101 protein-coding genes, 4 tRNA genes and 2 pseudogenes (2 of these 107 running past the window's edge) are annotated in these 111,429 nt (G+C 64.6%); 53 read left to right on the top strand and 54 right to left on the bottom strand.

Features of this window, described 5'->3' with window-relative positions; genetic code table 11:
• Nucleotides 1-356: the end of a bifunctional 23S rRNA (guanine(2069)-N(7))-methyltransferase RlmK/23S rRNA (guanine(2445)-N(2))-methyltransferase RlmL gene (rlmKL, locus tag EWH21_RS17025; protein ID WP_277698903.1), read on the top strand. 1,822 nt of this gene lie to the left of the window's left edge; the window shows 356 of its 2,178 coding nt (coding positions 1,823-2,178); the start codon falls outside the window, past its left edge; the stop codon is at nt 354-356.
• Nucleotides 357-413: 57 nt separating this feature from the next.
• Here the strand turns inward: rlmKL and dacB are convergent, their stop codons facing one another.
• A complete protein-coding gene (gene dacB, locus EWH21_RS17020) occupies nt 414-1,850 on the bottom strand; it encodes a D-alanyl-D-alanine carboxypeptidase/D-alanyl-D-alanine-endopeptidase (RefSeq protein ID WP_277698902.1) in 1,437 nt (478 codons plus the stop codon).
• Nucleotides 1,851-2,035: 185 nt separating this feature from the next.
• Between dacB and EWH21_RS17015 the strand changes: the two genes are divergently transcribed.
• Nucleotides 2,036-2,377 (top strand): YggL family protein, encoded by a 342-nt coding sequence (locus tag EWH21_RS17015; protein WP_277698901.1) that lies wholly within the window; start codon nt 2,036-2,038, stop codon nt 2,375-2,377.
• A 64-nt stretch (nt 2,378-2,441) separates the two neighbouring features.
• On the opposite strand, the gene EWH21_RS17010 is transcribed toward EWH21_RS17015, so the two are convergent.
• The 3 genes from EWH21_RS17010 to EWH21_RS17000 all read right to left on the bottom strand — a co-directional run bounded on the left by EWH21_RS17010 (nt 2,442) and on the right by EWH21_RS17000 (nt 7,857).
• The gene (locus EWH21_RS17010) at nt 2,442-5,393 is read right to left on the bottom strand and encodes an HD domain-containing phosphohydrolase (protein ID WP_277698900.1); all 2,952 of its coding nucleotides are present in this window, start codon (nt 5,391-5,393) and stop codon (nt 2,442-2,444) included.
• A gap of 71 nt (nt 5,394-5,464) precedes the next feature.
• Nucleotides 5,465-6,529, bottom strand: coding sequence for an FUSC family protein (locus EWH21_RS17005; protein ID WP_277698899.1), 1,065 nt, complete (start codon nt 6,527-6,529; stop codon nt 5,465-5,467).
• The gene (locus tag EWH21_RS17000) at nt 6,526-7,857 is read right to left on the bottom strand and encodes a deoxyguanosinetriphosphate triphosphohydrolase (RefSeq protein ID WP_037053222.1); all 1,332 of its coding nucleotides are present in this window, start codon (nt 7,855-7,857) and stop codon (nt 6,526-6,528) included. The genes EWH21_RS17005 and EWH21_RS17000 overlap by 4 nt, the downstream gene beginning before the upstream one ends.
• Nucleotides 7,858-8,110: 253 nt before the next feature.
• Between EWH21_RS17000 and EWH21_RS16995 the strand changes: the two genes are divergently transcribed.
• A complete protein-coding gene (locus EWH21_RS16995) occupies nt 8,111-8,893 on the top strand; it encodes an SDR family oxidoreductase (RefSeq protein ID WP_152489195.1) in 783 nt (260 codons plus the stop codon).
• A gap of 64 nt (nt 8,894-8,957) precedes the next feature.
• Here the strand turns inward: EWH21_RS16995 and EWH21_RS16990 are convergent, their stop codons facing one another.
• The 4 genes from EWH21_RS16990 to EWH21_RS16975 all read right to left on the bottom strand — a co-directional run bounded on the left by EWH21_RS16990 (nt 8,958) and on the right by EWH21_RS16975 (nt 11,205).
• Nucleotides 8,958-10,121, bottom strand: a complete 1,164-nt coding sequence (locus EWH21_RS16990; RefSeq protein ID WP_047586710.1) for an EAL domain-containing protein — start codon at nt 10,119-10,121, stop codon at nt 8,958-8,960.
• 114 nt (nt 10,122-10,235) lie between these two features.
• Nucleotides 10,236-10,523: a hypothetical protein gene (locus tag EWH21_RS16985; RefSeq protein ID WP_047586713.1), complete on the bottom strand. Its 288-nt coding sequence runs from the start codon at nt 10,521-10,523 to the stop codon at nt 10,236-10,238.
• Nucleotides 10,520-10,891, bottom strand: coding sequence for a phage holin family protein (locus EWH21_RS16980; protein ID WP_152489193.1), 372 nt, complete (start codon nt 10,889-10,891; stop codon nt 10,520-10,522). Before EWH21_RS16980 ends, EWH21_RS16985 begins: the two co-directional genes overlap by 4 nt.
• Nucleotides 10,888-11,205 (bottom strand): YqjD family protein, encoded by a 318-nt coding sequence (locus EWH21_RS16975; RefSeq protein WP_037053213.1) that lies wholly within the window; start codon nt 11,203-11,205, stop codon nt 10,888-10,890. The genes EWH21_RS16980 and EWH21_RS16975 overlap by 4 nt, the downstream gene beginning before the upstream one ends.
• Before the next feature lie 370 nt (nt 11,206-11,575).
• Between EWH21_RS16975 and EWH21_RS16970 the strand changes: the two genes are divergently transcribed.
• Nucleotides 11,576-12,784 carry an ammonium transporter gene (locus EWH21_RS16970; RefSeq protein WP_277698898.1) on the top strand — a complete coding sequence of 403 codons (1,209 nt, stop codon included), beginning with the start codon at nt 11,576-11,578 and terminating at the stop codon, nt 12,782-12,784.
• A gap of 77 nt (nt 12,785-12,861) precedes the next feature.
• Here the strand turns inward: EWH21_RS16970 and EWH21_RS16965 are convergent, their stop codons facing one another.
• Genes EWH21_RS16965 through purM form a run of 3 tightly spaced genes read right to left on the bottom strand, consistent with a single transcriptional unit; the run spans nt 12,862 to nt 15,289 of the window.
• Nucleotides 12,862-13,578, bottom strand: coding sequence for a DUF3108 domain-containing protein (locus EWH21_RS16965; RefSeq protein ID WP_277698897.1), 717 nt, complete (start codon nt 13,576-13,578; stop codon nt 12,862-12,864).
• Between the two features lie 8 nt (nt 13,579-13,586).
• Nucleotides 13,587-14,231, bottom strand: a complete 645-nt coding sequence (purN, locus tag EWH21_RS16960) for a phosphoribosylglycinamide formyltransferase (protein ID WP_037053209.1) — start codon at nt 14,229-14,231, stop codon at nt 13,587-13,589.
• A complete protein-coding gene (gene purM / locus EWH21_RS16955; protein WP_037053207.1) occupies nt 14,231-15,289 on the bottom strand; it encodes a phosphoribosylformylglycinamidine cyclo-ligase in 1,059 nt (352 codons plus the stop codon). Before purM ends, purN begins: the two co-directional genes overlap by 1 nt.
• Before the next feature lie 330 nt (nt 15,290-15,619).
• On the opposite strand from purM, the gene EWH21_RS16950 reads away from it, so the two are divergent.
• From EWH21_RS16950 to hda, 3 genes are all read left to right on the top strand, one after another.
• Nucleotides 15,620-16,660, top strand: coding sequence for a DUF2066 domain-containing protein (locus EWH21_RS16950; protein ID WP_277698896.1), 1,041 nt, complete (start codon nt 15,620-15,622; stop codon nt 16,658-16,660).
• 72 nt (nt 16,661-16,732) lie between these two features.
• Nucleotides 16,733-17,821, top strand: coding sequence for an AI-2E family transporter (locus EWH21_RS16945; RefSeq protein WP_277698895.1), 1,089 nt, complete (start codon nt 16,733-16,735; stop codon nt 17,819-17,821).
• Nucleotides 17,818-18,522, top strand: a complete 705-nt coding sequence (gene hda, locus EWH21_RS16940) for a DnaA regulatory inactivator Hda (RefSeq protein ID WP_037053203.1) — start codon at nt 17,818-17,820, stop codon at nt 18,520-18,522. Before EWH21_RS16945 ends, hda begins: the two co-directional genes overlap by 4 nt.
• Nucleotides 18,523-18,550: 28 nt before the next feature.
• Here hda and EWH21_RS16935 read toward each other — a convergent pair whose 3' ends face one another.
• From EWH21_RS16935 to arsC, 4 genes are read right to left on the bottom strand one after another with little or no spacing between them, the layout of a single operon-like run.
• On the bottom strand, nt 18,551-19,234 hold the full coding sequence (locus tag EWH21_RS16935) for an alpha/beta hydrolase (protein WP_277698894.1): 684 nt from the start codon (nt 19,232-19,234) through the stop codon (nt 18,551-18,553).
• On the bottom strand, nt 19,234-19,644 hold the full coding sequence (locus EWH21_RS16930) for a DUF2069 domain-containing protein (RefSeq protein ID WP_037053201.1): 411 nt from the start codon (nt 19,642-19,644) through the stop codon (nt 19,234-19,236). Before EWH21_RS16930 ends, EWH21_RS16935 begins: the two co-directional genes overlap by 1 nt.
• 2 nt (nt 19,645-19,646) lie before the next feature.
• Nucleotides 19,647-20,243 carry an NAD(P)H:quinone oxidoreductase gene (gene wrbA, locus EWH21_RS16925; RefSeq protein ID WP_277698893.1) on the bottom strand — a complete coding sequence of 199 codons (597 nt, stop codon included), beginning with the start codon at nt 20,241-20,243 and terminating at the stop codon, nt 19,647-19,649.
• Nucleotides 20,240-20,593, bottom strand: coding sequence for an arsenate reductase (glutaredoxin) (gene arsC, locus EWH21_RS16920; RefSeq protein WP_037053199.1), 354 nt, complete (start codon nt 20,591-20,593; stop codon nt 20,240-20,242). Before arsC ends, wrbA begins: the two co-directional genes overlap by 4 nt.
• Before the next feature lie 137 nt (nt 20,594-20,730).
• On the opposite strand from arsC, the gene EWH21_RS16915 reads away from it, so the two are divergent.
• Both EWH21_RS16915 and EWH21_RS16910 read left to right on the top strand, forming a co-directional pair.
• Complete coding sequence (locus EWH21_RS16915) at nt 20,731-21,948, top strand: YihY family inner membrane protein (RefSeq protein WP_277698892.1); 1,218 nt, start codon at nt 20,731-20,733, stop codon at nt 21,946-21,948.
• Between the two features lie 372 nt (nt 21,949-22,320).
• Entirely contained in the window at nt 22,321-22,521 is a 201-nt protein-coding gene (locus EWH21_RS16910; protein WP_277700629.1) for a hypothetical protein, read from the top strand.
• Between the two features lie 48 nt (nt 22,522-22,569).
• Here EWH21_RS16910 and EWH21_RS16905 read toward each other — a convergent pair whose 3' ends face one another.
• Both EWH21_RS16905 and EWH21_RS16900 read right to left on the bottom strand, forming a co-directional pair.
• Nucleotides 22,570-22,962, bottom strand: coding sequence for a hypothetical protein (locus EWH21_RS16905; RefSeq protein ID WP_037053193.1), 393 nt, complete (start codon nt 22,960-22,962; stop codon nt 22,570-22,572).
• Between the two features lie 114 nt (nt 22,963-23,076).
• Entirely contained in the window at nt 23,077-24,483 is a 1,407-nt protein-coding gene (locus tag EWH21_RS16900) for a hypothetical protein (protein WP_037053192.1), read from the bottom strand.
• Nucleotides 24,484-24,513: 30 nt separating this feature from the next.
• Between EWH21_RS16900 and EWH21_RS16895 the strand changes: the two genes are divergently transcribed.
• From EWH21_RS16895 to EWH21_RS16880, 4 genes are all read left to right on the top strand, one after another.
• Nucleotides 24,514-24,990 (top strand): TlpA disulfide reductase family protein, encoded by a 477-nt coding sequence (locus tag EWH21_RS16895; protein WP_167494311.1) that lies wholly within the window; start codon nt 24,514-24,516, stop codon nt 24,988-24,990.
• Nucleotides 24,991-25,090: 100 nt separating this feature from the next.
• Nucleotides 25,091-26,263: an MFS transporter gene (locus EWH21_RS16890; RefSeq protein ID WP_277698891.1), complete on the top strand. Its 1,173-nt coding sequence runs from the start codon at nt 25,091-25,093 to the stop codon at nt 26,261-26,263.
• A 219-nt stretch (nt 26,264-26,482) separates the two neighbouring features.
• The gene (locus tag EWH21_RS16885; RefSeq protein WP_047590736.1) at nt 26,483-27,160 is read left to right on the top strand and encodes a response regulator transcription factor; all 678 of its coding nucleotides are present in this window, start codon (nt 26,483-26,485) and stop codon (nt 27,158-27,160) included.
• Nucleotides 27,157-28,539, top strand: coding sequence for an ATP-binding protein (locus EWH21_RS16880; RefSeq protein ID WP_037053187.1), 1,383 nt, complete (start codon nt 27,157-27,159; stop codon nt 28,537-28,539). The genes EWH21_RS16885 and EWH21_RS16880 overlap by 4 nt, the downstream gene beginning before the upstream one ends.
• A 10-nt stretch (nt 28,540-28,549) precedes the next feature.
• Here the strand turns inward: EWH21_RS16880 and EWH21_RS24005 are convergent.
• Together EWH21_RS24005 and EWH21_RS16875 are read right to left on the bottom strand one after the other, a co-directional pair.
• A pseudogene (locus EWH21_RS24005) lies at nt 28,550-28,628 on the bottom strand (VOC family protein); the annotation flags it as partial.
• A gap of 142 nt (nt 28,629-28,770) precedes the next feature.
• On the bottom strand, nt 28,771-29,769 hold the full coding sequence (locus tag EWH21_RS16875) for an AraC family transcriptional regulator (RefSeq protein ID WP_037053181.1): 999 nt from the start codon (nt 29,767-29,769) through the stop codon (nt 28,771-28,773).
• Nucleotides 29,770-29,934: 165 nt separating this feature from the next.
• Between EWH21_RS16875 and EWH21_RS16870 the strand changes: the two genes are divergently transcribed.
• The gene (locus tag EWH21_RS16870) at nt 29,935-31,074 is read left to right on the top strand and encodes an acyl-CoA dehydrogenase family protein (protein ID WP_047590734.1); all 1,140 of its coding nucleotides are present in this window, start codon (nt 29,935-29,937) and stop codon (nt 31,072-31,074) included.
• Nucleotides 31,075-31,165: 91 nt separating this feature from the next.
• A complete protein-coding gene (locus EWH21_RS16865; protein WP_277698890.1) occupies nt 31,166-32,347 on the top strand; it encodes a CaiB/BaiF CoA-transferase family protein in 1,182 nt (393 codons plus the stop codon).
• Between the two features lie 37 nt (nt 32,348-32,384).
• Here the strand turns inward: EWH21_RS16865 and EWH21_RS16860 are convergent, their stop codons facing one another.
• From EWH21_RS16860 to EWH21_RS16850, 3 genes are all read right to left on the bottom strand, one after another.
• On the bottom strand, nt 32,385-32,879 hold the full coding sequence (locus EWH21_RS16860; RefSeq protein WP_179554608.1) for a SprT family zinc-dependent metalloprotease: 495 nt from the start codon (nt 32,877-32,879) through the stop codon (nt 32,385-32,387).
• Nucleotides 32,880-33,048: 169 nt separating this feature from the next.
• A complete protein-coding gene (locus tag EWH21_RS16855; protein ID WP_037053175.1) occupies nt 33,049-33,648 on the bottom strand; it encodes a Yip1 family protein in 600 nt (199 codons plus the stop codon).
• Nucleotides 33,649-33,815: 167 nt separating this feature from the next.
• Nucleotides 33,816-34,409, bottom strand: coding sequence for a DNA-J related domain-containing protein (locus EWH21_RS16850; protein WP_047590731.1), 594 nt, complete (start codon nt 34,407-34,409; stop codon nt 33,816-33,818).
• A 101-nt stretch (nt 34,410-34,510) separates the two neighbouring features.
• Here EWH21_RS16850 and ttcA point away from each other — a divergent pair, with 101 nt between their 5' ends.
• The 4 genes from ttcA to EWH21_RS16830 all read left to right on the top strand — a co-directional run bounded on the left by ttcA (nt 34,511) and on the right by EWH21_RS16830 (nt 37,965).
• Entirely contained in the window at nt 34,511-35,335 is an 825-nt protein-coding gene (gene ttcA, locus EWH21_RS16845; RefSeq protein ID WP_037053173.1) for a tRNA 2-thiocytidine(32) synthetase TtcA, read from the top strand.
• Between the two features lie 401 nt (nt 35,336-35,736).
• Nucleotides 35,737-35,868 carry a hypothetical protein gene (locus EWH21_RS16840; protein ID WP_277698889.1) on the top strand — a complete coding sequence of 44 codons (132 nt, stop codon included), beginning with the start codon at nt 35,737-35,739 and terminating at the stop codon, nt 35,866-35,868.
• Nucleotides 35,869-36,129: 261 nt separating this feature from the next.
• Nucleotides 36,130-37,191 carry a 3-deoxy-7-phosphoheptulonate synthase gene (locus EWH21_RS16835; RefSeq protein ID WP_277698888.1) on the top strand — a complete coding sequence of 354 codons (1,062 nt, stop codon included), beginning with the start codon at nt 36,130-36,132 and terminating at the stop codon, nt 37,189-37,191.
• A 102-nt stretch (nt 37,192-37,293) separates the two neighbouring features.
• The gene (locus EWH21_RS16830; RefSeq protein ID WP_150605767.1) at nt 37,294-37,965 is read left to right on the top strand and encodes a DNA-3-methyladenine glycosylase I; all 672 of its coding nucleotides are present in this window, start codon (nt 37,294-37,296) and stop codon (nt 37,963-37,965) included.
• Here EWH21_RS16830 and EWH21_RS16825 read toward each other — a convergent pair.
• The 5 genes from EWH21_RS16825 to EWH21_RS16805 all read right to left on the bottom strand — a co-directional run bounded on the left by EWH21_RS16825 (nt 37,955) and on the right by EWH21_RS16805 (nt 46,079).
• Nucleotides 37,955-38,206 (bottom strand): YheU family protein, encoded by a 252-nt coding sequence (locus EWH21_RS16825; RefSeq protein WP_037053170.1) that lies wholly within the window; start codon nt 38,204-38,206, stop codon nt 37,955-37,957. The genes EWH21_RS16830 and EWH21_RS16825 overlap by 11 nt on opposite strands.
• A gap of 71 nt (nt 38,207-38,277) precedes the next feature.
• Complete coding sequence (locus EWH21_RS16820; protein WP_277698887.1) at nt 38,278-41,022, bottom strand: hybrid sensor histidine kinase/response regulator; 2,745 nt, start codon at nt 41,020-41,022, stop codon at nt 38,278-38,280.
• Nucleotides 41,023-41,179: 157 nt separating this feature from the next.
• Nucleotides 41,180-42,379, bottom strand: a complete 1,200-nt coding sequence (locus EWH21_RS16815; RefSeq protein ID WP_152489181.1) for an osmoprotectant NAGGN system M42 family peptidase — start codon at nt 42,377-42,379, stop codon at nt 41,180-41,182.
• A 64-nt stretch (nt 42,380-42,443) separates the two neighbouring features.
• A complete protein-coding gene (gene ngg / locus EWH21_RS16810) occupies nt 42,444-44,183 on the bottom strand; it encodes an N-acetylglutaminylglutamine synthetase (RefSeq protein WP_037053162.1) in 1,740 nt (579 codons plus the stop codon).
• 126 nt (nt 44,184-44,309) lie between these two features.
• The gene (locus EWH21_RS16805; protein WP_277698886.1) at nt 44,310-46,079 is read right to left on the bottom strand and encodes an N-acetylglutaminylglutamine amidotransferase; all 1,770 of its coding nucleotides are present in this window, start codon (nt 46,077-46,079) and stop codon (nt 44,310-44,312) included.
• A 108-nt stretch (nt 46,080-46,187) separates the two neighbouring features.
• On the opposite strand from EWH21_RS16805, the gene EWH21_RS16800 reads away from it, so the two are divergent.
• The 4 genes from EWH21_RS16800 (at nt 46,188) to EWH21_RS16785 (ending at nt 47,118) form a co-directional block, all read left to right on the top strand.
• Nucleotides 46,188-46,661, top strand: coding sequence for a MarR family transcriptional regulator (locus EWH21_RS16800; protein ID WP_037053159.1), 474 nt, complete (start codon nt 46,188-46,190; stop codon nt 46,659-46,661).
• A gap of 97 nt (nt 46,662-46,758) precedes the next feature.
• A tRNA-Val gene (locus tag EWH21_RS16795) sits at nt 46,759-46,834 on the top strand.
• 32 nt (nt 46,835-46,866) lie between these two features.
• Nucleotides 46,867-46,943, top strand: a tRNA-Asp gene (locus EWH21_RS16790).
• Between the two features lie 98 nt (nt 46,944-47,041).
• Nucleotides 47,042-47,118 (top strand) — tRNA-Asp (locus EWH21_RS16785).
• Nucleotides 47,119-47,307: 189 nt separating this feature from the next.
• Here EWH21_RS16785 and EWH21_RS16780 read toward each other — a convergent pair.
• Together EWH21_RS16780 and EWH21_RS16775 are read right to left on the bottom strand one after the other, a co-directional pair.
• Nucleotides 47,308-48,393, bottom strand: a complete 1,086-nt coding sequence (locus EWH21_RS16780) for an AraC family transcriptional regulator (RefSeq protein WP_277698885.1) — start codon at nt 48,391-48,393, stop codon at nt 47,308-47,310.
• Entirely contained in the window at nt 48,390-49,415 is a 1,026-nt protein-coding gene (locus EWH21_RS16775; RefSeq protein ID WP_277698884.1) for a carbon-nitrogen hydrolase family protein, read from the bottom strand. Before EWH21_RS16775 ends, EWH21_RS16780 begins: the two co-directional genes overlap by 4 nt.
• Before the next feature lie 202 nt (nt 49,416-49,617).
• On the opposite strand from EWH21_RS16775, the gene EWH21_RS16770 reads away from it, so the two are divergent.
• From EWH21_RS16770 to EWH21_RS16750, 5 genes are all read left to right on the top strand, one after another.
• Nucleotides 49,618-51,651, top strand: a complete 2,034-nt coding sequence (locus tag EWH21_RS16770; RefSeq protein WP_277698883.1) for an NADPH-dependent 2,4-dienoyl-CoA reductase — start codon at nt 49,618-49,620, stop codon at nt 51,649-51,651.
• 66 nt (nt 51,652-51,717) lie between these two features.
• Complete coding sequence (locus EWH21_RS16765; protein ID WP_037056258.1) at nt 51,718-52,149, top strand: nuclear transport factor 2 family protein; 432 nt, start codon at nt 51,718-51,720, stop codon at nt 52,147-52,149.
• 358 nt (nt 52,150-52,507) lie between these two features.
• Nucleotides 52,508-53,875 (top strand): chromosome partitioning protein ParA, encoded by a 1,368-nt coding sequence (locus tag EWH21_RS16760; RefSeq protein WP_080756991.1) that lies wholly within the window; start codon nt 52,508-52,510, stop codon nt 53,873-53,875.
• A 2-nt stretch (nt 53,876-53,877) separates the two neighbouring features.
• Nucleotides 53,878-54,819: a pyridoxal-phosphate dependent enzyme gene (locus EWH21_RS16755; RefSeq protein ID WP_277698882.1), complete on the top strand. Its 942-nt coding sequence runs from the start codon at nt 53,878-53,880 to the stop codon at nt 54,817-54,819.
• 22 nt (nt 54,820-54,841) lie between these two features.
• Nucleotides 54,842-55,951: a cyclic nucleotide-binding domain-containing protein gene (locus EWH21_RS16750; protein ID WP_037056255.1), complete on the top strand. Its 1,110-nt coding sequence runs from the start codon at nt 54,842-54,844 to the stop codon at nt 55,949-55,951.
• A 28-nt stretch (nt 55,952-55,979) separates the two neighbouring features.
• On the opposite strand, the gene EWH21_RS16745 is transcribed toward EWH21_RS16750, so the two are convergent.
• Complete coding sequence (locus EWH21_RS16745; RefSeq protein WP_277698881.1) at nt 55,980-56,909, bottom strand: DUF1853 family protein; 930 nt, start codon at nt 56,907-56,909, stop codon at nt 55,980-55,982.
• 85 nt (nt 56,910-56,994) lie between these two features.
• Here EWH21_RS16745 and EWH21_RS16740 point away from each other — a divergent pair, with 85 nt between their 5' ends.
• The 10 genes from EWH21_RS16740 to EWH21_RS16695 all read left to right on the top strand — a co-directional run bounded on the left by EWH21_RS16740 (nt 56,995) and on the right by EWH21_RS16695 (nt 71,152).
• Complete coding sequence (locus EWH21_RS16740; RefSeq protein ID WP_037056253.1) at nt 56,995-57,882, top strand: NAD(+) kinase; 888 nt, start codon at nt 56,995-56,997, stop codon at nt 57,880-57,882.
• Nucleotides 57,883-58,857, top strand: a complete 975-nt coding sequence (locus tag EWH21_RS16735) for a metallophosphoesterase (protein ID WP_277698880.1) — start codon at nt 57,883-57,885, stop codon at nt 58,855-58,857.
• On the top strand, nt 58,854-59,711 hold the full coding sequence (locus EWH21_RS16730; protein ID WP_277698879.1) for a rhomboid family intramembrane serine protease: 858 nt from the start codon (nt 58,854-58,856) through the stop codon (nt 59,709-59,711). The genes EWH21_RS16735 and EWH21_RS16730 overlap by 4 nt, the downstream gene beginning before the upstream one ends.
• An 88-nt stretch (nt 59,712-59,799) precedes the next feature.
• Nucleotides 59,800-60,063, top strand: coding sequence for a DUF1315 family protein (locus EWH21_RS16725; RefSeq protein ID WP_037056249.1), 264 nt, complete (start codon nt 59,800-59,802; stop codon nt 60,061-60,063).
• Entirely contained in the window at nt 60,063-60,899 is an 837-nt protein-coding gene (locus EWH21_RS16720) for a DUF2797 domain-containing protein (RefSeq protein WP_277698878.1), read from the top strand. Before EWH21_RS16725 ends, EWH21_RS16720 begins: the two co-directional genes overlap by 1 nt.
• Before the next feature lie 56 nt (nt 60,900-60,955).
• A complete protein-coding gene (gene pepN / locus EWH21_RS16715; RefSeq protein WP_277698877.1) occupies nt 60,956-63,613 on the top strand; it encodes an aminopeptidase N in 2,658 nt (885 codons plus the stop codon).
• Between the two features lie 482 nt (nt 63,614-64,095).
• Nucleotides 64,096-66,042: a DUF1302 domain-containing protein gene (locus EWH21_RS16710; RefSeq protein ID WP_277698876.1), complete on the top strand. Its 1,947-nt coding sequence runs from the start codon at nt 64,096-64,098 to the stop codon at nt 66,040-66,042.
• 67 nt (nt 66,043-66,109) lie between these two features.
• A complete protein-coding gene (locus tag EWH21_RS16705) occupies nt 66,110-67,480 on the top strand; it encodes a DUF1329 domain-containing protein (protein WP_037056239.1) in 1,371 nt (456 codons plus the stop codon).
• 216 nt (nt 67,481-67,696) lie between these two features.
• Complete coding sequence (locus EWH21_RS16700; RefSeq protein WP_037056237.1) at nt 67,697-68,779, top strand: YCF48-related protein; 1,083 nt, start codon at nt 67,697-67,699, stop codon at nt 68,777-68,779.
• A gap of 18 nt (nt 68,780-68,797) precedes the next feature.
• A complete protein-coding gene (locus tag EWH21_RS16695) occupies nt 68,798-71,152 on the top strand; it encodes an RND family transporter (protein WP_047586334.1) in 2,355 nt (784 codons plus the stop codon).
• Between the two features lie 367 nt (nt 71,153-71,519).
• On the opposite strand, the gene EWH21_RS16690 is transcribed toward EWH21_RS16695, so the two are convergent.
• The 9 genes from EWH21_RS16690 to EWH21_RS16650 all read right to left on the bottom strand — a co-directional run bounded on the left by EWH21_RS16690 (nt 71,520) and on the right by EWH21_RS16650 (nt 80,886).
• On the bottom strand, nt 71,520-73,160 hold the full coding sequence (locus EWH21_RS16690) for a BatD family protein (RefSeq protein WP_277698875.1): 1,641 nt from the start codon (nt 73,158-73,160) through the stop codon (nt 71,520-71,522).
• Nucleotides 73,157-74,905, bottom strand: a complete 1,749-nt coding sequence (locus EWH21_RS16685) for a VWA domain-containing protein (RefSeq protein ID WP_277698874.1) — start codon at nt 74,903-74,905, stop codon at nt 73,157-73,159. The genes EWH21_RS16690 and EWH21_RS16685 overlap by 4 nt, the downstream gene beginning before the upstream one ends.
• Nucleotides 74,902-75,900 (bottom strand): VWA domain-containing protein, encoded by a 999-nt coding sequence (locus EWH21_RS16680; RefSeq protein WP_037056225.1) that lies wholly within the window; start codon nt 75,898-75,900, stop codon nt 74,902-74,904. The genes EWH21_RS16685 and EWH21_RS16680 overlap by 4 nt, the downstream gene beginning before the upstream one ends.
• Nucleotides 75,893-76,387 carry a DUF4381 domain-containing protein gene (locus tag EWH21_RS16675; protein WP_179554586.1) on the bottom strand — a complete coding sequence of 165 codons (495 nt, stop codon included), beginning with the start codon at nt 76,385-76,387 and terminating at the stop codon, nt 75,893-75,895. The genes EWH21_RS16680 and EWH21_RS16675 overlap by 8 nt, the downstream gene beginning before the upstream one ends.
• Nucleotides 76,384-77,343, bottom strand: coding sequence for a DUF58 domain-containing protein (locus EWH21_RS16670; protein WP_037056219.1), 960 nt, complete (start codon nt 77,341-77,343; stop codon nt 76,384-76,386). Before EWH21_RS16670 ends, EWH21_RS16675 begins: the two co-directional genes overlap by 4 nt.
• Nucleotides 77,344-78,303: a MoxR family ATPase gene (locus EWH21_RS16665; protein WP_037056217.1), complete on the bottom strand. Its 960-nt coding sequence runs from the start codon at nt 78,301-78,303 to the stop codon at nt 77,344-77,346.
• A gap of 194 nt (nt 78,304-78,497) precedes the next feature.
• Nucleotides 78,498-79,427, bottom strand: a complete 930-nt coding sequence (locus EWH21_RS16660) for a biotin-dependent carboxyltransferase family protein (protein ID WP_277698873.1) — start codon at nt 79,425-79,427, stop codon at nt 78,498-78,500.
• Nucleotides 79,424-80,137: an allophanate hydrolase subunit 1 gene (locus EWH21_RS16655; RefSeq protein ID WP_277698872.1), complete on the bottom strand. Its 714-nt coding sequence runs from the start codon at nt 80,135-80,137 to the stop codon at nt 79,424-79,426. Before EWH21_RS16655 ends, EWH21_RS16660 begins: the two co-directional genes overlap by 4 nt.
• Nucleotides 80,134-80,886, bottom strand: a complete 753-nt coding sequence (locus tag EWH21_RS16650; protein ID WP_210389403.1) for a 5-oxoprolinase subunit PxpA — start codon at nt 80,884-80,886, stop codon at nt 80,134-80,136. The genes EWH21_RS16655 and EWH21_RS16650 overlap by 4 nt, the downstream gene beginning before the upstream one ends.
• A gap of 364 nt (nt 80,887-81,250) precedes the next feature.
• On the opposite strand from EWH21_RS16650, the gene EWH21_RS16645 reads away from it, so the two are divergent.
• Complete coding sequence (locus EWH21_RS16645) at nt 81,251-82,192, top strand: TRAP transporter substrate-binding protein (protein ID WP_277698871.1); 942 nt, start codon at nt 81,251-81,253, stop codon at nt 82,190-82,192.
• Between the two features lie 43 nt (nt 82,193-82,235).
• Here the strand turns inward: EWH21_RS16645 and EWH21_RS16640 are convergent, their stop codons facing one another.
• Nucleotides 82,236-84,119 (bottom strand): methyl-accepting chemotaxis protein, encoded by a 1,884-nt coding sequence (locus EWH21_RS16640; protein WP_277698870.1) that lies wholly within the window; start codon nt 84,117-84,119, stop codon nt 82,236-82,238.
• Between the two features lie 139 nt (nt 84,120-84,258).
• Entirely contained in the window at nt 84,259-85,482 is a 1,224-nt protein-coding gene (locus EWH21_RS16635) for an OprD family porin (protein WP_152489162.1), read from the bottom strand.
• Nucleotides 85,483-85,753: 271 nt separating this feature from the next.
• Between EWH21_RS16635 and EWH21_RS16630 the strand changes: the two genes are divergently transcribed.
• From EWH21_RS16630 to EWH21_RS16610, 5 genes are all read left to right on the top strand, one after another.
• Entirely contained in the window at nt 85,754-86,698 is a 945-nt protein-coding gene (locus EWH21_RS16630) for a LysR family transcriptional regulator (protein WP_047591671.1), read from the top strand.
• 305 nt (nt 86,699-87,003) lie between these two features.
• Entirely contained in the window at nt 87,004-87,981 is a 978-nt protein-coding gene (locus EWH21_RS16625; RefSeq protein WP_277698869.1) for a TRAP transporter substrate-binding protein, read from the top strand.
• Nucleotides 87,982-88,050: 69 nt separating this feature from the next.
• On the top strand, nt 88,051-88,557 hold the full coding sequence (locus EWH21_RS16620; protein WP_037056200.1) for a TRAP transporter small permease: 507 nt from the start codon (nt 88,051-88,053) through the stop codon (nt 88,555-88,557).
• Between the two features lie 57 nt (nt 88,558-88,614).
• A complete protein-coding gene (locus EWH21_RS16615) occupies nt 88,615-89,919 on the top strand; it encodes a TRAP transporter large permease subunit (protein ID WP_152489161.1) in 1,305 nt (434 codons plus the stop codon).
• Nucleotides 89,920-90,266: 347 nt separating this feature from the next.
• Nucleotides 90,267-95,108, top strand: a complete 4,842-nt coding sequence (locus tag EWH21_RS16610) for an NAD-glutamate dehydrogenase (RefSeq protein WP_277698868.1) — start codon at nt 90,267-90,269, stop codon at nt 95,106-95,108.
• Between the two features lie 608 nt (nt 95,109-95,716).
• Here the strand turns inward: EWH21_RS16610 and EWH21_RS16605 are convergent.
• On the bottom strand, nt 95,717-97,150 hold the full coding sequence (locus EWH21_RS16605) for a M48 family metalloprotease (RefSeq protein WP_047589932.1): 1,434 nt from the start codon (nt 97,148-97,150) through the stop codon (nt 95,717-95,719).
• 109 nt (nt 97,151-97,259) lie between these two features.
• Here EWH21_RS16605 and EWH21_RS16600 point away from each other — a divergent pair, with 109 nt between their 5' ends.
• Together EWH21_RS16600 and EWH21_RS16595 are read left to right on the top strand one after the other, a co-directional pair.
• A complete protein-coding gene (locus tag EWH21_RS16600; RefSeq protein WP_037057431.1) occupies nt 97,260-97,499 on the top strand; it encodes a sulfurtransferase TusA family protein in 240 nt (79 codons plus the stop codon).
• A 46-nt stretch (nt 97,500-97,545) separates the two neighbouring features.
• Nucleotides 97,546-98,613 carry an AI-2E family transporter gene (locus tag EWH21_RS16595; RefSeq protein ID WP_037057428.1) on the top strand — a complete coding sequence of 356 codons (1,068 nt, stop codon included), beginning with the start codon at nt 97,546-97,548 and terminating at the stop codon, nt 98,611-98,613.
• Nucleotides 98,614-98,894: 281 nt separating this feature from the next.
• On the opposite strand, the gene EWH21_RS16590 is transcribed toward EWH21_RS16595, so the two are convergent.
• Nucleotides 98,895-99,368 (bottom strand): peroxiredoxin, encoded by a 474-nt coding sequence (locus EWH21_RS16590; RefSeq protein WP_277698867.1) that lies wholly within the window; start codon nt 99,366-99,368, stop codon nt 98,895-98,897.
• 109 nt (nt 99,369-99,477) lie between these two features.
• Complete coding sequence (locus tag EWH21_RS16585; RefSeq protein WP_037057423.1) at nt 99,478-100,035, bottom strand: glycine cleavage system protein R; 558 nt, start codon at nt 100,033-100,035, stop codon at nt 99,478-99,480.
• Between the two features lie 204 nt (nt 100,036-100,239).
• Between EWH21_RS16585 and dapA the strand changes: the two genes are divergently transcribed.
• From dapA to EWH21_RS16560, 5 genes are all read left to right on the top strand, one after another.
• The gene (dapA, locus tag EWH21_RS16580) at nt 100,240-101,118 is read left to right on the top strand and encodes a 4-hydroxy-tetrahydrodipicolinate synthase (RefSeq protein ID WP_037057413.1); all 879 of its coding nucleotides are present in this window, start codon (nt 100,240-100,242) and stop codon (nt 101,116-101,118) included.
• A gap of 16 nt (nt 101,119-101,134) precedes the next feature.
• Nucleotides 101,135-102,256: an outer membrane protein assembly factor BamC gene (gene bamC / locus EWH21_RS16575; RefSeq protein ID WP_047589934.1), complete on the top strand. Its 1,122-nt coding sequence runs from the start codon at nt 101,135-101,137 to the stop codon at nt 102,254-102,256.
• A gap of 89 nt (nt 102,257-102,345) precedes the next feature.
• Nucleotides 102,346-103,215, top strand: a complete 870-nt coding sequence (locus tag EWH21_RS16570) for a phosphoribosylaminoimidazolesuccinocarboxamide synthase (protein WP_134675468.1) — start codon at nt 102,346-102,348, stop codon at nt 103,213-103,215.
• Nucleotides 103,216-103,341: 126 nt separating this feature from the next.
• A tRNA-Ser gene (locus EWH21_RS16565) sits at nt 103,342-103,431 on the top strand.
• A gap of 268 nt (nt 103,432-103,699) precedes the next feature.
• Nucleotides 103,700-104,062 carry an HNH endonuclease gene (locus EWH21_RS16560; RefSeq protein WP_347177581.1) on the top strand — a complete coding sequence of 121 codons (363 nt, stop codon included), beginning with the start codon at nt 103,700-103,702 and terminating at the stop codon, nt 104,060-104,062.
• Nucleotides 104,063-104,272: 210 nt separating this feature from the next.
• On the opposite strand, the pseudogene EWH21_RS16555 reads toward EWH21_RS16560, so the two are convergent.
• Nucleotides 104,273-104,464, bottom strand: a pseudogene (locus EWH21_RS16555) (integrase); the annotation flags it as partial.
• Nucleotides 104,465-104,466: 2 nt separating this feature from the next.
• Here EWH21_RS16555 and EWH21_RS16550 point away from each other — a divergent pair.
• Nucleotides 104,467-104,643, top strand: coding sequence for a hypothetical protein (locus EWH21_RS16550; RefSeq protein ID WP_277698865.1), 177 nt, complete (start codon nt 104,467-104,469; stop codon nt 104,641-104,643).
• A gap of 459 nt (nt 104,644-105,102) precedes the next feature.
• Here EWH21_RS16550 and EWH21_RS16545 read toward each other — a convergent pair whose 3' ends face one another.
• The 8 genes from EWH21_RS16545 to EWH21_RS16510 all read right to left on the bottom strand — a co-directional run bounded on the left by EWH21_RS16545 (nt 105,103) and on the right by EWH21_RS16510 (nt 109,453).
• Nucleotides 105,103-105,414 carry an NTF2 fold immunity protein gene (locus EWH21_RS16545; RefSeq protein ID WP_277698864.1) on the bottom strand — a complete coding sequence of 104 codons (312 nt, stop codon included), beginning with the start codon at nt 105,412-105,414 and terminating at the stop codon, nt 105,103-105,105.
• 88 nt (nt 105,415-105,502) lie between these two features.
• Nucleotides 105,503-105,907 carry a hypothetical protein gene (locus EWH21_RS16540; RefSeq protein WP_277698863.1) on the bottom strand — a complete coding sequence of 135 codons (405 nt, stop codon included), beginning with the start codon at nt 105,905-105,907 and terminating at the stop codon, nt 105,503-105,505.
• Between the two features lie 75 nt (nt 105,908-105,982).
• Nucleotides 105,983-106,369 (bottom strand): hypothetical protein, encoded by a 387-nt coding sequence (locus EWH21_RS16535; RefSeq protein WP_277698862.1) that lies wholly within the window; start codon nt 106,367-106,369, stop codon nt 105,983-105,985.
• Between the two features lie 76 nt (nt 106,370-106,445).
• Nucleotides 106,446-106,808 carry a hypothetical protein gene (locus EWH21_RS16530; protein WP_277698861.1) on the bottom strand — a complete coding sequence of 121 codons (363 nt, stop codon included), beginning with the start codon at nt 106,806-106,808 and terminating at the stop codon, nt 106,446-106,448.
• A 366-nt stretch (nt 106,809-107,174) separates the two neighbouring features.
• Nucleotides 107,175-107,474, bottom strand: coding sequence for a hypothetical protein (locus EWH21_RS16525; RefSeq protein ID WP_277698860.1), 300 nt, complete (start codon nt 107,472-107,474; stop codon nt 107,175-107,177).
• Between the two features lie 64 nt (nt 107,475-107,538).
• Entirely contained in the window at nt 107,539-107,940 is a 402-nt protein-coding gene (locus EWH21_RS16520; protein ID WP_152489152.1) for a GFA family protein, read from the bottom strand.
• A 537-nt stretch (nt 107,941-108,477) separates the two neighbouring features.
• Nucleotides 108,478-108,939: a hypothetical protein gene (locus EWH21_RS16515; RefSeq protein ID WP_277698859.1), complete on the bottom strand. Its 462-nt coding sequence runs from the start codon at nt 108,937-108,939 to the stop codon at nt 108,478-108,480.
• A 103-nt stretch (nt 108,940-109,042) separates the two neighbouring features.
• Nucleotides 109,043-109,453 carry a hypothetical protein gene (locus EWH21_RS16510; RefSeq protein WP_277698858.1) on the bottom strand — a complete coding sequence of 137 codons (411 nt, stop codon included), beginning with the start codon at nt 109,451-109,453 and terminating at the stop codon, nt 109,043-109,045.
• An 801-nt stretch (nt 109,454-110,254) separates the two neighbouring features.
• Here EWH21_RS16510 and EWH21_RS16505 point away from each other — a divergent pair.
• Nucleotides 110,255-110,935, top strand: coding sequence for a polysaccharide lyase family 7 protein (locus EWH21_RS16505; RefSeq protein WP_277698857.1), 681 nt, complete (start codon nt 110,255-110,257; stop codon nt 110,933-110,935).
• 31 nt (nt 110,936-110,966) lie between these two features.
• On the opposite strand, the gene EWH21_RS16500 is transcribed toward EWH21_RS16505, so the two are convergent.
• Nucleotides 110,967-111,429: the 3' end of a right-handed parallel beta-helix repeat-containing protein gene (locus EWH21_RS16500; protein WP_277698856.1), read on the bottom strand. The gene runs 1,016 nt beyond the window's last position; only the last 463 of its 1,479 coding nucleotides appear in the window; its start codon lies off the right edge, out of view; its stop codon occupies nt 110,967-110,969.

Here is a 111,429-nt window from a genome sequence, read left to right as displayed (position 1 = left end):
CGCTGAACGGTTTCTCCGACAAACAGCGCCTGGAGCAGGGCGATGTGATGGCCTGGCTGGGTGAGGACCGGGGCGAGTACGACCTGATTTTCATCGATCCGCCGACCTTCTCCAATTCCAAGCGCATGGAAGGGGTGTTCGATGTGCAGCGCGACCATGTCGAGCTGCTCGACCTGGCCATGGCGCGCCTGGCGCGCGGCGGCGTGCTGTATTTCTCCAACAACTTCCGCAAGTTCCAGCTGGATGAGAGCCTGATGGCTCGCTATCAGGTCGAGGAGATCAGCGCGCAGACGCTCGATCCGGACTTTGCGCGCAATGCCAGGATCCATCGCGCCTGGCGCTTCAGCGCGCGTTGATTGCGTAGCCGGTGCAGTCCGCAGGTTGGCCCCCGGACTGCACCGGCCACGGCATCGTCAGCGCTTGGGCTGCGTGTAGGTGTCGAGCAGCACCTGGTCGAGAATCGAGGTCGCGCCCCAGGGCTTCGGGTCGTTGAGGATGGCCACCACCGCCCAGTCCTCGCCGTTGCTGTCGCGGCTGTAGCCGGCGATGGCGCGCACGTTGTTCAGCGTGCCGGTCTTGATGTGCGCCTCGCCCACCAGCGGGGTGCGTTGCAGGCGCCTGCGCATGGTGCCGTCCATGGCCACCAGCGGCATGGAGCTGCGGAACTCGGCGGAATACGGGCTGCGCCAGGCCGCCTGGAGGATCAGGGCCATTTCCCTGGCGCTGATGCGTTCGGCGCGCGACAGCCCGGAGCCATTCTCCAGCACCAGATGCGGTGCGGTGATGCCCTTGCGCGCCAGCCAGTCACGGATCACCCGTTGCGCGGCCATGGCGTCGTCCTTGTCCGCGTCGGTGCGGAACTGCGCGCCGATGCTGAGGAACAGCTGCCGGGCCATGGTGTTGTTGCTGTACTTGTTGATGTCGCGGACGATTTCCACCACGTCCGGTGACAAGGCGCGGGCCAGCAGGCGCGCGTCTTCCGGCAGCGGGGCGAGGCGGTCCTTGCCGAGGATCTTGCCGCCCAGTTCCTTCCAGATGCTGCGCACCGCGCCAGCGGTGTAGCTGGGGTGGTCGAGCAGCGACAGGTAGGTCTGTGCGCTGCAGCCTTCGGCCAGCTGGCCGCTGACGATCAGCGTGGTGCCGTCGTACTGCTGCACTGCGTTGTAGCGGATGTCCGGCCAGGACGGGCAGGTGGACGCCTTGAGCAGGCGCACCTGGTTGTCGATGCGCACGCTGGCGATGGGCGGGTCCATGGCGATCTGCACCTTGCCGTCCTCGGCGCGGGTGATGAAGCGTTGCGCCTTGAGGTTGACCAGCAGCGAATCGGGGGCGACTAGGAAGGGCTTGTTGCTGTCGCCGCCATCGTCGTTGAAGGCGGGCAGCTGGGGCGCGACGAAGAAGCTGCGGTCCAGCACCAGGTCGCCCTGGACCTGGCGCACGCCGTTGATGCGCAGGTCGCGCAGCAGCAGCCAGAGTTTCTCCATGTTCAGTTTCGGATCGCCACCGCCCTTGAGGTAGAGATTGCCGTGCAGCACGCCGTCCTTCAGCGGGCCGTCGCCGTAGAACTCGGTTTGCCACTGATGGTTGGGGCCGAGCAGCTCCAGCGCGGCGAAGGTGGTCACCAGTTTCATGGTGGAGGCCGGGTTGACCGAGACGTCGGCGTTGAACTGCAGGCCGCCGGTCTGTCCGCCCAGTGGCACGGTCATGACCGACAGCGAGCCATCGGGAATCTTGTTGGCCTTGAGGGCTTTCTCGACGTTGTCAGGCAGGGTGCCGTTGGCCGCCTGGCAGGCGAGGGCGAGGGGAAGTAGCACGGCGCTCAGCGCCAATTGACGAAACCGCTGGATCATAGTGGAGAACCTTGCGCCTCCGGGCGCTTGCAACGAGGTCTGGGGCAGACAGCACGAACCGCATTAGGGACTGTCTGGCGCAGGAAAAAGTTGCCTCTCATTATGCAGCAAGGGCGCTGTGCTGCGAGCGGTAACTCCGCCGATCTGCTAGAGTGCCGCGCGTTATCACCTTTGAGGATTGTTTCATGGCGACCAACCGTTCCCGCCGTCTGCGCAAGAAGCTCTGTGTCGATGAATTTCAGGAGCTGGGCTTCGAGCTGACCCTGAACTTCAAGGCCGACCTGAACGACCAGACCATCGACGATTTCGTCGATCAGTTCCTCGACCACGCGATCGCCGGCAATGACCTGGACTACGTGGGCGGGGAAGACTACGGCCTCGTGTGCCTGGCCAAGCGTGGCTCGGTGGCCGAAGAGCAGCGCACTGCCGTCGAAGCCTGGCTGAAAGGGCGTGACGAGCTGCAGGGTTTCGAGATCAGTCCGCTGCTGGACGTCTGGTACCCGGAAAAGCCGATCAACCAGGCCTGATCGACAGGCGGCGCTGGTCTCTCCAGCGCCCCCCCGGCCGACCAGGCTTCGTTCCGAGGCCTGGTCAGGCAAGCCCCGCCTTATCCAGTAGCGCCTGCTCGTCCACCGCGTCGATCTGATCCGCCTGCATGAAACGCTCGGCATAGCGCCGGTAGATCTTCTGGCGCACGAACAGGGCGAACAGCTGCGGGTCGACATGCGCCCCCCGGCACATGCCCGCCATGATATCCAGCGCTTCCGAAAGCGACTTGCCCTTCTTGTAGGGGCGGTCGGCGGCCGTCAGCGCCTCGAAGATATCGGCAATCGCCATCATCCGTGCCGGCAGGCTCATCTGCTCGCGTGTCAGGCGTTTCGGGTAGCCGCTGCCATCCATCTTCTCGTGGTGTCCTCCGGCGATCTCGGTGACGTTCTGCAGGTGCTTGGGGAAGGGCAGGCGGTCGAGCATCAGGATGGTCTGCACGATGTGATGATTGATGATGTAGCGCTCCTCGGCCGTCAGCGTGCCGCGGGCGATGCTCAGGTTGTGCAGCTCGCCACGGTTGAACTTGTACGGCGGCACCTCCAGGCGGAACCCCCAGGGGTTGTCGGGGCCGATCGTGTCCTGCTCGTCACGTTCGATCAGGTGCTCGGGGCAGTCGGCCAGCAAGGGCTCGTCGACCGGCAGGCTGTCCGGAGCCGAACGCTGCAGGCGCTTGGCCTCTTCCCAGGACACGCCCAGGCGCTTGTCGAGGGTACGGGACCAGCGCCGTTCGGCGATCTGCCGCAGGCGTGCCTGGTCCGCATCGGCCATGCTTTCGCCGCCCAGGTTGATGCGTGCGATGAAGGCGAATTCGTCGTCCAGCTCCGCCAGCAGGTGGTCGCGCAGCGCCGCCAGCGCGCGCTCTTCGCCGCCCTCGCTGAGGGCGCGCCAGTAACTGATCCAGGCATCGCGCTTGAGCACTTCGAAACGCATGCGCACTTCATGGATGCGGTCGTACAGGGTCTCCAGCTTGGTCGCCTTGTCGACCACGTACTCGGGCGTGGTGACCTTGCCGCAGTCGTGCAGCCAGGCGGCGATATGCAGGGCTTCCCAGTCCTCGTCGCTGGGGTTGTAGTCGCGAAACTCGGGCCGCTCGCTGTCGGCTGCCGCACGGGCGAGCATCAGGGTGATCTCCGGTACGCGCTGGCAATGCCCGCCGGTATAGGGGCTCTTGGCATCGATGGCACCGGCGATCAGCTGGATGAAGGCGTCCAGCAGCTGCTTCTGCCTGGCCAGCAGGCGCTGGCTCTCGATGCACAGGGCGGCGCTGCCGGAGACAGCATCGACGAAGGCGACGCGGTCCGGGCTGAGCATGCTCTCGCTGTTCTCGCCGCTGTCACGCTGCAGCAGCACCAGCACGCCGACGGTGTCGCCCTGGCGGTTGTGCAGGCCGGCCGAGATCAGGTGCAGGCGAGGGCTGTCCATCGCCGACAGCAGCCCCTGGAAGCTGCCGGCCTGATCGAAGCCGATGGAGGTGGCGATGCTGTCGCCGCCCGTGGCGGGCCGCTGCAGCCAGCCGGGCAGGGCGGGGTCGTCATGGGCCACGCCGGCGATGCCCAGCTCGCTCAGGCTGCGGCTCTGGCCGTCGATGACCAGGCCCTGCGGTTCCAGGCGGCCAGTGTCGTTGTCGAGCAGATAGAGCAGGCCACCCTGGGCATCGCTGATGGATACGGTGGCGTCCAGTACGCGCTTGAGCAACGCTTCGAAATGGGTCTCGGCGGAGAGGCTGGCGGCGATGTCGAGGAATCTCGACAGGCGATCCTTCATGCTGCTCATCGAGACCGCCAGTTGGTCGACCTCCAGGATGGGCGAGCGGCCGCTGGCCGGAAAGGCGAAATCGAAACGGTGAATCGCCTGTGCCTCCAGCACCAGGCTGCGCAGGGGCTTGACCACTAGGCGCGAGGTCAGCCAGCCCAGCGGCAGGCAGAGCAGCAGGGTGGTCAGGGTGATCAGCGCACCCTGCCAGCGGATGCGATAGGCGTCCGCCAGCAGTTCGTGCTCGGGCACCAGCAGCGCCAGGTGCAGGCCCTGGGGGCCACCTTCGCGCAGGTGCCGCTGGGACATGACCCAGCGCTGCTTGGCCAGCTCGACGATGCCGTCTTCCTGCTCCGAGAGCTTGCCGGACAACAGCTCGCCAAGGGCCGGGTTGAGATCCCTGACCTTGACCCGCTCGGTCTTGCCATCCACCTCGCGCAACAGGCGGCTGCTGTCGGGGTAGGCGACGGCATCGCCATTGGCATCGGCCAGCACCACTTCGCTGTTGGGGGTGACGCGGTGCTTGGCCAGGGTGGCGGAGAGGTCGTCCAGGGTCAGGTCGGCGCCGAGAACCGTAGTCAGGCCGGTGCGCCTGGCCAGCGTGGTACCGATCTCCTGGGTGGAGAAGAACAGGTAGGGCGCGGTGGTGATCTGCCCGCCATCGCCCCGTGCGCGGATGAACCACTCGCGCTTGCGTGGATCGTATGACTCCTTGAGGTTCTGGCGGCGGCTCAAGGGGTTGAGCGAGCCGTCGTAGAACAGGTAGTCGCTGGCCGTTCCGGTGGCGCTGCGGTCGATGCTCCAGACCTGGTAGGCGGCCTTGTCCGGTGCGTCGAAGCGCTGCTTGAGCGCGTCGCTACGCAGCGGGCGGACCATGAAGAAGTCACCGTCCTCGTAACCCAGGTAGAGCGAGGCGAGCTTGGGGTTGTCGCGCAGGGCCTGGGCGAACAGGGGCAGCAGTTTCAGGCGTTCGTCGAGCTCCCTGGCCTGGGTGGCGGGATGCAGGGCGATCAGGCTGAGCACGTGGCGTATGGGGCGGTAGGTGCTGTCCAGGTCCCGTTCGACGTCCTGCTGGATGCGTTCGAACAGGGTCGCGCTGCTGGAAAAGATCAGCTGACTGGTCTGTCGGTAGTTGAACAGACCCAGCACGACGCCGGTGAACAGGAGCAGGAGGGTGAACAGAACGCTGATATGGACGTGCAGGGGAAAACGGCGTTCGCGGGGAACGGCGGTATTGAGCATCGCACTTCACTCCTTGCGGGCGCTGCAGGCTCACTCAGCATAGTGAAGGCTTGGCGATTCTGCCGAACGCTCTAGGACGGTTTTTCCGGCGTTGCCGTCGTCGTCACGGTTTTGCTCAGGTGCACGCGCAAGCCATGCACCAGCAGGGCGACGGTCAGGGCCAGGGCGACGCCGATCAGCGCATTGAGCAGGCGCACTTCCGCCAGGTGCCAGTCCTTGGACAGGCTTTCGGTCAGCAGCACGAAGCACAGGCTGGTCTGCAACACGAACAGGCCATAGTGATTGGCCTGCAGGGCGCGACTGAGGAAGACCAGCAGCAGGAGCGTGCCGACCATCACCGGCGGGCTCTGCAGGCTGTGCCCGAAGGCGATCAGCAGGCCTGCCGCGGCCAGGCTGGCGAGGCTGGCCTGCAGGGCGCGCACCAGGCTGCCCTGGAATTCCAGTTGCAGGGTGGTGATGACGGTCAGGGTCAGCCAGTAACCGCGTGACAGTCCGGCCAGGTTGACCAGCAGACCCGAGGCCGAGAAGGCGAGCACGCAGGCCAGTGCGTGCAGCCGCCATTGCTGGCGCGGCAAGCGCTGGGCATGGCGCTTGAGTACCTTGAGAACGCTGATGAAACGCGGCATGTAGGGCCACATGCGCAGGCCGTGTACGCCGCGCAAGCCGAAGGCCAGCAGCATGACCCAGAGCCCGCCGAGGATGAACAGCATGGCCACTGCGTAAGGGTTGTGCAGATGGCCGGTGCCGAATTGCCCCTGGCCCAGGCACAGGCAGATGCACAGGCCGATGCCCAGCTTGCCGGCTTCGCTGCCGAAGCGCTGCAGCCAGGCCAGCAGCAGGCCGAAGGCGGCGAAGATGCCCAGGCTGATCAACGGATGCGTGGCCGCCCAGAAGCCCAGCCCGGCACTGCAGGCACCCAGCAGGGTGAGCAGCAGCATGCGCAGCATGCCGAAGCGATGCAGGGGGTTGGCCTGCGCCGCCTGGAAGGCGCCCGCAGAGGCCCACAGGAAGCCGGTATGGGCGGTGAACAGACCCAGCAGCAGGGGCAGTGCGCAGCCCAGCCCGGCGACGACGGCCGGGCCCCATGCCGGCGGGCCGGCATGCCAGGTGAAGCTGCTGCGGATCAGGTTCTTCATGAGGTCGCGGAACGCCCGGTCATTTCTCTCGCCATTTCCGTAGCGTAGCTGTCGGTCATGCCGGCGATGAAATCGATGACCCGCATGAACGAGCGGTACAGCGGCCAGCCGGGTTCCGGGGCGTAGTAGCTGAGCAGATCGAGGATGCGCCGGTGCTTGAACGACAGCGGGCGGCCGCTGTGCTGCTCCAGCGCCGCGCCGCAGAACGCGTTGAGGAGAATTTCCAGGGTGGTGTAGGCGCCGATCTCGTGCAGGGTCTTGCGCTTGTCGTGGAAGATCTTCTCCCGGGCCAGTGACTTGGCGCTCTGCACGCAGTGCTTGGCCGCGCCGTGCATGTGCTCGACCAGATCGCCCTGCAGGCGCCCGGCAAGCAGATCGTGCTGCTGTTCGACGAAGGCGTTGGCGGCGGCATTGGTCAGGTGCTCGATGGCCTTGCCGCGCAGGATCGCCAGTTTGCGTCGCCGCGAGTCCCGTGGGCCGAGCTGGCGATAGGTTTCCGGCAGGTCATCGCCCACCAGGGCGAGCAGCAGCGCCTCGACTTCGGCATAGTCGAGCAGCTCCATCTCCACGCCATCTTCCAGGTCGATCAGGCCGTAGCAGATGTCATCCGCTGCCTCCATCAGGTACACCAGCGGGTGGCGCGCCCAGCGCTGCGCCTCCAACTGGGGCAGCTCCAGCTTGGCGGCGATCTGTTCGAGCAGCGGCAGCTCGCTCTGGTAGCAGCCGAACTTGTGCTTCTTGTAGCCCAGCGCTTCAGCGTGGCGGGCCGTCCAGGGGTATTTGAGGTAGCTGCCCAGGGTGGCGTAGGTCAGGCGCGTGCCGCCGTCGAACTGGTGGTACTCCAGCTGGGTGAGGACGCGGAACCCCTGGGCATTGCCTTCGAAATTGAGGAAGTCGCCGCGCTCGGCGTCGCTCATCGCATCCAGCCAGCCGCGTGCCGCCGCCTGCTGGAACCAGTGGCGGATGGCATCCTCTCCGGAATGGCCGAATGGCGGGTTGCCGATGTCATGGGCCAGGCAGGCCGACTGCACGACCATGCCCAGATCGCTTGGCGTGCACCAGCTGGGCAGCGTCTCGCGCAGCATCTCGCCCACGCGCATGGCCAGCGACCGCCCGACGCAACTGACCTCCAGCGAGTGGGTCAGGCGGGTATGGATATGGTCGTTGCTCGAGACCGGGTGCACCTGCGTCTTGCGCCCCAGGCGGCGAAAGGCACCGGAGAAGATGATGCGGTCGTGGTCTTTGTGGAAGGGGCTGCGCCCGAGCTCGTCAGAGCTGGGGGCGGGTTTGCCGAGACGTTCGCGGGTGAGCAGGGTATGCCAATCCAAGGCCGATCCTCGCCTGTTGATCCGGGCTCCTAGCTTGGGTGTTCAAGCGGGCGCCTGCAAGTGCAGGGTGCCGATGGGGGCGATGTTTCCGCTCTGCGTCCGCTGCCTCTAGTCCATATCGACGATGCACGGCAGGAGGCTCTGCGTATGCTGACTGCGCATTGCCGGCCCGATATTCGTCAGGCGCCTGTTGCCAATCGCCTTGGCACGGCCGGGGCTCATCGTGCAGCGCACCGTCAACAGGAGTTCCTCGATGTCATCGACTCATGCACCTGCCGCACTCACCAGCCCGGTCATCGTGACGGGGGCTGCTTCGGGCATTGGCCTGGCGTGCGCCGAGTTGCTGGCTGAGGCCGGCCGGCCCGTGGCGCTGTGGGACCTGCAGGTCGACAAGGCGATCGTTGAAGCGGTGCGCATCAGTGAGGCCACCGGAGTGGCGACGACCAGTCTGGGCGTCGATGTGGCGGACCTCGGCCAGGTGAGTCGGGCGATCAACCAGAGCCGCGCAGCGCTGGGCACCATTGGTGGCCTGGTGCACGCTGCCGGCGTTCCCGGTACCTGCCCGCTGGAACAGCTGAGCCCGGCTGCCTGGGCGCAGGTGATGGATATCAACCTGCGTTGCTGGCCGTTCATGATTCAGGCCTTGCTGGAGGACTTCAAGGTCAGCAAGGGGGCCGCCTGCGTGGGGATCGCCTCGATCAACGCCACCCTCGGCAATGCCTTCAACCCCACCTACAGTGCCTCCAAGGCCGGCATGCTCGGCCTGAACCGCGCCTTGGCCGATGAGCTGGCGCGCTTTGGCATTCGCATCAACGCCGTCTCGCCAGGCCAGATCATGACCCAGATGATCGCCGATGCCATCGCGGCAGCGCCGACGGGGCTCAAGGAGCGTTTCGAGAGCCGCATTCTCCTGGGGCGCCTCGGTCAGCCCCGTGAAGTGGCGACTGCCGTGCGCTTCCTGCTGTCGTCCGAGGCCAGCTACATCACCGGCGCCGAGCTGGTGGTCGACGGCGGCAATATCTCCTCGCAGCGCTGACTGCAGGGCTCGTCGCCCCATGCTGCCCCAAGTGATCGGCCTTGCAGAGACTGGGACGGGCCGCTCAGAGCCCAGCGGCGTCGATGTCCACCAGCAGCAGGCGCCGGCCGTTGTCGATGAACTGGCCGGCCGTCAGGCAGTACTGGTTGCTGGTGGCGTCGCGGTAGGTGGTGGAAAGCGTCAGGCGGCGCTCCTCCCAGCCCTCGGCGAGCAGCTGGTAGAAGTACGGGCGCCACGACCAGTTGTGGCCCAGGTAGCGGTCGTCGGCGTGCCAGGACTGCTGGCGCCACTCCAGGTTCGGCGTGAGCTGGGTGCCGTGACGGTCGCACTGGTAGATGCGCAGCAGCCACGGGTAGTTGTCGGGGGCCTTCAGGCTGGAGGCCGGGGCGCCGCTTTCCGCCCACAGCTTCAGCTCACCCATCAGTTCGGCCAGCTGCTGGCGCAGGTTGACCAGGCGCGCCCGCTCGGCCAGTTTCTGTTGCACGTAGCTGTCGCGCAGACGGGCGAAGCGGCCGACGAAGGCGTCGCTGGCGAACAGCTCCACTTCCGGCTTGGCGAACAGGAAACCCTGCACATAGCGGGCGCCGCACTCCAGCGCGAAGTTCAGTTCCGCCTCGGTTTCCACGCCCTCGGCGATGATCCAGCAGCCGGTCTTCTCCGCCATCTGCGCGAGGGCCTTGACCACCTCGCCACTGGGGCCGCCCCGCGCGGCCTCCTGGAACAGGCGCATGTCCAGCTTGAGAATGTCCGGCTGCAGCGCCAGGACACGGTCGAGCTGCGAGTAGCCGGCACCGAAGTCGTCGATGGCGATGCGTGCGCCGGCCTCGCGGTAGCGCGACACCACGTCGGGCAGGCGCTGGCTGGCGCCGCCCAACTCGGTGATCTCGAAGACGATACGTGTCGGGTCGATGGCGCTGCGCTGCAGCTGGATCAGGCTCGGCAGCGGTTGCGCCGGGCGCAGGCGGCTGATCCAGCGAGGGGAGATGTTGAGGCTGAGGAACCAGTCCGCCGGCGCCTGATGGAAGCGGCGCAAGGCATCCTCGCGAACCTGGCGGTCGAGTCGGCGCAGCGCCGCCGGTGGCGTTTTCGGATCGGCGAACAGTGGCCCGGCGGAGTGCATCCGGCCATCGGCGTCACGCAGGCGAGCCAGCGCCTCGACACCTGCGATACGGCCCGTGGCGGTGTCGATGAAGGGTTGGAAGACGGCGAAAGGCAGTCCGTCGATCACCTGGGTGTCCTTAGCGTCAGCGGTTGAGCCACCGAGTGGTGGAGGATCACTCGAGCAAGCAAGATCGCGGCCAGCTCAGGACTAGACCAGCCATGCTGGCCGTTTGCCCGCCTTTCAGCGACGCCGCAGGAGTGGCGCGACGATCAGCGCCAGGCGCGCCCAGCGACGCCAGCCCCGTTTGCCGCCCAGCAGGCCGGCCAGCGCCAGCACGCCGCCGGTGAGCAACAATGGTGCATTGCCGGTGCGCAGGCGTTTGCCGTATTCGCGCACCTGCTGCAGCGGTTCGCTGATCTGCAGCACCTCATGGCGCACCTCCTGGCGGTGCATTTCCAGGCGCATGCGCAGCACGGCCTTGCGCAACTGGCGGCGCGAGGCGCCTGGGGGCAGGGTAGGCAGGGTCATGGCAGCAGTTGCTCGCGGTCTCGTTGCAGTTCCTCCAGGCTGGCGCTGAAGGGCGGTTCGGCGTTGCGCAGGCTGAGCAGCAGCCAGGCGGCGCAGCCGAGCAGGCCCAGGCCGTAGAACAGGCACAGGCCGATGGCGACCTCCAGACGGTGGCTGTCCCAGTAGAGGATCAGCAGCAGCGCGGACAGGCCGATCAGCAGCAGCAGGGCGAAACCCAGGCACAGTCCGCCCAGGAGCAGCGAGCGCAGGGCCTGGTTGCGCTGGTCTTCGAGTTCGTGGGCGAACAGCGCCACGTGCCCCTGCAGCAGGCCCAGCAGCGCTGCGCCGAGGCGACGTGGCGATGGCCCGGTGGGCGTGGGCGCGCTCAACGGCGGCTGATCAGCAGGCCGATGACCAGGCCGATGGCGGCCGACAGACCCAGTGCCTGCCACGGGTGCTTGTGCACGTAATCCTCGGTGGCATCGACCGCGATCTTGCCTTGCTCGCGCACGCCGGCCTCGGCCTTGTGCAGCGTGTCGCGGGCGCGGCCCAGGCTGCTGCGGATGTCGTCGCGCAGCGCCTCGGCTTGCTCGCCGGCCAGGCTGGCGGAGTGTTGCAGGAGCTTTTCGGTGTCGCTGACCAAAGCCTGGAATTCATCCAGCAGGGCGTCCTTGGTGCTAGGCGTAGCGGCTTTGCGTGGCATAGAGCAGTCCTCTGCGTAGGGTGTGTAAGGGGTACGAGTGTTCTGCGGCGCGAGGGTTCCAAAAGGATAGTCGGGAAGTGACTGGCTTGGCGTTTGGTATAGCGCTTGCAACTTGTCGGTGCGCGAGGGTGGCCGAATGCTCCCTGATGGGGCTGCTTCGGCCTGGCTCAGGATGGCCGGATTCGCACATAACTATTTGATTAACAAGAATTAAGCATCGATTGACGAGTTTCTGGTGGTGCCATTTTGGGGCCGCCTGCCAGCACTCTTCGAGGGCGCGCACAATCGCTTGGCTGCATTGTGGTGCGTGATTTCGGGGTCGTGCCTTCGTTTGGTGCCTTTTCTTCTGCCTCTGGAGTTTTCTCGCCCGATGGAAAACATCAACAGTGCCGTGGCCACGCTGATCCACGGCTCCAATACCCTGTTCATCCTGCTGGGTGCGATCATGGTTCTGGCCATGCATGCCGGCTTCGCCTTTCTCGAAGTGGGGACGGTGCGGCAGAAGAACCAGGTCAACGCGCTCTCCAAGATTCTCTCGGACTTCGCCATCTCGGCCCTGGCCTATTTCTTTATCGGCTACTGGATCGCCTACGGCATCACCTTCCTCGAGCCGGCCGCAGTGCTGACCGAGAACCACGGCTATGGGCTGGTGAAATTCTTCTTCCTGCTGACCTTCGCCGCTGCCATTCCGGCGATCATCTCCGGCGGTATCGCCGAGCGGGCCAAGTTCGGTCCGCAGCTGTGCGCCACGGCGCTGATCGTCGCCTTCGTCTATCCCTTCTTCGAGGGCATGATCTGGAACGGCAACTACGGCCTGCAGGCCTGGCTGGAGGGGAGCTTCGGTGCGGGCTTCCATGACTTCGCCGGGTCGGTGGTGGTCCACGCGGTGGGTGGCTGGCTGGCGTTCGGCGCGGTGACGCTGCTGGGGCGCCGCAATGGCCGCTATCGCGATGGCAAGCTGGTCGCCATGGCGCCGTCGAACATCCCGTTCCTGGCGCTGGGCTCGTGGATCCTGATCATCGGCTGGTTCGGCTTCAACGTGATGAGTGCGCAGACCCTTGAGGGTGTCAGCGGGCTGGTAGCCGTCAACTCGCTGATGGCCATGGTCGGCGGTACCGTCGCGGCGTTGCTGGTCGGGCGCAACGACCCGGGCTTCCTGCACAACGGCCCCCTGGCCGGCCTGGTGGCCGTCTGTGCCGGTTCGGACCTGATGCATCCGGTGGGGGCACTGGTCACGGGGGCCATCGCCGGCGCGCTGTTCGTCTGGGCATTCACCGCGACCCAGGTGAAGTGGAAGATCGACGACGTGCTCGGCGTATGGCCGCTGCATGGCCTGTGCGGGGTGTGGGGCGGCATCGCCTGCGGCATCTTCGGCCTCGAGGCCCTGGGCGGCCTGGGCGGGGTGAGCCTGGCCAGCCAGGTGATCGGTACTGCGCTGGGCGTTGCGGTGGCCCTGGTCGGTGGCTTCCTGGTGTATGGCGTGCTCAAGGCATCCCTGGGTATCCGCCTCAGTCAGGAGGAGGAGTACAACGGTGCCGACCTCTCGATTCACAAGATCGGTGCGGTCAGCCAGGACTGAGCACGGCGCCGCGAGGCGGGGCCGGATCCAGGCAATAAAAAACCGGGCACTTGCCCGGTTTTTTATTGCCTGTGAGATCAGTCGCGGCGGCCTGCGACCTGCTTGCCGTCGACCGTGCCTTCCTTGAGCATGATCTGGTATTCCTTGCCGTCGGTTTCCACCTGGTGCAGGCGCACCAGCAGGTGCCCCCAGTCCTTGGCGAACCACAGCACGGTCTTGCGGCTGCTCTGCGTGGGGTCACGGACGCGCTCGACCTTGATCGCATCGATCAGGCCGGCCTTGGTGCGCACCACTTCCTCGCCGAGCACGCGGAAGTCGTAGGTCTCGATCTCGTCGCCATCGACCACCTGGTAGCTGACGCTCTTCTTGCCGGCGGCGACATCCTGTTGCAGGGCGATCTGGTAGGTCGACTTGTCCAACAGGCCACGATTGAGCGGGAAGGTCACGGCGTCGCCACGGTCATTGCCGATGACTTGTTTCTGCTCCCAGTCGAAGTCCTGCTCGACCTTCTTGCCCTTGCCCAGACCGCTGCGATTCAGGCGGTAGGTCAACGGCATGAGGGTCTGGTTTTCGACCCGGAAGGTGCTTTCCTCGGTCAGGCCGGCGACCAGCATCGAGGCTTCGAAGTTGAGGGTCCAGCGGCCGTCGGCATCCTGCTTGAGGCTGCGTTCGGCGCTGCCGCTGACGGGCAGCTGTTTCCAGTCCGCGGTGTAGCTGGCGGAGAAGGGCAGCAGGTCTTCGGCAAGAGCGGGCAGGCTGAGCAGGGTCAGGGCGAACAGCAGGGCACGACGCATAGAGTCTCCTAGGTTCGGATCAGGTGGCCGCCAGCGGGCAGCGGCTTGCCGTCCAGCATTGCGCCTTGCGCACCAAGACGCAAGCGACCTTCGGCAAACCAGCGAACCGCCAGCGGGTAGATCGCATGTTCCTGCTGGTGCACGCGACGGGCCAGGCTCTCGGCCGTGTCGTCCGGCGCGACCGGCAGCACTGCTTGTACGACCAGAGGGCCACCATCGAGTTCCTCGGTGACGAAGTGCACGCTGCAGCCGTGCTCGGCGTCTCCGGCTTCCAGGGCGCGCTGGTGGGTGTGCAGGCCCTTGTGCCTGGGCAGCAGCGAAGGGTGGATGTTGAGCAGGCGACCGCTGTAGTGGGCGACGAAACCAGGGGTGAGGATGCGCATGAAGCCGGCCAGCACCACCAGCTCGGGCTGGTGGGCGTCGATGGCCTGGATCAGTGCGGCATCGAAGGCTTCGCGGCCATCGAACTGCTTGTGATCGAGCAGCTCGGTGGCGATGCCAGCCTGCCTGGCGCGTTCCAGGCCATAGGCATCGGCGCGGTTGCAGACCACCGCAGCGATGCGAGCCGGGTTGCCGTCGTGGGCGATGCTGTCGATCAACGCCTGCAGATTGCTGCCTGAACCGGAGATCAGGACGACGACATTACAGGGCATCAGTGGCCTTTCAGGTTGTTCAGCTGAACCTGCGCCGCGCCTTCGGCCGCCGCATTGATCTGGCCGATGACCCACGGCTCCTCACCGCTGGCACGCAGGCTGGCCAGGGCGGTTTCGACCTGATCCTGGGCCACGCAGATGACCATGCCGACGCCGCAGTTGAGTACGCGGTGCATTTCGTGCTCGTCGACGTTGCCTTGTTCCTGCAGCCAGTCGAACACCGCCGGGCGCTTCCAGCTGGCCACGTCGATCACGGCCTGGGCGCCTTGCGGCAGCACGCGCGGGATGTTGTCCAGCAGGCCGCCGCCGGTGATGTGGGCCATGGCCTTGACCGCGCCGGTGTCCTTGATCAGCTTGAGCAGCGGCTTGACGTAGATGCGCGTCGGCGCCATCAGCAGGTCGGTCAGCGGCTTGCCGTCCAGTTGCACCTGCTCGATGTCGGCGCCGGAGACTTCGATGATCTTGCGGATCAGCGAGTAGCCGTTGGAGTGCGGGCCGGAGGAGGGCAGCGCGATCAGCGCGTCACCGGTGACCACCCTGGAGCCGTCGATGATCTCGCTCTTTTCCACCACGCCGACGCAGAAGCCGGCCAGGTCGTAGTCCTCGCCTTCGTACATGCCCGGCATCTCGGCGGTTTCACCACCGACCAGGGAGCAGCCAGCCAGCTCGCAGCCGGCACCGATGCCGGTGACCACGGTGGCGGCCACGTCGACGTTGAGCTTGCCGGTGGCGTAGTAATCGAGGAAGAACAGCGGCTCGGCGCCACAGACCACCAGGTCGTTGACGCACATGGCGACCAGGTCCTGACCGATGCTGTCGTGCTTGTTCAGGTTCAGCGCCAGGCGCAGCTTGGTGCCGACACCATCGGTACCGGAGACCAGAACGGGCTGCTTGTAGCCGGCCGGGATCTCGCACAGGGCGCCGAAGCCACCCAGGCCACCCATGACTTCCGGACGGGCGGTGCGCTTGGCCACGCCTTTGATGCGTTCGACCAGGGCTTCACCGGCATCGATGTCGACACCTGCGTCCTTGTAGCTGATGGAGGGTTGCTTGCTCATAGATCCGGGCCTTTGGATGGGGAGTTCGTGTAGGCGCCGACTGGGCGCAGGCTCATGCACAGAGCCCGGCGCGCATAGCGGCTGGCGAAGGCGCGCGATTTTATCAGGCTTGCCCGGTAGCGGCCACTCGCACGCATGCGCTTTGTCGCCGGGCCTGCCTGCGGTTGCCGGGGCACCAGCGGCTGTTTAAGGTATAGGCCTTTGCGCACGCCGGCAGACCGTTGCATGACTGCCTGCGTTGCCATTGCTGCGTCGAAGCCGGCCCGCAATGCTCGTTCACTGTGCGTGAAATCGAGCGTTGCGTGCCGCCATCCCTAGCGAGAGTTCGCCATGCGTCTGTCTGTCCGCCTGATGTTCATCTGTCTCACCTGCCTGGGCCTGCCGGCCATGGCCGCGCCGGTCGCCGAGCTGTACCAGGTCCGTGAGGCGGTTGCCGACCAGCAACCGGAAAACCGCGATGTCGCCATGCAGCAGGCGCTGCAGACCCTGGTCCAGCGTCTGACCGGTGACACCAAGGCGCTGCAGAGCGCTGGACTGGAGGGATTGCGCAAGGACCCGCAGCAGATCGTCAGCCGTTACGGCTACGAAGGCGATGCGCTGGTGGTCGAGTTCGACCCGGCCAGCACCGACCGCGAGTTGCGCAAGGCTGGCCTGGCGCTCTGGGGCAGCAACCGCCCGGCCATCCTGACCTGGTGGCTCAGCGAATCCGTCGGCGGCAGCCAGTTGATCGGCGAGAGCCAGGGGGCGGCAGCGACGCTGCGCGCGGCGGCCCAGCACCGTGGCTTGCCGTTGCGTCTGCCGCTGGCCGATCTCAGTGAGCAACTGGTGGCAACCGGCGAAGCCCTGGCGGCCAATGACCCGCAGGCCTTGCGCGAGGCCTCCGAGCGCTACGCTGCCGACGCCATGCTGGCTGTGCAGGCCACCGAGGCAGGTGGCGCCTGGCAGGCGACCTGGCGCTTGTGGCTGGGCGATGAGCGCGAGCAGGGCAAGGCCGAGGCGGCCGACCAGGCGGCGTTGGCCGATGCCGTGATGCTGGCGGTCAATCAGCGTCTGGCGCCACGTTTTCTGGTCAAGCCAGGCGCGGCGCAAAGCCTGACGGTGGTGATCGAGGGGGCCGACCTTGGCCGCTTCGCTGCGCTGGAACGCCTGCTCGAGCCGTTCGCCGCGCGCCTGGTGGACGTCGACGGGCAGACGCTGACCTACCAGGTCAGCGCCACCGCCGAACAACTGCGTGCACAGCTGGCCCTGGGACACCTGCAGGAAGTGACCGAGCCAGTGGACGCTGGCGAGCCGGTCGCCGAGGCGGACGGGACCGGCAGCGAAGCGCCGCAGGTGAAACCGCGCACCGATCAGCTGCGATTCCGTTGGTAGACTACAGGGCGGGCTGAGTGTGCAGCCCTGTCACGCGGCGCCTGGGCGCCGTTTCGCATCGAGGACGCGAGCATGACCGATTCCACTCGTTGGCTATGGATGGCCGGGCTGTTTCTGCTCGGCTGGCTGCTGTACCTGCTGCACCCGATTCTTTCTCCTTTCCTGATCGGCATCCTGCTGGCCTACCTCGGCGATCCGCTGGTCGATCGCCTGGAGCGTCATCGCCTGTCGCGCACCGGCGGTGTGGTCGTGGTGTTCGCCCTGTTCGCGCTGGTGTTGCTGATCCTGCTGCTGGTCCTGGTACCCATGCTCGGCCGCCAGCTGGTGCGCCTGTATCAGCTGGCGCCGGAGATGCTCGACTGGCTGCAGGGCACGGCGCTGCCCTGGACGCAGTCGCAGCTGGGGCTGCAGGATGTGCTGCAGCTCGATCAGCTCAAGCAGGTGTTCACCGAGAACATCGGCAAGACCACCGACGTGCTCAAGCTGGTGCTGGCCCAGGCGACGTCCTCGAGCCTGGCGTTCCTCGCCTGGCTGGGCAACCTGCTGCTGATTCCGGTGGTGAGCTTCTACCTGATGCGTGACTGGGACCTGCTGGTCGAGCGCATGCGTCGCCTGTTGCCGCGTCAGCGCGAAGGGCTGGTGGTGAAACTGACCAGCGAATGCCATGAGGTACTGGGCGCCTTCCTGCGTGGGCAGCTGCTGGTGATGCTGGCGCTGAGCGTCATCTATGCCTCGGGGCTGATGCTGGTCGGCCTGGAGCTGGGGCTGTTGATCGGCCTGCTGGCCGGCCTGGCGAGCATCGTGCCGTACATGGGCTTCATCGTCGGGATCGGTGCGGCGCTGACCGCCGCGCTGTTCCAGTTCGGCCTCGATCCCTACCCGCTGCTGGGCATCGGCGTGGTGTTCATGATCGGCCAGATGCTCGAAGGGATGGTGCTGACGCCAATGCTGGTGGGGGATCGCATCGGCCTGCACCCGGTGGCGGTGATCTTCGCCATCCTCGCGGGCGGCCAGCTATTTGGCTTCACCGGGGTGCTGCTGGCGCTGCCGGTGGCTGCCGTGATCATGGTTTTGCTGCGTCATGCTCATGATTTATATAAACTTTCCGGTCTTTACGGAGAGTCCAACAGCGGTTCCGATGAACCGCCGAGCCCTGCATGAAACCAATCCAGCTTCCCCTGGGGGTGCGTCTGCGTGACGACGCGACCTTCGCCAACTACTACCCCGGTGCCAATGCGGCGGCGCTGGGCTATGTCGAGCGTCTGTGCGAGGCCGATGCCGGCTGGACGGAGAGCCTGATCTACCTCTGGGGTGGCGAAGGCGTAGGGCGCAGTCACCTGCTCCAGGCGGCCTGCCTGCGTTTCGAGCAGCGCGGCGAGGCGGTGGTCTATCTGCCGCTCGGCGAGGTGGTGCAGCACGGCCCGGAACTGCTCGACAACCTCGAACTGTGCGAGCTGGTCTGCCTCGATGACCTCGATGCGGTGGCCGGGCGCAGCGATTGGGAGGAGGGCCTGTTCCACCTGTTCAACCGCCTGCGCGACAGCGGCCGGCGCCTGTTGCTGGCCGGCACCATGTCGCCGCGCGAGCTGCCGATCCAGCTGCCGGACCTGAAGTCGCGGCTGACCCTGGCCCTGGTCTTCCAGCTGCATGAGCTGTCCGACGAGGACAAGCTGCGCGCCCTGCAGCTGCGTGCCTCGCGGCGCGGCCTGCAGATGAGCGATGACGTCGGTCGCTTCATCCTGACCCGTGGTGAGCGCAGCATGAGTGCGTTGTTCGAGCTGCTGGAACGCCTGGATCAGGCTTCGCTGCAGGCCCAGCGCAAGCTGACCATTCCCTTCCTCAAGGAAACGCTGGGCTGGTAGGGGCTGGCGTGGGTATCTGCCGCAGTCGCTAGCCTTGCTGCTGCGCGACGTCCGCCATGAAGGTGCGAATCGCCTGTGCGCAAGCGTGTGGGCGTGCCTGCAGAATGAAATGCGGCCCGTCCAGGCGGACCTGGCGCAGGTCATCACAATGCGCGGCCAGGCTGCCGCCTGCCCTGGCCGCAACCAGCCGATCCTGTTGTGGCCATAGCTGCAGGGCGGGCACGGCGAGACGCCCTTGCACTGCCCGCAGTCCGGCCAGGCTGCCGAGGCGGGCACGTACCAGCGCTTGATCCAGACTGCGAATTTCCTCCTGTACCCGTCTCAGTACTGCATCCTCGACGTCGCGACCCAGGCCCAGCGCGCGCAGTATCGGCGCGTGCGTGAGCAGTGCCGGTGGCATGGGTATGTGCCTGAGCAGCGCCAGGAATGGGGACGGGCGGGTCAGGAAGGTGGCGGCGAAGATGACGGCGCGCAGGCCTTCGGGTTTTCGCAGCGCCAGGCGAAACGCCAGTGGGCCCGAGAAGGATTCACCCAGCAGTACGAAGGGGGCATGCCCCAGCTCAGCGAGCAACCTGTCGGTCAGGCTGGCGTAATCCTGCGGGCCTTGATCCGGGAGTACGAGCGGCTGGCAGTCGACATCCCGCAGCGCGTCGAGCAGAGAGGCGAAGAGGTTGCTGCTGCCGTTGAGTCCTGGCAGCAGCACCAGACGCATCAGGCGTCTCCTGCCAGCTTGCGGTCGTACTGGAAGCGCCAGCGGGTGTAGAGCAGGGCGCAGCAGAACAGGTTGAAGCTGATCAGCGCCTCCAGCACGCCGAACAGGGCGCGTGCCGGGTCGATGGCGGCGAGCACGCCCTGGATGAAGTACAGGTTGACCACGAAGCAGGCCCAGGCGTGGGCGCGGGCATTGCCTAGGACGATGCCGGGGGCGAGCAGCGCCAGCGGCAGCAGCTGGATGGCCAGGACCACGCCGATGCGTGCGCCGTGCAGGTCGGCGAAGGCCAGGTTCCAGACCAGCAGCAGGAGCAGCAGGGCGACGAAGCTGAACAGGCTGAGCGCGCGGCTGAGCTTCATGCGTGGTTGCAGCCACTCGAGGCTGGGCAGCGGTTTCTTCTCACGGGCCACGATCAGCGCTCCAGTTTGCTGGCGGTCTGGGCCAGACGTTGGCCAAGTGCGCGGCACAGGGCGGTTTCATGTTCGTCCAGTGCCCGCTTGCCATCGCCGCCGGCATGGTGGCTGGGGCCGTAGGGGGTGCCGCCGCCGCGTGTGTTGAGCAGCGCCGACTCGCTGTAGGGCAGGCCGCAGAGCAGCATGCCGTGATGCAGCAGGGGCAGCATCATCGACAGCAGCGTCGTTTCCTGGCCGCCATGCAGGCTGGCGGTGGAGGTGAACACGCCGGCAGGTTTGCCGACCAACTCGCCGGTCAGCCACAGGTTGCTGGTGCCGTCGAGAAAATATTTCAGCGGCGCGGCCATGTTGCCGAAGCGGGTCGGGCTACCCAGGGCCAGGCCCGAGCAGTGCTTGAGGTCATCCAGGGTCGCGTACATCGCGCCGTCCTCGGGCACGTCGGGGGCGACCGCCTCGCATTCGCTGGAAACCGCCGGCACCGTGCGCAGGCGCGCTTCCAGGCCGGCCATCTCCACGCCACGGGCGATCTGTCTGGCCATCTCCGCGGTGGCGCCATGGCGGCTGTAGTAGAGCACCAGGATATAGGGCGAACTCATGCCAGCAGCTCCAGCACCTTCTCCGGCGGACGACCGACCACGGCCTTGTCGCCGGCGACCAGGATCGGACGTTCGATCAGCTTCGGGTGGCTGACCATGGCGTCGATCAGCTGCGCCTCGTCGAGGCTGGCGTCGGCCAGGCCCAGGGCCTTGTACTCGTCTTCGCCGGTGCGCAGCAGGGCACGGGCGCCGATGCCGAGCTTGCCGAGGATGCTCGCGAGCTGTTCGGCAGTAGGCGGCGTTTCCAGGTAGCGCACGACAGTGGGCTGCAGGCCTCGGGCCTCGAGCAGTTCCAGGGCACCGCGCGATTTGGAGCAGCGCGGGTTGTGATAGAGGGTCAGGTCGGTCATGGTGGCTCGCATCCGGCGTGAAGTGGCGGGTATTCTAACCGCCTGGTGCGCGGATGCACGAAAACCACCGGGTGACTCGGGTGCGACCTTTTCTCGCGGCGCACGGTCTGTTCAGGTTTGAAGGCTAAGGAGAGGTCATGCAGCGTCATCTCAGGGACTGGCTGGGGTTCTGGCTGAGTCTGTACCAGCGTTTCATGGAGAACCGTGGGGCGGGTAACGCGGCGGCGCTGACCTACACCACGCTGTTCGCCGTGGTGCCGATGATGACCGTGACCTTCGCCATGCTGTCGGCGATTCCGGCGTTTCAGGGCGTCGGCGAAGAGATTCAGGCGTTCATCTTCCGTAATTTCGTGCCCTCGACCGGCGAGACGGTGCAGGAATACCTGCGCGAGTTCACCACCCAGGCGCGCCAGCTGACCTGGTTCGGCGTCGGGCTGCTGGCAGTGACGGCCTTTCTCATGCTGGTGACCATCGAGAAGACCTTCAACGTGATCTGGCGCGTGCGTCAGCCGCGTCGCGGGATGTCCAGCTTTCTGCTCTACTGGGCGATCCTCAGCCTGGGCCCCTTGCTGCTTGGCGCGGGGTTCGCGGTGAGCACCTATATCGCCTCGCTGGCGCTGATTTCCGGGCCGGATGCCGTGCTGGGAGCCAAGACCCTGCTGGCCTTCGCGCCGCTGCTGTCCAGTATCGCGGCCTTCACCCTGCTCTACGCAGCGGTACCCAACACGCGGGTTCCCTTGCCCCATGCACTGCTCGGCGGGCTGTTCGCCGCGATTCTGTTCGAGGTCGCCAAGGCACTGTTCGGCCTCTATGTCCGCCTGTTCCCCGGGTACCACCTGATCTACGGGGCGTTCGCCACCGTGCCGCTGTTTCTGGTGTGGATCTACCTGTCCTGGCTGATCGTGCTGTTGGGTGCCGAGCTGGTGTACGGCCTGTCGCAGCCTCGCCACTGGCGGCGTGAACCGATCGCCAAGGCGCTGATCCTGCTGGTGATCCTGCGCTTGCTGTTGAAGCGTCAGCAGAAGGGCGAAGCGCTGCACCACGGCGACCTGCAGCGCGCCGGCTGGCGTTTGCCGGAGGATCAGTGGGCCGAGGTGCTGAGCTTTCTCGAACGCGAGCACCTGGCATGCAAGGTCGGTAATGCGGGCTGGGTGCTCTGCCGGGACCTGCACAACTTCACCCTGCATCAGTTGCTGGAACTCAGCCCATGGCCGTTGCCGAACGTCTCGCAGCTGCCCGCTCAGCTCGACGAGCCCTGGTACCCGAGCCTGTGCAAGGGCCTCGAGCACCTGCAGAACGAGCGCGAAGAACAGTTCGGTATCAGCCTGGCGCTCTGGTTACCGGGCAAGGAGTGAGCGCACGCCGTCGCGTAGCGACGGCCCGGAGGGTCACCGCCGGGGATGGCGGGTGACAAAGGATTTCCGGGAGAAATGCTTGACGTCGCGTAGCGACGGCCCGGAGGGTCACCGCCAGGGATGGCAGGTGACAAAGGATTTCCGGGAGAAATGCTTGACGTCGCGTAGCGACGGCCCGGAGGGTCACCGCCAGGGATGGCAGGTGACAAAAAACGTCAGTTTGCGGCGTCACTACTCCGTGCTTTCATCAATGCAGCAGGCGTGACGCCGAGTAACGGCGTGATACACAGGGCTGGCATGTTTCTGGCAACGGCAGTTTCAGTTGCTATCGAACTGCCAGCAGGGCAGGGATCGCTAAGGACGCATGCAGGAATGACTGGCAGAAACAAAGTAATCCATCTCCATCGACGCGACCCGCAGGACGCGCTGGAGCGGCTCAACCGCATCACCGGGCTGCGTTTCGCGCGCTGGCCCGAATCGCTGCTCGAACAGGTCGCCCCCGAGAATCTGCCGCAGACTGCGGAGCCGGCCGTCGAGCAGCCTTCCTCCAATCCGGAGGTTTCCTCCGGCTGAAACGAAAACCCCGCGCAGTGCGCGGGGTTCTGGTCTTGCCGGTTCGCCTCAGGCGAGGGCCTGGCGACTTTCGCTGCTGGCCTGCTCGACGGCTTGCACGAAGAACTCCTCGACCACCAGGCTCTGCGCCGGCACGGCGGAGCGCAGGCGCACCTGCATGTCTTCGACTTTCTGCCGTACCGGCATGCGTGCGATGCCGGACAGCAGGATCTTGCCCTGGGCATTGACCTTGCCGTGGTCGACATTCACTTCGCGGCGCTTGTCACCGTCGCGGTAGCTGACCAGCAGCGATACCGGCAGGTTGGCCAGGCCCGGCAGTTGCAGCCAGGTCGCGACGTTGTATTCGGCCACACGACCCTCGTAGGGCGTGACCACCAGGCGAGCGACGTCGACGATGCGTGAGGGTACGGAGCCGATCAGCTTGTCTTGCGCTTGGGACATGATGCTATTCCAGGCAGGTTGAGACTTCAGTGCCAAGAATTATAAGCAGCCCTCGCGTGACGAAACTGTGCGCTCGACAGACAGGATGCGTGATTGGGATCGCACTTTTGTGTATCAAGCCAGACGCAAAGGATGGCGCGTGACCGACGAGGTTCCCAGGTTGCTTTCGGGCAGCGGCAGGATGGCCTGGTTGTGCACGCTGGCGAGTTGCAGCCAGAGGTGTTCTCCGGTGGCGAACTGGCCGTTGGGCAGCCACAGGCCGTGATGCCATCCGTTGCCAGGGGCCGGGGTGCTCTGCAGCACGCCGGGGTGGGTTTGCGCGTTGGGCGCCCGCCGCAGCCACACCGGACGCGGCAGGCCCTTGAGGTAGCGCAGGCCCAGGTGCAGGCCTTCGGCGTTGAGGTGGCGCCAGCGCACCAGCGCCAGCGTGGGCGTGCCATAGGTGAGCAGCAGCACCAGTTGCCCGACCTGCAGTTGCCCCCCTTCGTTGGCATTGCACAGCAGCCTCGCGCCGCCGGGGCTGGCGTCGAGTATCTGCGCCTCGGTGCGTTGCGGCAGCTTGTCGAGCAGTTGCGCGTGAATGGCCGGCAGCCCGACCACCAGGCTGCACTGGCCGTCGAGCTCGGCACGTTCATGGCGACGTTGCTGGCGCGTCAGCCAATGCTGGCGCACGCGCTCGAGCAGCTGACGTTCCTGGCCGCTCTGCAGCGGGGCAGGCTCGTGCAGGGCGATCAGCAGGGCACCCAGTTCGAAGCGGCGAAGATTCTCCGGCTCGCCCTCGGCCTGCTGTTCGAATGCCAGGCAGGGCTGCGACTCGCTGAGATCGACCAGCGGGCCCTCGGCTTCGTCTTCCTCGTCCCAGGGCAGCAGCCTGGCCAGTGCCGCGAGCGGGGCGAGCGCACTGAACAGGGTCAGGCACTCACCTTCGTCCAGGTGAAAGGGGTTGCTCTGCGCCAACAGCAGCATCTGCTGGTAGAGGCCGCGCAGGGTGCTGGCCGGCTTGGGCTCGAAGGCCGCCGCGACCGGTTCGTCCAGGCACTGCTGGTGCTCGCCGATCCAGTACAGCAGGTGGCTGTCGCGCCACAGGGCCGCGGGCGGTTCCTGATACAGCTGGTAGTGGCGCAGCAGCTGTTGTGCGAGAAAGTGCTGGGCCATGTACAGGCACCAGGCCAGGTGCGGCAGGGATGGCTGGCGGCCTTGCAGGATCTGCAGCAGCAGGCGCTTGAAACCGGTCGCCAGCTCGCCGCACAGGCGTACGAACAGCGCGCTGGGCGGTGGCTGGCGGTTCGCCAGGCCGGCGTAGTGGCGATACTCGTCACTGAAGCTTTGCAGCGCACGTTGCCTTTCCAGTAAGGTCAGGCCGCTGCGATTGAGCGTGAACAGCAGGCCCAGCACTTGCTGCAGGCCGTGTTCCGCTTCGAGCAGGCGCGCGGCGGCGAGTCGTTCGACGATCTCCGCTGGCGATACACTGCTGTCCTCGCGGATGTCCGGTACTTCCAGACGCAGGGCATCCAGCGTCATATCAACCCCGAGAGGACGAGGATCGAGTACATGGGCTTACGGCTCCGGATTGTCGGCAAGGCTGTTCTGGGTATTTGCGCCGGTCTAGTGTTGGCCGGTTGCAGCGAAGATTTCGGACCTGATCAGCATGGACGAAAGGTAACGGCTGACAGCCTGGATGGCCAGTGGCTGGTCATTAATTATTGGGCCGAGTGGTGCGCGCCTTGCCGCACGGAAATTCCCCAGCTCAATGCATTGGCGAAGGCGCTGGAAACGCAGTCGGCGCAAGTCATCGGCGTCAACTTCGATGGTTTGCAGGGCGATGCGCTGAAGCGTGCTGCGGATGGCTTCGACATTCGTTTCACCGTGCTTGCCGAGGACCCGGCAGCGCGTTTCGAACTGCCGCACAACGATGTGCTGCCGGCGACCTACATCGTCGATCCCGAGGGCAGGTTGCGTGAGCGCTTGGTCGGCGAGCAGACCTCGGCGGGGCTGCAGGCGCATCTGCAACGCCTGCGCGAGGAGTGACGCACCGATAAAAAGCACTGCGACGAGCAGTCGCAGTGATAGATAGCATGCTAAGCTTTTGTCGCGGCCGAACCTGCGCCGTGTTCCATGAGCTTGCCCGATGTCCGCACCCCATCTCGTTCGCGGCAGCGCCGGTTACCGGCGCGCCACCCTGGCGCTGTTCTGCGCCGGCTTCGCCACCTTCGCCATGCTCTATTGCGTGCAGCCGCTGCTGCCGCTGCTGGCTGTGCACTTTCGCGTCTCGGCGGCCAGCAGCAGCCTGGCCCTGTCGCTGACCACCCTGAGCCTGGCCTTGTGCCTGCTGGTATCCGGCGCCCTGGCGGAAAGCTGGGGGCGCAAGCCGGTGATGGCTGCTGCACTGGGGCTCGCTGCACTGCTGGGAATGGCCTGTGCGCTGGTGGACGAGTGGAGCAGCCTGCTGTTGTTGCGCGCCCTGCTGGGCCTGGCCCTGAGTGGCCTGCCGGCGCTGGCCATGGCCTATGTCGGCGAGGAGTTCGATCCCGAGGCGCTGCCCGCCGCCATGGGCCTGTACATCGGCGGTACGGCCCTGGGTGGGTTGCTCGGGCGTTTGCTCGCGGGGCTGTTGAGCGACCTTGGCGGCTGGTCCTGGGCCCTGGGCGGCATCGCCTTGCTGGGCCTGCTGGCGCTGCTGCTGTTTCTCTGGCTGCTGCCGCCGTCCCGGCATTTCTCCGCCCAGCCACTGTCGCTGCGCGGGCTGCTGCGCAACTTCATCCTGCACCTGGGCAACCCACGCCTGCGCGTGCTGTTCGCCCTGGCATTCCTGCTGATGGGCGGTTTCGTCGCGCTGTTCAACTACGTGGGCTTTCGCCTCGCCGCCGAGCCGTTCAACCTGTCGGCCACGGTGATCGGCCTGCTGTTCACGGTCTACCTGCTGGGCATCTTCAGTGCCGGCTGGGCAGGGCGGCTGGTGCCGCGCTTCGGTGCGCGTCAGGTGCTGTCCGGGGGCATCGCCCTGATGCTGCTGGGCGTGGCCCTGTGCGTCGGGCCCTGGCTGGGTGCGGTGGTCGTCGGGCTGGCCCTGTTCACCCTGGGCTTCTTCGCCGCGCATGCGGTGGCCAGCGGTCAGGTCGGCGCTCATGCGCAGGGCGCCAAGGCGCAGGCATCGGCGCTCTATCTGTGTGCCTATTACCTGGGCTCCAGTGTGGTTGGCTATGGTGGAGGGTATGTCTGGGAGCATGCCGGCTGGCTGGCATTGCTCGGCGTATTGGCCATGCTGTTCGTGCTGGCGGCTGTCCTGGTGCGACGCCTCTAGGCTGTTTGGCGCTCATTCAGTAGGTGTTCAAGGAAGGTTCAGCGCCTGTTCAGTAGTCTTCCCGCAGGCTTGGCGTCGAGTCGTTGATGGCCGCGCCAAGGCCTGCAACCCTGGCGTGGCGCTTCGCTACCGGCAGCGGTTGTGGCTGTCGCCGACTTTTTCGTTATCTGGCCGGGTATCTGCCCGGCCTTCGCAGTCTTGAGTAGAAGGGAGAAGAACATGAAGTTGCTGGTGGTGGAGGATGAGGCGCTGCTGCGTCACCATCTGTTCACTCGCCTCAGCGAGAACGGGCACGTGGTGGATGCCGTGCGCACGGCTGAAGAGGCGTTGTACCGTGCCGAGTCGTTCAATCATGACCTGGCGCTGGTCGATCTCGGCCTGCCGGGCATGAGCGGTATCGATCTGATTCGGGAGTTGCGCAGCCAGGACAAGCATTTCCCGATCCTGATCCTCACCGCACGCGGCAACTGGCAGGACAAGGTCGAGGGGCTGTCCTGCGGGGCGGACGATTACGTGGTCAAGCCGTTTCAGTTCGAGGAGCTGGAGGCGCGCCTGAATGCCTTGCTGCGTCGCTCGTCGGGGTTCACCAAGTCGACCATCGAGGCCGGTGCGCTGGTACTGGACCTGAACCGCAAGCAGGCGAGCGTCGATGAGCAGTCCCTGCAGCTGACGGCCTACGAGTACCGCATCCTCGAGTACCTCATGCTGCATCACCAGCAGGTGGTGGCCAAGGAACGCCTGATGGAGCAGCTCTATCCGGGTGACGACGAACGCGACCCCAATGTCATCGAGGTGCTGGTGGGGCGTCTGCGGCGCAAGCTGGAGGCGCTGCTGGACGGCAAGCCGATCGAGACGGTGCGTGGGCAGGGCTACATGTTCAACGAGCGCTGCAAGTGAAGCGACTGCGCAGCATCCTGCGCAAGCTGCGCATCCGCCTGGGCTCGCTGCGCCTGCGGCTGATGCTGGCCAGCGCGGCCCTGGCGATGCTGTTCATGCTGTCGCTGATGCCGGTGCTGCAGGGCGTTTTCCTCATGGCCCTGGAGCAGACGGTGGAGAAACGCCTGGCCTCCGATGCGGCGGCGCTGATCTCGGCCGCGCGCATCCACGATGGCGAGCTGCACATGCCGGAGAAGATGCCCGACGAGGAGTTCGACAACCTCGATTCCCATCTGCTGGGGTTCATCTTCGACCGGGACGGCACGCTGCTCTGGCGTTCGCGCTCGTCCATCGACGAGCTGGTGCGCTACCTGCCGCACTATGACGGCCAGGGCCACGAATTCGCGCGTATCCGTGACGACAGTGGCCATGAGTACTTCGTCTACGACATCGAGGTGGACCTGCTGCGCGGCGATGAAACGGCGCTGAGCATCGTCACCATGCAGCCGACGCGTGAATATCAGGTGCTGTTCAACGGCTTCGCCTGGCAGTTGCGCCTGTGGCTGGGCATCGCCCTGCTGGTGCTGCTCGGCTTGCTGTGGTTCGGCCTGACCTGGGGCTTTCGCAGCCTGCGCGGGCTCAGCGATGAACTCGACGGCGTGGAGGCGGGCACGCGCCAGCGCCTGAGCGACGATCACCCGCGCGAGCTGCTGCGCCTGACCAATTCCCTCAACCGTCTGCTCGACAGCGAACGGCGCCAGCGCGAGCGCTATCGCGACTCGCTCGAAGACCTCGCCCATAGCCTGAAAACGCCGCTCAGCGTGCTGCAGGGCATCGGCGAGACCCTGGCCGTTCAGGAGGGCAATCGCGAGCAGGCGCAACTGATGCAGGCGCAGATCGAGCGCATGAGCCAGCAGGTCGGCTACCAGCTGCAGCGTGCGAGCCTGCGGCGCAGCGGCCTGGTGCGCCATCGCGAGCAGATCTGGCCGCTGCTGGAAGGCCTGTGTCGTTCGCTGGACAAGGTCTATCTCGACAAGCAGGTGGAGGCGACGCTGGAGGTGCCCGAGCACAGCCAGGTCACCATGGAACGTGGTGCCCTGATGGAACTGCTCGGCAACCTGCTGGAGAACGCCTATCGGCTGTGCCTGCAGCGGGTGCGGGTGAGCGTGCAGCCGTTGCTCGACGGCTGCCTGATCACCATCGAGGACGATGGCCCCGGCGTGCCGCAGAATCAGCGTGAGCGCGTGCTGCAGCGGGGCGAACGGCTGGATGCGCAGAATCCGGGGCAGGGCATCGGCCTGGCGGTGGTCGAGGACATCATCGAGAGCTACGACGGCGAGCTGAGCCTGGAGGATTCCGAACTGGGCGGCGCCTGTTTCAGGGTGCGCCTGTACGACTGAGGCGCATGCCTCAGTCAGTCCACTGCAGGCTCCACAGCGCTTCCCAGAGATGCCCATCCGGGTCCTGGAAGTAGCCGGCATACCCGCCCCAGAAGGTGGCCTGCGCCGGTTTTACGAGCGTCGCGCCTGCGCCATGAGTGTATCGACCTCTTCCGCGCTGGCCAGATCATGGCCAAGGGTGATGACGCTGATACGGGGTCGCATGGGCGCGCTCCTGTCGTACCGTGGCGGTCAGCCCTCCTGGGCGCGATAGGCGCCAGGGGTCAGCCCGGTCCACTTCTTGAACGCCCGATGGAATGCCGAAGGCTCGGAGAAGCCCAGCTGTTCGGCGATGTCCTGGATGGCCAGTTCGTCGCGGCCCAGGTGATAGATCGCCAGGTCACGGCGCAGGTGGTCCTTGAGTTCCTGGAAACTGGTGCCTTCCTCGCGCAGGTGACGGCGCAGGGTCTGCGGGCTGGTGTGCAACTGGTGAGCGACCTGCTCGAGGTCGGGCCAGGTACGGCAGTCGCGCCCGAGCAGGCGGCGAATCTGGCTGATCAGGCTGTCACCGCCGTCGGGGCGTGCCAGCAGATCGGCCGGGGAGTGCTCGAGAAACTGCTTGAGGGTGCGCTCGTCCTGCAGCAGCGGCATGGCCAGGTAGCGGGCATGGAACAGCAGGCTGGTCTGCCCGGCGGCGAAGCGACGGCTGCAGGGAAACAGCAGTTCGTACTCGGCGACATGTTCCGGCTCGGGGTAGGCGAAGGTGGCTTCCTCGAGGCGGATGCGCTGGCCGATCAGCCAGCTGCCGAGACGGTGCCAGATCACCAGCAGGCTTTCCACCAGAAAGTGATCCGGGTCCCACAGCGTGCTGTCGTCCACGCTCAGCCGCGCCCAGTCGCCCTCGCGCTGCAGGTGGATGCTCGGTGCATCCGGGAACAGGCCATAGAACAGGGCGCCACGGCTCAAGGCCTTCTCCAGGCTGCGGCAATGGATGATGGCGTGGCCCATCATGGCGAAGGTGCCGCGTTTGCTGGGCTGGCGCCCGAAGCCCAGGTACTCGTCGTCCAGTGCCTCCCAGAGCAGCTGCATCAGCCGGGCGAACTGCTCGGGGGCGATGCGTGCACGCGGTTCCACCAGCACCGCCGGCTGGATCCCGGCCTGGCGCAGTAGCGCGTCGCAGGCGAGGCCGCGGCGCCCGGCACCGCGCAGTGCGGCGCGGACGAAGTGGCTGGCGATGGTGCGTTCGCGCATGCTGGCTTTCCAAGGTCGAGGGGCACCGATGGTAGGCGGCTGGCGTTCGCGGCGGCAAGCCAGCCGAGCGATTGGGTCAATTCAGGCTGAGCGCATGGGTCATTGAGGGGGCAGCGGGGCGGCACTTACCCTCTGGTTCATAAAAAACAGCGGAGGACCCGCCCCATGCAGCGCACTCATTTCGACACCGAACACAACCTGTTTCGCGATGCCTTCGCGGCATTTCTGGACAAGGAGGTGGTGCCCCATCAGGAGGCCTGGGAGGAGGCCGGAGTGGTGGATCGCAGCGTGTGGCGCAAGGCGGGCGAGATGGGCTTCCTGCTGCCCTGGGCGGACGAGGAATATGGTGGCACGGGGCTCAAGGACTTCCGCTACGAGCAGATCATGTGCGAGGAGCTGGCGCGCATCAACGAGCCCGGTTTCATGATTCCGCTGCACTCGGCGCTGTGCGGCCCCTACATCGCCGAATACGGCAATGCCGAGCAGAAGGCGCGTCTGCTGCCAGGCATCATCCGTGGCGAGACCATCCTGGCCGTGGCGATGACCGAGCCGGCCGCCGGCTCCGACCTGGCCGGCATGCGCACCACGGCGGTGGACAAGGGCGATCACTGGCTGCTCAACGGCTCCAAGGTGTTCATCTCCAACGGTTACCTGGCCGACGTGGTGATCGTCGCGGCCAAGACCGATCCGGCCAACAAGCACGCCATGGGCCTGTTCCTGGTCGAGCGTGGCATGCCGGGTTTCGAGCGCGGCAAGAAGCTGAAGAAGCTCGGCATGCACAGCCAGGACACCGCCGAACTGTTCTTCAACGAGGTCAAGGTGCCCAAGGAGAATCTGCTCGGTGACGCCAAGGGCGGCTTCTTCTACCTGATGAACATGCTGGCCCAGGAACGCCTGACCAACGCCTGTGGCGCGGTGGCCGGGGCCGAGGCGGCGCTGCAGGCGACCGTCGAGTACGTCAGGGAACGCCAGGCCTTCGGTCGCCCGGTGGCGCACTTTCAGAACACTCGCTTCAAGCTCGCCGAGATGCGCACGCAGATCGACGTGGCGCAGGTGTTCACCGACCGCTGCGTGATGGACCACAACCAGAAGCAGCTCAGCCCCGAAGTGGCTGCCGAGGCCAAGCTGTTCACCACCGAGCTGCTCGGCAAGGTCGTCGACGAGGGTGTACAGCTGCATGGCGGTTGGGGCTACATGTGGGAGTATCCGATCTGCAAGATGTACGCGAACGCGCGCATCCAGCGCATCTTCGCCGGTACGTCGGAGATCATGAAGGAAATCATCAGCCGTGGCATGAAGCTGTAAGGTCGCGCAGGAGCGATCAGCGCATCGGCGTTGCGGGGGCGTATGAACGCTGCCGCCGCGTCGGCCAACCGGTCACTTATCAGGAGACGCCATGAGCGGCCCACTGTCTTCGTTGAAGGTTCTCGACTTCTCCACCCTGTTGCCAGGGCCCTTCGCTTCCTTGCTGCTCGCCGACATGGGCGCAGACGTTCTGCGCGTCGAGTCGCCGACGCGCATGGACCTGGTGCGCGTACTGCCTCCGCACGATGGCGGTACCTCCACCAGCCACGCCTACCTGAACCGCAACAAGCGCAGCATCGCCCTCGACCTCAAGCGCGCGGAGGCGGTCGAGGTAGTCAAGCAGCTGGTGCGTGAATACGACATCGTGCTGGAGCAGTTTCGCCCCGGTGTGATGGACAAGCTGGGCGTCGGCTACGAGGCGCTCAAGGCGATCAACCCGAGGCTGATCTACGTGTCGATCACCGGTTATGGCCAGAGCGGGCCGTATCGTGATCGCGCCGGGCACGACATCAACTACCTCGCACTGGCCGGCATCGCCAGCTATACCGGGCGTGCCGACAGCGGCCCGCTGCCGCTGGGCGTCCAGCTGGCGGACCTGGCCGGCGGCTCGCTGCATGGGGTGATCGGCCTGCTTGCCGCCGTGGTGCAGCGCCAGGTGAGCGGCCAGGGCCAGCAGGTCGACGTGAGCATGACCGATTGTGCCTTCAGCCTGCATGGCATGGCGGGCGCAGGCTACCTGGGCGCCGCTGTGGAGCCGGACATGGAGAATCAGGCGCTCAACGGCGGCAGTTTCTATGACTACTACCGCACGCGCGACGGCCGCTGGTTCTCGGTCGGCAGCCTGGAGCCACAGTTCATGCAGCAGTTCTGCGCCGCCATCGGTCGTCCCGAGCTGGCGGCACGCGGGCTTTCGCCCAAGGCTGACGACCAGCGTGCGCTCAAGCGCGAGATCGAGATCGAGATCGAGAAGCGCGACTTCGCCGAATGGAGCGAGGTATTCGCCGCGCTGGATGCCTGCGTCGAGCCCATGCTGCCCCTCTCCGAGGCGGTGGCGCATCCGCAGATCAGGTCCCGTGAGCTGGTGGTCGAGGTGCCGCGCGAGGGGCTGCCGGCGCAGGCGCAACTGGCCTGCCCGCTGAAATTCTCCGACGGCCTGGCGCCACCCCGGCATGTCGGCGCGGCAGTCGGCGCGCACACCGAGCAGGTGCTGCAGGAGCTGGGTTACGACGCCGAACGGATCGCCGCGCTGCGCGAGGCGCGCGTGTTCGGTTGAGTCGCGCTGGGCGGTTGCGCGTGCGGAGGCGCTCTGCTTACTCCTGGCGCTGCTCACCGCTGAAGGTCAGCGTCACCTTGCAGCGCCTGCAATAGTAGCGGCGGCCCTTGGCGACCAGGGCATGACGTTGTGCCGAGAAGGGGAACTCGCCGTCCGTGCAGCCGCAGCGGTAGATGAAGCGATTGACCTTGCGGCGCTCGACCTCGTAGCTGTGGCAGCGATGCGGCGGCAGCTCGTAGACGCCCCGCATGATCAGCTGCCACTCCTCGCCATGCGGCTGGATGCGTGGGCCGAACAGCTGGTGGGCGATCATGTGGGCGACTTCGTGAGGCACCGTTTGGCGCAGGAAGTCCTCATGGTTGTCCCGGTACAGCTGCAGGTTGAAGCGCAGCTTGTTCTCCGTCAGGTGGGCGACGCCCGCCTTCTGCCCGCGCAGCTTGAAACTGATCTGCGGGCGGGGGAAAGGTTGCTTGAAGAAGGCCTCGGCCTGTTGGTAACAGGCTTCGACACGGGCATGGATCTGTTCGGGCATGGCAGGTAGCGGCTGCGGTTCGACGGGGGATTATGCCGCAAGCGCCAGGGATACGGCGAAGTTGCCCGGACCTGCGGACCAGGTGCCGCCTTCCGGGCCGACGAATGGTGGCCCAGATGCAAGAAGGGCCGACATCGCTGCCGGCCCTTGCTGTCGAAGCGCTTCCGCGCTAGCTGGTGTAGACCGGGCCGACGCCCATGCCCCAGAGGATCACCGAACTGGCGATCATCGCCACCAGTACCACCAGACCGACCGCCAACACCGAGCTGGAGAACATGAAGCCTTCGTCCTCGGGGATGCTCATGAAGGTCGGTATGCCGACGTAGAGCAGGTAGACCGTGTAGCAGATGGCGATCGTACCCACGACCATGCCCAGCCACAGGTGCGGGTACAGGGCCGCCAGGCCGCCGATGAATAGCGGGGTCGCGGTATAGGCGGCGAAGACGATGCATTGGGTCAGGCTGGGATTGGCATCGTAGGTGCGCGCCATCCAGTGGATGAAGGCGCCCATTACCGCGACGCCGGCGAGCATGGCCAGGTAGGACATGATGGTCATCACCATCGCACTGCCTTCGGTGAGCATCACCGGCGCTCGATCACCGATGGCCCAGCCGACCTGGGTGGTGCCGATGTAGGCTGAGATCGCGGGGATGGCCGCGAGGATCAGCACGTGGGTCAGGTACATGTGGCTGATGGATTCTTCCTCGCCACGGATTTCTTGCCATTCTTGGTCGGGATGGGTGAAGAGCCCCCAAACGTGGTGGATCATGCCAGACACCTCCTCATTCTTATGACGGTCGCCCCCCGCGGACGCCCGGCGCGCATGGGCAGCGCCACCGGGTGACCAAGCCGAATCAATGCGACCTTATGTCGCAGTATAGGCAGGGGCTGGAGCAGGCGTGGTGCCTGGCTTTAGAGCAAATCGCTCTCTCTGGGTCAGCGGTAATAGCGCTCTAGAATTTCCATCGCCAGGTTGATCGACTGCAACCGCTCTGTGCTGCCGCCTCGGTCGGGGTGGTGCTGGCTGACCATCTGCCGATAGCGTTGCTTGATCCGTGGCAGGTCGAGGGCCCGCTCGTCGTCCAGTTCGAACAGCTCCAGCGCGGCCTGCTTCTCGTCGCCACCCTGCATGCGCGTCCAGAAGCTGGTCAGCAGGCGTTCGACGTCGCGCTCGTCGGTATCGCGCAGCTGGCTCATGTCGAGGTAGTAGTCACGCAGCTCGTCACGCTCGCTCAGCGCAGCGGCGCCGGGCTCGTACGGCAGCAGGCGAATGCACAACGGGCTGATCTGCAGCAGGTGGCTGCCCTGCTGCCAGAGCCGTTCGCGCAGGCGATACAGGGCGTTGAACAGCAGGAAATGGGTGCGGAACAGCACCAGCTTGTCGGCAAGCGGCAGGTTGGGGATATGGCCGCTGTGGCGCTCTTTCAGTTGCTGGATCAGCGCGTACTCGGCAAGCCCCTCGGGAGCGGCCTGCAGCAATTGCAGCACCTGTTCGGCGAGGTCCTGAGTGGGGTCTAGGTCGTCATTCATCGGCCGAGCCTAGCATTTCGTTGCCGGTGGGGTAGGGGCGAGACGCCATTGTGCGTAAAATGTCGCGCTTTCGTTCCCACCCCCTCGGATTTCGACGCACCATGGGCACCCTTTCGGTCAACCAGAACAAACTGCAGAAGCGCATTCGCCGCCTGGCCGGCGAGGCCATCACCGATTTCAACATGATCGAGGATGGCGACAAGGTGATGGTCTGCCTGTCCGGCGGCAAGGACAGCTACACCATGCTCGACGTGCTGCTGTACCTGCAGAAGGTGGCGCCGATCAAGTTCGAGATCGTCGCGGTGAACATGGACCAGAAGCAGCCCGGTTTCCCCGAGCACGTGCTGCCGGCCTATCTGGAATCCATCGGTGTGCAGTACCACATCATCGAGAAGGACACCTACTCGGTGGTCAAGGAGAAGATTCCCGAGGGCAAGACCACCTGCTCGCTGTGCTCGCGCCTGCGTCGCGGCACGCTGTACACCTACGCCGACGAGATCGGTGCGACCAAGATGGCGCTGGGGCACCACCGCGACGACATCCTGGAAACCTTCTTCCTCAATATGTTCTACGGCGGCACGCTCAAGGCCATGCCGCCCAAACTGCTCTCCGACGACGGCCGCAACGTGGTGATCCGCCCGCTGGCCTACTGCGCCGAGGCGGACATCGAGGCCTATAGCCAGCTCAAGGAATTCCCCATCATCCCGTGCAACCTGTGCGGTTCGCAGGAGAACCTGCAGCGCCAGGTGGTCAAGGAGATGCTGCAGGAGTGGGAGCGCAAGAGCCCCGGCCGTGTCGAGATCATGTTCCGCGCCCTGCAGAACGTGCACCCGTCGCAACTGGCCGACCGCAACCTGTTCGACTTCAGGAGCCTGAAGATCGACGACAGCGCCACCCCGCGCTTTCTCGATGTGATGAGCCTGTAGCCGGCGTAGGGTGGATCACGCTTCACCGATCCACCGTGCAGGGGCGTTGGTGGATGTAAAAAGCGACATCCACCCTACGGGTCGACGGCAGCGCCATGCTGCGTTTTCCCGACGTGTGAGCCTGTAATCGGGGTAGGGTGGATCACGCTTCACCGATCCACCGTGCCGGGGCATTGGTGGATGTAAAAAGCGACATCCACCCTACGGGTCGACGGCAGCGCCGTGCCGCGTTTTCTTGACCTGATAAGTCCGTAACCGGGGTAGGGTGGATCACGCTTCACCGATCCACCGTGCTGGGGCCATCGGTGGATGCAGGAACCGACATCCACCCCGCGCCGCATGGGTGCTTGCCAGGCCGCCAGGGCCTGGAGTAAGGTTCAGCCATCGTTCTGGAGAATTCCATGTCTGTCAGCCACAACCTCCTGTCCATGCTGCAAGCCGGTGCCTCTCGCGCCGCGCTGGCTCGTGCGCAGGCGCTCGTGGCGGCGGCGTATTATTTCTTTGGGTATTGGTTTAGCTACAGGCGCGCCTGATACCCCACAGGCGGCCTAGCAGAACAGGGTCGCCACCAGAGACGTTTTCCAGAAAACCCCCGGTCGGCAACCCGACCGGGGGTTTTGTTTTTTCGGTCGAGAAAGACCACGTATCGAGGACATGCAGATGAACCGTTATTACCGCAACTACCGCTACGACTGGCGATTTAGCAGCGTTACCGCCGCCCTGACACCTTTGCAACGAACACTCAGCTAGCGCCGCCGCGGCACCGACCGCGCCGGCCAAGGAACCGCCAGATCATGAACGCATCCGTCTCCGCTCAACTCGCTTCCCACGCCACCTCCATCGTCCGTCGCAGCGCCCAGCCGCTGCCCAGCCCCGCCGTCCTGCGCCAGCGCCTGCCGTTGCCCAGTCTGCTTGCCGAACGCATCTGCGCCGACCGTGCCGCCATCCGTGCCGTGCTCGATGGCGAGGATTCGCGTCTGCTCGTCGTCGTCGGCCCGTGCTCCCTGCATGACCCGGTCTCGGCTCTCGAATATGCCGAGCGCCTGGCCGAACTCGCGCCCCAGGTCGATGACCAGCTGTTGCTGGTGATGCGCGCCTACGTGGAGAAGCCGCGTACCACCGTGGGCTGGAAGGGCCTGCTGTACGACCCGCATCTCGACGGAAGTGGCGACATGGCCGAGGGGCTGCGCCAGTCGCGGCAACTGATGCTGGATATCCTGGCGCGCGGCCTGCCATTGGCGACCGAGTTGCTGCAACCGCTGGCCGCCGGCTACTTCGATGACCTGCTCGGCTGGGCGGCGATTGGCGCACGCACCAGCGAATCGCAGGTGCACCGCGAGATGGTCAGCGGCCTGGACCTGCCGGTCGGCTTCAAGAACGGCACCGATGGCAGCGTCGGCATCGCCTGCGACGCCATGCGTTCGGCTGCGCACCCGCACCAGCACTTCGGTATCGATGAGCTTGGCCACCCGGCGCTGCTGCACACCGCCGGCAACCCCGATACCCACCTGGTGCTGCGCGGTGGCCACGGTGCGCCCAACCACGATGCCGCCAGCGTCGCCGCCGCGCGCGATACCCTGCAGCGTCAGGGCATCGCGCCGCGCATCATGGTCGATTGCAGCCATGCCAACAGCGGCAAGGACCCGCTGCGTCAGCCGGCGGTGCTGGACAGCGTGATCGACCAGCGCCTGGCTGGCGACCTAAGCCTGCGCGGGGTGATGCTGGAGAGCCACCTGTTCGACGGCTGCCAGGCGCTTTCCGGCGAGCTGCGCTACGGTGTCTCGATCACCGATGGCTGCCTGGGCTGGAGCGCGACCGAGGCTGCACTGCGCCAGGCGGCCGAACGCCTGCGCTAGGGGCGCCCGGCGATCCGCGAGCGGCAGTGCCTTCGGGCGGGGCTTGAGTGTTCGGCGAACTGCGGGCAGGCTTCGTCACTGGTTTCAGCAAGGATTGGATTCATGCGTGATTACAAGTGGCTGCACGCGTTCTGCCTCAATCGCTTCGGTTCGGAGAAGGCGCTGCAGGCGATGCTGCCGCAGCCGCGCAGCGAGGCCGAGCTGCGCGCATTGAGCGATGACCGCTACCTGTCGTTGATCAGCCTGCGCATCTTCCGTGCAGGGCTCAAGCACAGCCTGGTGGACGCCAAGTGGCCGGCGTTCGAGGAGGTGTTCTTCGGTTTCGACCCGGAGAAGGTGGTGCTGATGGGCGGCGAGCGCCTGGAGAACCTGATGCAGGACGCGCGTCTGATTCGCCATCTGGGCAAGTTGAAGAGTGTGCCGCGCAACGCCCAGTTCATCCTCGATGTCCGTCGCGAGAAAGGCAGCTTCGGTGCCCTCGTCGCGGACTGGCCGGCAAGCGATATCGTCGGTCTGTGGAAGTACCTGGCCAAGCACGGCAGCCAGTTGGGCGGGCTGTCCGCGCCGCGCTTCCTGCGCATGGTGGGCAAGGATACCTTCGTGCCCACCGATGACATGGTGGCGGCGCTCAAGGCCCAGGGCATCATCGACAAGGCGCCGACCAGCCAGAAGGATCTGGCCGCCGTGCAGGCGGCCTTCAACCAATGGCACGCCGAGAGCGGCCGGCCACTGTGTCAGCTATCGGTCATGCTGGCGCATACGGTCAATCACTGAAGTCGTCGTTCAGCGCATCCAGCCACTCTTTCGGCACGTCGCGCTTCATCGCCAGCTGGCACTGCTGGCTGTCGGGATCGAACACGATCACTGCCTCGCCCTTGTCCAGGGCGCGGCGCACGCGCTGGACGCGGGTCTCCAGCGGGGTTTCGTCACCGTTGTCGGTACCGTCGCGGGTGACGAAGTCTTCGATCAGGGCGGTGAGAGTGTCGGCTTGCAGCAGGTGGGCGGGAATCAGCACAGCGAACGGGCTCCAGTGGCAGGCGCCCATGATAGAGGCAGAGCGCCTGCCGCTGCGAGCCTCTGCCGATGTCAGGCGCCCTGCGGGTCGAGGTAGCGCTCCAGGGTGCTGTAGAGCACGCCGCTGTCCAGCGGTTTGCCGAGGAAATCGTCCATGCCGGCGTCCAGGCCGTGCTGGCGGTGCTCTTCGAGGATGTGTGCGGTCAGGGCGATGATGGGCACGGCGGCCAACTGCTGGCCGCGTTCCAGGCGACGGATCTGCCGGGTAGCCTCGAAACCGTCCATCACCGGCATCTCGCAGTCCATCAGGATCAGCTGCACGGCGGCGGGGTCACGGGCATATTCGTCGACGGCCGCCTGGCCGTTGGTCACCAGGCGCACGCTGTAGCCGCGTTTCTTGAGGAAGCCCTGAACCACCAGCTGATTCACCGGGTTGTCTTCCGCCACCAGGATGCACGGGGCGTTGCCATTGTCGTTGCGTACTTCTCTCACCAATCGATGTACCTGTGCTCTGGGTTCTTCATACAGCCCGCTCAGTGCCTGGCGCAGGGCGTTGATCGCCACGGGCTGGGCCAGGTGTTGCAGGCGCAGGCCGTGACTGGCCGGTAGTTGCTGGCAGGCTTCGGGCGGGCAGACCAGCAGCACGCGCTGCTGCGTCTGCAGCATGGGCCTGAGCGAGTCGAGCCAATGGTTCACCCCGCCCGGCCAGGGCGCCATCAATATCAGTAATGGCGGTGCGGCGAAATCCTCCAGATAACCCTGCAGGCGCTCAGGTGTCTGGCAGCGCTCGGTGCGCATGCCCCAGCGCCCGAGCAGACGGCTCATGGCATCCAGGCCCAGGCCGTCCAGCGAGGCGAGCAGGGCGGTGCGTCCGGCCAGCAGACGGCTGAGTTCGTCGGGCACGTCCGGTTCGGCCAGCAAGGGTATATCGAATGCGAAGCGCGTGCCTTGGCCGAGGGTGCTCTGGACCTCGATCCGTCCGCCCATCATCTCCACCAGTTCCTTGCTGATGGCCAGGCCCAGGCCGCTGCCGCCGTAGCGGCGGGTGGTGCTGGAGTCGCCCTGGGCGAAGGACTCGAACAGCTGCGCCAGTGCCTGCTCGCTGATGCCGATACCGCTGTCGCTGACGGCGAACACCAGGTGCGGTTCGCCGTGACTGTCGCTGCGGCGGCTGACGCTGAGCGCGACATGGCCTTCGGCGGTGAATTTCAGGGCGTTGCTGAGCAGGTTCATCAGCACCTGCTTGAGGCGTGTCGGGTCGCCCTGAATCCGCCGGGGCACGCCGTTTTCCAGGCTGACGTAGAGGCGCAGGCGCTTGTCCATGGCCTGCCCGGTGAACAGGCTGAGGGTGTCGGAGATCATGTCCTCGAGGTCGAACTCGATCTGTTCCAGGCTGAGCTTGCCGGACTCGATGCGGGCGTAGTCGAGGATGTCGTTGATCACCGCCATCAGCGAGCTGCCGGAGCTGGAGATGGTGTCGACGTAGAAGCGCTGGCTGCGATCCAGCGGCGTCTCGCGCAGCAGTTGCAGCATGCCCAGCACGCCGTTGAGCGGCGTGCGGATCTCGTGGCTCATCTTGGCCAGGAAGCGGCTCTTGGCCTGGCTTTCGAACGCCGCCTGCTCGGCGGCGCGGCGCGACTGGAAGCCTTCTTCCTTGAGCAGGTTGATGCGGTCGGCCAGGCCGATGGACAGGGTGATCAGCTCGATGGTGACGCCGATCTTCACCGCCGTGGCGCCGAACACGCCGAACACCTCCAGGCCCAGCGAGCCGGTGGTGGCCTGGATGAAGGCGAACAGCAGGATGGCCCAGGCCAGGGTGTAGTAGGAGCCATAGCGCACGCCCCTGCGCCAGATGTAGATGCCGGTGAGCAGCAGGATCAGCGACACCACGGAGACGGTGACGCTGGCCAGGATGTTCCAGGCGGCGAAGCCGATCAGCGGTACCGACAGCAGGCAGCCGATGCACACCAGCATCAGCAGGCGCAGGCCGGTGTCGAGCGTCGGAAAGTACTGCCGCGCGTGGAGGAAGTGGCGGCTGAACTGGATGGCCGTGAGGCAGTGCACGTACATCAGGATGTAGATGCTGACCGACTGGAAGGCCACGTGCTCGGGGAGCAGCTTGAACAGCATGCCGTCGAAGCAGGCGGCGAGCAGGCCGACGTTGAGGTTGTAGGCCAGGTACCAGAGGTAGGCCGACTCGCGCAGTGACAGGTAGAGGAACAGGTTGTAGCAGAACATCGCGAACAGCACGCCGTAGAACGCGCCGGCGAACCCCATCAGGTTCTCCTGCGCCGCCGCGCTGGCGCCGTAGGTGGCGAAGAACAGCGGCACGAACACCGTGCTGCTGGTTTCCACGCGGATCAGCAGCGTGCTGACCCCCGGCTCCATCTGCATGGGGAACCAGAAGTTGCGGACCTGCACCGGACGTTGCGAGAAGGCGAAGCGGTCACCGCTTTCCTGGGCCTGGCGCCGGCCCCGGGGATCGATCAGGTAGACCTGCAGGTGATCGAGAAGCGGGTAATTGACTTCGAGGTAGCCGCCCAGCGGGTGATCGAGGCTGCTGACCAGGCGCACCTTGAACCACCACACGGAGGCATTCTTGCCGAGATTGGCATGCTCGCCTTCCAGGTCGTGGAAGGCGCCATCGTCCAGGGCCTGGACCTGTTCGACGCTCAGGCTGCCGTCCGCGTCCTCGTAGTAGCCGGTGTAGGGGCCCAGGGAAAAACGCAGGTCGTCACTGTCCAGCGGCGCGGGCGTGAGGGCCCAGCTCGGACATGCAAGCCAGAACAGCAGCAAAGCCAGACATAGACGAGGCATCCGTGAACCTCAGAAGGCCATGTGCATGGCCGGAAGTCGTTTTAACGTCGCATGGCGACGACCCGCAGGTTGGCCAAGGTGCTGGCGGCCATAAAAAGGGGAGCCTGAGCTCCCCCTGTCGTCCTTCGTGCCACTTTGCCCTTATGTGGGAAACCCTTCAAGCATCCCGATCATGTTGCTTGACCAGGCTGTCCACCGGCGGCACCCGGGTGTCGCTTTCCATCTGCGCATCGTGCTCCAGCTGGTGGCTGAAACGCTCCAGCGAACCCTGGGCGGGCTGGGCGTCGCTGGCGAACACCGGCGGGCTCATCATGTAGGCGGTGAGCAGGCTGCTGAGCGCCTTGAGGCTGTCGATGTGCGTACGCTCATAGCCGTGGGTGGCATCGCAGCCGAAGGCCAGCAGCGCCGTGCGGATATCGTGGCCGGCGGCGACGGCGGACTGGGCATCGCTGTGGTAATAGCGGAACAGGTCGCGGCGCACCGCCACCTCCTGTTCGGCGGCCAGGCGCAGCAACTGACGGGACAGGTGGTAGTCGTAGGGGCCGCCGGAGTCCTGCATGGCCACGCTGACGGCATGCTCGCTGGATTGCTGGCCGGGCGCGACCGGGGCGATGTCGATACCGACGAATTCGCTGACGTCCCAGGGCAGGGCGGCGGCGGCGCCGGAGCCGACTTCCTCGGTGATGGTGAACAGCGGGTGGCAGTCAATCAGCGGTTGCAGGCCGTGATCGCGAATGAGCTTGAGCGACGTCAGCAGGGCGGCCACGCCGGCCTTGTCGTCCAGGTGACGGGCGCTGATATGACCGCTTTCCGAGAACTCCGGCAGGGGGTCGAAGGCGACGAAGTCACCCACCGAGATGCCCAGCGAGTCGCAGTCGGCGCGGGTGGCGCAGTAGGCGTCCAGGCGCAGCTCGACGTGGTCCCAGCTGATCGGCAGGGTGTCGACCGCGGTGTTGAAGGCGTGTCCGGACGCCATCAGCGGCAGCACGCTGCCACGGATCACGCCGTTGTCGGTGAACAGGCTGACGCGGCTGCCCTCGGCGAAGCGGCTCGACCAGCACCCCACCGGGGCCAGGCCGAGGCGGCCGTTGTCCTTGATCTCGCGGACGATGGCGCCAATGGTATCCAGGTGCGCAGAGACGGCGCGGTCAAAGCGTTCGTACTCGCTCTGGCGCCCGCGCAACGTTGCGCGGATGGTGCCGCGACGGGTCAGTTCGAAGGGGATTTCCAGCTCTTCCAGGCGTTCGGCGACATAGCGCACGATGGTGTCGGTGAAGCCGGTCGGGCTGGGGATGGCGAGCATCTCCAGCAGCACCTTCTGCAGGTAGTCGAGATCGGGTTCGGGTAGTTGTTGCATACAAGCTCCTCGGCGTTTGAGTCTTCCCACTCCCGTTCGCGGGAGTGGGCCGGGGGAGTGGGGTTCAGCTCGTGGCCTGGCTCAGCGGGAACAGCAGGTCGACGAAGCGCTCGGCGGTCGGCTGCGGTTCATGGTTGGCCAGGCCGGCGCGCTCGTTGGCTTCGATGAACACGTAGTCGGGCTGGTCGGCGGCCGGCACCAGCAGGTCGAGGCCGACCACCGGAATCTCCAGCGCACGCGCCGCCTTGATCGCGGCATCGCGCAGCTTCGGATGCAGGATCGCGGTGACGTCCTCCAGCGTACCGCCGGTGTGCAGGTTGGCGGTCTTGCGCACCGCCAGGCGCTGTCCGGCGGGCAGTACGCTGTCGTAGTCCAGGCCGGCGCCGTGCAGGGTGCGCAGGGTCTCGGCGTCCTTGGGAATGCGGCTCTCGCCGCCGGTGGCGGCCTGGCGCCGACGGCTCTGCGCGTCGATCAGTTCACCGATGCTGTGGCGGCCATCGCCGATGATTTCGGCCGGGCGGCGGATCGCGGCGGCGACGACTTCATAGCCGATCACCAGCACGCGCAGGTCGTGGCCGGCGTGGTAGCTCTCCAGCAGCACGCGCTGGTCGAACACCCGTGCGCGTTCGATCGCTTCCTGCACCTCGCCGGGCGTGCGCAGGTCCACGGCGACGCCCTGGCCCTGTTCGCCATCGACCGGTTTGACCACCACCGAGCCGTGTTCGGCGAGAAACGCGGCATTGTCCTCGGCACTGCCTGCGAGGCGCTGGTCGGGCACGCTGAGCTGCGCCCGCGACAGCGCGCGGTGGGTCAGGCGCTTGTCCTGGCACAGGGTCATGCTCACCGCGCTGGTCAGGTCGCACAGCGATTCGCGGCAGCGGATGCGCCGACCGCCATGGCTGAGGGTGAACAGCCCGGCCTCGGCGTCGTCCACCTGCACCTCGATGCCACGGCGCAGGGCTTCGTCGACGATGATGCGTGCATAGGGATTGAGTTCGGCCTGCGGGCCGGGGCCGAGGAACAGCGGCTGGTTGATCCCGTTCTTGCGCTTGAGGCTGAAGGTCTGCAGCTCGCGAAAGCCCAGCTTGGCGTACAGCCGCTTGGCCTGCTTGTTGTCGTGCAGCACCGACAGGTCGAGGTAGCTCAGGCCACGGCTCATGCCATGCTCGATCAGGTGGCGCACCAGCACTTCGCCGACGCCCGGCCGGCTGCACTGCGGGTCGACCGCCAGGCACCAGAGGCTGCTGCCGTTTTCCGGGTCGCGGAAGGCGCGCTGGTGATTGAGGCCCATGACGCTGCCGATCACCGCGCCGCTGTCCTCGTCCTCGGCCAGCCAGTAGGTCGGGCCGCCATCGTTGTAGGGGGTGAGCTTGTCCGCATCAATCGGCAGCATGCCGCGGGTCTGGTACAGGCAGTTGATCGCTTGCCAGTCCGCCTCGCTCTGCGCGCGGCGGATGCGGAAACCGCGAAAGCTGCGACGCGCCGGCCGGTAGTCGGTGAACCACAAGCGCAGGGTGTCGGACGGGTCGAGGAACAGCTGTTGCGGGGCGTGGGCCAGCACCTGGTGCGGGGCGGCGACGTACAGGGCGATGTCGCGCTCGCCGGGTTGTTCGTCGAGCAGGGCTTCGGCCAGCGCCGTGGCGTCCGGGTAGGTGTGGCCGATCAGCAGTCGCCCCCAGCCACAGTGGATGGCCTGCGGCTGGCTGGGCTGGCTGCTGTGGTCCTCGGCCAGACGCGCCTGCAGACGTTCGTAGGAGGGTGTCTGGCCGCGGATCAGGCGTTGGTTAAAGGCAGGGGAGCGCATGAGTTGTCCTTAATCTCTACCTCCGGTCTGGGCCGGATCGAGTGTTGAGTCGCGACAACCCCGGATGACATCCGGGCTACGACCGTTGATCCGGCAGGCGCGCCGCGAGCGCCGCGCCTGCCCGCTTTACAGACCCTGTTCGCTCAGCCACAGGTTGAGCGCCGCGAGCTGCCACAGCTTGGAGCCGCGCAGCGGCGTCAACTGGCTCTGCGGGTTGGTCAGCAACTGGTCGAGCATGCTCGGATTGAACAGGCCGCGATCCTGGCTAGGGTCGAGCAGCAGGTCGCGTACCCAGCCGAGAGTGGCGCCTTCCAGGTGCTTGAGGCCCGGTACCGGGAAGTAGCCCTTGGGCCGGTCGATCACCTCGCTGGGGATGACCTTGCGTGCCGCTTCCTTGAGCACGTGCTTGCCGCCGTCGGGCAGCTTGAACTGCGCCGGAATGCGCGCCGACAGTTCGGCCACGCGGTAGTCGAGGAACGGCGTGCGCGCCTCCAGGCCCCAGGCCATGGTCATGTTGTCCACGCGCTTGACCGGGTCGTCGACCAGCATCACCGTGCTGTCCAGACGCAGGGCCTTGTCCACCGCCGCCTCGGCGCCTGGTTGGGCGAAGTGCCCGCGGACGAACTCGCCGGCCATGTCGCCAGTCAGCCAGGCCGGCTGCACGCAGGCGGCGTACTCGTCGTGCTCGCGGTCGAAGAAGGCCGCGCGGTAGGCGGCGAAGGCATCCTTGGCGCCGTCGACCTGCGGGTACCAGTGGTAGCCGGCGAACAGCTCGTCGGCGCCCTGGCCGCTCTGCACCACCTTGCAGTGCTTGGCCACTTCGCGCGAGAGCAGATAGAAGGCGATGCAGTCGTGACTGACCATCGGCTCGCTCATGGCGCGGAAGGCCTGCGGCAACTGCTCGAGAATCTCGTGCTCGCCGATGCGCAACTGGTGATGGCGGGTGGCGAAGCGCTGGGCGATCAGGTCCGAGTACTGGAATTCGTCACCACGCTCGCCACCGGCGTCCTGGAAGCCGATGGAGAAGGTCAGCAGGTTTTCCACGCCGGCTTCACGCAACAGGCCGACCAGCATGCTCGAGTCGACGCCACCGGAGAGCAGCACGCCGACATCCACGGCGGCGCGCTGGCGGATCTCCACCGCCTGGCGCATGGTTTCCAGCGTCTGCTCGCGCCATTCTTCCAGGCCGTAGCCGGCTTCGTCGCCGCGCGGGCCGAATTGCAGCGACCACCAGCTCTGCTGCTCGACCTTGCCATCCGCGTCGACGCGCATCCAGGTCGCTGGCGGCAGTTTCTCGACGCCGGCCAGGATGGTGCGCGGCGCCGGCACCACGGCATGGAAGTTCAGGTAATGGTTGAGCGCCACGGCATCCAGCGTCTTGGCGATGTCGCCGCCTTGCAGCAGCGCCGGCAGCGACGAGGCGAAGCGCAGGCGCTGACCGGTGCGCGACAGGTACAGCGGCTTGACGCCGAGGCGGTCGCGGGCGATGAACAGGTTCTGCGTGTCGCGCTCCCAGACGGCGAAGGCGAACATGCCGTTGAGCTTGGGCAGCAGTTGCTCGCCCCAGGCGTGATAGCCCTTGAGCAGTACTTCGGTGTCGCCGCCGGAGAAGAAGCGATAACCCAGCGCCTCCAGTTCGGCGCGCAGCTCGGGGTAGTTGTAGATGGCGCCGTTGAACACCATGGACAGGCCGAGGTCGCTGTCGATCATCGGCTGGCCCGAGGCTTCGGCCAGATCCATGATCTTCAGGCGGCGATGGCCGAGGGCGACGGGGCCCTGGCTGTGGAAGCCGTGGGCGTCGGGGCCGCGAGGGGCCAGGTGGTGGGTGATGCGTTCGACTGCCGCCAGGTCCGCGGGGCGTCGATCAAAACGTAGTTCTCCAGCTATTCCGCACATAGTTCCTTACCGGTGTTTCCGTTGGGGAGTGGTCCGTTCCCGGACCTTTTACACCAAAACAAAAAAATGCTTTCATGTCAAAGTTTTGGTGGCTATGAATTGGTGCTTATGAGCGATAAAAAAGTTCCTGTTGAAATAGATTTGTCATCTGTCATGGCATTCGAGATGCCGCTTTTCCAGGCCTTGCGGCGCTTGCAGCAGGCGGGGGAGGTGCACGCCAAGCGTCTGGCCCGCTTCGGTGGGCTGACCCCCATGCAGCTGATGATCCTGCAGGTACTGGCCAGTGAGACGCGCCTGACCGCCAGCGTGCTCAGCAGCCGGGTCAGCCTGACGGCGGCGACGCTGTCCGGTCTGCTCGATCGCCTGGAGGAGCGCGGCCTGCTGCAACGCCAGCGCGACGATCAGGATCGCCGTCGCCAGTGGTTGCTGATCAGTGAGGCCGGGCGCGAACTGATCCAGCAGGCACCGTCGCTGATGCCACCGGAATTCAACCGGCGTTTTGCCGCCCTTGCCGACTGGGAGCGCCACGCTCTGACGGCGGCGCTGTTGCGTGCCGCCGAGCTGTGCGGGGAAATGGATTGAGGCGCGGCGGGCGGCGCGTCTTTTTCAGAAAAAATTCAAGCAGGGTGTTGACTTAGCGTCGCCACCTGCATAAAGTGCGCGCCTCGCTAAGGCACATGGGTGGTTAGCTCAGCCGGGAGAGCATCTGCCTTACAAGCAGAGGGTCGGCGGTTCGATCCCGTCACCACCCACCATTAGCGAATTCGGACGCAAGTCCGGCCGACGCGCAGCGGTAGTTCAGTCGGTTAGAATACCGGCCTGTCACGCCGGGGGTCGCGGGTTCGAGTCCCGTCCGCTGCGCCATTATTTCCCAGATCGACCTTGGTCGGTTTGAGATGGCAAGGCCCGCAAGGGCGCCATCAGATGCAACAGAGTTCTCTGGACGCAAGTCCAACCGACACGCAGCGGTAGTTCAGTCGGTTAGAATACCGGCCTGTCACGCCGGGGGTCGCGGGTTCGAGTCCCGTCCGCTGCGCCATATACGAAACCCGTCGATCGCGAGATCGACGGGTTTTTTATTGCCTGCGCTCCGACGTTGCCGTCCTGCGGCGTTTCGTCATCTTGTCTTCATGCTGACAACGTAGCTTGCTAACGAAAGACGCAACGACCCAGGAGACCGGGCAATGGATGACTATCAGGAAGAACTGCTCGAGCGTGACGGCTTCGATCAGGACGTGATCGACGTGGACGACGACGCCACGGAGCTCTGAGCTTCGCTATCGGCCCGGCGCTGTGCGCGGCGATAGTCGCCGGGCGTTTGTCCGAGCCAGCGCTTGAAGGCGCGCTGGAAGGCTTCGGCCGAGGCGAAACCGAGCAGGTAGGCGATTTCACCGAAGGCCAGTTCGGTATCGCGGATATAGGCCGTCGCCAGGTCGCGGCGGGTGTCATTGACGATGGCGCGAAACTGCGTGCCTTCCTCGGCCAGCTTGCGGCGCAATGTCCAGCTGGGCAGGTGCAGGTTGCGCGCGACTTCCTCCAGGTCCGGTTCGTGCCCGTGCAGCATGGGGCCGAGCAACTGGATGACCCGTTCACGCAGGCTGCGCGTGCGGGTCAGCTGATCCAGTTCGCGCTCGCACAGCTCCAGCAGGTGCCGCCAGGTGCCGGGGCAGTGCTGCGGGTTGCGCAGCGCCAGGGTGTCGCTGCTCAGGCGCAGGCGGTTGGCGCTGGCCGCGAATTCCACCGGGCAGCCGAACAGGCTCTCGTAGCGCTCGCCGTACGCCGGCAGCGGAAATTCGATCTCGACCTTTTCCAGGGCAATGCTGCGGCCGACCACTTGCCCCAGGTTCTGTTGCCAGCCCGCCAGTACCGAGTCCACCACGAAGCGGTTGTAGGTGTTGTACGGACTGATGGAATAGAAGTGCAGCCAGGCACCACGGGCATCCTCGCTGAAGCCCGAACGCCCGCGGTAGTTGGCGGCGTACAGCGGCTCGAAGCGGGTCAGGGTGCGTGCCGCTTCGCGCAGGTCGGGCGCCTGCATGGCGCAGACGCCGGCCAGGCCGACCTGGCCGAGACGGCTGTGGCGGCCCATGTCCAGGCCCAGTGCGGGGTTGTTGCACAGGGCGATGGCGCTGTGGCCCAGGCGCATGAAGCGAGGGATCGACAGGCGTGCGCGCGGCTCGCTCAGACGTGCGGCATCCAGGCCGAACTGTTCGAGCAGGGGCTCGGGAGCCTGGCCCTGCTCGCGCAGGGCTTCGGCCAGGGCCTGGGTGAAGCCGACGGACAGGTCGCCGAGGCGTACGCGTGAAGTTTTCATAACCACAGGTTGACCAGTTGTGCACCGCTGGTGCTCGCGCCCAGGGCGCTCGTCCCGGCGCGGAATGCCAGTGCCGGCGGTTGCCCCTGATGCTCCCAGAGTCGCCCGCGCAGATGGACCTGCATGCCGGCATGGATGCCGCTGCGCAGCAGCTGTTCATGCAACTGGGTGGCGTCTGCGGCGGCCTGCAGGTCGCTGGGCATGGCCAGCAGGTCGAGCCGGCTGGCAGCCAGTGTCCGTGCGTCCGCCAGGCGGGCGACGTCGCCGCCCAGCAGCACGCCGAGTCGGCCGGCTGGGGTGTCCAGGACCTGCAGGGCAGTGGCCGTGGTCGTTGTGCTGGCTTCGGCATCGTAAGCATGCCGCTGGGGTTGTCCCAGGGGCTTGCCGGCGCGGTCGAACACCAGGCTGACGTTGTACAGCGGGCCGCGCCCGACCTGCAGGCGGCCGTGTTCCACGCGTGGCTCCGGCAGGACGATGGAGCCTGCCACCAGGGTGATGCCGTAGTCGCGCGCCAGGTCGCCGAACAGCTGCTGGTAGTCGTGCGCCATCGATTGCGCCTTGGTGCGCAGCAGCGCATCGCTCACGCGCGACGGGGCCTGGGCGGCGAGCAGGGCGCCGAGAAAGTCCAGCGGGTTGCTGGCCGCCAGCCAATGCAGGGCCTGGCGCTGTCCGGGGGCGTGATAGAGCTCGTCCTTCTCGCCCACGGCCAGCAGCCAGGTGCCGATGTGTTCGGGCAGCACGACCACCGTGCGCGCATTGAGCATGCCGCGCTCGCGTGCGTGGTCCAGGTAGGCGGCCAGCTTCAGGCGCAGGCGCGACAGGCTCTGATAGTCACCGGCGAACAGTTCCGGCTGGATGCCCAGCAGGTTGCCGCGAGCGCCGGGTTGGCCGAGGTCGAGTGCGACCTGGCTGCGCAGGTCGGACAGGTAATGGCTGACAGGGCGTTGCTGGCACCAGCGGGCGTAGCTGCCGAGGCCGGCCAGCAGCGTGAGCGCCAGCGCGAGGATGATCAATGGACGCATGCAGGTTCTTTCGACTGGGTTGTGTTGCAGGTTAGGTCGATCGCGCCGGGCTGCCAAGGCTAATTGCAAGTTTTGATCATTATCTTGTCAGTTTTGATCATTGAGCATGCCTGGCCGCCTCTTTATCGTCTGGCTCCATAACCGACCGCGTGCCCATGAGACCGCGGCAACCCGTGAACTGCACCGCGATGTGGAGATTTCCATGACTGCTCGTTACCCGAACCTGCTGGCCCCGCTCGATCTCGGCTTCACCACCTTGAAGAACCGTACCCTGATGGGCTCCATGCACACTGGCCTGGAGGAGAAGCCGGGCGGTTTCGAGCGCATGGCGGCCTACTTCGCCGAGCGCGCCCGTGGCGGTGTCGGCCTGATGGTCACCGGCGGCATCGGCCCGAACGAGGAGGGTGGCGTCTATGCGGGTGCAGCCAAGCTGAGCACGCCGGAAGAGGCCGACAAGCACAAGGTCGTGACCCAGGCCGTGCACGAAGCCGGTGGCAAGATCTGCATGCAGATCCTGCATGCCGGGCGCTACGCCTACAGCCCGAAGTCCGTGGCACCGAGCGCCATCCAGGCGCCGATCAACCCGTTCAAGCCACGCGAGCTGGACGAGGAAGGGATCGAGAAGCAGATCGCCGATTTCGTCAATTGTGCCGCGCTGGCGCAACAGGCGGGCTACGACGGTGTCGAGGTGATGGGCTCGGAAGGCTACTTCATCAACCAGTTCCTGGTCGCCCACACCAACCATCGTACTGATCGCTGGGGCGGCAGCTTCGAGAACCGCATGCGTCTGCCGGTGGAGATCGTCCGCCGTGTGCGCGAGGCGGTGGGCACCGACTTCATCATCATCTATCGCCTGTCGATGCTCGACCTGGTCGAAGGGGGCAGCACCTGGGACGAGATCGTCCTGCTGGCCAAGGCCATCGAACAGGCCGGCGCCACCCTCATCAACACCGGTATCGGCTGGCACGAGGCGCGCATCCCGACCATCGCCACCAAGGTGCCGCGCGCGGCCTTCACCAAGGTCACCGCGAAGCTCAAGGGCGAGGTGTCGATCCCGCTGATCACCACCAACCGTATCAACACCCCGGAAGTGGCCGAGCAGGTGCTGGCCGAGGGCGACGCCGACATGGTGTCGATGGCGCGCCCGTTCCTGGCCGACCCGGATTTCGTCAACAAGGCCGCCGAAGGCCGTGCGGATGAGATCAACACCTGCATCGGCTGCAACCAGGCCTGCCTGGACCACACCTTCGGCGGCAAGCTGACCAGCTGCCTGGTCAACCCGCGTGCCTGCCACGAGACCGAGCTGAACTACATCCCCACGACCACGGTGAAGAAGATCGCCGTGGTGGGCGCCGGCCCTGCCGGGTTGGCGGCTTCCACCGTCGCTGCCGAGCGCGGTCATGCGGTGACCCTGTTCGACGCGGCCGGCGAGATCGGCGGTCAGTTCAACGTGGCCAAGCGCGTGCCGGGCAAGGAGGAGTTCTTCGAGACCCTGCGTTACTTCAAGCGCAAGCTGGAAACCACCGGTGTCGACGTACGCCTGAACACCCGCGTATCGGTGGATGACCTGGTCGCCGGCGGCTTCGACGACATCATCCTGGCCACTGGCATCGCGCCGCGCACCCCGGAGATTCCGGGCATCGATCACCCCAAGGTGATCGGCTACCTGGACGCGATCCTCGAGCGCAAGCCGGTCGGCCAGAAGGTCGCGGTGATCGGCGCCGGCGGTATCGGTTTCGATGTTTCCGAGTTCATCACGCACCAGGGCACGGCCACCAGCCTCGACCGCGAAGCGTTCTGGAAGGAGTGGGGCATCGACACCGCGCTCGAGGCGCGTGGTGGCGTGGCGGGCATCGAGGCGCATCCGCACCCGGCTGCGCGTCAGGTGTTCCTGTTGCAGCGCAAGAAGTCCAAGGTCGGCGATGGCCTGGGCAAGACCACCGGCTGGATTCACCGCGCCGGCCTGAAGAACAAGAACGTGCAGATGCTCAACAGCGTCGAGTACGTGCGCATCGACGATGCCGGTCTGCATATCCGCATCGCCGCTGGCGAGGAGCAGGTGCTGCCGGTCGACACCGTCATCGTCTGCGCCGGGCAGGACCCGCTGCGTGAGCTGCAGGATGGTCTGCAGCATGCCGGTCAGCGCGTGCACCTGGTCGGTGGCGCGGACGTCGCCGCCGAGCTGGATGCCAAGCGAGCCATCAACCAGGGCTCGCGCCTGGCGGCCGAACTCTGATCGAAACAGCGCCCCGCTTCCAGCGGGGCGTTTGCTATCCGGCTTGAAAACAACAAGGAGAAGCCGATGTCTCTCGCCGCCCAACTGCATCCTGCTGCCGCCGCCAGCCTCGAACGCTGGCACCAGTTCGTCGCCGCCAAGGACCTGAGTGCCTTGCCCGAACTGCTGCACCCGCAGGCCGTGTTTCGTTCGCCCATGGCGCATACCCCCTATCCGGGCGCGCAGGCGGTCAACCTGATTCTCAACACCGTGCTCAAGGTCTTCGAAGACTTCACCTACCACCGTGAACTGGCCACCGCAGACGGCCTCAGCGTCGTGCTGGAGTTCTCTGCGCGGGTCGGCGAGCGTGATCTGAAGGGTATCGACATGATCCGTTTCGACGAGTCGGGGCAGATCGTCGAGTTCGAGGTGATGATTCGTCCGATGAGCGGGCTGCAGGCCCTCGGCGCGGAAATGGCGCAACGCCTGGCGCCTTTTCTCGCGGCGGCCAAGCGCTGACAGGCGCTGAACGGCGCCCGGCCCTCGATCAGGGCGGGGCGCCGCAGGGTTACCTGAGAACGCTGCCTCAGGATAGAGACGGCTCGGCACTGGCAGCCATCCGTCGATCGAAGGCGCTGGCCTGACTGCCCGATGTGCGTGCGGCGGTCGCCGCCTGCAGTGCAATCCCGTCACATTTTCGCGCCGCCGGTGCTTCCTCCGGCGTTGTTGGCAGAGTGAGTGCCAACCCAGTCACATTGCTGGGGTTGGCTTTTCCCCTAGACTTGTCTGAACTGTCAGGGATGATATCTGTACCGAAGCACGCGAGGCTTCGGCATTTGATCGTGCGCGCGTATCCCGTTGGTTCAGAGGGCCCTCAATGAGCATGCAGAACAAGCCGCAGATGGTGGAAGCCGTGATGTTCTTCAGTGAACGCGGTATCTGCAAACAGATGATGTTCCCTGAATTCGAGGCGTTGCTCGACGGCGTGGTCAACATGCCCGAGTTCGCCGACGAACAGATGCGCGCCGTGTTCGTGGTGATCAACCCACGCCTGCTGGTCAGGGCTGCGGTGTTCTTCTTTCTCGACTTCGATGATGATGGCCGCCCTGACAAGGGCTGGAACATTCCGCTGCAGCACCTGGCCGAACGCGCCGGGCGTGGTCCCGATCTGGGTGCGGGGCCGATTCGTCTCGCCTGCCGCAGCCAGTGCCCGGTGTCCTGGCACCAGATGCACCTGTGGGACCCCAATCTGGCGCCGACGCAGAACGATCTGGTGACGCTGCGCGATGCGGTCAAGCGCAATCAGCTCGGGTTGCTGGTCGAGGACGACAGCGCTCAGGCGGTGGTCGCCGAGCGCCTGCAGGTGGCCTCCGAAGACAAGTGGTATGCGCCCGACCCTGCCAAGGAAGTGTCCGAGCAGTTGGCGCAAAAGATGGATCAGGAACACCGCGCCAAGACTGCGCAGCTGATCCAGCAGCAGCGCCTGCGTATCACCAGCCTGACCCAGCAGCACGAAGAGGAGCTGGCCAAGTTCAAGCTGGCCAGCGAGGAGCAGAGCAACAATCTGCAGGCGCAGATCCATGGGCTGCATCAGGCGGTGCGCCAGCAGCAGGAACTCAATGCCAACCTCAAGGCGCAACTGGCGGCGCAGGCGGAAAGCTTTCAGAGCAGTCGTGAGGAGATGACCCAGCAACTGCGGGCGCTGGAGCGTCACGGGCGCACCGAGGGCGATATCCTGCGTGCCCAGTTCGAAGGCGAGATGCGGGCGAAGGTAGCTGCGGCCGTGGCCGAGGCCAAGGAGCAGATTGCCATTCGTGACGTGGAACTGGCCTATCGCAACGAGCTGGATGCCCAGTTGCAGGCGGAGATCGAGCGCCTCAAGCGAGAGCGCAACGAGTTCGCCAGCCAGGGCGGCGATCAGGTGCTGGAGCGCCTGGCCAAGCTCGGCGTGGTGTTCGTGGTCTACCATCCCGGCGCCGGCCACCTGACCATTCCCCTGCAGGATGTCGCCCGCTACCAGGACAACCCCATGGCCTACGCTGCCGCCAAGTGCTTCGTGTCCGAGGAGCAGTATCGCCATTGGCTGGGGCACTATCAGCAACCCTCCTGCGAGGCGAGCCTGCCCAGTGGCGAGCGTTGCGCCATTCCCATCGACCGCATCGACACGCCGAGCCGCTTCGTGCTGGGCGAATCCAACTGCTGCTCGCGGCACAAGGCGAGCAGCCGCCTGCGTACCGTCGGCTGACCTTGGCGATACGCGTTCCCGACTGGCGCCCACAGGCGCCCCTGCAACGCATTCATCTCGACTGGCTCGATGCCGCTGGCGTCGAGCTGGCCTGCCTGCGCCTGGACCTCATCGACCCGCTGGTGTCCGGCAACAAGTGGTTCAAGCTCGCGCCCTACCTGCAGCAGGCCGCCGCTGACGGCGCGCAGGGCCTGATCAGCCTCGGTGGCGCCCATTCCAACCACCTGCATGCCTTGGCGGCGGCGGGCCAGCGCTTCGGTTTCGCCACGGTCGGCCTGTTACGCGGCGAAGCGCAGCGCACGCCGACGGTGGATGATCTGCAGGCGTTGGGCATGCAGTTGCACTGGCTGGGTTATGGCGGCTATCGCGCACGCCACCAGGCCGATTTCTGGCAACCGTGGCTGGCGCGCTACCCGGGGTTCCAGGCGGTTGGCGAGGGCGGCCTGGGGCTGCCGGGCGCCGAAGGTTGCCGCTGCCTGGTGGCGATGGCGCAAGCGCAGCTGGCGGATCTCGATTGGACGGACTTCGACGCCTGGTGGCTGGCCGCCGGGACCGGTACCACGCTTGCGGGCCTGCTGCTCGGTGATAGCCGCCGCTCCGTGTTCGGCGCATTGGCGGTGCCTGCCAGCCATGGCGTGGCGGCTCAGGTCGCCGCGTTGCTGGGGCAGGCGGGGGTCAGTGGCGCGCGCCAGCAGTTCATCGATGCCGCGCGCGGCGGCTTTGCGCGTTTCGATCAGACGTTGCTTCAGTTCATTCTGGAGACCGAGCAGGCCGCCGGCCTGCCGCTGGATCCGCTGTATACCGGCAAGGCGCTGATGGCCTTGCGTGATTTTTGCGCGAACGGGCAACTTGTGCGCGGCACGCGGCTGATCTTCATTCATACTGGCGGCCTGCAGGGGCGCCGAGCCCTGATGGGCACGAACACCGACTACACTCAGGGCTGACCAGCGGAGCCTGGATTACTTCATGAGCGAACCCCTTACTCCCGAGCAACTGCGCAGCCTGACGCCCCTCAATGTGCTGTCCGAGCAGCAGTGGCGCGAGCTGCGCAGCCAGCTGGTGCCTCAGCCACTGCTGGCCGGCCAGCCGCTGTTTCGCCTGGGCGACCAGGCGCGGCTGACCTGCTACCTGCTGGCGGGTGAGCTGCAACTGCAGGATGCCGAGGGGCATGTCCAGTCCGTGAGCGCCGGCAGCGAGGTCAGCTGTCATCCCCTGTCACCCAGTCTGCCGCGTCTGCACGAGGCCCGGGCGCTGACGGATGCCAGTGTGCTGATGATCGACAGCGCCACGCTGGATCGTCTGCTGACCTGGCGCCTGGCCTACCAGGACCTGCTGCTCGCCTTGCAGCAGCGCGGGGCCGATATCGAGTGGCTGGAGCGTCTGCTGGAGAACCCGTTGTTCGCCAAGGTGCCGCCGGCCAACGTGCAGAGCATGCTTGCCCGTCTGCAACGGGTCGAGTTCGAGGCGGGTAGCCAGGTGCTGCAGGAAGGCGCGGCCGGGGACTGCTGCTTCTTCCTGGAAAGCGGCCGTGCCGAAGTGATCCGCAGTGCCGGCAGCGATCGTCAGGTGCTGGCGGAGCTGGACGTGGGCGCCTGCTTCGGCGAGGAAGCGCTGCTGGCCGACCGGCCGCGCAACGCCACGGTGACCATGGTCGAGCGCGGCAGCGTGCTGCGGCTGGATCGCCAGGATTTCTTCGCCCTGCTCAAGGCGCCGGTCGTCGCCGAGGTGTCGCTGGGCGAGGCGTCGCGCCTGCTCAGCCATGGCGCGCAATGGCTGGACGTGCGCCTGCTGGAAGAGTACGAGAAGGCTCATGCGCCGCAGGCCCTGCACATGCCGCTGCAGCTGTTGCGGCTGAAGGCGCGCCTGCTGGACAAGTCGCGCACTTACCTGTGCTACTGCGACAGCGGCAAGCGCAGCAGCAGCGCGGTGTTCCTGCTCTCGCAGCTCGGTTACAGCGTCTACGCCCTGCGTGACGGGCTGGATGCCTTGCCGGCCGTGCAGCGTGGCGCGTTGCTGTGCGAGAGTGGTTCGGGCTATCTGGCGCGTTCCGGTGGGCGTACCGAACGCAGCCGCTGAGCGGAGTCACATCCGGCGTGCTGAGTGTTCAGGATGGCCATTGATCGCTGACCAGGAAGAGCCGCTCGACCTCTCGCCAGTCACCGGCCTGATCCTCTTCCAGTCGCACCAGCAGCTGGGAGCGGGAGGACAGGCCCTCCAGCCAGTGCGCGAACGTCTCGCGCGACCAGCGTTCCTCGCCGTCAATCAGCGCCGGCGCCAGCCAGGACAGGCGTGGCAGGGGTTGCCAGTGCGCCTGCGCTTGCCGGTCGGAGAATGCTGCCCAGTCACGTTGCCGCAGCCAGTGCCCTCGCCAGTGCGCCGGCAAGGCGCCGCGCGGTGAATCGCAGCCGGTCGGCCAGGGGTAGAACAGGTAGCCGGCGAGCCAGAAGGACGATCGGGTGTCGCTCAGGCGCAGCTCGTTGAGGTCGCCACGCGCCTCGCGGCGGGACGACAGCGGCAGTTGATGCTGGGCCAGATGATTCAGTTTCAGGTCGAGCCGGTCGTGGCTGCCGGGGCCGAGCCAGAGGCCGGCATCGTTGCCGTCGCCCGCCAGCGGGCCCAGGTAGAACTTCACCGCCAGCTCCAGATGGTGCTCGCCTTCGGCGTCGCGCAGCAGCAGGTCCAGCTCGCCCAGGGTCTGGCCGTTCTGGCGTATCGGCAGGTTGGCCGCGACCACCTCGACGTCGTCGGCGGCGTGCAGGGCGAATTGCCACAGGCGCTCGTAGTACAGGCCGAGGCGCCTGGCCGGTTTCGCCAGCAGCCAGGCATGCAGCGCATCCGGGGCGCTGTCCAGCCCGCTCAGCCAGTTCTCGAGCAGCTCCGGGGTATGGCGCCATGCGCTGGCCTGCAGCGGGTGGCGCTGGGGTTTCGTGGTCTGCCCCAGCAAGGGGGGCGAGAGCAGGGTCCAGGCGAGGTCGCGCACCGCCGGGGTGCGCAGTCTCTGCAGCAGAGCGTGCAGCAAGTCGTGAACGGTCATGGGCAGAGCATAGCCCCGGTTTGCCGCGTACCGCGCCTTTGGCCGATAATCCTCGTTCGTTTCTTATCTGTCTGGCGGGAGTCCCATGGAGCAATTTCGCAATGTCGGCATCATCGGGCGCCTGGGTAGCACGCGGGTACTGGAGACCGTTCGCCGGCTCAAGCGCTTCCTCATCGACCGCCACCTGCATGTGATCCTCGAGGACACCATCGCCGACCTGCTGCCCGGTCACGGCCTGCAGACCTCGTCGCGCAAGATGCTTGGCGAGGTCTGCGACCTGGTGATCGTCGTCGGCGGCGATGGCAGCATGCTGGGCGCGGCGCGGGCGCTGGCGCGACACAAGGTGCCGGTGCTGGGGATCAACCGCGGCAGCCTGGGCTTTCTCACCGACATCCGCCCCGACGAGCTTGAACTCAAGGTGGCGCAGGTACTCGAAGGGCAATACCTGACAGAAAACCGCTTCCTGCTCGAGGCCGAGGTACGCCGCCAGGGCGAAGCCATCGGCCAGGGCGATGCGCTCAACGATGTGGTGCTGCACCCCGGCAAGTCGACGCGAATGATCGAGTTCGAACTCTTCATCGATGGTCAGTTCGTCTGCAGCCAGAAGGCGGACGGGCTGATCGTCGCCACGCCCACCGGCTCGACTGCCTATGCGCTGTCCGCTGGTGGGCCGATCATGCATCCCAAGCTCGACGCCATCGTGGTGGTGCCGATGTACCCGCACACGCTGTCCAGCCGGCCCATCGTGGTGGATGGCAACAGCGAGCTGAAGGTGGTGGTGTCGGCGGACATGACCATCTACCCGCAGGTCTCCTGCGACGGCCAGAACCACTTCACCTGTGCCCCGGGCGACACCCTGCACGTGGCCAAGAAGGCGCAGAAGTTGCGCCTGATCCATCCGTTGGATCACAACTACTACGAGGTCTGCCGGACCAAGCTGGGTTGGGGCAGCCGCCTGGGAGGGCAGGACTGAATGTCCCTCGACCCTCATCGTGGCTATGACCTGATCGGTGATATCCACGGTTGTGCGCGTACCCTCGAGCGTCTGCTCGAACGCCTGGGCTACAGCCGCCAGGATGGCGTATGGCGGCATCCTCTACGCATGGCGATCTTCCTGGGTGACCTGGTCGATCGCGGCCCCGGCATTCGCGAGGTCCTGCACCTGGTGCATGACATGGTGCGTGCCGGCCAGGCCCTGTGCATCATGGGCAACCACGAATTCAACGCGCTGGGCTGGAGCACTCCGGCACCGCCTGGCAGCGGTCGCCAGTACGTGCGCGAACACAGCCCGCGGCACCAGCGGCTGATGCGCGAGACCCTGGCGCAGTTCGAGGATCATCCGCACGAGTGGCGCGAGTTCCTGCGCTGGTTCTACGAGATGCCGCTGTTCATCGATGCCGGGCGTTTCCGTGTCGTGCACGCCTGCTGGGATGCCGAGCTGATTACGCCGCTCAAGGCGCAGTTTCCCGACGGCTGCATCGACGAGCATTTCCTCCAGGCCGCTGCCGTGCCTGGCAGCTTCGCCAACATGGCGCTCGACCGCCTGCTGCGTGGTACCGATATGCGCCTGCCGCACGGTCTGACGCTGACCAGTGGCGACGGTTTCACGCGCTCCTACTTCCGCACCAAGTTCTGGGAAGAGAATCCGCAGACCTACGGCGATATCGTCTTCCAGCCCGATGCCCTGCCCGAGCTGGCGGCACAGACGCCGCTGACCGAGCTGCAGAAGGACGAGCTGCTCAGGTACGGCGCGCACGAGCCGCTGCTGTTCGTCGGTCACTACTGGCGGCGTGGCAAACCGGCACCGATCCGCGCCAACCTGGCCTGCCTGGACTACAGCGCGGTGGTCGGCGGGCGCCTGGTCGCCTATCGCCTCGATCAGGAAACGCGGCTGGATGCGGGCAAGTTCGTCTGGGTCGATGTCGACCCGCAGGAGGCTCCTCGATGACCGCCGTAGCTGTACTGCGCGTGCCGCTGGACAACGACCTGAGTGGTTTCGTGGCCTTGTTGCAGCGCCTGCGCGTGCCGCATCGGGTCGCGGAGGAGGGCGGCGAGCAGGTGCTCTGGGTGCCCGGCGAGGCGCTGGCCGAGCAGGTCCGCGAACTCTATGCGCGCTACCCGCAGGGGGATGGCGGCGAGTCGGCGCCGGCCTTGCCGCCTGTGCGGGAAGGTTTTTTCAGCCAGTTGCGGCGCAGCCCGGTGACGGCGCTGATGCTGCTGGTGACCTTCATCGTCTTCGCCGTGACCCTGGCGGGCGAGAACTATGCAGCCATTTCCTGGCTGAGCTTCGTCGATTTTCGTCTCGACGGCGACAACATCTACCTCAACTACCTGGATGCGACCCTGGAGAGCGGTCAGTGGTGGCGCCTGATCACGCCGATGCTGATCCATTTCGGTTGGCTGCACCTGGCGATGAACAGCCTGTGGTACTGGGAGCTGGGCCGGCGCATCGAGTTTCGCCAGGGTGCCATCGGCCTGTTGGGCCTGACCCTGCTGTTCGGCCTGGCCTCCAACTTCGCGCAGTACGCGTGGGCCGGCCCGTCGCTGTTCGGCGGCCTGTCCGGCGTGCTCTACGGCCTGCTCGGGCATTGCTGGATCTACCAGCGCCTGGCGCCGAACGCGGCGTATCGTCTGCCGCCGGGTGTACTGGTGATGATGCTGGTGTGGCTGCTGATCTGCATGACCGGCATCTTCGAGCTGCTGCAGTTCGGCGCCATCGCCAACGCCGCGCATGTCGGTGGCCTGCTGACCGGCTGCCTGACCGGCCTGCTTGGCGGTATGCTGGCCAGACGAAGCGCCTGATTCGATTTTTGACCTGTAGGGCGGGTGCAATCCGCCAGAACAGTATTTTGGCGGGTTTCACCCGCCCTACGATTCATTGGAGACCTCTATGTCGTCCTTCCTCGAAGCCATCGACAACATCACCCCGGAAATCTACGAGAGCCTCAAGCTGGCCGTGGAGATCGGCAAGTGGCCGGACGGCCGCAAACTGACCCAGGAGCAGAAGGAACTCAGCCTGCAGGCGATGATCGCCTGGGAAATGAACAACCTGCCGGAAGAAGAGCGCACCGGCTACATGGGCCCGCAGGAGTGCAAGTCCAAGTCCGAACCGGTTCCCAACCTGCTGTTCAAGTCGTCGGATACCCTGCACTGATGACGGAGTTAGGACGTGGCTCGCTGAGCAAGATGAAGGCGCACCTCGACGCGCCGGTGCAATACGCCTTTCGCCTCGGCGACGAGGAGGTGCCGGTCAATCCGCTGGTGGGCAAGCACCTGTGTCTGGAGTACCTCGGCGCCATCCACTGCACGCATTGCGGGCGCAAGACCAAGACCAGTTTCAGCCAGGGTTACTGCTACCCCTGCATGCAGAAGCTGGCGCAGTGCGATATCTGCATCATGAGCCCGGAGAAGTGTCACTACGACGCCGGCACCTGCCGCGAGCCGAGTTGGGGCGAGCAGTTCTGCATGACCGACCATGTCGTCTACCTGGCGAACTCCAGCGGGGTGAAGGTCGGCATTACCCGTGCCAGCCAGGTTCCGACGCGCTGGATCGACCAGGGGGCGACCCAGGCGCTGCCGATCCTGCGTGTGGCCACTCGGCAGCAGTCGGGCTTCGTCGAGGACCTGCTGCGCAGCCAGGTGGCGGACAAGACCAACTGGCGCGCGCTGCTCAAGGGCGACGCCGTACCGGTCAACCTGCTGGCGATTCGCGAGCAACTGTTCGACAGCTGTGGCGCAGGTATCGCCGATCTGCAGCAACGCTTCGGCCTGCAGGCCATCCAGCCGCTCACGACCGCCGAGGTACTGGACATCCGCTATCCCATCGAGGCCTACCCGGCCAAGATCACCAGCTTCAACCTGGACAAGCAGCCCCTGGCCGAAGGTACCCTGCTCGGCATCAAGGGCCAGTACCTGATGTTCGACACCGGCGTGATCAATATCCGTAAGTACACCGCCTACCAGCTGGCCGTCCACGAGATCGCCGCCTGACCACCATTCGCAGCTTGAAGCCTGTCGCTTGAAGCTGCCCAGAAGAGGCCACTGCCATGCGCACCGAACAATCCAAGACGATCTACCTCAAGGACTATCAGGTACCGGATTACCTGATCGACGAGACGCACCTGACCTTCGAGTTGTTCGAGGATCACAGCCTGGTGCATGCGCAGCTGGTCATGCGCCGCAACCCCGAGGCCGGTGCCGGCCTGCCGCCGCTGGTGCTCGATGGCCAGCAGCTGGAGCTGCTCGAGCTGAAACTGGATGATCGCGAGCTGGGCGAGGGTGACTACAGCCTGACCGCCAGCCACCTGACCCTGCAGCCGACCCAGGAACGCTTCGTGGTCGACAGCAGCGTGCGCATTCACCCGGAGAGCAACACCGCGCTGGAAGGCCTGTACAAGTCCGGCACGATGTTCTGCACCCAGTGCGAGGCCGAGGGTTTCCGCAAGATCACCTTCTACCTCGACCGTCCTGACGTGATGAGCAAGTTCACCACCACGGTCAGCGCCGAGCAGCATGCCTACCCGGTGCTGCTGTCCAACGGCAACCCGGTGGCCAGCGGCAGCGAAGAGGGCGGTCGCCACTGGGCGACCTGGGAAGACCCGTTCAAGAAACCGGCCTACCTGTTCGCTCTGGTCGCCGGCGACCTGTGGTGCGTCGAGGACAGCTTCACCACCATGAGCAGTCGCGAGGTGGCGCTGCGCATCTATGTCGAACCGGAGAACATCGACAAGGTGCAGCACGCCATGGACAGCCTCAAGCGCTCGATGAAGTGGGACGAGGAGGTCTACGGCCGCGAGTACGACCTGGATATCTTCATGATCGTCGCGGTCAACGATTTCAACATGGGCGCCATGGAGAACAAGGGCCTCAACATCTTCAACTCCAGCTGCGTGCTGGCCAAGGCCGAGACCGCCACCGATGCCGCGCACCAGCGCGTCGAGGCGGTGGTGGCGCACGAGTACTTCCACAACTGGTCGGGCAACCGCGTGACCTGCCGCGACTGGTTCCAGCTGTCGCTCAAGGAAGGCTTCACCGTGTTCCGCGACAGCGAGTTCTCCGCCGACACCCACTCGCGCACGGTCAAGCGCATCGAGGACGTGGCCTACCTGCGCACCCACCAGTTCGCCGAGGATGCCGGCCCCATGGCTCACCCGGTGCGCCCGGATGCGTACATGGAGATCTCCAACTTCTACACCCTGACCATCTACGAGAAGGGTTCGGAAGTTCTGCGCATGATCCACACCCTGCTTGGCCCCGAGCTGTTCCGCAAGGGTTCGGACCTGTACTTCGAACGCCATGATGGCCAGGCGGTGACCTGCGACGACTTCGTTAAGGCCATGGAAGATGCCAGTGGCATCGACCTGACCCAGTTCAAGCGCTGGTACACCCAGGCCGGTACGCCGCGCCTGCAGGTCAGCGAGGCCTATGATGCGTCCGCGCAGACCTACAGCCTGAACTTCCGCCAGAGCTGCCCGGCCACTCCGGGGCAGAGCGAGAAGCTGCCGTTCGTGATTCCGCTTGCGCTCGGCCTGCTCGACGCCCAGGGTAACGAGCTGCCGCTGCGTCTGCAGGGTGAAGCCACCGCCAGCGGTACTGGCCGCGTGCTGTCGATCACCGAAACCGAGCAGACCTTCACCTTCGAGGGCATCGCCGAACAGCCACTGCCGTCGCTGCTGCGTGGCTTCAGTGCGCCGGTCAAGCTCAGCTTCCCCTACAGCCGCGACCAGCTGATGTTCCTCATGCAGCACGACAGCGACGGTTTCAATCGCTGGGAAGCCGGCCAGCAGTTGTCCGTGCAGGTGCTGCAGGAGTTGATCGGCCAGTACCAGCGCGGCGAAGAGCTGGCGCTCGATCAGCGCCTGGTGGAGGCGCTGCGTACATTGCTGCTGGACGAGTCGCTGGATCAGGCGATGGTCGCCGAGATGCTCTCGCTGCCTGGCGAGGCCTATCTCACCGAGATCAGTGACGTGGCCGACGTCGAGGCCATTCACGAGGCGCGCGAGTTCGCTCGTCTGCAGCTAGTCGATGCTCTGTACGCGCCGCTGCTGGCGCGCTACCAGGCCAACCGTGACGTCTCCAGGGCGACGCCCTACGTGGCCGAGGCGGCGCATTTTGCCCGGCGTAGCCTGCAGAATATTGCCCTGTCTTACCTGATGCTCAGCCAGCAGGCCGAGGTGCTGGCCGCCTGCGTCGAGCAGTTCGAGAACGCCGACAACATGACCGAGCGCCTGGCGGCGCTGGCGGTGCTGGTCAACTCGCCGTTCGAGGCCGAGCGTAGCAAGGCCCTGGCGATGTTCGCCGACTTCTTCAAGGACGATGCGCTGGTCATGGACCAGTGGTTCAGCGTGCAGGCCGGCAGCCCGCTGCCTGGTGGCCTGGAGCGCGTGCATGCGCTGATGCAGCACGAAGCCTTCACCCTGAAGAATCCGAACAAGGTGCGCGCCCTGATCGGTGCCTTCGCCAACCAGAACCTGATCAACTTTCACCAGGCCGATGGCTCGGGCTATCGCTTTCTCGCCGATCAGGTGATCACCCTCAACGCACTCAACCCACAGATCGCCTCGCGCCTGCTGGCGCCGCTGACCCGCTGGCGCAAGTACGCGCCTGCACGTCAGGCGCAGATGAAGGCCGAGCTGGAACGCATCCTGGCCAGCGGTGAGCTGTCCAGCGACGTTTACGAAGTGGTGAGCAAAAGCCTGGCCTAAGGCGGGTTGGCTTCAATAAAAGTGTTACCGGTCGATGGCTGGTAACACTTTTTTGTTACCCGTAGAAATATCCAGGTGCCGTGTTATTCGTGCGCACACTAAAGTTAGGGTCGCATGGCTCTTGACATCGACTTGCCGCTCGCTGCTGAAAACCTCGTGCCTCCAGGGCTCGAGTGGCATAAAGCGTCGGATCGTAGGACAAAGCGCGCCAATTTCACGCTGAATAGCTGACGCACTGGTCAGTGGCTGATCAGTCACGAAAAGAAACTGCGCGAAGGCGCTGGCAAGCGGCTCTGCGCTGATACACCCGTTTGAATTGGCACCATGGTTGCAGTGTCGAGCAGGATTCGACCGTGCGCAGCTGCGCAAAGGTCCCTGGAATACGCTGCACGAATAAAAAACAAGCCGTCGTCAGTACGGCATAACGCATCCCGCCAAATGGGATCGCCCAAAAGAATGATCTGTCCACGGAGTGAGTCTCGATGGAAATTAAGTCCCGCAAGCCCGTTCTACGTTTTGCCCCGGCCAAGGCCGGCTTTGCGTTCGCTGGCGTCCTGCCTTTGCTGGTAGCCGCTCAGGCTCAGGCGGTGGAGTTCAGCTTCGCCGACAACGAGATCACCGGTTCCATCGATACCACCGTCTCCTACGGCCAACTGTGGCGTGTCCAGGGTCAGGACAAGACCAACAACGACATCAACACCAACGACGGTAATCGCAACTTCGATACCGGCCTGGTCTCCGAAGTGTTCAAGATCACCTCCGACCTTGAAGTGTCCTACCAGAACTATGGTGCATTCGTTCGTGGTACCGCGTTCTATGACACGCAGATCATGGACAAGCGCAACGATTACTACGATGCCAATACTCCGTCTCAACCGAGCCAGAGCTATCCGCATGACAACACCTTCACCCGCGAGACGCGCCACAAGGCCGGTCGTGACGCGCAGATTCTCGATGCCTACATCTATGGCAATTGGGATGTGGGTGACATGCCGGTGTCCGGCCGTTTCGGTAAGCAGGTGTTCAACTGGGGTGAAGGCCTGTTCTATCGCGGTGGCATCAACACCACCAACCCGGTCGATGCCGCCAAGTTCCGCCTGCCTGGCGCCGAAGTGAAGGAAGTGCTGGTGCCTGTCGAGGCGCTGAGCTTCAACCTCGGTCTGACCGACAATCTTTCGATGGAAACTTTCTACCAGTTCAACTGGAAAGAGACTGCAATCGATCCGGTTGGTACTTATTTCTCCGAGACTGATCTGTTTGCTGACGGTGGCCATACCGCTTATAACCAGAGCGGTGCGCTGGCTGCTGCCTTGACCCCTAACCCGGGGCTTGGTGGGTTGTCGCTGTACCAGACCGCATTGCTCAACCCTGGCTTCGGTCTGAAGGGTAGTGAATATGCAGGTCCCGATGCCTTCAAGGTCGCGCGAATCGGCTCTGACCTGAATGCGAAGAACGATGGGCAATTCGGGGTGGCGTTCCGTTACATTGCTGAGGAGCTCAACTCTACCGAGTTCGGTTTCTACTTCATCAATTACCACTCCAAAGAACCGTATATCTACGCTGACATCAATGACGATTATGCAGGCCTGACTGCAGCCCAGTTTGCTGCTCTTGCCGGTGCTGTTGGTAGTCCCACCACTGCTGGGGGCTTGGTGACCGTTGACTTGGCCAACCAGATTAACGCCAGCCGCGAATACGTCGAAGACATCCGTATGTACGGCATGAGCTTCAACACTACGATTGTCGAGACGTCTGTTTTCGGTGAACTGGCTTATCGTCCGAACATGCCGATTGGCATCGCGACGACCAACGACCTGCTTGGGCAGGTGCTGGGTCAGGCGACGCAGATTGCTCTGGGCCAAGACGTAGTGGTTGGCGGAAAGCGAGTTGGTCTGGGGGCCAACAGCGAGCGCGCACTGCACAACTACGAGCGTGTCGAGGCATTCAATACCTCGTTGGGTGCCATCCATAACTTCGGTAATGTACTGAGCTTCGACTCGCTGTTCGGCGTGGCGGAGCTGGCGTCGGAGCATGTTCGTGGCAGCAGCCTGAAGTATGTCGATTACCAGGGTAATACGCGTTACTACTCTGGCCGTGCGAACGGGTCCTACGTCTCCGGCTATGATCGTGACGATCAGATCAACAAGAACGCCTACGGCTACACGCTGGTACTCTCCGGTACCTGGAACGACGTCTACGCGGGCGTGAACCTGTCGCCGTTCGCCGTGTTCAAGCATGACTTCGAAGGCAACTCGCACCAGACCGGCAACTTCATCGAGGGTCGCAAGGCGTACACCGTCGGTATGCGCGCCAGCTACCTCAACAGCCTGGAAGCCGAGATCCAGTACACCGAGTTCTATGGCGCAGGCCAGAACAACGGTTCGCGTGATCGCGACAACATCGGTCTGAACGTCAAGTACTCCTTCTAATACCTATAACCAGAAAAACGCCGGGCGCTTGTGGGCGCCCGGCCAGACTCTTCACGGAGAATTACCCATGCTGAACAAGCACAGGCTGATGGCCGTAGCCGTTGCGCTGGCGTTTTCCGCCGGCTCTGCACTGGCTGCCGTTTCCCCGCAGGAAGCTGCCAAACTCGGCGACACCCTGACGCCCTTCGGTGCCGAGAAAGCCGGCAATGCCGCTGGCACCATCCCGGCCTGGACCGGTGGTATCACCAAGGCACCGGCCGGTTACACCCGCTCGGGCCAGCATCACGTCGACCCGTTCCCGGAAGACAAGCCGCTGTTCACCATCACCGCGGCCAACCTGAGCCAGTACGAGGCCAACCTGACGCCGGGTCAGATCGCCATGTTCAAGGCCTACCCGGAAACCTACCAGATGCCGGTCTACCAGACCCGTCGCTCCGGCTCGGCGCCGCAGTGGGTCTATGACAACACTGTCAAGAACGCCACCAGCGCCAAGCTGGTCGACGGCGGCAACGGCTTCTCCGATGCCTATGGCGGCATCCCGTTCCCGATTCCGCAGAACGGCGTGGAAGCGCTGTGGAACCACATCGCCCGTTATCGTGGTACCTACATCGTGCGTCGTGCCTCGGAAGTGGCGGTACAGCGCAATGGTGCCTACTCGCTGGTGACCTCGCAGCAGGAGGCCATGTTCAAGTACTACGTGCAGAACGGCTCCTTCGCCGACCTGAACAACATCATGTTCTACTACCTGTCCTTCACCACCAGCCCGGCGCGTCTGGCCGGTGGTGCGGTGCTGGTTCACGAGACCCTGGATCAGGTCAAGGAACCGCGCCAGGCCTGGGGTTACAACGCCGGTCAGCGTCGCGTGCGTCGTGCGCCGAACCTGGCATACGACACGCCGATCGCTGCCGCCGATGGCCTGCGTACCGCCGACGATACCGACATGTTCAACGGTGCTCCGGATCGCTACGACTGGAAACTGGTGGGCAAGAAGGAAATCTACATCCCGTACAACAACTACAAGGTCACCAGCCCTGAGGTTAAGTACGAGGACCTGCTCAAGGTCGGTCACCTGAACCCGGCGCTGACCCGCAACGAACTGCACCGCGTCTGGGTGGTGGAAGGCACGCTGAAATCGGGCGCCCGCCACATCTACTCCAAGCGCACCCTGTTCCTCGACGAGGACAGCTGGCAGGCTGCAGTGGTCGATCAGTACGACGGCCGCGGTGAGCTGTGGCGCGTATCCATCGCCTACCTGAAGAACTACTACGACCTGCCGACCACCTGGTCTGCCCTGGACGTGTTCCACGATCTTCAGGCGCGCCGTTACCACGTACAGAACCTGGACAACGAAGAGAACAACACCATCGACTTCAGCCAGGCCATTCCGGACGACGGTTACTTCAAGCCGGCTGCGCTGCGTCGTCGCGGCACGCGATAATAGTCGTGTAGCCTCGCGCCAAGGCCGCTACAGTAGTAGCGGCCTTTTTCGTATCAGCTTCGCGAATAGGCTTCTATAACGCGGGTTCTGCCTTAACAAAACATAACGTCGCGCTAATTGTCAGGGCTTTCCTAAGCTCGCTAGGATGGGCGGCCTGCTATTGAGAGCAGTACCGCCTATAACAAGAAAGGGGGAAGGTATATGAGTGAGCCCGTCATGCGGCGCACCCAGTCCGGTCTGACGCCCACTACGGCGCACAAATCGGCGCTTCGTGTCCATTCGCCGCTGGCTAAAGCGCTCTCGCTGTGCAGTGTGCTTTCCGTTCTGGCTTTCACCGCCGTGCCTGCATACGCCGAGACGTCGTCGACAGCGGCGGAGGCCGGTTATGCCATCGAGTCCGCCAAGGCCGTACACAGCCTGCTGCAGGACGTCGTCAACACTGGCGAACGCCTGGTAGCCGTCGGCGACCGTGGCCACATTCTCCATTCCGAAGACCAGGGACAGAGCTGGGAGCAGGCCAAGGTGCCGACCCGGCAGATGCTCACCTCGGTCTTCTTCGTCGATCCCAAGCACGGCTGGGCGGTCGGTCACGATGCGCAGATTCTCGTCACCAGCGACGGCGGTCTGACCTGGACCAAGCAGTTCGAAGACCTCGAGCGCGAGGCGCCGCTGCTGGATGTCTGGTTCAAGGACCTGCAGACCGGTTACGCGGTGGGCGCCTACGGTGCGCTGCTGGAAACCAGCGACGGCGGCAAGACCTGGGAAGACGTCAGCGATCGCCTCGACAACGAGGATGCCTATCACCTCAATGCCATCACCGCGGTGAAGGATTCCGGTCTGTTCATCGTCGGTGAACTGGGCCAGATGTTCCGTTCCGCCGACTGGGGGCAAACCTGGGAACGCATCGAAGAGCCGCCCTACGAGGGCTCGCTGTTCGGCGTGCTCGGTACCGACCAGAGTGGCACCTTGCTCGCCTACGGCCTGCGCGGCCACCTGTTCCGCTCCACCGATTTCGGTGACAGCTGGCAGCAGATCTCGCTGCACACCCCCAACAATGGCCCGCTGGAGTTCGGCCTGGCCGACGGTACGCTGCTCCGCGACGGCAGCATCGTGGTCGTGGGCCACGGCGGCACCGTGCTGCGCAGCACCGACCATGGGCAGAGCTTCAGCCTGATGAACCGTCCCGACCGCCTTTCGCTGGCCGGGGTGACTGCACTGGATAACGGCAACCTGATCCTGGTGGGGCAGGGCGGCGTTCACCTCGCCGCTTCGACCGGCGCCGATCTGGGCCAACAATAACAAGCCGGGAGCCTTTGCATGACCAAGCATCAACAAAAGCCTGCTTCTTATCTCGAGCGGCTGATCTTCAACAATCGCCCGGCGGTGATCCTGATCTGCCTGCTGATCAGCATCTTCCTGTTCTACCAGGCTGCCCAGGTGCGCCCGCAGACCAGCTTCGAGAAGATGATTCCGCTGGGCCATCCGTACATCCAGAAGATGCTCGAACACCGTAACGACCTGGCCAACCTAGGCAACACGGTGCGTATCTCGGTGGAAGCCACCGAAGGCGACATCTTCAGCAAGGAGTACATGGAGACGCTGCGGCAGATCCATGACGAGGCCTTCTACATCCCCGGCGTCGACCGTTCCGGCCTCAAGTCGCTGTGGAGCCCCAGCGTGCGCTGGACCGAAGTGACCGAGGAAGGCTTCGCCGGTGGCGAAGTGATTCCGCAGACCTACGACGGTTCCGCCGACAGCCTCGAGGAGTTGCGCAGCAACATTCTCAAGTCGGGGCAGATCGGTCGCCTGGTGGCGAACAACTTCAAGTCCAGCATCGTCGACATTCCTCTGCTCGAGTCCTATCCAGACCCGGCTGACCAGAGCAAGCTGATCAAGCTGGACTACCAGAAGTTCTCCCACGAGCTGGAAGAGAAGATTCGCGACAAGTACCAGGCGCAGAACCCCAATGTGCAGGTGCACATCATCGGTTTCGCCAAGAAGGTCGGTGACCTGATCGATGGCCTGGTCGGCGTGGCGCTGTTCTTCGCTGTCGCCATCGGCATCACCTTCGTTCTGCTGCTGTGGTTCACCCACTGCTTCAAGAGCACGCTGGCGGTGGTCATCACCACCCTGGTGGCGGTGATCTGGCAGCTTGGCCTGCTGCACACGCTGGGCTTCGGTCTGGACCCATACTCGATGCTGGTGCCGTTCCTGGTGTTCGCCATCGGTATCTCGCACGGGGTGCAGAAGATCAACGGCATCGCCATGGCCTCCGGCGAGGCGACCGATGCGCTGTCCGCAGCGCGCATGGCCTTCCGTCAGCTGTTCATCCCCGGGCTGGTCGCACTGCTCTCCGATGCCGTCGGCTTCGTGACCCTGCTGCTGATCGATATCGGCGTGATCCGCGAGCTGGCCATCGGTGCGTCCATGGGCGTGGCGGTGATCATCCTGACCAACCTGATCCTGCTGCCGGTGGTGATCTCCTACATCGGCATCGGCAACCGTGCAGTGAAGAAGAGCCGCGAGGAAGCCGCCAAGGACCATCCGCTGTGGCGCGCCATCTCCAATTTCGCGCACCCGATGGTGGCGCCGATTTCCGTGGTGATTGCCGTGGTGGCCCTGGCCGGTGGCGTCTGGTACGGGCAGAACCTGAAGATCGGTGACCTCGACCAGGGCGCGCCGGAGCTGCATCCGGATTCGCGCTACAACCTGGACAACGACTTCGTCATCCGCAACTACTCGACCAGCTCCGACGTGCTGGTGGTGATGATCAAGACCGCGACCGAGCGTTGCTCCACCTACGAAGCGCTGTCCGCCATGGACGAGCTGATGTGGAAGATGGAGAACACCCAGGGCGTGCAGTCGGCCATCTCCATGGTCACCGTGTCCAAGCAGGTGATCAAGGGCATGAACGAGGGCAACCTGAAATGGGAAACCCTGTCGCGTAACCAGGATGTGCTGAACAACTCCATCGCACGTGCCGAAGGCCTGTACAACGCCGACTGTTCGGTGGCGCCGGTACTGGTGTTCCTCGAGGACCACAAGGCCGAGACGCTGTCGCGTGCCGTGGCTGCCGCCGAGGCGTTCGCTGCAGAGCACAGCACCGATGACCTGCAGGTCGTGCTGGCCGCCGGTAACGCCGGTATCGAGGCCGCCACCAACGAGGTGATCGCGGCTTCCGAGACTACCATGCTGATCGCGGTCTACGCGGCCGTGAGCATCATGTGCCTGCTGACCTTCCGCTCCCTGGCGGCGACGCTGTGCGTGATCCTGCCGCTGGTACTGACCTCGGTGCTGGGCAACGCGCTGATGGCCTTCATGGGCATCGGCGTGAAGGTCGCGACCCTGCCGGTGATCGCGCTGGGCGTCGGCATCGGTGTGGATTACGGTATCTACATCTACAGCCGCCTGGAGACCTACCTGCGTCAGGGCATGACGCTGCAGGAGGCCTACTACGAGACGCTCAAGTCGACGGGCAAGGCGGTGCTGTTCACCGGCGTCTGTCTGGCCATCGGCGTGGCCACCTGGATCTTCTCGGCGATCAAGTTCCAGGCCGACATGGGCCTGATGCTGACCTTCATGTTCCTCTGGAACATGATCGGTGCGATCTGGCTGCTGCCGGCGCTGGCGCGTTTCCTGATCAACCCGGAGAAGCTGCGCGGCAAGGCCTGATGCCTGTAGCGCAGGACGAGAACCGCGGCCCCAGGGCCGCGGTTTTTTTATGCGTGTTGCATGAGAGGCGATATGGGCGCGGGTAGGGGGCTTGGCTGGTGCCTGGGATCGCCCGCAGCGGGCTCCTACGGAGTGGGTAGGCGGCAATGTGCGGCTGTCCTGCGGGGCGCGCTCGGTTCTTGGGGTGTTGGCAGGTTACGAATTGCCTTGCACGGTTCATCGCCTTGCCACTGCTGGCCGGTCTTGCTGTGCGGCGGGCCGTCGGGTACATCGGTCAGCGGTACGTAACGCGCCGCCAAGCCCGCCCGCTGCTACGCGTGGGATCGCCCGCGAGCGGGCGCCTGTGAAGTGTGTGCGGCTGCGCTTGCTAGCGCGGATACAGCGGCGGCAATGCGCTGCTGTCCTGCGGGGCGGCGCTCGGTTCCTGTACTGCCGGCAGGTTGCGAATCGCCTTCCACAGATCATCGCCTTGCCACTGCTGGCCGGTCTCGCTGTACAACGCGCCGTTGAGGCCATCGAGTGCGTCCGACAGCGGCACGTAACGCGCCGCCATGTCGGCCAGGGTTTCCGGTTGCTGTCGCGCCCAGGCATCGAGTGCATAACGGGTGGCCTGGGCGTCACCCGCCTGGCAGGCGCGCTTGAGGTCGTCGAGCAGTGTGCGCGGGCTGGGGCCCGCCTGTGCGGCCCGTTGGATGGCCGGTTGGCTTCGGGCGCGCCACCACAGGGCGAAGCCGAGCAGGGTGCTCAGGCCGAGCAGCGCGCAGGCCAGTTGCCAGGGCCACAGCTCGGGCACCTCCTGTGGCTGTGCGACGGGCAGGTTCGCCGTGGGGCTGTCCTCGCCCTGCAGCTGAGGGTTCTCGGCCACCTGCAGGGTGCGCGCGGGCAGCGTCGTCCGCTCCAGGCTGTCGCTCTGGGTGTTCCACCACACCACTTCCAGCGCCGGTAGGGCGATGTCGCCGCTGCGGCTCGGCACCAGGGCCTCGCGTTCCTCGCGCGTGCCGACCACGCCGCTCTCGCTCTTCTGGTCGCTCAGTTGCGGCTGGTCCGGGTAGCGGCGCAGGCCTTCGACCTGGGTGGCCGGCAACGGCGGCAGCTGGGCGCTGGACAGGCCATCGACCTTGAGGATCAGGCGGCGGGTCAGCGAGTCGCCGACCTGGCTCTGTTCCGGCTGCGGGTTCCAGGTTTCCGCCAGGCCCAGCGCCCGTGCCGGCAGCCAGGGCGCATCGGCGGGATAGTCCGCCGGCTTGGCCTTGACCCGCAGGGGGATGTCCGGCGACTTGACCCGCGAGACCTTGCCCGCACGCGGGCCGAAGGGCAGGAAGTCATCGTTGCGCGAGCGGTCGACCAGGGTGGCGCTGAAGGTCTGCCCCGGAATCACCAGTTCGCCGCTGCGCTGCGGGTAGATGGCGTACTGCAGTTCGATCACGCCGTGGCGCACGCCGCCGATGCGCTTCTCGTAGGTGCGCGGCTCGCCCAGCTGTTCCACGCGCGCGTCCTGCATCTGCAGCGGCGTCAGGGTGCTGTCGTCGTACATGGACACCGAATGGTAGATGCGCAGCGTCAGCACGGCCTGTGCCTGCACGTAGACGCTGTCCTGGTCGAGGCTGGCATCGATGTACACCGGGGCCAGTTTGGCGCTACCGCTGGCGTCGCTGACCGCATCGACGGTGAGGGTGATGGGCAGGGTCTCGGCGTCTTCCAGGCGGATGGGCGGAATCACCACCTCGCCGCTGCGCCGGGGTTGCAGGGTGAGGATCCAGCGGGTGCTGGCGCGGGGCGTGTCGCCGATGCTGCTCAGGCGATTGACCTGGCGGCTGCCGAGGACTTCGAAGTTCTCGTCCAGCGGGCTGAAATCGGGCCGTCCGAAGCGGGTCGGGTCGGTCGATTCGAGGGTCAGCACGACGGTCTCCCCCTCGCTCAGGCGCGTGCGGTCGACGCTGGCGAAGAAGGCATCGGCGCAGGCCTGGCCGCTTACCAGTAGAAGAAGCAGGAAGAGGAAGCGCTTCATCGGCTTGAGTCCTGACGCTGTTGCTGTTCATACCAGAATTTGCGCCGCAGCAGTTCGGCCGGGTCGTCCGGGATCTGCCGCAACCATTGTTCCAGGGCCTGGCGACGCTCTGCGGCGTCGCCCAGATTGCCCTCGGTGACGGCGCCCTGGCCCGGCTCGCTCGGCTCCGCCGGAGCGCCCGTGTCCGGCTGCGTACCACCTGCGCCTGCATCCTGGGCATCGCCGTCGCTGCCACTGTCATCGCGACTGCCGGATTGGCCGGGCTGCGCAGGCTGGCCGTCGGCGGGCTGAGCGCTTGCGTCCTCGTGCGGTTCGCCGGTGTCGCCCGAGGCGTCGTCCTGTTGCTGCGCAGACGCATCGCCGCCGTTCTGCTGCTGATCCTGGCGCTGGCGCAGGGCCTCTTCCACCAGCGCCTTGTTCTGTTGTGCTGCGGTCAGTTCCGGCTGGCGCTCCAGGGCCTGTTCATAGGCATCCAGCGCCGCTTCCAGTTCGCCGGACTTGGCCAGCGCGTTGCCGCGATTGTAGTGATCGGCGGCCGTGTCGCCCTGGGCGAAGCGCTCGGCGGCACCGGCGTAGTCCTCGGCCTGGTACAGCGCGTTGCCTTGCCACTGCGGGTCGACGAAACGCTCCGCGGCCTCGGCCGGGCGCTGCGCCTGCAGCAGGCGCTGGCCTTGCTGGTCAGGGCGCAGCCACAGGTCGTTCAGTTCGAAGGCCTGGCTGCTCTGCGGCGGCAGCATCAGCAGCAGCGGCAGGCAGAACAGCCAGCCGCGACGCCCCGCGCAGGCCGCGAGCAACAGCAATGGCAGCAGCAGCCAGTAGCCCTGGTCGACATGGCTATCGAGCTGCGTGGGCTCCTGTGCCGCCCGCAGTGCCTGGGGGGCGTCGAACAGGCCGAGGCGCCTGAGGTCGTCGTCATCCACCCGTATCTGGGTGTAGCGGCCGCCGTTGCTTTCCGCCGTATCGCGCAGGCTGCGTGCATCCAGGCGGGGCACCAGGATGGCGCCGCGCTGATCCTTGAGGAAGCTGCCGTCTTCCTGCACCGCCGGTGCGCCTTCGCGGCTGCCGACGCCAAGGATCAGCAGCGGCACCGCACGTTTTTCCAGGGCCTGGCGGATGCCGCTGCGCTCCTGCTCATCCAGTGCGCTGCCGATCAGCAGGATGCGACCCTGGCCGAGCTGCGCCTGATCGAGCATCTGCAGGGCACGCTCCACCGCCAGGTCGGCACGGCGGCCGGGTTCGGGCATCAGCGACGGCTTGAGCGCCTCGAGCAGGTTGCGGCTGGTGGCCAGGTCATCGGACAGTGGCACCAGGCTGTGTGCGCTACCGGCGTAGACGATGATCGCCGTCTGCGCATCGCGCCGCGCCTCGAGCAGGTCGAGCAGCTTGCGCCGCGCCTGTTCCAGGCGATTGGGGTGGCCATCGCTGGCGAGCATCTGCGGGGTCAGTTCGAGCACCACCAGCAGCGGATCGGCCGGTTTCTGGTTGCTCTGCTCGACCCGCTGCCAGCTGGGCCCCAGCAGTGCGCCGATGGCCAGCAACCAGGCCAGGCCCAGGGCCACCCAGGGCAGGCGGCTGGAGCGGCCATCACCGCCCTTGAGCAGCACCTGATGAAAGGCGGCGGGAAGCAGCAGCTGCCAGCGGCCGCTGGCTCGTTCACGGTGCCACAGGCGCCACAGCAGCCAGGCCAGCAGGGGCAGCGGCAGCAGCCACAGCGGGCGCAGCCATTCCGGCCACAGCGCCATCATGCGCGCCTCCGCAGCTGGTCGGGCCACAGCACCTGGCCGACCAGCAGCAGCGACCCCAGCAGCGCCAGCGCCAGTGGCCAGGCGTACAGCGCCAGGGCAGGGCGGGCGAGAGTCGGTTGCTGGGCCACGGGCTCCAGGCGGTCGAGGCTGAGTTCGATCTGCTCCAGCTCGGCCTGGCTGCGTGCGCGGAAGTATTCGCCACCGGTGGCATCGACGATCGCGCGCAGGGTCGGTTCGTCCAGTTCGAGGCCACTGTTGAAGCCCAGCGCGCCAGCCAGGCCATCTTGCTGAGGGTCGGCGCCGATGCCGATGGCATAGATGCGCACGCCTTCATCGGCGGCCAGTTGCGCGGCCACCAGCGGCTCGATGCTGCCGCCGTTGTTGGCTCCGTCGGTGATCAGCACCAGTACGCGGCTCTGCGCCGGACGTTGGCGCAGGCGCTTGACCGCCAGGCCGATGGCGTCGCCGATGGCGGTGTTCTTGCCGGCGATGCCGATCAGCGATTCTTCCAGCCAGGTGCGCACGGTGGTGCGGTCGAAGGTCAGCGGTGCCTGCAGGTAGGCCTGGCTGCCGAAGAGGATCAGGCCGACGCGGTCACCACGGCGGCCATCGATGAAATCACCGAGCAGGCGCTTGACCAGCTCCAGGCGGCTGATCGGCTCGTCGTCCCATTGCATGTCGGCGTAATCCATCGAGCCGGACACATCCACCGCCAGCAGCAGGTCGCGGCCGCTGGCCGGCAACGGCAAGGGCTCGCCGACCCACTGCGGGCGCGCCGCCGCGCACAGCAGCAGGCACCAGAGCAGCACCAGCGGGGCCTGCTGGCGCCAGCTGGGCAGGGCGGCGCGGGCGCGGCGGCCGCTCAGGGCCTGCAGCTCGTCGAGGAAGCTGACGCGCAGCGCCGCATCGCCGCTGTCGGCGGCTGGCAACAGCAGGCGCAGCAGCCAGGGCAGCGGCGCCAGGAGGAAGATCCACGGCCAGGCGAACTCAAACATGCTTGCGAATCCACACGGCAATGGCCTGGTCGAGCTCGGCGATGGCCTTGTCGCTCAGCGTGCACTGCGGCTTGTAGCTGCCTTCGACCAGAATCATCCAGCGCGTCAGGCCGGCGGCCGGGCAGCGGTTGTCGAGGAACGCCAGCCAGGCGCGACTGCTCAGCACGTGGCTGCCGCTGTCCGGATAGCGTTCGCGGCACAGCCGTTTGAGCAGGGCGTTGAGCTGTTGCAGCCAGGGGCCGGCCGGCGCTGCGTCGTAGGGTTTGCTCAGCCGCGCCAGTTCGTCCAGCGCGGCCTGGCGCAGCGGGTCCAGGTCGCTCTCGAGCTGCGCCCTGGGCGGACGCTGGCGCCAGCGCCGAAGCAGCTGCCAGAGCCCCCAGCCGAGCAGCGGCAGCAGGGCCGCCAGCAGCCACCAGCCCGGTGCGGGCGGCCACCAGGGCACGGGCGCCGGTTCGATCAGCGGCTGCAACTGGTCGATGGGGTTCATAGGGTTTTTCTCGGGTGCAGCGCGCCGAGCTGCTCCTGCAGCTGTTCGATCAGCTCGAACTGCGTGCTGAGCGGCAGCAGCGGTACGCCGAGCTTCTGCGCCAGGCGCTGCCAGCGTGCTTCACGCGCCTGGGCCTGGGCACGATAGGCCTGGCGCAGGTCGCCGTTGTGGCTGTCGACTTCCAGCTGCATGCCGCCCTGGGTGAAGCGCAGCAGGCCGGCGGCCGGCAGGGCATGATCCAGCGGGTCCGACATCGGCAGCAGGAGCAGGTCGGTATGCCGGGCGAGCAGGCTGAGTTGCTGCTCGGCGTTATCGCTCAGGGCGCGCTCGTCGCACAGCACGATCACCAGGCTGCCGGGACGCAGCACTTCGCGGGCACGGCGCAGGGCCAGGCCGAAGTTGTCACGGGCGAGGTTGGCCTGGCTCTCGGGACCCAGCGCCTGGTTGGCGCGGGCCAGCAGGTTGAGCAATTGCAGCAGACTCTGCTTGCTGCGCCTTGGCTTGACCTCATGGTGCTCGTCGTCGGCGAAGACCAGGCCGCCGATGCGGTCATTGTGACCGAGCGCAGCCCAGCCGATCAGCGCGGCCGCACGGGCGGCGAGTACCGACTTGAAGCACTGCCCGGAGCCGAAGAACAGGCGCTGGCTCTGTTCGGCGATGATGAAGATCGGCCGCTCGCGTTCTTCGTGGAACAGCTTGGTATGCGGTTCCTGGGTGCGCGCGGTGACGCGCCAGTCGATGGTGCGCACGTCGTCGCCGGGCTGGTAGACGCGCACCTGGTCGAAGTCCACGCCGCGTCCGCGCAGCCGCGAATGGTGCAGGCCGGTGAGCGGGCTGCGCCGTGCGGGGGTGGAGAACAGCGGCACCTCATGCGCCTTGTGACGCATCTCGATCAGCTCGCCGAGATCGACCTGGATGCCCGCCTGCAGCTTGTGGCTTGCAGCTTGCGGCTGCATCTATGCCACCGCCACCACGTCGAGGATGCGCTGGATCACGCGGTCCTGGTCGACGCCCGAGGCTTCGGCCTCGAACGACAGGATGATGCGGTGGCGCAGCACGTCGAACAGCACTGCCTGGATGTCTTCCGGGCTGACGAAATCACGCCCGGCCAGCCAGGCGTGGGCGCGTGCGCAGCGGTCGAGGGCGATGGAACCGCGCGGGCTGGCGCCGTAGGCGATCCAGTCGGCCAGCTCGGCGTCGAACTTGGCCGGGGTGCGGCTGGCCATGACCAGTTGCACCAGGTATTCCTCCACGGCATCGGCCATGTACAGGCCGAGGATTTCCTTGCGTGCGGAGAATATCGCCTGCTGGCTGACCCGGTGCTCCGGCTTGGCCTCACCGTTGAGGGCGTCGCCGCGTGCCTGGGCGAGGATCTTGCGCTCGACCGCCGCGTCGGGAAAACCGATCTTCACATGCATCAGGAAACGGTCGAGCTGCGCTTCGGGCAACGGATAGGTGCCCTCCTGCTCGATCGGGTTCTGCGTGGCCATGACCAGGAACAGCGGCGACAGGTCGTAAGTGCTGCGTCCCACCGACACCTGGCGCTCGGCCATCGCCTCGAGCAGCGCCGACTGCACCTTGGCCGGTGCCCGGTTGATCTCGTCGGCCAGCACCAGGTTGTGGAAGATCGGCCCCTGCTGGAACACGAAGCTGCCGGTCTCCGGACGATAGATCTCGGTGCCGGTGATATCGGCCGGAAGCAGGTCAGGGGTGAACTGGATGCGGTGGAACTCGCCTTCGATGCCTTCGGCCAGTTCCTTGATCGCCTTGGTCTTGGCCAGGCCCGGTGCGCCCTCGACCAGCAGGTGGCCGTCGGCGAGCAGGGCGATCAGCAGGCGCTCGATGAGCTTCTCCTGGCCGAGGATCTGGGTGGAGAGAAATTGGCGTAACGCGACCAGCGCTTCACGGTGTTCCATCGTCGGGCTCTTCTGGCGGATGGGCAAGGCGCACTGCGACCTCGCGTGCAGACCGCCGACTTTAATGCATTTGCGCCTTCAGCCGCTATGCATCGCGCGGGTGATGAACCGCCTGGTGAAAGAAATGAGCGACGCATCGCCAGGCGCCAGGGCAGTCCATCACAGCGCGTGCTGGATTGCCCGGGCGCGGCCGCTCATTGCCACTGCGCGAGCAGTCGACGCTGGCTGCGCTGTGCGCTGTCCTGGGTGGTCGGTTGCAGCCACAGGCTCTGCCCCGGCAGGCATTGCGCCAGGCGCGCCACCGCCTGGGGTGTCAGCGCGCCCAGGCGTGGATAGCCGCCGATGGTCTGGCGGTCATTGAGCAGGATGATCGGCTGGCCGTCCGGGGGCACCTGCACGGCGCCCAGCGGAATGCCTTCGGAGATCATCGAGCCGCGCTGGCATTGCAATTGCGGACCATTGAGGCGAATGCCCATGCGATCGGCACGCTGGTCGATCAGCCACTCGCTGTTGAAGGCGTCGAACAGGCTCTGGCCACGGAAGTCACCGATCTGCGCGCCGAGCACCACCTGCAGCCGGGGGGCATCCTCGTAGACGGGGATGCACGCCGCGGGCATCTGCCGGGCAGCGGCTGCCTCCGCGTCCCAGGTGAGCGCATCACCCACGGCCAGCGGGCGGCCGTCGCCGTGCAGGCCGCCGAGCCCCTCGCGGCGCATGCTCGCACAGCTGCCCAGTACCAGGGGCGCCTTGAACCCGCCGGGCGCGGCCAGGTAGGCCCGTGCGCCCTGGCGCGGCGTGGCGAAGCTCAGGCGCTGCCCCTGGCGCACGTTGAAACTGCGCCAGGGCAGCAAGGCCTGGTCATCGAGACGCGCGCCGAGATCCGCGCCGGTCACTGCCAGGGTCGCATCGCGGGTGCATTCGAACTCGAGGTTGCCGAGGGTGATCTCCACCACGGCTGCCGTGAGCGGGTTGCCCAGCAGCCAGTTGGCCCAGCGGTGGGCGATCCAGTCCAGTGCGCCGCTCTGGGTCACGCCTAGGTGGCGTACGCCGAAGCGCCCAGCATCCTGCAACTGAATGAAAGGGCTGCTGCGCAGCACGCGCAGGCCATTGCCGATCGCGCTCATTGGCTGGCCTCCAGCGGACTGTCGTCACCGCCCAGGCGAATGAATTCGGCGCGCTCGACAGCGACGAAGCGCACGCGGTCACCGGGTTGCAGCAGGCTGTAGCCCTCGATGTCACTGCCGAACAGGCGAGTCGGGGTACGCCCGATCAGGTTCCAGCCACCGGGGGAGACCACCGGATAGGCGGCGGTCTGGCGCTCGGCGATGCCGACGCTGCCCGCGGCGATGCGCTGGCGGGGCGTGCTCAGGCGCGGTGCGGCGAGGATTTCCTCGACCAGCCCCATGAAGGCGAAGCCCGGTGCGAAACCCAGGGCGAAGACCTGGTAGGCATGGCCGCTGTGACGGGCGATCACCTCGGCTTCGCTGAGGCCGCTGCGGCGTGCCAGCAGCTGCAGTTCCGGGCCGACGCTGCGGTCGTACCAGGTCGGCAGCTGGTGCTCGCGGCCGTTCTGCACGTCGGCAGGCTGCAGGCCTTCGAGTGCCTCGGCGACCTTGGCGCGCGCCTGGGCGCTGTCGAGCTGGCACAGGTCATAGTGCAGCAGCAGCGTGGTGTAGGAGGGTACCAGGTCCAGCAGGGCGTCGCCGAAGGCGGCCTGCAGGCGCGTGCGTGCCGCCAGCATCCAGGGCATGTTGGCTTCGTCGATGTGATCGAACAGGCGCAGGATCAGGCTGTCGATACCGGCGACTTCCAGTCGCACACTGGGCGCCTTCATGCCTGGGCCAGATGGTCGAAGGCCTGGCGGATACGCTTGACCGCCGCGACCGAGCTGGCGTTGTCGCCATGCACGCACAGGGTCTGCGCGACCAGCGGCAGGGCACTGCCATCGCTGGCCTGCAGCGCCTCGCCACGTGCCAGGGTCACGGCCTGGGCGACTATCACTTCGCTGTCGTGATGCACTGCGCCGGGCAGGCTGCGGCTCACCAGGTAGCCGGCGGCGTCGTAGGCACGATCGGCGAAGGCCTCGAACCACAGGGTCAGGCCGAACTCGTCGCCCAGTGCCTGGGCGGCAGCGTTGTCGCGGGTGCACATCAGCATCAGCGGCAGCTGGCGATCGTACTTGGCCACGGCGCTCATCACCGCGCGCAGGGTGGCGGGCTTGCGCATCATGTCCTGGTACAGCGCGCCATGCGGTTTGACGTAGCTGACGCGGCTGCCCTGGCTGCGGCAGAGGCCTTCCAGCGCGCCGATCTGATAGAGCATCAGGTCTTCGACTTCCTGGGGCGTGCAGTCCATCGAGCGGCGGCCGAAGCCAACCAGGTCCTGGTAGGCGGTATGTGCGCCGATGCGTACGTCGTGGGCCACGGCGAGGGCCACGGTCTTGCGCATCACGCTGGGGTCGGAGGCGTGGAAGCCGCAGGCGATGTTGGCGCAGTCGATATAGGGCATGACCTCGGCGTCCAGGCCCATGGTCCAGGCGCCGAAGCTTTCGCCGATGTCGCAGTTCAGAAGCAGGCTGTTCAAGGGAGCATCCTAATCATGGCTTGTCGATTCCAGCAGCGTTGAGCTGTCCTGGCTGATGGCTGCATTTTTTCCGTTGCCACGGAACAGCGTCCAACTAATAAAAACATCCGCCGGAGATAGGAAAAGCTGATGGTGGCGGGCATCGGATTTTTCGATCGCGAGGCGCTGGTTTTTCCCGTTGGACAGCGTGCGTCGCGTGGGTCGACAGTGCGTCGGGTGAACGCTCCCTGGCGCCGTTCTGGTGCATCCCCGGTGCCCCGCACCGGGGCCTCTTGCGTTTCCTTCGACTCGCCACGAACGGGGGACCCCGATGAAGACCGCTCCCTGCATGTCCGCGCTCTGCGCGTTGCTCGTCGTTCTACCCATGAAAGTATCCGCGCAAGGTGCCGCGTCCTGGTCGATGTCGGTGGAGCAACCGGCTGGCAATTTCATCAGCCGCGTGGCCGTCGATTTTGCCAGGAATGTGCGCCAGACCACCAAGGGGCAGCTGAACATTCGCGTGCATCCCGGTTCTGCCCTGTACAGCCGGCCGCAGGTGAAGGGCGCCGTGAGCCGCGGCGACATTCAGCTCGGCGATGTGTTCATGTCCGCGCTGGGTGCCGAGGACCCGCTCTACGAACTGGACAGCCTGCCGTTTCTCGCCACCGATTACGAGCAGGCGCGCCGGCTCTGGGCCGTCAGCCGCGGGGCGGTCGAGCAGCGCCTGCTGGCCGATGGCGTGCGCCTGCTGTATGCGGTGCCCTGGCCGGCGCAGAGCCTGTTCAGCACGCGCCCGCTGCATCAGCCGGGCGATATCCGCGACCTGAGCTTTCGCAGCTACAACCCGACCATCTCGCGCCTGGCGCAGCTGCTCGAGGCCCGGCCCACGACCATCGACACCGAGGACGTGCCGCAGGCGTTCCGCGACGGCCAGGTCGACATCATGCTCACCTCCAGCGCCACGGGGGTGGACCTGCGCGCCTGGGACTTCACCTCGCACTTCTATGACGTGCGCGCCTTCATCCCGAAGAACATCGTGATCGTCAACGAGCGTGCCTTCCAGCGCTTGCCCGAGGCGCAGCGTCAGGCCCTGCTGCATGCGGCCGAGCGCGCCGAGCGGGCAGGCTGGGAGCTGTCCTGGGCACTGACCGAGTACCAGACGCGAATGCTCGCGCGGCATGGCATGCAGGTGGTTCGCGACATCGATCCGGCCCTGCAGCAGGGGCTGGTCGAGGTGGGGCAGCGGCTGACCGAGGAGTGGCTGGCGCGTGCCGGTGACACGCGGGCAGGGATCATCCACGAATACCGCCAAGAGCAGGCGCGCTGAACCACGGCGGCGGGCGTCAGCCTCGAGCTGGCGCCCGCCGTGCTCATGCCAGGCGAAACTGGCTGGCGCTGCGACCCAGGGCGTCGACCTGGGATGACAGCCCCTCGGTATGACCGCCCAGCGTATGGCGCAGCTCTTTGCTTTGCCCGGTATGCACGTGGATGGTCTCCATCTTGTCGGCGATGTCCTCGGTGGTGGTGGACACCTCCTCGATGGCGACCACCACCTGGTTCATCTCGCCGGTCAGGCGTTCCATCGCCGAGGTGATCGAGGTAATCGCATCGGCGACCTGCGCCGCATGGCGTTCGCTGTCGGCTGCCAGGTTCAGGCCGTTGCTCATCAACTGATGCATGTGCCGGGTCTGGTGCTGGAACTCACCGACGATGGCGCTGATGTCGGTGGTGGCGGCCACGGTCTTCTGCGCCAGCGAGCGCACTTCATCGGCTACCACCGAGAAGCCGCGCCCGGCATCACCGGCCCGCGCCGCCTCGATGGCCGCGTTGAGCGCGAGCAGGTTGGTCTGGTCGGCCAGGCTGTTGATCACATCGACGATACCGTTGACCCGGGCGCTGCTCTGGCCGAGGGCGTCCACCTGGCTGTGCGTGTCCTGAATCAGCTGCGCCAGGCGGCTCATGCTGTTCACGCTGGCGGCGATCACTTCGCCGCCGTTGCGCGCCGCGTCGTAGGCACTGGTGGTGGCGCTGCCGACTTCCGCAGTGCGCTGCGCCATGTCGTTGAGGGTGGCGCTGATCTGGTGCGAGGCGGAGGCGGCCTGCTCGGTCTGCATCTCCACCTGGCTGCTGTTGTCACCCAGCTGGCGCATGGCGTCGCCGAGGTGATTGTGCAAGCGGCTCAGCTCACCGTTGGCACGTACCACCTCGGCCACGATGCCGCCGATGCCCTGGATCATGCGATTGGCCGCGTCTGCCAGCTGATTGAATTCGTCGCGGCGGTTGCTTCCCACCGGCAGCTTGCCGCTGAGGTCGCCGGACGCCACCTGGCTGAGCAGCTGGATGACGTTGCGCAGGCGGCTGACCAGGGTGCGTGAGGCTTGCAGCAGGGTGAAGCAGAGCAGGGCGGCGACGGCCAGGAAACTCAGGCCCATCAGCCACAGCGCGGAGATGCGCGATTGCTCCGCCTCCTGCGCGCGCCTTAGCAGCAGGCCGTCCTGCAGGGCGCGAGCCTGTTGTGCCATGCGCGCCTGCAAGTCTTCGCCCAGCTGGCCCAGGCGCTGGTTGGTGGCGTTGATGCGCTCGATACTGGCATGGGCTTCGCTGAAGGCATCGGCATAGGCCTGCACGTTCTTGCCGATCGGGGTCTGCTGCCACTCCAGGTCGGCGATCTGCTCCTGCAGCTTGCCGATCGCCGTCAGCGCGATCTGGGCGAAGGCCGGATCGAAGGTCGACAGGTAGTCGCGCTGGCTGCTCAGTGCGCTGGTGATGAACGGCTTGATCAGATCGAAGCTGATGGCTTCCAGGGCCTTGCCCTTTTCACTCAGGACCTTGCGCTGGCCATCGAAGGGCGACAGCCCCAGCGCCTGGTTGAAGCTCAGCCACTGGCGCTGTTGTTCCAGCTCCTCCTCGAGGATGGCCTGGATCCGCTGTGCGTGTTGCAGGGTATCGTCGTCTCGCAGGGCTTGAGCCTTGGTCAACAGTTGTCCGATGAGTTCGTGCAATTCATCGAGACCGCTGCCGAATGCCGCCTGCTGCTCGGGTGTGAGCTGCTGGCGCTGGGCGTTCTGCCGCCACCAGCGGTTCATCAGTTCGGTGCTGGCGCTGGCGTAGCTCGCCGCCTGCTCCCTGGCCTGCAGGGCACTGCTCAGGCGGTGGCTGGCCCACAGCGAGGCGGCCGCCATCAACGCCAGACTGATCAGGGTGAGCGCGATGAGGGCGCGGAATTTTTGTTGCCAGGACAGGTGCAAAGTCACGATAACGCCTCGCCATCTTCTTCAGGATGATTCTCGGGAATCGGCAAGTTGTCATACGACTGCGGTGAAAGTCTATGGCTATCTTGCCGCCCGGGAAATGAAAAACGGGGCCCCGAAGGCCCCGTCCGCGCAACGCCGCTTACCAGAGCGGCAGGGTGTAGCTGAGAATCAGGCGGTTCTCGTCGAGATCGTTGCCGAAGTTGGAACGAACGGTGGCGTTGCGCCATTTCAGGCCCAGGTTCTTCAGCGGGCCGGTCTGCACCACGTAGGCGATGTCCATGTCGCGCTCCCACTCCTTGCCCTCGCTGCTGCGTCCGGCGACCTCGACGTTGTCGCCGGAGATGTAGCGGGTCATGAAGGTCAGGCCGGGGATGCCGAGGCTGGCGAAGTTGTAGTCATAGCGCAGTTGCCAGGAGCGTTCCTGGGTATTGGCGAAGTCGTTGATCTGCACGAAGTTGACCAGGAAGGGGTCGCTGTTGGCGATGTACGGGAAGGGGTCGTCACCGCTCATGCGCTGGTAGCCGGCACCGAAGGCATGGCCACCCAGGCTGTAGGTGAACATGGCGCCGAAGGCCTTGTTGTCGAGGTCGCGGAAGTTGCCGTCCTCGCGGCTCTGCGAATAGCGCAGGTCGCTCTTCAGCGACTGCCCTTCGCCCAGCGGCAGCACATGCACCAGGGTGCCGTAGTACTGCTGGTAGATGTCTTCCAGCGTGCCGTAGTGCAGGCCGGCGGTGAGCTGCGGCGTGAGCTTGTACTCACCACCGCCGAAGACGAAGGAATCGCTGCTGCCGCCGATGCGGTTGCCGCTCATCTCGGTGTAGTCGCTGGAGCTGTTGGCCTTGATCCGGTTGATCTTGCCGCCCTGCAGGGTCAGCTTGTCGATTTCCTGGACGTTGAGCAGCGCGCCCTGGAAGGTCTGCGGCAGCAGGCGCGAGTCGTTGGCGGAGACGATCGGGCTGCGGAACTGCAGGGCGCCGACTTTCAGCGTGCTGTTGGAGATCCTGGCCTTGGCGGTCAGGGCGAGCTTCGAGTAATCGTCCTGCGAACCGCCGGAACGGTCGGCCGGCAGCAGGCCGGTGCCAGCGGTGCCGTCGCCGGAGTCGAGTTTCAGGCCGAGCATCCCCAATGCATCGATGCCGAAACCGACGGTGCCCTCGGTGTAGCCGGATTCCATGCGCAGCAGAAAACCTTGCGCCCATTCCTCAGCCTTGTCGCGAGCGCCGCTCTGACGGAAGTCGCGGTTGAAGTAGAAGTTGCGCATCTCGACGCTGGCCTTGCTGTCAGCGATGAAGTCGGCGTGCGCCAGGGTTGGCAGGCCGCTGCCGAGCAGCAGCGCGGATGCCAGTGGGTAATGGGGTTTCATGGTTGCAGTGTCTCCTGTTGGGAGCGCGCAGCGGCGAGAGCGGCTGCTTGGCAGAGCGCGTTTTGAATGATGTTGTTGTGGTCTGCGCGGAGCGCGCCGCCATTCTTCAAAGCGTTGTTCGGCTGCGTCCAACGAGAAAAAACAGGGGGCCGGCGATAGGAAAATTCATCCGCCGGGCGAAAAACCTCTGGCATGCAACCTGCTACGCCCAAGGCAGCATGGGTGCTGACGATCAGGCCCGGATGACGATATTGCGAAGAGGCGTTGTGGCATGAACCTGAGATTTCTCGAGACCTTCGTTTGGGTGGCGCGGCTGAAGAGTTTCCGCCTGACTGCCGAGAAGCTGTTCAGCACCCAGGCGTCGATTTCCAGCCGCATCGCCGCGCTCGAGGATGAACTCGGTACGCGTCTTTTCCTGCGTGATTCCAAGGGCGTGTCACTGACGCCCGAAGGGCAGAAGGTGCTCGAATACGCCGAGCGGATGATCGACACCATGCAGGCGCTGAAGCAGTCGATCAGCGATACCGGCAATATCCAGGGACGCATCCGCATCGGGGCGATGGATACCGTCATTCACACCTGGTTGAGTCCGTTCGTAACACGGGTGATGGAGCGCTACCCCGCAGTGGAGATCGAACTGACCGCCGACACCGCGCGCAACCTCAATGAGCAGCTGCTCAAGGGCTATCTGGACATCGTGTTCCAGACCGACATGGTCAATGGCGACAGCGTGCGCAATCTGCAGCTGGCGGTGTTCCCGGTGCGCTGGATCGTGCCCACCGGCTCGCTGTACCACCGCCGCTATGCTTCCACGGATGAGCTGGCGCGCGAGCGCATCATCACCTTCTCGAAGAACTCGCGGCCGCATCAGGACATTCTCAACCTGCTGCACGCCGGCAGCGTCAGTGCGCCGCGCATCAACTGCGTCAACTCCATCGCGGCGATGACCCGGCTGATTCGTGATGGCTTCGGGGTCGGCGCCTTGCCGCCGGCGCTGGTCCACGATGAACTCAAGCAGGGGGTGCTGAGCATTCTCGACGACGTTCCCGAGCCGCCGGCCTTGCCGGTGGTGGCCACCTGGCGCACCGGGGTCGGGCTGGAACTCAGCGAAGACATCATCGCCCTGGCCTGCGAGGCGCTCGACGTCTATGCCGAGGAAATGGGCGAAGCCTGCATGGCGCGCGTCGCCCCGGCGCCGGAACAGCAGAGCGCCTGAGCCCTTTCGCTGGTCGACGGCCCCTCGAGAAGCCCCCTCGGCAGGCTCGCTCAGCGCGCGTGAAACCCGCTTGCCTGTCTGTCATGCCCCGGCGCAGGCGGCCTTGCCCTGGTTTTCCAGGAGCCGTCAGCGATTGCCCGCTGCTGGTGCATTTGCCACAGCGATGCCCCGTTTCATCCCATAACGAATTCCGATCATGCGCCCCCGGTTTTTCTAGTTGGACAGGGTAGGGCGATGCGCTGAGACTCGAAATCGTCTTCCAGCCGCGCGTGCGGCGCACAAAGAACAATTAACAGGAGAGCACCATGAAAAGCATCGCATCGCGTTTCGCTATTACCGCTTTGGCTTGCGCACTGGGCGTCGGCGCCCAGGCTGCCGAGCGCTGGAACATGAGCGTCGAGCAGCCCGACGGCAACTTCATCACGACCGTGGCCAAGTCGTTCGCCGAGGACGTGGAGCAGGCCAGCCAGGGTGAGCTGCAGATTCGTGTGCACGCCAACTCGGTGCTGTTCAAGCGCCCCGAGGTCAAACGTGCGGTGCAGACCGGGCAGATCCAGGCTGGCGACGTGCTGATGTCGGTACTGGGTAACGAAGACCCGATCTTCGAAGTCGACAGCGTGCCGTTCCTGGTGCGCAACTACGAGCAGGCCCAGGCGCTGTGGGCCGCCAGCCGGCCGGCCGTCGAGGAGCGCCTGGCCAAGCAGGGCATCAAGCTGCTGTACGCCATGCCGTGGTCGCCGCAGAGCATCTTCACCAAGACCCCGGTCGCCAGCATGGACGACTTCAAGGGCATGAAATTCCGTGCCTACAACCCGGCCACCTCGCGCATGACCGAGCTGATGGGGGCGGTGCCGACCGTGATCCAGACCGGCGAGATTCCACAGGCCTTCAGCACCGGCATGATCAACGGCATGCTCACTTCGCCGACCACGGGCGTGGACTCCCAGGCCTGGGACTTCTCTTCCTACTACTATGACGTCAAGGCCTTCATTCCGAAGAACTTCGTCATCGTCAACGCACGTGCCTTCGCGCGCCTGCCGGAAGCGACCCAGGCTGCGGTACTCGATGCCGCCAAGCGTGCCGAGGCGCGTGGCTGGGCGATCGCCCAGGAGAAGACCGGCGAGCTGGTCAAGACCCTGGCCGACAACGGCATGCAGGTATCCGAGCAGGCACCGGCTGCGGTCGAGAAGGGCTTCGAGCAGATCGGCCAGACCATGACCGACGAGTGGCTCAAGCGCTCCGGGGCCGACGGCCAGGCTATCCTCGACGCCTACCGGCGTTGATGTCAGTGCCCATCGCGGCGTCGCAGCGATGGGTTTTTTCTTCAAGCTTGCCCAGGGAGCCCGCTGTTCATGACCCCACTGCACAAGCTCTACACCCTGTCCGGATGGCTGTCCGGCGTCTTTCTCGTCTCGATCTGCGTGCTGGTGGTGGCGCAGATCGTGGCCCGCCAGCTGGGCACCATGGTGCCGGCGGCCGATGAGTTCGCCGCCTACGCGATGGCGGCGTCCGGTTTTCTCGCCTTGCCCTATGCCCTGCAACGTGGCGCACACATTCGCGTGGAGCTGATGCTGCGCCTGCTGCCGCCTGGTGGCCGTCGTGCGGCCGATGTGCTGGCCACCCTGATCGGTCTCGGCATCGCCGCCTACCTGGCCTGGTACTGCACCCTGTTCGTGCTGGAGTCCTACGAGTTCAAGGAAGTGTCCTCGGGCCTGTTGCCGATCCCGATGTGGCTGCCTCAACTGCCGATGCTGCTCGGCACCCTGATCCTGGTCGTGGCCATGGCCGAGCGCCTGGTGCTGACCTGCCTGGGCAGGCGTTTCGAGTCTGCCGAGGCCGATACGGCGATGAGCGAGTGAGCCGCATGGCTCGATCCTTAATTGCGGCCATCGCCGCACTGATTCGTGAGTGAACCCGTGGACTACACAACCATCACCATTACGCTGCTGCTGGCACTGTTCGTGCTGCTCGGCGGCGGCGTCTGGGTCGCCCTGTCGCTGCTCGGCGTCGGCATCATCGGCATGGAGCTGTTCGGCGGCGCGCCGGCCGGCTCGATCCTGGCCTCCACCAGCTGGGCGTCCAGCGCCAGCTGGACCCTGACCGCCTTGCCGCTGTTCATCTGGATGGGCGAGATCCTCTACCGCACGCGCCTTTCCGAAGACATGTTCAACGGCCTGGCGCCCTGGATGCGCGGCATGCCGGGGCGCCTGCTGCACGTCAACGTATTCGGCTGCGGCATGTTCGCGGCGGTCAGCGGCTCGTCCGCCGCCACTGCGGCCACCATCGGCCGTATTTCCCTGCCCGAGCTGAAGTCGCGCGGTTATCCCGAGTCCATCGCCATGGGCTCGCTGGCCGGCGCCGGCACGCTCGGCCTGCTGATTCCGCCGTCGATCATGATGATTGTCTACGGGGTGGCGGCGCAGGTGTCGATCTCGCGCCTGTTCATCGCCGGCATTCTGCCCGGCCTGTTGCTGCTCGCCATCTTCAGCGGTTACCTGATGCTCTGGTCGGCCTGCAATCGCAGCCAGCTGCCGGAGGAGGGCGACCGCCTGCCGTTCATGGAAAAACTGCGCCGGGCCAAGTTGCTGATCCCGGTGCTGGGGCTGATCGTCGCGGTGATCGGTTCGATCTATGGCGGCATCGCCACGGCGACCGAGGCCGCGGCGGTGGGGGTGGTCGGCGCGCTGCTGATCGCGCTGTGTTCCGGGGCGCTGACCCGGGAGACCTTCATGGCCAGCCTGATGGGCGCCGTCTCCACCTCGTGCATGATCTTCTTCATCCTGCTCGGCGCGGCCTACCTGACGTCGGCGATGAGCTTCACCGGCCTGCCGGCGGCGCTGGCCGACTGGATCATCGCCAAGCAGCTGTCGCCGTACCTGCTGCTGCTGGCGCTGACGCTGTTCTTCATCGCCCTGGGCTGCTTCCTCGATGGCATCTCGATCATCCTGCTGACCACGGCGGTGATCCTGCCGGCGGTGCAGGCGGCGGGCATCGACCTGCTGTGGTTCGGCATCTTCGTCATCCTGGTGGTGGAGATGGCGCAGATCACCCCGCCGGTAGGCTTCAACCTGTTCGTCATCCAGAACCTCACCGGGCGCAACCTCGGGGCGGTGGCGCGGGCCAGCTTTCCGTTCTTCATGCTGCTGGTGCTGGCGGCGGTGCTGATCACCACCTTCCCGCAGATCGTCCTGGCGCTGCCCGAGGCCATGCGCGGCGCCTGACCCTTCTCCATGGCTCGTTCGCCCTGCGCTGGCGGGCCATGGTTTTTCTCTTTTGCACCGTCTCGGTGCAGCCTTGAAAGAAAATGTCGCAGCACCGCAAGCGGTTGCAGGGCTTCCCTCGTTAAGCTCGGCGGTCATACGTGACCAGTCGGTCGTCTCCCTTCGCGCCGGTCCGATGCGACTCGCAGGTGTCATTGTCGCTTCATGGACTAACGTTGAACTAGCAGACCATTGCAAACGTAGACGCGGCAGCAATGGCAACGCAGGTGGTTGTTCAACCGCCTGGCAACACCCAGCGGCAGCGATCCAGATGTCCTGTCGAACCACCAGCCCAACGGAGCAAAAACATGGCGTTCTTTACGGCGGCCAGCAAAGCCGACTTCCAGCACCAACTGCAAGCGGCCCTGGCGCAGCACGTGAGTGAGCAGGCGCTGCCACAAGTAGCCCTTTTCGCCGATCAGTTCTTCGGCATCATCGCCCTCGAGGAGCTGACCCAGCGGCGTCTTTCCGACCTGGTCGGCTGCACCCTGTCGGCCTGGCGCATGCTGGAGCAGTTCGATCACGCCAAGCCGCAGGTGCGGGCGTTCAACCCCGACTACGAGAAGCACGGCTGGCAGTCCACCCATACGGCGGTGGAAATCCTCCACGGCGACATCCCGTTCCTGGTGGATTCGGTGCGCATGGAGCTGAACCGCCACGGCTACAGCATCCATACCCTGCAGAACAGCGTGTTCAGCGTGCGCCGCGACAAGAACGGCCAGCTGCTGGAGATTCTGCCGCGTGGCACCCAGGGCGAGGGCGTGCTGCAGGAAGCGCTGATGTTCCTGGAAATCGACCGCTGCGCCAGCTCCGCCGAACTGAAGACGCTGGAGAAGGCCATCCACGAAGTCTTCGGCGACGTGCGCATGAGCGTTGCCGACTTCCAGCCGATGAAGGCCAAGGCACGCGAGCTGCTGGCCTGGCTGGACCGCGCCAAGCTCAAGGTGGACAAGACCGAGCTGGAGGAAATCAAGGTCTTCCTCGGCTGGCTGCTGGATGACCATTTCACCTTCCTCGGCTACGAGGAATTCACCGTGGCGCCCTCCGCTGAAGGCGGCACCATGGTCTACGACGAGAAATCCCTGCTCGGCCTGTCCAAGCGCCTGCGCTCCGGGCTCAAGGCCGACGAGCTGCACATCGAGCCGGAGGCGGTCGCCTACCTGCGTGAAGCGCAGCTGCTGTCCTTCGCCAAGGCGGCCGTACCGAGCCGCGTGCACCGCCCGGCCTACCCGGACTTCGTCTCCATCCGCGAACTCGATGCCAAGGGCAACGTGGTCAAGGAATGCCGCTTCATGGGCCTCTACACCTCGGCGGTGTATGCCGAGAGCGTGTGGAACATCCCCTACATCCGCCGCAAGGTGGATGTGATCAAGCAGCGCTCCGGTTTCGACAGCAGCGCCCACCTGGGCAAGGAGCTGGCCCAGGTACTGGAGGTGCTGCCGCGTGACGACCTGTTCCAGACCCCGGTCGACGATCTGTTCAGCACCGCCATGGCCATCGTGCAGATCCAGGAGCGCAACAAGATTCGCGTGTTCCTGCGCCGCGACCCCTATGGCCGCTTCTGCTACTGCCTGGCCTACGTACCGCGTGACGTGTACTCCACCGAAACCCGGGTGAAGATCCAGCAGGTGCTGATGGAGCGCCTGCAGGCTACCGATTGCGAGTTCTGGACCTTCTTCTCCGAGTCGGTGCTCGCCCGCGTGCAGTTCATTCTGCGGGTCGACCCGAAGAGCAAGACGCAGATCGATCCCGTGCGCCTGGAGAAGGAAGTCATCCAGGCCTGCCGTTCGTGGAAGGACGACTACGCCGGCCTGATGGTGGAGAGCTTCGGCGAGGCGCAGGGCACCAACGTGCTGGCGGAATTCCCCGGCGGCTTCCCGGCGGGCTATCGCGAGCGTTTCGCCCCGCACTCGGCGGTGGTGGACATGCAGCACCTGCTCAGCCTGAGCAGTGAAAAGCAGCTGGTGATGAGCTTCTACCAGCCGCTGGCGCAGAACGAGCAGCAGCTGCACTGCAAGCTGTACCACGCCGATGCGCCCCTGCCGCTGTCCGATGTCATGCCGATTCTGGAGAACCTCGGGCTGCGCGTGCTCGGCGAGTTCCCCTACAAGCTGCGCCGTGCCGATGGCCGCGAGTTCTGGATCCACGACTTCGCCTTCACCTACGCCGAAGGCCTGGATGTCGACATCCAGCAGCTCAATGACACCCTGCAGGATGCCTTCATCCACATCGTCGGTGGCGACGCCGAGAACGACGCCTTCAACCGCCTGGTGCTGACCGCGGCCATGCCCTGGCGCGACGTGGCGCTGCTGCGTGCCTATGCGCGCTACCTCAAGCAGATTCGCCTGGGCTTCTCGCTGAGCTACATCGCCGCCACCCTGGTCAACCACGCCGACATCGCCAAGGAGCTGGTGCGCCTGTTCCGTACGCGCTTCTACCTGGCGCGCAAGCTCACCGCCGAAGACCTCGACGACAAGCAGCAGAAACTGGAGCAGGCCATCCTCGCCGCGCTGGACAACGTTGCGGTGCTCAACGAGGACCGCATCCTGCGACGCTACCTGGACCTGATCAAGGCCACCCTGCGCACCAACTTCTACCAGAACGGCGAGCATGGTCAGGGCAAGGCCTACTTCAGCTTCAAGCTCAGCCCGCGCCTGATCCCGGACATTCCGCGCCCGGTGCCGAAGTTCGAGATCTTCGTCTACAGCCCGCGTGTCGAGGGCGTGCACCTGCGCTTCGGCGACGTTGCGCGGGGCGGTCTGCGCTGGTCGGATCGTGAAGAAGACTTCCGTACCGAAGTGCTCGGCCTGGTCAAGGCGCAGCAGGTGAAGAACGCGGTAATCGTGCCGATGGGCGCCAAGGGCGGCTTCGTGCCGCGCCGGATGCCGGTCGGCGGTTCGCGTGACGAGGTGATGGCCGAGGGCATCGCCTGCTACCGCATCTTCATCAGCGGCCTGCTCGACATCACCGACAACCTCAAGGATGGCGAGGTGGTGCCGCCGGCCAACGTGGTGCGCCACGACGCCGACGACCCCTACCTGGTGGTGGCGGCGGACAAGGGCACCGCGACCTTCTCCGACATCGCCAACGGCATCGCTGCCGAGTACGGCTTCTGGCTCGGCGACGCCTTCGCCTCCGGCGGTTCGGCCGGTTACGACCACAAGGGCATGGGCATCACCGCCAAGGGCGGCTGGGTCAGCGTGCAGCGTCACTTCCGCGAGCGCGGCATCGACGTGCAGAAGGACAACGTCACGGTGATCGGCATCGGCGACATGGCGGGCGACGTGTTCGGTAACGGTCTGCTGCTGTCGGAAAGCCTGCAGCTGGTGGCGGCGTTCAACCACATGCACATCTTCATCGACCCCAACCCGGACGCCGCGCGCAGCTTCGTCGAGCGCAAGCGCCTGTTCGAGCTGCCGCGTTCGAGCTGGGCCGACTACGATGCCAAGCTGATCTCCGAGGGCGGCGGCATCTTCCTGCGCAGCGCCAAGAGCATCGCCATCAGCCCGCAGATGAAGGCGCGCTTCGACATCGCCGCCGACCGCCTGGCGCCGACCGAGCTGCTCAACGCACTGCTCAAGGCACCGGTCGACCTGCTGTGGAACGGCGGTATCGGCACCTACGTCAAGTCCAGCAAGGAAAGCCACGCTGACGTCGGCGACAAGGCCAACGACGCCCTGCGCGTCGATGGTCGCGAGCTGCGCGCCAAGGTGGTGGGCGAGGGCGGCAACCTGGGCATGACCCAGCTCGGCCGTGTCGAGTTCGGCCTGCACGGCGGCGCCAGCAACACCGACTTCATCGACAACGCCGGCGGCGTGGACTGCTCCGACCATGAGGTCAACATCAAGATTCTGCTCGGCGAAATCGTCGCCGGCGGCGACATGACCGAGAAGCAGCGCAACAAGCTGCTGGCGCAGATGACCGACGATGTTTCCGAGCTGGTGCTCGGCAACAACTACAAGCAGACCCAGGCACTGTCGCTGGCCGAGCGCCGTGCGCGCGAGCGGGCGGGCGAGTACAAGCGCCTGATGAACGCGCTGGAAAGCGCCGGCAAGCTGGATCGTGCCCTGGAGTTCCTGCCGTCCGACGAGGAACTCAACGAGCGCGCCAACAACGGCCAGGGCCTGACCCGTCCGGAGCTGTCGGTACTGATCTCCTACAGCAAGATCGACCTCAAGGAGTCCCTGCTCAAGTCCCAGGTGCCGGATGACGACTACCTGGCCCGCGAGATGGAAACCGCCTTCCCGGATATCCTCACCGAGAAGTTCGGCGACGCCATGCGCCGTCACCGCCTCAAGCGCGAGATCGTCAGCACGCAGATCGCCAACGACCTGGTCAACCACATGGGCATCACCTTCGTGCAGCGCCTGAAGGAGTCCACCGGCATGAGCGCGGCCAACGTCGCCGGCGCCTACGTCATCGTGCGTGACCTGTTCCGCCTGCCGTACTGGTGGCAGCAGATCGAGGCGCTGGACTACAAGGTGCCGGCCGACCTGCAGCTGCAACTGATGGACGAGCTGATGCGCCTGGGCCGTCGGGCCACGCGCTGGTTCCTGCGCAGCCGTCGCAACGAACTGGACGCCGCCCGCGACGTGGCGCATTTCGCGCCGCGTATCGAGGCGCTGGTCGGTCGCCTGGACGAGCTGCTCGAAGGCCCGGCGCGCGAGCAGTGGCTGGCGCGCTACCAGAGCTTCGTCGAGGCCGGCACGCCGGAGGAACTGGCGCGCGTGGTCGCGGGCACCAGCCACCTGTACACCCTGCTGCCGATCATCGAAGCCGCAGACGTGACCGGCAAGGATGCCAGCGAAGTGGCGACTGCCTACTTCGCGGTGGGTGGCGCGCTGGAACTGTCCTGGTACCTGCAGCAGATCACCAACCTGCCGGTGGAGAACAACTGGCAGGCACTGGCCCGCGAAGCCTTCCGCGACGACCTCGACTGGCAGCAGCGGGCGGTCACCGTGTCGGTCCTGCAGATGGTCGACGGCCCGCAGGACATCGAGGCACGGGTGACGCTGTGGCTTGACCAGCATCAGCGCCTGGTCGATCGCTGGAAGGCCATGCTGGCCGACCTGCGCTCGGCGACCGGTACCGACTACGCCATGTACGCCGTGGCCAACCGCGAGCTGATGGACCTGGCGCAAAGCGCCTGAGCCATCCGCTGAAAAGAAAAGCCCCGCCTAGTGCGGGGCTTTTCATTTCAGGCCGCGCGCGTAGCCCGGATGAAATCCGGGGCCGGGCTACGGGGCTGTACTACGAATTCCCCGGATTGCATCCGGGCTACGGACACAGCGCCCACAAGATTTGCTCCCCTCTCCCATTTATGGGAGAGGGGCCGGGGGAGAGGGCCGGGCGCGCCGCACTTCGCCAAACCAGTACGCCGCCGCATTGACCACCTTCGTAGCCCGGATGAAATCCGGGGCCGGCTACGGGGCTGTACTGCGGACTCCCCGGATTGCATCCGGGTTACGGTCGCAGCGCCCGCACGGTTTGCTCCCCTCTCCCATTCATGGGAGAGGGGCCGGGGGAGAGGGCCGGGCGCGCCACACTTCGCCAAACCAGTGCGCCACCGCATTGATCACCTTCGTAGCCCGGATGAAATCCGGGGCCGGGCTACGGGGCTGTACTACGGATTCCCCGGATTTCATCCGGGCTACGGATGGAGCGCCCGCACGGTTTGCTCCCCTCTCTCATTCACGGGAGAGGGGCCGGGGGAGAGGGCCGAACGTACCGCGGTCAAAAGACCGTGCCAGCACTTGCGTCAGCGCAACATCTGCTCGACCAGGCGTTTCTCTTCGGAGAGTTCGCGCTGGCGTGCGTCGATGCGCGAGGCCAGCTGGAAGTTGTTGCTGGCGCGGCGCTTGGCGTAGTCCAGCTGTTCGATCGCCTGGTTGTAGTCACCCACCAGTGCGAAGAACTCGGCGCGCGCCTGGTGCAGGCCGATGGTGTTGCCGCTCAGGCCACGTACCTCGGCGACCTGGTACCAGACGTCCGGGTCCTTGCTGCGGGTCTTCAGCAGGTCGTCCAGCGCTCGCTCGGCATCCGGGATGCGCTGCTGCTTGAGCAGCAGGTCGATGCCGCTCTGTTGCAGCGGATAGTTGCTGGGGTACAGGGTGCGCATGCGTGCCTGGCGGCGATCGGCCGCATCGAGGCGGTTGGCGGCCATGTCCAGCTCGATCTGCGCCAGGTTGTAGACGATGTCGTCCGGGGCCTTGCTCAGCAGCGGTGCCAGGGTCTTGCCGGCCTCGTCGAGCTGGCCGGTCTTCATCTGCGCCAGGACCAGGCCATAGCGCGCGGCATCCAGCCCCGGGTTCTCGTCGAGCATGGCGCGGAAACGCTTGGCGGCGACCCCCGGGGTCTCTTCATAGGTCAGTTGCACGCGGGCGCGCATCAGCTGGTAGCGCAGGCTGTCCTCGCGGCCTTCCACCGGGTACTGCTCGGCGCGGTTGCGGGTGTCGGCGATGCGCGACTCGGAAACCGGGTGGGTCAGGAGGAATTCCGGCGGCTTGGCGTCGTAGCGGTACTGGCGCATCAGGCGCTCGAACATCGACGGCATGGCGCGCGGGTCGTAGCCGGCCTTTTCCAGGTTGACCAGGCCGATGCGGTCGGCCTCCTGCTCGTTCTGGCGCGAGAAGCGGCGCTGCTCCTGAATCGCCGCAGCCTGGGTCGACATGATCGTGGCGATGCCGGCATCCCCCGCGCCCGCTGCCGCGGCGACGATGCCGGCGAGCATGGCGGCCATCAGCGGCAGTTGCATGCGCTGCTGCGCCTCGACGCCACGGGCGAAGTGGCGTTGCGACAAGTGCGCCAGTTCGTGCGCCATGACCGAGGCGTACTCGGCTTCGGTCTGGGCGTAGAGGAAGAGGCCACCGTTGACCCCGACGATCCCGCCTGGGGCGGCGAAGGCGTTGAGCTGCGGACTGTTGAGCAGGACGAACTCCAGGCGGCGGTCCTGCAGCTGGCTGGTTTCCGACAGGCGATAGACGCTGGATTCGACGAAGTCCTTGAGCTGCGGGTCGTCCAGCTGCGAGACCTGGCCGCGCAGCAGGCCGAGCCAGGCACGGCCGAGTTGGTGTTCTTGCTGAGGGGAGACGATCGAGGAGCTGGCATCGCCAAGCGACGGCAGGTCACTGGCTCCCGTGTGGGCAGCGAACAGGCAGGCCAGCGTCAGCAGGGTGGGGCGCAGAAAAGTCATGCACTCAGGGCTCTCGGAGGGCAAAGGGGGTTACTGTAGCCGGCCAGCTAGCGCGCTGGCCAGGGTTGCAGTGGCTTGGTTATCCTAGCGCCCTTATCAGGAGTAGACGATGACAGACGTACCGGCTTTCGATGCCGAACTCGACGCCTGCGGGCTCAATTGCCCGTTGCCCTTGCTCAAAGCCAAGCTCGAGCTCAATCGCCTGGCCAGCGGCGCCGTACTCAAGGTCAGTGCCACCGATGCCGGTTCGCAGCGCGACTTCCGCGCATTCGCCACGCTGGCCGGTCATGCGCTGCTGCATGAAGAGGTCGACTCGGGTGTCTATCGTTACTGGCTGCGCAAGGCCTGAGTCCTTCGCCGTCCTCCCCAGCACATCTGCAGATTAAGGATCGTTGATGGTCAAGGTTATACGCGACTGGCTGCACCGCTACTTCTCCGACGAGCAGGCCGTGGTGCTGGCCGTGTTGCTGGTGCTGGGGTTCGCCGTGGTGCTGACCCTGGGCGGGATGCTCGCGCCGGTGCTGACCGGCCTGGTGCTGGCCTTTCTGATGCAGGGCATGGTCAACGGCCTGGAGCGCATGCGGGTGCCGCAGGTGCTCGCCGTGTGGCTGGTGTTCACCCTGTTCATGGGCTGCCTGGCGGTGTTCATGCTGGTGCTGATGCCGTTGCTGTGGCAGCAGCTCAGTACCCTGTTCAACGAGCTGCCGCGCATGGCGGCCGAATGGCAGTCGGTGTTCCTGCTGCTGCCGGAGCGCTACCCGAACCTGATCACCGACGCGCAGATCGTGCAGTTGATCACCAGCATGCGGGGCGAGGCCGGCAAGTTCGGCCAGTGGGCGCTGTCGTTCTCGCTGTCCAGCCTGCCGATGCTGGTCAGCGTGATGATCTACCTGGTGCTGGTGCCGATCCTGGTGTTCTTCTTCCTCAAGGACCGCGAGCAGATCGGCCAGTGGTTCCGTGGCTACCTGCCGCGCGAGCGGGCGCTGATCAGCCAGGTCGCGCAGGAGATGAACCAGCAGATCGCCAACTACATCCGTGGCAAGTTCATCGAGATCATCATCTGTGGCGTGGTCACCTACATCGCGTTCGCCTACCTGGGGCTGAACTACGCGGCGCTGCTGGCGCTGCTGGTTGGCCTGTCGGTGGTGGTTCCTTACATCGGCGCGGTCGTGGTGACGGTGCCGGTGGCGCTGATCGGCCTGTTCCAGTGGGGCTGGAGCGACCAGTTCATTTACCTGATGGTGGTCTACGGCATCATCCAGGCGCTCGACGGCAACGTGCTGGTGCCGTTGCTGTTCTCCGAGGCGGTCAATCTGCACCCGGTGGCGATCATCTGCGCGGTGCTGCTGTTCGGCGGCCTGTGGGGATTCTGGGGCGTGTTCTTCGCCATTCCGCTGGCCACGCTGTTCAAGGCGGTGATCAACGCCTGGCCGCGCACCGAGCTGGAGTCTGCACAGGCCTGAGAGGGCGGGTCGCAGGAGCCAGCGGTCTTTGCTCCTTGTCTGGCCGCTGGTGCTGGGGCCGCGTTGTTCCTCTGGGAGAGGGCTCATCCGCGACCAGCGGTGTGCGCCTGGGGCGCATCACCCCGTAGGCGCGGCTTCAGCCGCGAAACAGGCGAATGACTGGAGCGATATCCCCGTCAAACGAAAAAGGCCGCGAATGCGGCCTTTTTCATGCTCGGTCCCGCTGGTGCGGGGCTCGGCATTCGCGGCTGAAGCCGCTCCTACAGCAGGCGTGCCCGGTCTCAGCGCTTGTGCAGTTCCTGCGCGGCGGCCAGCACCTTGTCGACATGGCCGGCAACCTTGACGTTGCGCCATTCCTCGCGCAGCACGCCATCCTTGTCGATGAGGAAGGTGCTGCGCACGATGCCCATGTACTCCTTGCCGTAGTTCTTCTTCAGCTGGTACACGCCGAACAGGTCGCACAGGGCGTGCTCCTCGTCGCTGATCAGCTCGAAGGGGAACTCCTGCTTGCACTTGAAGTTCTCGTGCTTCTTCAGGCTGTCCATCGACACGCCGAAGATCAGCGTGTTGGCGGCCTGGAACTGTTCGAAGCGCGCGCGGAAGTCCAGGCCCTCGGTGGTGCAGCCGGGCGTGGCGTCCTTCGGGTAGAAGTACAGCACGACCTGCTGGCCCTTGAGGTCAGACAGTTTCACCTGCTGGCCGCTGGTTGCTTCGGCCTGGAAGTCGGCAACGGCTTGGTCGATGGCTACGGTCATGGGAACTCCTTCAATAGAGGCGGTCGATGATCTCGCGCGGCAGACGGCGGGGCCTGATGAGCAGGCCGCCGCTGCGGTTACTGGCGCAGGGCCGACGCGCGGCGAATCGTCATGGGTTTTGCGGGCGCCAGGGTTCGATCAGCGCGTCCAGGTTCAGGGCGTCGGCGAAATCGAGGAACTGATCACGCAGCCAGCTGATCTGGGTGCCTGCCGGCAGCGTCACCGTCAGCGTGGCGTTGAGCATGGTGCCGCCGGTCTGCGGTGCCTGGTAGGTATCGCAGGTGAGGTTCTCCAGCTCCACGCGGTGGTCGATGAAGAACTGGCACAGCTCGTTGAGGATGTCCGGGCGATACACGGCGCTGACGTAGGCAACGTAGGGCAGCGCCTGCGGGCGAGCGTCGGCGGCGGCGCTGCGGATCAGGTTGACCGAGAAGTCGTGCTTCTTGGCCAGCAGCGGCAGGCTCGACTCCAGGCGCGCCAGGGCGTCCCAGCTGCCGGACACCTGCAGCACCAGGGCGCTGAACTCTCCATGGCGGCTCAGGCGGGTGCTGATCACCGCACAGCGGTTCTCGTGGCTGGTGCGGCTGAGCAGGTTGGTCAGGGCCATGGCATCACGGCCGAGAGCGCTGATAACGAGGAATTGTTCGCGAACGGGGGGGGTGGACATGCAGCCTTCCTAAAGCGATGAACGGTCCGCGCACGAGACGCCGCAGACCAAAGAGAGCAGGTTAGCGAAAAGCACCGCCGAGGGGAATGGCGCCGCCACCCTCGTCGCCCCAAGTCGGGAGCGGATATGCCCTTGTCCGTTGCTTGTGCCGGACTGGTGGCACCAGTACCATTACGGCTCAATTTTTCCGGCAGGAGCAGTTGCATGATTGCGGGCAGTATGGTGGCACTGGTCACGCCCATGGACGCGCAGGGTGATCTGGATTGGGCGGCCCTGAGCAAACTGGTGGATTTCCACCTGCAAGAGGGTACCAATGCCATCGTCGCGGTCGGCACCACCGGTGAGTCCGCCACGCTGGACGTGGGTGAGCACGTCGAAGTGATCAAGCGCGTGGTCGACCAGGTCGCTGGCCGTATCCCGGTCATCGCCGGCACCGGTGGCAACTCCACCCGTGAGTCGGTCGAGCTGACCCGTGCGGCCAAGGACGTTGGCGCCGATGCCGCCCTGCTGGTCACCCCGTACTACAACAAGCCGACCCAGGAAGGCCTGTACCTGCACTTCCGCCATATCGCCGAAGCCGTGGCCATCCCGCAGATTCTCTACAACGTGCCGGGCCGCACCGTCTGCGACATGCTGCCGGAGACCGTCGAGCGCCTGTCGAAGATCGACAACATCATTGGCATCAAGGAAGCCACCGGCGACCTGCAGCGTGCCCAGGACGTGCTGAGCCGCGTCGGCAAGGACTTCCTCGTCTATTCGGGCGACGACGCTACCGCTGTCGAGCTGATGCTGCTGGGCGGCAAGGGCAACATCTCCGTCACCGCCAACGTCGCGCCGCGTGCCATGAGCGACCTGTGCGCCGCTGCCATGCGTGGCGAGGCGGCCATCGCCCGTGCCATCAACGACCGCCTGATGCCCCTGCACAAGGCCCTGTTCCTCGAATCCAACCCGATTCCGGTGAAGTGGGCGCTGCACGAAATGGGCCTGATGGACGAAGGTATTCGCCTGCCGCTGACCTGGCTCAGCCCGCGCTGTCACGAACCGCTGCGCCAGGCCATGCGCCAGTGCGGCGTATTGGCTTAATCGAGGAATTCTACGCATGAAGCGACTGGCCGGATTTTCCGCCCTTGCTCTGATCGTCTCCAGCACCAGCGGTTGTGGCTGGCTCTGGGGTGAAGATGGCTACTTCCGTGATCGCGGTAGCGACTACCTGGAAGCGCGTCAGACCGCACCGATGCAACTGCCGGCCGATGTCCAGGCCAAGCGTCTCGACCCGCTGCTGCCGGTGCCTGCCCAGGTTGCAACCAGCAACTCGACGTCCCGCGAATTCGAGGTGCCGCGCCCTCAGCCCTTGCAAGTGCGTGGCGACGAGCGTGAGTTCAGCCTGCAGCGCAGCGGCGACTCGCGTTGGGTGGTTGCCCAGCGCGTGCCGGCCGAAGTCTGGCCGCTGGCCCGTCAGTTCTTCGAGGACAATGGCTTCCGTATCGCCAGTGAGCGCCCGCAGGTCGGTGAATTCACCACCTCCTGGCAGCGTTTCGACGAGCTTTCCAGCACCATGGCGCGTCGCCTGAGCAGCCGCGTGTCCGGTGTCGCACCGGATGCCGAGACGCGCGTACGTGTGCGCATCGAGCCGGGTGTGCAGCGCAACACCAGTGAAGTCTTCGTCACCAGCGCCGAGCGTCCGGCTGGCAGCAGTGCCGATGTCGCCTTCGCCGAGCGCAGTGGCAACGCCAGCCTGGAAGCGGCACTGCTCGACGAAATGCTGGTGAGCATGGCGCGTGGCGTGGAGCAGGGCGGTTCCGTCTCGCTGCTCGCGGCTCGCGACTTCGATGCCCCCAGCCGCGTCAGCCTGAGCGAAGACGGCAACGGCAACCCGGTGCTGAACCTCGGCGCCGACTTCGACCGCGCCTGGTCGGGTGTCGGCCGCTCGCTGGAGCTGGGTGACGTGCGTGTCGACGACCTCAACCGCAGCCTTGGCCTGTACTACATCAACCTGGCCGAAGGTGCCCAGGTCAATGAAGAGAAGCCCGGTTTCTTCGGTCGTCTGTTCGGCAGCGAGCCGAGCAAGGAAGAGATCGAGGCGCGCGCCGAGCGCTATCAGGTTCGCCTGACCCCGGTGGGCGATAGCGTGCAGGTCACGGTGGAGAAGGACCTCAACACCATCGCCCCGGCCGATGTATCGCGCCGCGTGCTGAGCCTGATTCAGGACAACCTCGGCTGATCCAGGCAGCAGCTGCCTCAGCCTCCAATCGATGGGCGAAATCCTAAAGGGTTTCGCCTGTTTTGTTTGCCACGAACGGAAATGCCGACATGAGCACACCTACCACCCTGAGCCTGAAGAAGATCTACTCGGGCAAGGTCCGCGACCTCTACGAAATCGACGACAAGCGCATGCTGATGGTGGCCACCGATCGTCTGTCGGCATTCGACGTGATCCTCGAACAACCGATCCCGGAGAAGGGCAAGATCCTCACCGCCATCTCCAACTTCTGGTTCGACAAGCTGGCCGGCGTGGTGCCCAACCACTTCACCGGTGACAAGGTCGAGGATGTCGTGGCGGCGGCCGAACTGCCTCTGGTCGAAGGCCGTGCCGTCGTCGCCAAGCGCCTCAAGCCGGTTGCCGTCGAGGCCATCGTGCGTGGCTACATCGTCGGTTCCGGCTGGAAGGAGTACCAGAAGAGCGGCACCGTCTGCGGCATCGCCCTGCCGGCTGGCCTGAAGGAAGCAGCCAAGCTGCCGCAGCCGATCTTCACCCCCTCGACCAAGGCTGCTGTCGGCGACCATGACGAGAACATCAGCTTCGAGCAGTGCGAAGCCATCATCGGTGCCGAACTGGCGGCCAAGGTGCGTGACACGGCCATTGCCCTGTACAGCGCTGCGGTCGAGTACGCGGCTACCCGTGGCATCATCATCGCTGACACCAAGTTCGAATTCGGTCTCGATGAAGACGGCACCCTGACCCTGATGGACGAAGTGCTGACGCCCGACTCCAGCCGCTTCTGGCCGGCCGACAGCTATGTCGAAGGCAAGAACCCGCCCAGCTTCGACAAACAGTTCGTCCGCGACTGGCTGGAGTCCACCGGCTGGAACAAACAACCCCCGGCCCCGGCCGTGCCGGCGGACGTGGCGCAGAAGACGGCGGACAAGTACCGCGAGGCGCTGACGCGCCTGACAGCCTGACCACTCAGACAGGCGCCGCCGGCATTACCGGTGGCGCCTGTTTTTTACAAGCGACTGATAGAACAAGAAAAATTTTCAAAATTAGCTTCGCCAAAGCGTATTGAGCTGTTATGATTCGCGCCGCTTGGGAAGATGCCGGAGTGGTCGAACGGGACGGATTCGAAATCCGTTGTGTCAGCAATGGCACCTAGGGTTCAAATCCCTATCTTCCCGCCATATCTCAAGCTTAAGCCCCTGAAATTCTTAGAGTTTCAGGGGCTTTTGCTTTATGCGACATGCAAGGTGTCTAAGAGTGGCACATCAGGTTCTTGATACCGGCACTGGAAAGCAATATCTTCGCTCCACAGCCCTACCCCATCACGAAGCAAAGTTAAGGGTGGTGCCTCGCCAGTAGCGATCAGCCCTACTGGTGCCGTCAAGCCCGCGCCATGACTTCGGTTAAACATGGGCCACGGATCCACATACCAAAGGATCTTGTTGGCCTATGAATACTGTCCAAAAACTCCGTCAAACCGCTTTCATCCTACAGAACGGCAGCTGCTATTACTGCGGTCTTGATATGTGGGTGGATTCAGTTGAAACCTTCGCGGACATGCACCGGATTACCATCGAGCAAGCAGAGTTGTTCCGATGTACAGCAGAGCACCTCGAGGCTCGCCAGGACGGTGGAGAAAACACTGAGATCAATATCGCGGCGGCTTGCCTGTACTGTAATCGGCACAGACACCAACGCCGGGCAAAGCCTATGCGGCCCGAGATTTATAAGCATTTTGTCCGTACTCGCGTGCGCAACAACAACTGGCACCCAGTACCGAAAAGAGTCATGAGAAGTGCCTGGCACGGATAAAACTGTAGGCTACCCCTGTGGCAGTGGACACATCCTAGTCAGGCGCTTACGACGAGCGCCAAACTCAGCCTCTACATCGTCATTGGAACGACCACGACCAGTCTTTAGCGATGCCCTGGCAGCGGTAACCTTGCGTTGCAAGAATTCATCATGCTGCCTGGCCTTGTGCTGCTGTTGAACGAAGTCACGCATGATGCCCCTTCGATATGGCTATGGGGTGATGATGCCGAGAAAGCGCCGGTGATCGCTAGCGGGTCCGAGCCTGATGGCATCCGGCAGGTGATCCGGCGCCAGGTGCGTATAGCGCAGGGCCATGGCCGGGGTGGTGTGGCCCTGGATCTTCTGCAGGGTCAGGATTTTCCCGCCATTCATCACGAACCGACTGGCGAAGGTGTGCCATAGGCATGGTCGTCACCCTTGGTGCGCTCACACTGGGCGGCCAGGCCTTCATGCAGAACACAGTCACGAACCTGGCCACGAACAATCAGCAACCGAAGCCAATGCCGGTTGCCGAGATCACCCGACCAGAGCCAACGCCCAGAAACGACTGGGACAAGATCGTGGAAGAGCAGGCAAGGTGAGACGCAATGTCTCGACAGCGAGCTGAGCAACCCACTAGCTCAGACAGCCCGGCTACCAAGCAAACCGTATTCAACGATCAGAACTACACCCCGAAGGGCGCGATAAACCTTGTCGACGCGAGAGAGTGGGGTACCGCCGAGCCATACGAACAAACCCGAAAGCGCCGGAAGAACAGAAGATCATGGTAATCGGTGAGCAGAACAGACCAGAGGACTGGATTTGTTCATTTGCAGGGAAGGATGGAAGCCTAAGAAAACGTGACTGCAAATCCAGGTATCAGTTGAATAATAGGAACTGACGCGGAGCTAGGGAAAGAGCCATAAAATATCGAGCGGATTTATTGTGCTCGCCAGTCAGAAGTAAATTAGTTCCCCTTTCCTTTCTAACGTTTGGTTAAGAGGCGGTCTTTAGCCCGTTCCAGTGAGCGAAGCGAATGATTTAAACCACTAGTTAGGTGACTATTGGGAATGATAAATGTCCAGTACCTTGCCAGTTGTTGCGCATACTTCACCTTCTGGAGTCCCTCCGAACGTGTCTGGCGAGAGGCTTCCGTATACATACCAGATGTTATTGTTCTTTTCTGCTGTAAATGGTTCAAAGCCTGCTAAGTAATCGGCTTTGTATATTTTTAGCATTGCTTTTTTAGTTGCTTCAATAGCATGTGAGGCTGAAGTAATAACTACTTGGTTGGCCGGCGTTTCTGGACATTCGTTTTTTGCATTTGCGGTTCCGGTCATAGTTAAAAGAGTGAGTAATAATAACTTTGACATGGCTACCTAACGTTTGGTTAAGGGGCGGACTTTAGCCCGTTCCAGTGAGCGAAGCGAGCGGTTTGAACTATTTGTTTGAGCAATGCGATCATTGCTTTCGTTCTGTAGCTTTAGCGATTGCGTGTGTTGAGAGTCCTACTGCTAGGCCGAAAATAATGAATAAAAGACCTGAAGCTCTGTCGCTCAAAGAGTAAATAGCGATGCCAGGTGCGACACCTATAAGGGCTGATAGCAGGAATGATGCGCGCCCATACAGACGTATTAGTGAATACATCGGAGCGCCATACATTAATGCCGGAATAAAGCCAGCCATAATGACAAACAGTGAAAAGAAAATTCCTATTCCATATCCGGATTTTATTCTGCTTATAGTTATGCCGTCGTGTATTTGTTCGGTAACTCCTAGGATGACTGACATTATGATGGCGCCTAAAAAAAGCCCGCCGGTGCTATATGCCACGGAGCGTATTATGTCGGTGATGATTTTATCCATGGTGGCTCTAACATTTGGTTAAGGGGCGAGCTTTAGCCCGTCCCAGTGAGCGAAGCGAACATTTTGAACCACTAGTTAGACGGTGTGTAAACCATCGCTATTTCTCCAATACAACGCTGATTCGTACTGGAATGAAACCACAAGGTTAGCGTCGGTTTTGGTTGCAAGGTGTTTTACAAAGCGCTCCAGATCGCCAAGCGCAGAAAAACCTTCTGGCTCCGGCCCTTTTATTCGTATGTAACAGCGAATGGCCACGGGGAAGTCCATGCCTTTAGTATCTTCCGTGTATAACGTGTGGTCATCTAGTTCGCACGCGGCGCTCACTATTAATCCGGATTCGAAAATTCCTTCCACCGTATGGCCGTCACTGTTTCTATCCCGTGCGCCGAGTTCGCTCAATGTCGTAGAGATAGTGGTTATTGAAAGTCGCTCATCGGCTTCAAGGTGAATGTCGAGACTCATTTTCTAGCCTAACGTTTGGTTAAGGGGCCGGCTTTAGCCCGTCCCGGTGAGCGTAGCGAAGGGTTTGAACCACTAGTTAGGGTGTGAGTGGATAACTTTCGCCGTCATCGCCTTGAACTTTTGCGTCGAGAGCTTCAGAAATTTTTATGAATTTATTGATGGCGTTTTCAGATGGGTTCTTTGTGTAAATTTCGCAAAGGTAGGGGTTGTACCAAATAGGGAATTGCTCAAGCTCAAGACGTACTAAGAAATCATTTGTTGAATTTTTATTGTCGCGCTGGATTTGGCTGTCCGTTGTTACATAATTATTCCATTCTTCGTGACTTATGCACGGGCCGTTTTCGTCAGCCCAAAAATCTTTTTTAGTAATATGGACATCATAACCTGCATAGACGAACTGGCTTACCATTGCCAAAAACGCAGCGAAGATTAATTTCATGTGTAGCCCTAACTATAAATTAGGCGACATTGCTGTCGCATAACATCCCCAGTAATGTCTGGTAATCAACCATAATTCGGCGCAAGCCTTTGATTTATCACGTATCAATGGTGAGAAACGCGACACTCTCAGGTTGGAAAAGCGACACCGAAGACTTAAAGCACAGGGGCTTGATGGCCAGAAGCTAGCGATAGCCGCCGAACCTGTCTAGCTGGCCTGTCGAAAAAGTGTCGAAATCAACGGCCACAGAGTGCCGCAATGGGCAGAAGAGAAGGGGCGAAAGCCCCAGTTTTGCTAGTGTTGGGCAGGGAAGGGCAGTAACGGACAGCAGTTCAAACGGGTTCGACGCTCACTGCTTTCCAGTGATCAGGTGTGCTGCCCACGGAAGAGGGTGTACCGAATGGCCGTTGCACCCAGGAGCACCATTGCCCAGGCGATTGATGCATTGAACGCTGCCGCTGCAGGCCGCCAGAGGCTGTCCATTGAGTCCGTATCGACAGGCCAGGCGAACAGAGCACTGGCCAGCGCCGCAGCTGCAGCGAGCAACCAGGTCCAGCGATCAAATGCACGGATGTGATCGGGGGAGGCACCCTTGGGCCTCAGCTTTGCAAAAGCGAGCGCCGTGGTAGCCACAACGAAGCAAACAAAAAAAGCGAAGACAATCATCCTGGGCACCTAATGTTTGGTTCAGGGGCAGATTCTAGCTGCTATGCAAGAAGGTGAGCTTCTCTTACTCTGGCAGCCCTTTGAACTCTGGCACATCACCAGTCGCCCGACCCCATACTGCTTTGCTTGATGTGAAAATTTGCGCAGTCGGCAGCGTAGCAATTTCTGTGTCCAAACAACCCGCAGGAACAACGAGCAGGTTTGTAAGTTGAGTGCTGGGCAATGCTGAGCCACACGACCGGCAAAAGCTTTTGCTGTGGCGGGTGCCTGGGAGCGTAAAGGAGGTCACAGAATCTACACCCGCCAGCCAGGTCAGTTTAGCTGACTGCGAAAACAGATTTGATGCATAAGCAGAGCCAGTGTCCTTTTGGCAGTGCTTACAGTGGCACAGGTAAAAGCTGTCGAAATCTCCATGGATCTCAAATTTCACTGTGCTGCACAGACAAGAGCCAACATGCTTAGTCATAGCTATCTCTTCTATGGTCTACATATTAATCAGGCATGACGTTTACTTAAGGCGCAGGTGTTAGCCTGTACCAGTGAGGGAAACAGACGGATTGAGCCGCTTGTTAGGCGTGCTCAACCGGTATTCAAGCCGTAAATCATAAGGAAGATTAATTGTGGCTTCCACAGGCCCAGCAAGACATGAAGTTGCCAGGGTTGCTTTCCTTGCAGTTTTTGCACCGCCACTCGGCTTCGCTTTGCGAATAATTTGATTCTTGTTCGTATTGAAATCGGCCGACAAGTTTGGCAGCAGCTTCAAACTGTTCGGGGTGTACCCAGAGTTCAGGGTGTATGGGTTTGTTAAAGGAAATAACCGAGCGGATGGAGCTCTGGTGTTCGTTCAGTATTTTTACAGTTATGCCATTGCTTTGCAGGTAGCTAGCTATCAGATTTACCTGGATAAGGCTGTCAGATTCCAATAGTTTTCGCAAAATAAATGCCTGATGTCTGATTATGGGGTTAGTGTTAGGTCTGTCCGGCGAGCGGCTTCAACATGTTGTTATGCGCTGTATTCGCCGGAAAATACAAGTGTCCAACCGCCGATCTCAAGAGTGTGCAGAGGAAATTCATTGTCACTTGTGAATTTAACTTCATGAATTGGAGCGCTGAAGAGAGGGTTGAACGGTCCATGTTCATCAATTGCGGTAGAAAGCAGGCCGACGCACTCTTCGAATTGCCACTTTAGGTCTTCTCGAACGGTAGGAAATAGGTGAGAGAGTGATATGTCTAGCGGGCTCCAGGACTTTTTTATAAATTCGTCGCGGTTTGAAAGTGATGTTTTTATTGTTGAGTATTGGATTTTACACTTCTTGAGGTGCAAGGCTAGGTCGGCTTCTAGCGTTCCGTTGCGCTTATAAATGCCTACAGAGATTCCTGCTTTTCTGTTCGCAACTATTTCTAGTGCCTTGAGAAATCCATGGGTGAAGCTTAAGGCATTATCGAGTTTAATCGGTAACTGCATAAGGTGTATGATGCTTGGTTGGTGGGGATGAAAAAGGACGGATTTATTTATTGCAATCGCCCATCGAAAATAAATCTGTCCCCTTTAGCTCTTTCTTCATGCGTTATGTGGTGCGGATTCTTTTCAGATAAACAAGTGCCCAGCTGAATATCGCAGCGGCTATAGTGTGGCCGCCAAGCATGACGATAGCAGTAGATTTGAAAGCCGTTATGAAGTCGACTTTTTCTGCGTGCATTATAAAGTACAAGGCGCCGAAACTACCGCCAGAGATAGCGCACAGTACAAGGGCAGATACATAGCCAAGCAAGATGAGTGTCTGGCCTTTAAGGCTATTGTTTTTTGATAAAAGGAGCGCGCCAAAGAATAGCCATGAGATGCACGCAATGCTTGCAAACGTTCCCAGCACCAGCGCCCAACGATGAAGCTCCTTTGTCCCAACTGGGAAGGCATAGATGGCGAGGCATGTAGAGAGTGCAGCGATGCCACCAGTAATTATTAGATTTGCTGAGCGCATACTATTCCTTTAGTGCATGCCTATTAGTTAGGCGACCTTGCCGTCGCATGACATGACCGCTGCTGTCTGATCACCTCCCCGGAGAGGCGCCAGGTCCTAGGCCAGAATGAAGACACGGCCCACTAGGCGCAACGCGACATGCAGGGTTGCTCACGTCGGACGATCCAGGCTGCTGTGGTGGCTAGACGCTACCGATGGCCAACACGACTGTCTAGGCAGTGTGTCGATAAAGTGGCGAAATTAACGGGCGACATAGGGCATCAGTGGGCAGCTGCGATGAGACGGAACCCCCGATTTTGCTGACGTTGGGCACAGAAGGGCAGCGACGGGCAGCCGTCTGAGCGGGATCAAATCCCCATCTTCCCGCCATATCTCAAGCTTAAGCCCCTGAAACATCCAGCGTTTCGGGGCTTTTGTTTTCTGGGGCGTGCAAAGCGTCAAAACCCCTGCGCTTTGGCGTATCGACGAGGCGTACCGACACCTTTGGCGTCGGTAAACCTTCGACTCGCTCACATTCCTTGCATCCTCTCGGGGAGTGGAAAAGGTCGATCCTGTGAGGGCTCGACGCTGTCTCCCGGCAAAGGAATCGTTATGCGATGAGGCAAAGGGCGGGGTGTTCAACCGGCTTGCGGCGTTAGTCAAAAAAGCAGCGCCAAAATCATGATGAGTGGTCGTTAATCACCGCTGAACCCGGCGATAAGCTCGGTTGCAAGTCGGAGGTCGTGCCCGCGTTCTCGTGGGGCGGCGGTCTGGCGGGACTGAGTAGGCCTGCGTTGGCCGTTTTATCCATGGAGTTCAGTCATGATCGATCTTGCCACCTGGAACCTCACCATTCCCGTAGGCGTGCCTGCGACTGTCATCGATACGCCTCTCCTGGTCGGCGGGTATCAGGATGACTACTTTCAGTCCCGCGACGGGCGGATTTTCTTCTGGGCGCCGGCCAATGGCTCTACCACCAGCAACTCGGTGTACCCGCGCAGCGAACTGAGGGAAACCTATTCCGATGGCACGCTGCGGAACTGGTCCTACACTGCTGCGACCGACGTACTGAGCGCGACCGCCAGAATCACTCAGGTGCCTGCCAGCGGCATGCTGGCGTTCTCGCAGATTCACTCCAAGCAGGGCACTTCACCGCCCTTGATGCTGGGTTACCAGTATGTGCCGCAGACGGGTTACGGCAACGTGGTGATCGCGTTTCGCGGACATCCTGCCGACGCCGATTCGTTGAAGATCGTGTTGTCGAGCAAGGTGAGGCTGGATCAGGACTTCAGCTATGAAATTCACCTGGCGAAGAACGGCACGCTGAGCATTGGCCTGGTCGAGCCGGGTGGAGCGGTGAAGACCTGGAGTCGCAGCTTGAACAAGGCATGGGCAAGCCATGCGTTGTACTTCAAGGCGGGGGTCTACACCCTCGACAACAGCGGCAATGAAACCAATGCGGGAGCGGCGACCTTCAGCCAGTTGAAGGTCGAGCATCGTTAGCTGCGTTGTTCCGTCGATCGGTCCGCGTCGGCTAGTTGCTGCAGGTCGGGGCGTCAGTCGAGTCGGCCTCTGCGCCCTGGAACTGCGAGATCTGCAGGTGGCAGCGACGGCGTACGGTGCTGTCGAGTATCTGGCTTTGCAGCGGCAGCAGGTCGCCTGTCAGCAGGTTCTGCAGCAGCGGAGTGGCCTTGAAGTGGTTGTCGCCCAATATGGTGTCCTGCATGCCCTCTACCCGGATCATGGCTTTGCCGATGCTTTCCAGGCGGTTGCCGGTGATGACCAGTCGGCCGGCGCCGGGTTGGGCGTTGCGCAGGCTGATGGCGTATTCCGGTGTCGAATGGATGCGGTTGTCGAGGATCAGCGCGCCGCTCAGTTCGGCTGCGTCGATGGCGCTCAGCCTGCTGTTGGCGATCAGATTGTCCTGGACCAGCAGTCCCGAACCATCGCCGATCTGCCGCAGCATCAGGCCGTAGCCCAGGGATGCACCCAGGCGG

The organism is Pseudomonas sp. REST10 (assembly GCF_029542605.1).
GTDB classification, from domain to species: Bacteria; Pseudomonadota; Gammaproteobacteria; order Pseudomonadales; family Pseudomonadaceae; genus Aquipseudomonas; species Aquipseudomonas khazarica.
The sequence above is the reverse complement of the archived record's forward strand: the minus strand, read 5'-3'. Positions and strand labels throughout refer to the sequence as shown.

Excerpts from the sequence above, each read along its gene's own strand:
- EWH21_RS16545 (WP_277698864.1), bottom strand. The coding sequence starts at position 105,414 with ATGTCAAAGTTATTATTACTCACTCTTTTAACTATGACCGGAACCGCA.
- EWH21_RS16645 (WP_277698871.1), top strand. The coding sequence starts at position 81,251 with ATGAAAGTATCCGCGCAAGGTGCCGCGTCCTGGTCGATGTCGGTGGAG.
- EWH21_RS16910 (WP_277700629.1), top strand. The coding sequence starts at position 22,321 with ATGACTGGCAGAAACAAAGTAATCCATCTCCATCGACGCGACCCGCAG.
- pepN (WP_277698877.1), top strand. The coding sequence starts at position 60,956 with ATGCGCACCGAACAATCCAAGACGATCTACCTCAAGGACTATCAGGTA.
- EWH21_RS16950 (WP_277698896.1), top strand. The coding sequence starts at position 15,620 with ATGCGTCTGTCTGTCCGCCTGATGTTCATCTGTCTCACCTGCCTGGGC.
- EWH21_RS16740 (WP_037056253.1), top strand. The coding sequence starts at position 56,995 with ATGGAGCAATTTCGCAATGTCGGCATCATCGGGCGCCTGGGTAGCACG.
- EWH21_RS16860 (WP_179554608.1), bottom strand. The coding sequence starts at position 32,879 with ATGCCCGAACAGATCCATGCCCGTGTCGAAGCCTGTTACCAACAGGCC.
- EWH21_RS16895 (WP_167494311.1), top strand. The coding sequence starts at position 24,514 with ATGGGCTTACGGCTCCGGATTGTCGGCAAGGCTGTTCTGGGTATTTGC.
- EWH21_RS16530 (WP_277698861.1), bottom strand. The coding sequence starts at position 106,808 with ATGAAATTAATCTTCGCTGCGTTTTTGGCAATGGTAAGCCAGTTCGTC.
- EWH21_RS17015 (WP_277698901.1), top strand. The coding sequence starts at position 2,036 with ATGGCGACCAACCGTTCCCGCCGTCTGCGCAAGAAGCTCTGTGTCGAT.
- EWH21_RS16515 (WP_277698859.1), bottom strand. The coding sequence starts at position 108,939 with ATGCAGTTACCGATTAAACTCGATAATGCCTTAAGCTTCACCCATGGA.
- EWH21_RS16525 (WP_277698860.1), bottom strand. The coding sequence starts at position 107,474 with ATGATTGTCTTCGCTTTTTTTGTTTGCTTCGTTGTGGCTACCACGGCG.
- dacB (WP_277698902.1), bottom strand. The coding sequence starts at position 1,850 with ATGATCCAGCGGTTTCGTCAATTGGCGCTGAGCGCCGTGCTACTTCCC.
- bamC (WP_047589934.1), top strand. The coding sequence starts at position 101,135 with ATGAAGCGACTGGCCGGATTTTCCGCCCTTGCTCTGATCGTCTCCAGC.
- purN (WP_037053209.1), bottom strand. The coding sequence starts at position 14,231 with ATGCCCTGTAATGTCGTCGTCCTGATCTCCGGTTCAGGCAGCAATCTG.
- EWH21_RS16620 (WP_037056200.1), top strand. The coding sequence starts at position 88,051 with ATGACCCCACTGCACAAGCTCTACACCCTGTCCGGATGGCTGTCCGGC.
- EWH21_RS16520 (WP_152489152.1), bottom strand. The coding sequence starts at position 107,940 with ATGACTAAGCATGTTGGCTCTTGTCTGTGCAGCACAGTGAAATTTGAG.
- EWH21_RS16675 (WP_179554586.1), bottom strand. The coding sequence starts at position 76,387 with ATGAACCCCATCGACCAGTTGCAGCCGCTGATCGAACCGGCGCCCGTG.
- ngg (WP_037053162.1), bottom strand. The coding sequence starts at position 44,183 with ATGCGCTCCCCTGCCTTTAACCAACGCCTGATCCGCGGCCAGACACCC.
- EWH21_RS16625 (WP_277698869.1), top strand. The coding sequence starts at position 87,004 with ATGAAAAGCATCGCATCGCGTTTCGCTATTACCGCTTTGGCTTGCGCA.
- EWH21_RS16570 (WP_134675468.1), top strand. The coding sequence starts at position 102,346 with ATGAGCACACCTACCACCCTGAGCCTGAAGAAGATCTACTCGGGCAAG.
- EWH21_RS16840 (WP_277698889.1), top strand. The coding sequence starts at position 35,737 with ATGTCTGTCAGCCACAACCTCCTGTCCATGCTGCAAGCCGGTGCCTCT.
- EWH21_RS16560 (WP_347177581.1), top strand. The coding sequence starts at position 103,700 with ATGAATACTGTCCAAAAACTCCGTCAAACCGCTTTCATCCTACAGAAC.
- EWH21_RS16915 (WP_277698892.1), top strand. The coding sequence starts at position 20,731 with ATGCAGCGTCATCTCAGGGACTGGCTGGGGTTCTGGCTGAGTCTGTAC.
- EWH21_RS16725 (WP_037056249.1), top strand. The coding sequence starts at position 59,800 with ATGTCGTCCTTCCTCGAAGCCATCGACAACATCACCCCGGAAATCTAC.
- EWH21_RS16985 (WP_047586713.1), bottom strand. The coding sequence starts at position 10,523 with ATGACCCTGCCTACCCTGCCCCCAGGCGCCTCGCGCCGCCAGTTGCGC.
- dapA (WP_037057413.1), top strand. The coding sequence starts at position 100,240 with ATGATTGCGGGCAGTATGGTGGCACTGGTCACGCCCATGGACGCGCAG.
- EWH21_RS16550 (WP_277698865.1), top strand. The coding sequence starts at position 104,467 with ATGGTCGTCACCCTTGGTGCGCTCACACTGGGCGGCCAGGCCTTCATG.
- EWH21_RS16900 (WP_037053192.1), bottom strand. The coding sequence starts at position 24,483 with ATGACGCTGGATGCCCTGCGTCTGGAAGTACCGGACATCCGCGAGGAC.
- EWH21_RS16510 (WP_277698858.1), bottom strand. The coding sequence starts at position 109,453 with ATGCGCTCAGCAAATCTAATAATTACTGGTGGCATCGCTGCACTCTCT.
- EWH21_RS16875 (WP_037053181.1), bottom strand. The coding sequence starts at position 29,769 with ATGCGCGAACGCACCATCGCCAGCCACTTCGTCCGCGCCGCACTGCGC.
- EWH21_RS16745 (WP_277698881.1), bottom strand. The coding sequence starts at position 56,909 with ATGACCGTTCACGACTTGCTGCACGCTCTGCTGCAGAGACTGCGCACC.
- EWH21_RS16605 (WP_047589932.1), bottom strand. The coding sequence starts at position 97,150 with ATGACTTTTCTGCGCCCCACCCTGCTGACGCTGGCCTGCCTGTTCGCT.
- EWH21_RS16670 (WP_037056219.1), bottom strand. The coding sequence starts at position 77,343 with ATGCAGCCGCAAGCTGCAAGCCACAAGCTGCAGGCGGGCATCCAGGTC.
- EWH21_RS16585 (WP_037057423.1), bottom strand. The coding sequence starts at position 100,035 with ATGTCCACCCCCCCCGTTCGCGAACAATTCCTCGTTATCAGCGCTCTC.
- EWH21_RS16700 (WP_037056237.1), top strand. The coding sequence starts at position 67,697 with ATGCGGCGCACCCAGTCCGGTCTGACGCCCACTACGGCGCACAAATCG.
- ttcA (WP_037053173.1), top strand. The coding sequence starts at position 34,511 with ATGGGCACCCTTTCGGTCAACCAGAACAAACTGCAGAAGCGCATTCGC.
- EWH21_RS16815 (WP_152489181.1), bottom strand. The coding sequence starts at position 42,379 with ATGCAACAACTACCCGAACCCGATCTCGACTACCTGCAGAAGGTGCTG.
- EWH21_RS16610 (WP_277698868.1), top strand. The coding sequence starts at position 90,267 with ATGGCGTTCTTTACGGCGGCCAGCAAAGCCGACTTCCAGCACCAACTG.
- EWH21_RS16935 (WP_277698894.1), bottom strand. The coding sequence starts at position 19,234 with ATGCGTCTGGTGCTGCTGCCAGGACTCAACGGCAGCAGCAACCTCTTC.
- EWH21_RS16995 (WP_152489195.1), top strand. The coding sequence starts at position 8,111 with ATGTCATCGACTCATGCACCTGCCGCACTCACCAGCCCGGTCATCGTG.
- EWH21_RS16870 (WP_047590734.1), top strand. The coding sequence starts at position 29,935 with ATGCAGCGCACTCATTTCGACACCGAACACAACCTGTTTCGCGATGCC.
- EWH21_RS16590 (WP_277698867.1), bottom strand. The coding sequence starts at position 99,368 with ATGACCGTAGCCATCGACCAAGCCGTTGCCGACTTCCAGGCCGAAGCA.
- arsC (WP_037053199.1), bottom strand. The coding sequence starts at position 20,593 with ATGACCGACCTGACCCTCTATCACAACCCGCGCTGCTCCAAATCGCGC.
- purM (WP_037053207.1), bottom strand. The coding sequence starts at position 15,289 with ATGAGCAAGCAACCCTCCATCAGCTACAAGGACGCAGGTGTCGACATC.
- EWH21_RS16750 (WP_037056255.1), top strand. The coding sequence starts at position 54,842 with ATGAGCGAACCCCTTACTCCCGAGCAACTGCGCAGCCTGACGCCCCTC.
- EWH21_RS16865 (WP_277698890.1), top strand. The coding sequence starts at position 31,166 with ATGAGCGGCCCACTGTCTTCGTTGAAGGTTCTCGACTTCTCCACCCTG.
- EWH21_RS16850 (WP_047590731.1), bottom strand. The coding sequence starts at position 34,409 with ATGAATGACGACCTAGACCCCACTCAGGACCTCGCCGAACAGGTGCTG.
- EWH21_RS16720 (WP_277698878.1), top strand. The coding sequence starts at position 60,063 with ATGACGGAGTTAGGACGTGGCTCGCTGAGCAAGATGAAGGCGCACCTC.
- EWH21_RS16665 (WP_037056217.1), bottom strand. The coding sequence starts at position 78,303 with ATGGAACACCGTGAAGCGCTGGTCGCGTTACGCCAATTTCTCTCCACC.
- wrbA (WP_277698893.1), bottom strand. The coding sequence starts at position 20,243 with ATGAGTTCGCCCTATATCCTGGTGCTCTACTACAGCCGCCATGGCGCC.
- EWH21_RS16975 (WP_037053213.1), bottom strand. The coding sequence starts at position 11,205 with ATGCCACGCAAAGCCGCTACGCCTAGCACCAAGGACGCCCTGCTGGAT.
- EWH21_RS16805 (WP_277698886.1), bottom strand. The coding sequence starts at position 46,079 with ATGTGCGGAATAGCTGGAGAACTACGTTTTGATCGACGCCCCGCGGAC.
- EWH21_RS16685 (WP_277698874.1), bottom strand. The coding sequence starts at position 74,905 with ATGATGGCGCTGTGGCCGGAATGGCTGCGCCCGCTGTGGCTGCTGCCG.
- EWH21_RS16775 (WP_277698884.1), bottom strand. The coding sequence starts at position 49,415 with ATGCGTCCATTGATCATCCTCGCGCTGGCGCTCACGCTGCTGGCCGGC.
- EWH21_RS16690 (WP_277698875.1), bottom strand. The coding sequence starts at position 73,160 with ATGAAGCGCTTCCTCTTCCTGCTTCTTCTACTGGTAAGCGGCCAGGCC.
- EWH21_RS16635 (WP_152489162.1), bottom strand. The coding sequence starts at position 85,482 with ATGAAACCCCATTACCCACTGGCATCCGCGCTGCTGCTCGGCAGCGGC.
- EWH21_RS16600 (WP_037057431.1), top strand. The coding sequence starts at position 97,260 with ATGACAGACGTACCGGCTTTCGATGCCGAACTCGACGCCTGCGGGCTC.
- EWH21_RS16540 (WP_277698863.1), bottom strand. The coding sequence starts at position 105,907 with ATGGATAAAATCATCACCGACATAATACGCTCCGTGGCATATAGCACC.
- EWH21_RS16905 (WP_037053193.1), bottom strand. The coding sequence starts at position 22,962 with ATGTCCCAAGCGCAAGACAAGCTGATCGGCTCCGTACCCTCACGCATC.
- EWH21_RS16820 (WP_277698887.1), bottom strand. The coding sequence starts at position 41,022 with ATGCCTCGTCTATGTCTGGCTTTGCTGCTGTTCTGGCTTGCATGTCCG.
- EWH21_RS16630 (WP_047591671.1), top strand. The coding sequence starts at position 85,754 with ATGAACCTGAGATTTCTCGAGACCTTCGTTTGGGTGGCGCGGCTGAAG.
- EWH21_RS16770 (WP_277698883.1), top strand. The coding sequence starts at position 49,618 with ATGACTGCTCGTTACCCGAACCTGCTGGCCCCGCTCGATCTCGGCTTC.
- EWH21_RS17005 (WP_277698899.1), bottom strand. The coding sequence starts at position 6,529 with ATGAAGAACCTGATCCGCAGCAGCTTCACCTGGCATGCCGGCCCGCCG.
- EWH21_RS17010 (WP_277698900.1), bottom strand. The coding sequence starts at position 5,393 with ATGCTCAATACCGCCGTTCCCCGCGAACGCCGTTTTCCCCTGCACGTC.
- EWH21_RS16800 (WP_037053159.1), top strand. The coding sequence starts at position 46,188 with ATGAGCGATAAAAAAGTTCCTGTTGAAATAGATTTGTCATCTGTCATG.
- EWH21_RS16680 (WP_037056225.1), bottom strand. The coding sequence starts at position 75,900 with ATGTTTGAGTTCGCCTGGCCGTGGATCTTCCTCCTGGCGCCGCTGCCC.
- EWH21_RS16660 (WP_277698873.1), bottom strand. The coding sequence starts at position 79,427 with ATGAGCGCGATCGGCAATGGCCTGCGCGTGCTGCGCAGCAGCCCTTTC.
- EWH21_RS16505 (WP_277698857.1), top strand. The coding sequence starts at position 110,255 with ATGATCGATCTTGCCACCTGGAACCTCACCATTCCCGTAGGCGTGCCT.
- EWH21_RS16965 (WP_277698897.1), bottom strand. The coding sequence starts at position 13,578 with ATGCGTCGTGCCCTGCTGTTCGCCCTGACCCTGCTCAGCCTGCCCGCT.
- EWH21_RS16760 (WP_080756991.1), top strand. The coding sequence starts at position 52,508 with ATGAGCATGCAGAACAAGCCGCAGATGGTGGAAGCCGTGATGTTCTTC.
- EWH21_RS16835 (WP_277698888.1), top strand. The coding sequence starts at position 36,130 with ATGAACGCATCCGTCTCCGCTCAACTCGCTTCCCACGCCACCTCCATC.
- EWH21_RS16765 (WP_037056258.1), top strand. The coding sequence starts at position 51,718 with ATGTCTCTCGCCGCCCAACTGCATCCTGCTGCCGCCGCCAGCCTCGAA.
- EWH21_RS16705 (WP_037056239.1), top strand. The coding sequence starts at position 66,110 with ATGCTGAACAAGCACAGGCTGATGGCCGTAGCCGTTGCGCTGGCGTTT.
- EWH21_RS16535 (WP_277698862.1), bottom strand. The coding sequence starts at position 106,369 with ATGAGTCTCGACATTCACCTTGAAGCCGATGAGCGACTTTCAATAACC.
- EWH21_RS16595 (WP_037057428.1), top strand. The coding sequence starts at position 97,546 with ATGGTCAAGGTTATACGCGACTGGCTGCACCGCTACTTCTCCGACGAG.
- hda (WP_037053203.1), top strand. The coding sequence starts at position 17,818 with ATGAAACCAATCCAGCTTCCCCTGGGGGTGCGTCTGCGTGACGACGCG.
- EWH21_RS16780 (WP_277698885.1), bottom strand. The coding sequence starts at position 48,393 with ATGAAAACTTCACGCGTACGCCTCGGCGACCTGTCCGTCGGCTTCACC.
- EWH21_RS16830 (WP_150605767.1), top strand. The coding sequence starts at position 37,294 with ATGCGTGATTACAAGTGGCTGCACGCGTTCTGCCTCAATCGCTTCGGT.
- EWH21_RS16890 (WP_277698891.1), top strand. The coding sequence starts at position 25,091 with ATGTCCGCACCCCATCTCGTTCGCGGCAGCGCCGGTTACCGGCGCGCC.
- EWH21_RS16730 (WP_277698879.1), top strand. The coding sequence starts at position 58,854 with ATGACCGCCGTAGCTGTACTGCGCGTGCCGCTGGACAACGACCTGAGT.
- EWH21_RS16710 (WP_277698876.1), top strand. The coding sequence starts at position 64,096 with ATGGAAATTAAGTCCCGCAAGCCCGTTCTACGTTTTGCCCCGGCCAAG.
- EWH21_RS16735 (WP_277698880.1), top strand. The coding sequence starts at position 57,883 with ATGTCCCTCGACCCTCATCGTGGCTATGACCTGATCGGTGATATCCAC.
- EWH21_RS16885 (WP_047590736.1), top strand. The coding sequence starts at position 26,483 with ATGAAGTTGCTGGTGGTGGAGGATGAGGCGCTGCTGCGTCACCATCTG.
- EWH21_RS16970 (WP_277698898.1), top strand. The coding sequence starts at position 11,576 with ATGGAAAACATCAACAGTGCCGTGGCCACGCTGATCCACGGCTCCAAT.
- EWH21_RS16945 (WP_277698895.1), top strand. The coding sequence starts at position 16,733 with ATGACCGATTCCACTCGTTGGCTATGGATGGCCGGGCTGTTTCTGCTC.
- EWH21_RS16695 (WP_047586334.1), top strand. The coding sequence starts at position 68,798 with ATGACCAAGCATCAACAAAAGCCTGCTTCTTATCTCGAGCGGCTGATC.
- EWH21_RS16655 (WP_277698872.1), bottom strand. The coding sequence starts at position 80,137 with ATGAAGGCGCCCAGTGTGCGACTGGAAGTCGCCGGTATCGACAGCCTG.
- EWH21_RS16855 (WP_037053175.1), bottom strand. The coding sequence starts at position 33,648 with ATGATCCACCACGTTTGGGGGCTCTTCACCCATCCCGACCAAGAATGG.